Source organism: Streptomyces sp. NPDC057253 (genome assembly GCF_042669125.1).
GTDB lineage: Bacteria > Actinomycetota > Actinomycetes > Streptomycetales > Streptomycetaceae > Streptomyces.
In genome coordinates this window covers 1-112,197 of record NZ_JBHUXV010000004.1, presented here as the reverse complement: position 1 = coordinate 112,197, position 112,197 = coordinate 1, and the positions used below count along the sequence as shown (strand labels likewise).

102 protein-coding genes (1 of these 102 only partly in view) are annotated in these 112,197 nt (G+C 72.1%); 36 read left to right on the top strand and 66 right to left on the bottom strand.

The genetic code is table 11. From position 1 onward, the window contains the following. The 4 genes in view from ACFULQ_RS03590 to ACFULQ_RS03575 are tightly spaced (at most 35 nt apart) and all read right to left on the bottom strand, a layout consistent with a single transcriptional unit that may run on beyond the window. A protein-coding gene (locus tag ACFULQ_RS03590) for an ABC transporter permease (RefSeq protein ID WP_383537565.1) crosses the window boundary here: on the bottom strand, positions 1-1,058 show its 5' portion. Its footprint begins 175 nt before the window's first position; the window shows 1,058 of its 1,233 coding nt (coding positions 1-1,058); its start codon is at positions 1,056-1,058; the stop codon falls past the left edge of the window. Then, complete coding sequence (locus tag ACFULQ_RS03585) at positions 1,055-1,726, bottom strand: ABC transporter ATP-binding protein (protein ID WP_383537728.1); 672 nt, start codon at positions 1,724-1,726, stop codon at positions 1,055-1,057. Before ACFULQ_RS03585 ends, ACFULQ_RS03590 begins: the two co-directional genes overlap by 4 nt. Positions 1,727-1,761: 35 nt before the next feature. Next, entirely contained in the window at positions 1,762-2,988 is a 1,227-nt protein-coding gene (locus ACFULQ_RS03580) for a hypothetical protein (protein ID WP_383537563.1), read from the bottom strand. Further along, a complete protein-coding gene (locus tag ACFULQ_RS03575; protein WP_383537561.1) occupies positions 2,975-3,520 on the bottom strand; it encodes a hypothetical protein in 546 nt (181 codons plus the stop codon). Before ACFULQ_RS03575 ends, ACFULQ_RS03580 begins: the two co-directional genes overlap by 14 nt. A 92-nt stretch (positions 3,521-3,612) precedes the next feature. On the opposite strand from ACFULQ_RS03575, the gene ACFULQ_RS03570 reads away from it, so the two are divergent. After that, a complete protein-coding gene (locus ACFULQ_RS03570; RefSeq protein ID WP_383537558.1) occupies positions 3,613-4,314 on the top strand; it encodes a response regulator transcription factor in 702 nt (233 codons plus the stop codon). After that, entirely contained in the window at positions 4,304-6,088 is a 1,785-nt protein-coding gene (locus ACFULQ_RS03565; RefSeq protein ID WP_383537556.1) for a sensor histidine kinase, read from the top strand. The genes ACFULQ_RS03570 and ACFULQ_RS03565 overlap by 11 nt, the downstream gene beginning before the upstream one ends. Positions 6,089-6,169: 81 nt before the next feature. On the opposite strand, the gene ACFULQ_RS03560 is transcribed toward ACFULQ_RS03565, so the two are convergent. From ACFULQ_RS03560 to ACFULQ_RS03495, 14 genes are all read right to left on the bottom strand, one after another. Then, positions 6,170-7,138 (bottom strand): expansin EXLX1 family cellulose-binding protein, encoded by a 969-nt coding sequence (locus ACFULQ_RS03560; RefSeq protein ID WP_383537554.1) that lies wholly within the window; start codon positions 7,136-7,138, stop codon positions 6,170-6,172. Between the two features lie 38 nt (positions 7,139-7,176). Beyond that, a complete protein-coding gene (locus ACFULQ_RS03555; RefSeq protein ID WP_383537552.1) occupies positions 7,177-8,436 on the bottom strand; it encodes a 4-hydroxybenzoate 3-monooxygenase in 1,260 nt (419 codons plus the stop codon). Between the two features lie 103 nt (positions 8,437-8,539). Continuing rightward, positions 8,540-10,429 carry a glycoside hydrolase family 97 catalytic domain-containing protein gene (locus ACFULQ_RS03550; protein WP_383537550.1) on the bottom strand — a complete coding sequence of 630 codons (1,890 nt, stop codon included), beginning with the start codon at positions 10,427-10,429 and terminating at the stop codon, positions 8,540-8,542. Between the two features lie 25 nt (positions 10,430-10,454). Next, positions 10,455-12,785 carry a Tat pathway signal sequence domain protein gene (locus tag ACFULQ_RS03545; RefSeq protein WP_383537547.1) on the bottom strand — a complete coding sequence of 777 codons (2,331 nt, stop codon included), beginning with the start codon at positions 12,783-12,785 and terminating at the stop codon, positions 10,455-10,457. A 197-nt stretch (positions 12,786-12,982) separates the two neighbouring features. Further along, positions 12,983-13,981: a type I glyceraldehyde-3-phosphate dehydrogenase gene (gene gap / locus ACFULQ_RS03540; protein WP_383537544.1), complete on the bottom strand. Its 999-nt coding sequence runs from the start codon at positions 13,979-13,981 to the stop codon at positions 12,983-12,985. A gap of 106 nt (positions 13,982-14,087) precedes the next feature. Then, complete coding sequence (locus tag ACFULQ_RS03535; protein ID WP_383537543.1) at positions 14,088-15,044, bottom strand: GlxA family transcriptional regulator; 957 nt, start codon at positions 15,042-15,044, stop codon at positions 14,088-14,090. Between the two features lie 21 nt (positions 15,045-15,065). Then, entirely contained in the window at positions 15,066-15,494 is a 429-nt protein-coding gene (locus ACFULQ_RS03530; protein ID WP_383537540.1) for an OsmC family protein, read from the bottom strand. A 54-nt stretch (positions 15,495-15,548) separates the two neighbouring features. Beyond that, entirely contained in the window at positions 15,549-16,520 is a 972-nt protein-coding gene (locus tag ACFULQ_RS03525; RefSeq protein WP_383537538.1) for a phosphotransferase enzyme family protein, read from the bottom strand. A 35-nt stretch (positions 16,521-16,555) separates the two neighbouring features. Beyond that, the gene (locus ACFULQ_RS03520) at positions 16,556-18,214 is read right to left on the bottom strand and encodes a hypothetical protein (RefSeq protein WP_383537536.1); all 1,659 of its coding nucleotides are present in this window, start codon (positions 18,212-18,214) and stop codon (positions 16,556-16,558) included. Between the two features lie 190 nt (positions 18,215-18,404). Next, complete coding sequence (locus ACFULQ_RS03515; protein WP_383537533.1) at positions 18,405-19,757, bottom strand: cytochrome P450; 1,353 nt, start codon at positions 19,755-19,757, stop codon at positions 18,405-18,407. A gap of 52 nt (positions 19,758-19,809) precedes the next feature. After that, the gene (locus tag ACFULQ_RS03510; protein ID WP_383537530.1) at positions 19,810-20,418 is read right to left on the bottom strand and encodes an ATP/GTP-binding protein; all 609 of its coding nucleotides are present in this window, start codon (positions 20,416-20,418) and stop codon (positions 19,810-19,812) included. Beyond that, on the bottom strand, positions 20,390-20,767 hold the full coding sequence (locus ACFULQ_RS03505; protein ID WP_123765658.1) for a DUF742 domain-containing protein: 378 nt from the start codon (positions 20,765-20,767) through the stop codon (positions 20,390-20,392). The genes ACFULQ_RS03510 and ACFULQ_RS03505 overlap by 29 nt, the downstream gene beginning before the upstream one ends. Continuing rightward, positions 20,764-21,165, bottom strand: coding sequence for a roadblock/LC7 domain-containing protein (locus tag ACFULQ_RS03500; protein ID WP_330262407.1), 402 nt, complete (start codon positions 21,163-21,165; stop codon positions 20,764-20,766). Before ACFULQ_RS03500 ends, ACFULQ_RS03505 begins: the two co-directional genes overlap by 4 nt. Further along, on the bottom strand, positions 21,162-22,349 hold the full coding sequence (locus tag ACFULQ_RS03495) for an ATP-binding protein (protein WP_383537526.1): 1,188 nt from the start codon (positions 22,347-22,349) through the stop codon (positions 21,162-21,164). The genes ACFULQ_RS03500 and ACFULQ_RS03495 overlap by 4 nt, the downstream gene beginning before the upstream one ends. Before the next feature lie 414 nt (positions 22,350-22,763). On the opposite strand from ACFULQ_RS03495, the gene ACFULQ_RS03490 reads away from it, so the two are divergent. Next, complete coding sequence (locus ACFULQ_RS03490) at positions 22,764-23,690, top strand: GNAT family N-acetyltransferase (protein ID WP_383537524.1); 927 nt, start codon at positions 22,764-22,766, stop codon at positions 23,688-23,690. A gap of 34 nt (positions 23,691-23,724) precedes the next feature. Here ACFULQ_RS03490 and ACFULQ_RS03485 read toward each other — a convergent pair whose 3' ends face one another. Further along, positions 23,725-24,891, bottom strand: coding sequence for a serine hydrolase domain-containing protein (locus ACFULQ_RS03485; RefSeq protein ID WP_383537521.1), 1,167 nt, complete (start codon positions 24,889-24,891; stop codon positions 23,725-23,727). Between the two features lie 288 nt (positions 24,892-25,179). Beyond that, complete coding sequence (locus ACFULQ_RS03480) at positions 25,180-27,204, bottom strand: DUF1996 domain-containing protein (protein WP_383537726.1); 2,025 nt, start codon at positions 27,202-27,204, stop codon at positions 25,180-25,182. A gap of 262 nt (positions 27,205-27,466) precedes the next feature. On the opposite strand from ACFULQ_RS03480, the gene ACFULQ_RS03475 reads away from it, so the two are divergent. Further along, on the top strand, positions 27,467-28,036 hold the full coding sequence (locus tag ACFULQ_RS03475; RefSeq protein ID WP_383537520.1) for an exonuclease domain-containing protein: 570 nt from the start codon (positions 27,467-27,469) through the stop codon (positions 28,034-28,036). Positions 28,037-28,069: 33 nt separating this feature from the next. Here ACFULQ_RS03475 and ACFULQ_RS03470 read toward each other — a convergent pair whose 3' ends face one another. The 7 genes from ACFULQ_RS03470 to ACFULQ_RS03440 are packed head-to-tail and all read right to left on the bottom strand — an operon-like array spanning position 28,070 to position 35,219. Continuing rightward, positions 28,070-29,059: a 2-hydroxyacid dehydrogenase gene (locus tag ACFULQ_RS03470; protein ID WP_383537518.1), complete on the bottom strand. Its 990-nt coding sequence runs from the start codon at positions 29,057-29,059 to the stop codon at positions 28,070-28,072. After that, positions 29,056-29,592 (bottom strand): flavin reductase family protein, encoded by a 537-nt coding sequence (locus ACFULQ_RS03465; protein WP_383537516.1) that lies wholly within the window; start codon positions 29,590-29,592, stop codon positions 29,056-29,058. Before ACFULQ_RS03465 ends, ACFULQ_RS03470 begins: the two co-directional genes overlap by 4 nt. Beyond that, on the bottom strand, positions 29,589-30,878 hold the full coding sequence (locus tag ACFULQ_RS03460) for an MFS transporter (protein WP_383537513.1): 1,290 nt from the start codon (positions 30,876-30,878) through the stop codon (positions 29,589-29,591). The genes ACFULQ_RS03465 and ACFULQ_RS03460 overlap by 4 nt, the downstream gene beginning before the upstream one ends. Then, positions 30,878-31,969 (bottom strand): LLM class flavin-dependent oxidoreductase, encoded by a 1,092-nt coding sequence (locus tag ACFULQ_RS03455; protein ID WP_383537510.1) that lies wholly within the window; start codon positions 31,967-31,969, stop codon positions 30,878-30,880. Before ACFULQ_RS03455 ends, ACFULQ_RS03460 begins: the two co-directional genes overlap by 1 nt. After that, positions 31,966-33,249, bottom strand: a complete 1,284-nt coding sequence (locus ACFULQ_RS03450) for an acetyl-CoA carboxylase biotin carboxylase subunit family protein (protein ID WP_383537507.1) — start codon at positions 33,247-33,249, stop codon at positions 31,966-31,968. The genes ACFULQ_RS03455 and ACFULQ_RS03450 overlap by 4 nt, the downstream gene beginning before the upstream one ends. Then, positions 33,242-34,516 (bottom strand): ATP-grasp domain-containing protein, encoded by a 1,275-nt coding sequence (locus ACFULQ_RS03445; protein WP_383537506.1) that lies wholly within the window; start codon positions 34,514-34,516, stop codon positions 33,242-33,244. The genes ACFULQ_RS03450 and ACFULQ_RS03445 overlap by 8 nt, the downstream gene beginning before the upstream one ends. A 1-nt stretch (position 34,517) precedes the next feature. After that, positions 34,518-35,219, bottom strand: a complete 702-nt coding sequence (locus ACFULQ_RS03440) for a hypothetical protein (protein ID WP_383537502.1) — start codon at positions 35,217-35,219, stop codon at positions 34,518-34,520. Between the two features lie 444 nt (positions 35,220-35,663). Here ACFULQ_RS03440 and ACFULQ_RS03435 point away from each other — a divergent pair, with 444 nt between their 5' ends. Continuing rightward, a complete protein-coding gene (locus ACFULQ_RS03435) occupies positions 35,664-35,846 on the top strand; it encodes a hypothetical protein (RefSeq protein WP_383537500.1) in 183 nt (60 codons plus the stop codon). Positions 35,847-35,876: 30 nt separating this feature from the next. Here ACFULQ_RS03435 and ACFULQ_RS03430 read toward each other — a convergent pair whose 3' ends face one another. Continuing rightward, positions 35,877-37,277: a helix-turn-helix domain-containing protein gene (locus ACFULQ_RS03430; RefSeq protein ID WP_383537497.1), complete on the bottom strand. Its 1,401-nt coding sequence runs from the start codon at positions 37,275-37,277 to the stop codon at positions 35,877-35,879. 254 nt (positions 37,278-37,531) lie between these two features. Here ACFULQ_RS03430 and ACFULQ_RS03425 point away from each other — a divergent pair, with 254 nt between their 5' ends. The 3 genes from ACFULQ_RS03425 to ACFULQ_RS03415 are packed head-to-tail and all read left to right on the top strand — an operon-like array spanning position 37,532 to position 39,236. Beyond that, entirely contained in the window at positions 37,532-38,245 is a 714-nt protein-coding gene (locus ACFULQ_RS03425; RefSeq protein ID WP_383537494.1) for a hypothetical protein, read from the top strand. Then, positions 38,242-38,514: a BON domain-containing protein gene (locus tag ACFULQ_RS03420; RefSeq protein WP_383537492.1), complete on the top strand. Its 273-nt coding sequence runs from the start codon at positions 38,242-38,244 to the stop codon at positions 38,512-38,514. The genes ACFULQ_RS03425 and ACFULQ_RS03420 overlap by 4 nt, the downstream gene beginning before the upstream one ends. Next, positions 38,511-39,236, top strand: coding sequence for a metallophosphoesterase (locus ACFULQ_RS03415; RefSeq protein ID WP_383537489.1), 726 nt, complete (start codon positions 38,511-38,513; stop codon positions 39,234-39,236). Before ACFULQ_RS03420 ends, ACFULQ_RS03415 begins: the two co-directional genes overlap by 4 nt. Positions 39,237-39,248: 12 nt before the next feature. Here ACFULQ_RS03415 and ACFULQ_RS03410 read toward each other — a convergent pair whose 3' ends face one another. Then, entirely contained in the window at positions 39,249-40,439 is a 1,191-nt protein-coding gene (locus ACFULQ_RS03410; RefSeq protein ID WP_383537487.1) for an amidohydrolase, read from the bottom strand. 245 nt (positions 40,440-40,684) lie between these two features. On the opposite strand from ACFULQ_RS03410, the gene ACFULQ_RS03405 reads away from it, so the two are divergent. Further along, positions 40,685-41,248: a hemerythrin domain-containing protein gene (locus tag ACFULQ_RS03405; protein WP_383537485.1), complete on the top strand. Its 564-nt coding sequence runs from the start codon at positions 40,685-40,687 to the stop codon at positions 41,246-41,248. A 299-nt stretch (positions 41,249-41,547) separates the two neighbouring features. Here the strand turns inward: ACFULQ_RS03405 and ACFULQ_RS03400 are convergent, their stop codons facing one another. After that, positions 41,548-42,075 carry a hypothetical protein gene (locus ACFULQ_RS03400; RefSeq protein WP_383537482.1) on the bottom strand — a complete coding sequence of 176 codons (528 nt, stop codon included), beginning with the start codon at positions 42,073-42,075 and terminating at the stop codon, positions 41,548-41,550. A gap of 128 nt (positions 42,076-42,203) precedes the next feature. Then, positions 42,204-42,998: a maleylpyruvate isomerase family mycothiol-dependent enzyme gene (locus ACFULQ_RS03395; protein ID WP_383537479.1), complete on the bottom strand. Its 795-nt coding sequence runs from the start codon at positions 42,996-42,998 to the stop codon at positions 42,204-42,206. 76 nt (positions 42,999-43,074) lie between these two features. On the opposite strand from ACFULQ_RS03395, the gene ACFULQ_RS03390 reads away from it, so the two are divergent. Then, positions 43,075-43,716 (top strand): lipoprotein, encoded by a 642-nt coding sequence (locus tag ACFULQ_RS03390; protein ID WP_383537477.1) that lies wholly within the window; start codon positions 43,075-43,077, stop codon positions 43,714-43,716. Positions 43,717-43,721: 5 nt separating this feature from the next. Here ACFULQ_RS03390 and ACFULQ_RS03385 read toward each other — a convergent pair whose 3' ends face one another. From ACFULQ_RS03385 to ACFULQ_RS03365, 5 genes are all read right to left on the bottom strand, one after another. Then, complete coding sequence (locus tag ACFULQ_RS03385) at positions 43,722-44,360, bottom strand: SRPBCC family protein (RefSeq protein WP_383537474.1); 639 nt, start codon at positions 44,358-44,360, stop codon at positions 43,722-43,724. Continuing rightward, entirely contained in the window at positions 44,353-44,715 is a 363-nt protein-coding gene (locus ACFULQ_RS03380) for an ArsR/SmtB family transcription factor (protein WP_383537723.1), read from the bottom strand. The genes ACFULQ_RS03385 and ACFULQ_RS03380 overlap by 8 nt, the downstream gene beginning before the upstream one ends. Positions 44,716-44,836: 121 nt before the next feature. Further along, positions 44,837-46,639 (bottom strand): acyl-CoA dehydrogenase, encoded by a 1,803-nt coding sequence (locus ACFULQ_RS03375; protein ID WP_383537471.1) that lies wholly within the window; start codon positions 46,637-46,639, stop codon positions 44,837-44,839. A gap of 288 nt (positions 46,640-46,927) precedes the next feature. Then, positions 46,928-48,097 carry an alanine racemase gene (locus ACFULQ_RS03370; RefSeq protein WP_383537469.1) on the bottom strand — a complete coding sequence of 390 codons (1,170 nt, stop codon included), beginning with the start codon at positions 48,095-48,097 and terminating at the stop codon, positions 46,928-46,930. A 39-nt stretch (positions 48,098-48,136) separates the two neighbouring features. After that, positions 48,137-48,763, bottom strand: coding sequence for a transcriptional regulator (locus tag ACFULQ_RS03365; protein ID WP_383537466.1), 627 nt, complete (start codon positions 48,761-48,763; stop codon positions 48,137-48,139). A 205-nt stretch (positions 48,764-48,968) separates the two neighbouring features. Between ACFULQ_RS03365 and ACFULQ_RS03360 the strand changes: the two genes are divergently transcribed. The 4 genes from ACFULQ_RS03360 to ACFULQ_RS03345 all read left to right on the top strand — a co-directional run bounded on the left by ACFULQ_RS03360 (position 48,969) and on the right by ACFULQ_RS03345 (position 57,791). After that, positions 48,969-51,875: a SpoIIE family protein phosphatase gene (locus ACFULQ_RS03360; RefSeq protein WP_383537464.1), complete on the top strand. Its 2,907-nt coding sequence runs from the start codon at positions 48,969-48,971 to the stop codon at positions 51,873-51,875. A gap of 305 nt (positions 51,876-52,180) precedes the next feature. Continuing rightward, on the top strand, positions 52,181-54,973 hold the full coding sequence (locus ACFULQ_RS03355; protein ID WP_383537461.1) for a SpoIIE family protein phosphatase: 2,793 nt from the start codon (positions 52,181-52,183) through the stop codon (positions 54,971-54,973). Positions 54,974-55,106: 133 nt separating this feature from the next. After that, complete coding sequence (locus ACFULQ_RS03350) at positions 55,107-56,471, top strand: FAD-dependent oxidoreductase (protein WP_383537459.1); 1,365 nt, start codon at positions 55,107-55,109, stop codon at positions 56,469-56,471. 159 nt (positions 56,472-56,630) lie between these two features. Next, positions 56,631-57,791, top strand: coding sequence for an FAD-dependent oxidoreductase (locus tag ACFULQ_RS03345; protein ID WP_383537456.1), 1,161 nt, complete (start codon positions 56,631-56,633; stop codon positions 57,789-57,791). 5 nt (positions 57,792-57,796) lie between these two features. On the opposite strand, the gene ACFULQ_RS03340 is transcribed toward ACFULQ_RS03345, so the two are convergent. Next, positions 57,797-58,798, bottom strand: coding sequence for a zinc-dependent alcohol dehydrogenase family protein (locus ACFULQ_RS03340; protein WP_383537454.1), 1,002 nt, complete (start codon positions 58,796-58,798; stop codon positions 57,797-57,799). Between the two features lie 137 nt (positions 58,799-58,935). Then, positions 58,936-59,916: an ABC transporter substrate-binding protein gene (locus ACFULQ_RS03335; RefSeq protein ID WP_383537451.1), complete on the bottom strand. Its 981-nt coding sequence runs from the start codon at positions 59,914-59,916 to the stop codon at positions 58,936-58,938. Between the two features lie 152 nt (positions 59,917-60,068). On the opposite strand from ACFULQ_RS03335, the gene ACFULQ_RS03330 reads away from it, so the two are divergent. Beyond that, entirely contained in the window at positions 60,069-61,463 is a 1,395-nt protein-coding gene (locus ACFULQ_RS03330) for an alpha/beta hydrolase family protein (protein WP_383537720.1), read from the top strand. Between the two features lie 33 nt (positions 61,464-61,496). Here the strand turns inward: ACFULQ_RS03330 and ACFULQ_RS03325 are convergent, their stop codons facing one another. Further along, positions 61,497-62,381 carry a peptidoglycan-binding protein gene (locus ACFULQ_RS03325; protein ID WP_383537449.1) on the bottom strand — a complete coding sequence of 295 codons (885 nt, stop codon included), beginning with the start codon at positions 62,379-62,381 and terminating at the stop codon, positions 61,497-61,499. Between the two features lie 286 nt (positions 62,382-62,667). On the opposite strand from ACFULQ_RS03325, the gene ACFULQ_RS03320 reads away from it, so the two are divergent. From ACFULQ_RS03320 to ACFULQ_RS03310, 3 genes are all read left to right on the top strand, one after another. Beyond that, complete coding sequence (locus ACFULQ_RS03320) at positions 62,668-64,008, top strand: jacalin-like lectin (protein ID WP_383537446.1); 1,341 nt, start codon at positions 62,668-62,670, stop codon at positions 64,006-64,008. 212 nt (positions 64,009-64,220) lie between these two features. Beyond that, the gene (locus ACFULQ_RS03315) at positions 64,221-65,597 is read left to right on the top strand and encodes a glycoside hydrolase family 43 protein (protein ID WP_383537443.1); all 1,377 of its coding nucleotides are present in this window, start codon (positions 64,221-64,223) and stop codon (positions 65,595-65,597) included. Between the two features lie 83 nt (positions 65,598-65,680). Further along, positions 65,681-66,172: a lamin tail domain-containing protein gene (locus tag ACFULQ_RS03310; RefSeq protein WP_383537440.1), complete on the top strand. Its 492-nt coding sequence runs from the start codon at positions 65,681-65,683 to the stop codon at positions 66,170-66,172. Here the strand turns inward: ACFULQ_RS03310 and ACFULQ_RS03305 are convergent. Further along, positions 66,156-67,163 carry a hypothetical protein gene (locus ACFULQ_RS03305; RefSeq protein ID WP_383537438.1) on the bottom strand — a complete coding sequence of 336 codons (1,008 nt, stop codon included), beginning with the start codon at positions 67,161-67,163 and terminating at the stop codon, positions 66,156-66,158. The two genes, ACFULQ_RS03310 and ACFULQ_RS03305, sit on opposite strands and share 17 nt — an antisense overlap. Continuing rightward, positions 67,160-67,564: a PadR family transcriptional regulator gene (locus ACFULQ_RS03300; protein WP_383537718.1), complete on the bottom strand. Its 405-nt coding sequence runs from the start codon at positions 67,562-67,564 to the stop codon at positions 67,160-67,162. Before ACFULQ_RS03300 ends, ACFULQ_RS03305 begins: the two co-directional genes overlap by 4 nt. A gap of 305 nt (positions 67,565-67,869) precedes the next feature. On the opposite strand from ACFULQ_RS03300, the gene ACFULQ_RS03295 reads away from it, so the two are divergent. Next, complete coding sequence (locus ACFULQ_RS03295) at positions 67,870-68,982, top strand: hypothetical protein (RefSeq protein WP_383537435.1); 1,113 nt, start codon at positions 67,870-67,872, stop codon at positions 68,980-68,982. An 81-nt stretch (positions 68,983-69,063) separates the two neighbouring features. On the opposite strand, the gene ACFULQ_RS03290 is transcribed toward ACFULQ_RS03295, so the two are convergent. Then, positions 69,064-69,723 carry a maleylpyruvate isomerase N-terminal domain-containing protein gene (locus ACFULQ_RS03290; protein ID WP_383537433.1) on the bottom strand — a complete coding sequence of 220 codons (660 nt, stop codon included), beginning with the start codon at positions 69,721-69,723 and terminating at the stop codon, positions 69,064-69,066. A 111-nt stretch (positions 69,724-69,834) separates the two neighbouring features. Between ACFULQ_RS03290 and ACFULQ_RS03285 the strand changes: the two genes are divergently transcribed. Genes ACFULQ_RS03285 through ACFULQ_RS03275 form a run of 3 tightly spaced genes read left to right on the top strand, consistent with a single transcriptional unit; the run spans position 69,835 to position 73,506 of the window. Beyond that, a complete protein-coding gene (locus ACFULQ_RS03285) occupies positions 69,835-70,374 on the top strand; it encodes a (2Fe-2S)-binding protein (RefSeq protein ID WP_383537430.1) in 540 nt (179 codons plus the stop codon). Beyond that, positions 70,371-71,363 (top strand): FAD binding domain-containing protein, encoded by a 993-nt coding sequence (locus tag ACFULQ_RS03280; RefSeq protein ID WP_383537427.1) that lies wholly within the window; start codon positions 70,371-70,373, stop codon positions 71,361-71,363. Before ACFULQ_RS03285 ends, ACFULQ_RS03280 begins: the two co-directional genes overlap by 4 nt. A gap of 10 nt (positions 71,364-71,373) precedes the next feature. Then, positions 71,374-73,506 (top strand): xanthine dehydrogenase family protein molybdopterin-binding subunit, encoded by a 2,133-nt coding sequence (locus ACFULQ_RS03275; RefSeq protein WP_383537425.1) that lies wholly within the window; start codon positions 71,374-71,376, stop codon positions 73,504-73,506. Positions 73,507-73,595: 89 nt separating this feature from the next. Here ACFULQ_RS03275 and ACFULQ_RS03270 read toward each other — a convergent pair whose 3' ends face one another. After that, positions 73,596-74,624 (bottom strand): hypothetical protein, encoded by a 1,029-nt coding sequence (locus tag ACFULQ_RS03270; RefSeq protein ID WP_383537422.1) that lies wholly within the window; start codon positions 74,622-74,624, stop codon positions 73,596-73,598. Positions 74,625-74,835: 211 nt separating this feature from the next. Between ACFULQ_RS03270 and ACFULQ_RS03265 the strand changes: the two genes are divergently transcribed. The 3 genes from ACFULQ_RS03265 (at position 74,836) to tgmB (ending at position 76,468) form a co-directional block, all read left to right on the top strand. Further along, entirely contained in the window at positions 74,836-75,153 is a 318-nt protein-coding gene (locus ACFULQ_RS03265; RefSeq protein WP_383537420.1) for a YkvA family protein, read from the top strand. Between the two features lie 131 nt (positions 75,154-75,284). Continuing rightward, positions 75,285-75,476, top strand: coding sequence for a putative ATP-grasp-modified RiPP (gene tgmA / locus ACFULQ_RS03260; protein ID WP_383537417.1), 192 nt, complete (start codon positions 75,285-75,287; stop codon positions 75,474-75,476). A 17-nt stretch (positions 75,477-75,493) separates the two neighbouring features. Further along, positions 75,494-76,468, top strand: a complete 975-nt coding sequence (gene tgmB / locus ACFULQ_RS03255) for an ATP-grasp ribosomal peptide maturase (RefSeq protein WP_383537414.1) — start codon at positions 75,494-75,496, stop codon at positions 76,466-76,468. 77 nt (positions 76,469-76,545) lie between these two features. On the opposite strand, the gene ACFULQ_RS03250 is transcribed toward tgmB, so the two are convergent. After that, on the bottom strand, positions 76,546-76,764 hold the full coding sequence (locus ACFULQ_RS03250) for a hypothetical protein (RefSeq protein ID WP_383537412.1): 219 nt from the start codon (positions 76,762-76,764) through the stop codon (positions 76,546-76,548). A 115-nt stretch (positions 76,765-76,879) separates the two neighbouring features. Beyond that, entirely contained in the window at positions 76,880-77,335 is a 456-nt protein-coding gene (locus tag ACFULQ_RS03245; RefSeq protein ID WP_383537410.1) for a hypothetical protein, read from the bottom strand. A 181-nt stretch (positions 77,336-77,516) separates the two neighbouring features. On the opposite strand from ACFULQ_RS03245, the gene ACFULQ_RS03240 reads away from it, so the two are divergent. Next, on the top strand, positions 77,517-78,491 hold the full coding sequence (locus ACFULQ_RS03240) for a GlxA family transcriptional regulator (RefSeq protein WP_383537407.1): 975 nt from the start codon (positions 77,517-77,519) through the stop codon (positions 78,489-78,491). A gap of 54 nt (positions 78,492-78,545) precedes the next feature. Here ACFULQ_RS03240 and ACFULQ_RS03235 read toward each other — a convergent pair whose 3' ends face one another. Then, positions 78,546-78,788, bottom strand: coding sequence for a DUF5133 domain-containing protein (locus tag ACFULQ_RS03235; protein WP_383537405.1), 243 nt, complete (start codon positions 78,786-78,788; stop codon positions 78,546-78,548). A gap of 174 nt (positions 78,789-78,962) precedes the next feature. Here ACFULQ_RS03235 and ACFULQ_RS03230 point away from each other — a divergent pair, with 174 nt between their 5' ends. After that, positions 78,963-79,319: a hypothetical protein gene (locus ACFULQ_RS03230; RefSeq protein WP_383537404.1), complete on the top strand. Its 357-nt coding sequence runs from the start codon at positions 78,963-78,965 to the stop codon at positions 79,317-79,319. Between the two features lie 19 nt (positions 79,320-79,338). Here ACFULQ_RS03230 and ACFULQ_RS03225 read toward each other — a convergent pair whose 3' ends face one another. From ACFULQ_RS03225 to ACFULQ_RS03215, 3 genes are all read right to left on the bottom strand, one after another. Beyond that, entirely contained in the window at positions 79,339-81,105 is a 1,767-nt protein-coding gene (locus ACFULQ_RS03225; protein WP_383537401.1) for an ABC transporter ATP-binding protein, read from the bottom strand. 89 nt (positions 81,106-81,194) lie between these two features. Next, the gene (locus ACFULQ_RS03220; protein ID WP_383537399.1) at positions 81,195-81,734 is read right to left on the bottom strand and encodes a hypothetical protein; all 540 of its coding nucleotides are present in this window, start codon (positions 81,732-81,734) and stop codon (positions 81,195-81,197) included. A gap of 28 nt (positions 81,735-81,762) precedes the next feature. Next, a complete protein-coding gene (locus tag ACFULQ_RS03215; protein ID WP_383537396.1) occupies positions 81,763-82,311 on the bottom strand; it encodes an ATP-binding protein in 549 nt (182 codons plus the stop codon). 210 nt (positions 82,312-82,521) lie between these two features. On the opposite strand from ACFULQ_RS03215, the gene ACFULQ_RS03210 reads away from it, so the two are divergent. Next, entirely contained in the window at positions 82,522-82,752 is a 231-nt protein-coding gene (locus ACFULQ_RS03210) for a DUF397 domain-containing protein (RefSeq protein WP_123765701.1), read from the top strand. 131 nt (positions 82,753-82,883) lie between these two features. After that, entirely contained in the window at positions 82,884-83,801 is a 918-nt protein-coding gene (locus tag ACFULQ_RS03205; RefSeq protein ID WP_383537394.1) for a helix-turn-helix domain-containing protein, read from the top strand. Between the two features lie 9 nt (positions 83,802-83,810). Here the strand turns inward: ACFULQ_RS03205 and ACFULQ_RS03200 are convergent, their stop codons facing one another. The 3 genes from ACFULQ_RS03200 to ACFULQ_RS03190 all read right to left on the bottom strand — a co-directional run bounded on the left by ACFULQ_RS03200 (position 83,811) and on the right by ACFULQ_RS03190 (position 86,509). After that, the gene (locus tag ACFULQ_RS03200; RefSeq protein ID WP_383537392.1) at positions 83,811-84,542 is read right to left on the bottom strand and encodes a class I SAM-dependent methyltransferase; all 732 of its coding nucleotides are present in this window, start codon (positions 84,540-84,542) and stop codon (positions 83,811-83,813) included. 131 nt (positions 84,543-84,673) lie between these two features. After that, positions 84,674-85,492, bottom strand: a complete 819-nt coding sequence (locus ACFULQ_RS03195) for an SAM-dependent methyltransferase (RefSeq protein ID WP_383537390.1) — start codon at positions 85,490-85,492, stop codon at positions 84,674-84,676. Positions 85,493-85,651: 159 nt separating this feature from the next. Next, on the bottom strand, positions 85,652-86,509 hold the full coding sequence (locus ACFULQ_RS03190) for an aldo/keto reductase (RefSeq protein WP_383537387.1): 858 nt from the start codon (positions 86,507-86,509) through the stop codon (positions 85,652-85,654). A 224-nt stretch (positions 86,510-86,733) separates the two neighbouring features. On the opposite strand from ACFULQ_RS03190, the gene ACFULQ_RS03185 reads away from it, so the two are divergent. Beyond that, on the top strand, positions 86,734-87,612 hold the full coding sequence (locus ACFULQ_RS03185) for a Gfo/Idh/MocA family protein (protein ID WP_383537384.1): 879 nt from the start codon (positions 86,734-86,736) through the stop codon (positions 87,610-87,612). Positions 87,613-87,723: 111 nt separating this feature from the next. On the opposite strand, the gene ACFULQ_RS03180 is transcribed toward ACFULQ_RS03185, so the two are convergent. Continuing rightward, positions 87,724-88,065 (bottom strand): hypothetical protein, encoded by a 342-nt coding sequence (locus tag ACFULQ_RS03180; RefSeq protein ID WP_383537382.1) that lies wholly within the window; start codon positions 88,063-88,065, stop codon positions 87,724-87,726. 100 nt (positions 88,066-88,165) lie between these two features. Beyond that, a complete protein-coding gene (locus ACFULQ_RS03175; RefSeq protein ID WP_383537380.1) occupies positions 88,166-89,062 on the bottom strand; it encodes a GNAT family N-acetyltransferase in 897 nt (298 codons plus the stop codon). Between the two features lie 308 nt (positions 89,063-89,370). On the opposite strand from ACFULQ_RS03175, the gene ACFULQ_RS03170 reads away from it, so the two are divergent. Next, entirely contained in the window at positions 89,371-90,501 is a 1,131-nt protein-coding gene (locus tag ACFULQ_RS03170; protein WP_383537378.1) for a PP2C family protein-serine/threonine phosphatase, read from the top strand. Here the strand turns inward: ACFULQ_RS03170 and ACFULQ_RS03165 are convergent. Next, positions 90,458-92,731 (bottom strand): MMPL family transporter, encoded by a 2,274-nt coding sequence (locus ACFULQ_RS03165; protein WP_383537375.1) that lies wholly within the window; start codon positions 92,729-92,731, stop codon positions 90,458-90,460. The two genes, ACFULQ_RS03170 and ACFULQ_RS03165, sit on opposite strands and share 44 nt — an antisense overlap. Positions 92,732-92,932: 201 nt before the next feature. Between ACFULQ_RS03165 and ACFULQ_RS03160 the strand changes: the two genes are divergently transcribed. Beyond that, positions 92,933-93,139, top strand: a complete 207-nt coding sequence (locus ACFULQ_RS03160) for a hypothetical protein (protein WP_383537373.1) — start codon at positions 92,933-92,935, stop codon at positions 93,137-93,139. 121 nt (positions 93,140-93,260) lie between these two features. Here ACFULQ_RS03160 and ACFULQ_RS03155 read toward each other — a convergent pair whose 3' ends face one another. After that, entirely contained in the window at positions 93,261-94,382 is a 1,122-nt protein-coding gene (locus tag ACFULQ_RS03155; protein WP_383537371.1) for a sulfite oxidase, read from the bottom strand. Positions 94,383-95,044: 662 nt separating this feature from the next. On the opposite strand from ACFULQ_RS03155, the gene sthA reads away from it, so the two are divergent. Then, positions 95,045-96,448: a Si-specific NAD(P)(+) transhydrogenase gene (gene sthA, locus ACFULQ_RS03150; RefSeq protein ID WP_383537368.1), complete on the top strand. Its 1,404-nt coding sequence runs from the start codon at positions 95,045-95,047 to the stop codon at positions 96,446-96,448. Positions 96,449-96,455: 7 nt separating this feature from the next. On the opposite strand, the gene ACFULQ_RS03145 is transcribed toward sthA, so the two are convergent. After that, positions 96,456-96,923 (bottom strand): DUF5709 domain-containing protein, encoded by a 468-nt coding sequence (locus tag ACFULQ_RS03145; protein ID WP_383537367.1) that lies wholly within the window; start codon positions 96,921-96,923, stop codon positions 96,456-96,458. 342 nt (positions 96,924-97,265) lie between these two features. Between ACFULQ_RS03145 and ACFULQ_RS03140 the strand changes: the two genes are divergently transcribed. Together ACFULQ_RS03140 and ACFULQ_RS03135 are read left to right on the top strand one after the other, a co-directional pair. Further along, complete coding sequence (locus ACFULQ_RS03140) at positions 97,266-98,738, top strand: APC family permease (RefSeq protein ID WP_383537364.1); 1,473 nt, start codon at positions 97,266-97,268, stop codon at positions 98,736-98,738. A gap of 11 nt (positions 98,739-98,749) precedes the next feature. Beyond that, positions 98,750-99,712 carry a hypothetical protein gene (locus ACFULQ_RS03135; protein ID WP_383537362.1) on the top strand — a complete coding sequence of 321 codons (963 nt, stop codon included), beginning with the start codon at positions 98,750-98,752 and terminating at the stop codon, positions 99,710-99,712. A 32-nt stretch (positions 99,713-99,744) separates the two neighbouring features. On the opposite strand, the gene ACFULQ_RS03130 is transcribed toward ACFULQ_RS03135, so the two are convergent. The 7 genes from ACFULQ_RS03130 to ACFULQ_RS03100 form a co-directional block, all read right to left on the bottom strand. After that, positions 99,745-100,899 carry a HoxN/HupN/NixA family nickel/cobalt transporter gene (locus ACFULQ_RS03130; protein WP_383537359.1) on the bottom strand — a complete coding sequence of 385 codons (1,155 nt, stop codon included), beginning with the start codon at positions 100,897-100,899 and terminating at the stop codon, positions 99,745-99,747. A 127-nt stretch (positions 100,900-101,026) separates the two neighbouring features. Next, entirely contained in the window at positions 101,027-101,881 is an 855-nt protein-coding gene (gene prcB / locus ACFULQ_RS03125) for a proteasome subunit beta (protein WP_383537356.1), read from the bottom strand. Positions 101,882-101,954: 73 nt separating this feature from the next. Beyond that, positions 101,955-102,896 (bottom strand): lysylphosphatidylglycerol synthase domain-containing protein, encoded by a 942-nt coding sequence (locus tag ACFULQ_RS03120; protein ID WP_383537353.1) that lies wholly within the window; start codon positions 102,894-102,896, stop codon positions 101,955-101,957. Beyond that, the gene (locus ACFULQ_RS03115; protein WP_383537351.1) at positions 102,893-104,380 is read right to left on the bottom strand and encodes a hypothetical protein; all 1,488 of its coding nucleotides are present in this window, start codon (positions 104,378-104,380) and stop codon (positions 102,893-102,895) included. The genes ACFULQ_RS03120 and ACFULQ_RS03115 overlap by 4 nt, the downstream gene beginning before the upstream one ends. A 136-nt stretch (positions 104,381-104,516) precedes the next feature. Beyond that, positions 104,517-106,871, bottom strand: a complete 2,355-nt coding sequence (locus ACFULQ_RS03110) for a glycoside hydrolase family 65 protein (RefSeq protein ID WP_383537349.1) — start codon at positions 106,869-106,871, stop codon at positions 104,517-104,519. After that, the gene (locus ACFULQ_RS03105) at positions 106,868-107,605 is read right to left on the bottom strand and encodes an HAD family hydrolase (RefSeq protein WP_383537346.1); all 738 of its coding nucleotides are present in this window, start codon (positions 107,603-107,605) and stop codon (positions 106,868-106,870) included. Before ACFULQ_RS03105 ends, ACFULQ_RS03110 begins: the two co-directional genes overlap by 4 nt. 43 nt (positions 107,606-107,648) lie before the next feature. After that, positions 107,649-108,080, bottom strand: coding sequence for a YybH family protein (locus ACFULQ_RS03100; protein ID WP_383537345.1), 432 nt, complete (start codon positions 108,078-108,080; stop codon positions 107,649-107,651). 78 nt (positions 108,081-108,158) lie between these two features. Between ACFULQ_RS03100 and ACFULQ_RS03095 the strand changes: the two genes are divergently transcribed. After that, positions 108,159-108,815 (top strand): nucleoside/nucleotide kinase family protein, encoded by a 657-nt coding sequence (locus tag ACFULQ_RS03095; RefSeq protein ID WP_383537343.1) that lies wholly within the window; start codon positions 108,159-108,161, stop codon positions 108,813-108,815. Between the two features lie 27 nt (positions 108,816-108,842). On the opposite strand, the gene ACFULQ_RS03090 is transcribed toward ACFULQ_RS03095, so the two are convergent. Both ACFULQ_RS03090 and ACFULQ_RS03085 read right to left on the bottom strand, forming a co-directional pair. Beyond that, positions 108,843-110,675 (bottom strand): hypothetical protein, encoded by a 1,833-nt coding sequence (locus ACFULQ_RS03090; protein ID WP_383537340.1) that lies wholly within the window; start codon positions 110,673-110,675, stop codon positions 108,843-108,845. A 13-nt stretch (positions 110,676-110,688) separates the two neighbouring features. Next, a partial coding sequence (locus tag ACFULQ_RS03085) for a hypothetical protein (protein ID WP_383537338.1) occupies positions 110,689-112,197 on the bottom strand: 1,509 nt, incomplete at its 5' end.

The window sequence follows — 112,197 nt, the reverse complement described above, 5'->3', positions numbered from 1 at the left end:
AGGGCGACCCCGGCCAGGCCGCCCAGTCCTGACAGGACGACCGACTCGGTGAGGAACTGGGCGCGAATCTGGCCCCGGTTGGCGCCGAGGGCCCGGCGCAGACCGATCTCCCGGCGGCGTTCGAGGACGGAGATGACCATGGTGTTGGCCACTCCGATGCCGCCGACGAGGAGGGCGACCCCGGCGAGCCCCAGGAAGAGCGCGGAGAACGTGGACTGGGTGGCCCGCTTGGCGGCCAGCGCGTCGGACGGGCGGCTGACCTGGACCACGCCCGGCAGTTCGGGGTTGACGGTGGCGGGCAGCACGTCCCGTACGGCCTCGATCTGCGACTCCTTCGCCTTGAGGTAGATCACGGTCGGGTGGCCGTCGAACCGCAGCAGTGAGCGCGCCGCGTCCCAGCCCACCAGCACCGAGCGGTCGATGTCCGGCGACAGCGGGGTCTTCTCCAGGACGCCGATGACCGTGAACCAGCGGCGGTTGACGGAGATCTGCGGGGCGCTCTGCCCGGGAGTGATCTTCGGGATGCCGAGCCGGGAGGCGGCGACCGAGCCGAGCACGGCCGTCGGGAACCTCTCGGTGTCGGCGCTGAGGAACCGGCCCGAGCCCGTCCTGGCGTTGATCGTCCGCAGCAGATCGGACCGGCTCGCCAGGACGGTGAGCCCGGTGTAGTCGGCGTCGCCCTGGCGGTCGTTGCGCAGGACCTCGGCATGGGTGTTGGCGACCGCGCTGGCCGCCGTGACCGGTCCGATCCGGCGGGCCATGTCCACCGACTCCGGTGGCAGCAGCACCGGTGGGTCCTGCCGGGCGGGCACGGCCTGGAGCATGTTGGTGCCCAGCGCGGAGAGCTCCCGCATCAGGGCTTTCTGACTGGACGCCGGGATCCCGGTGACGACGACGAGGGTGGCGATGCCGATCGAGATGCCGAGGGCGGACAGGGCGGCCCGCACCTTGCGGGTCCGGATGCCCAGCAGGCCCAGGCCCAGGATGTCCAGCGGCGCCAGCCGTACCGGCCTGCTGCGGGAGCCCCGGGCGGGCGTCCTGGTGGAGGTGATGGTCATGACCAGCTTTCCGTACGGGCGTGGGCGTCGATGCGGATGTCGGAGCGGAGCCGGCCGTCGCGGATCTCCACCCGGCGGGGCAACTGGGCGGCGATGTCCCGGTCGTGGGTGATGACCGCGATGGTGGTGCCCTCGCGGTTCAGCGCGGTCAGCAGATCCAGTACGGCCACGCCGTTCGCGGTGTCCAGCGCGCCCGTGGGCTCGTCCGCGAGGACCAGGACGGGACGGTTGACGAGCGCGCGGGCGATCGCCACCCGCTGCCGCTCCCCGCCGGACAGCTGCTGCGGCAGATGCCGGGCCCGGGGGGCGAGCCCCACCCGGTCCAGTGCTTCCAGGGCCAGTGCCCGGCGCTTTCGGCGCGGCACTCCGGCGTAGAGCAGTCCGGTGGCGACGTTCTCGGCGGCGGTCAGCCCGTCGGTGAGGTGGAACTGCTGGAACACGAAGCCGAGTCGGCGCCCGCGCAGTGCCGACAGCCGGCGGTCGGAGAGTTCCGCGACGTCCTGGCCGTCGATCTCCACGGTGCCGCTCGTGGGCCGGTCCAGTGTGCCCATGATGTTCAGCAGGGTCGACTTGCCGGACCCGGACGGGCCGACGATGCCGAGCAGTTCGCCCTGTTCGACGGCGAGCGAGACATCGTCGAGGGCGGTGACCCCGCCCGGGTAGACCATGCTCGCGCCGCGCACCGCCAGGACCGGGGGCGCGCTCACGAGGTCGTCACCACCTTGGTTCCGGCGGCGAGGCCCGTGCCGCTGACTTCCACCAGGCCCTTGGAGAACATCCCCGTCCGCACCGCCACCAGCCGGCCGCCCGGCAACTGCACGGCGTAGCCGCCCTCGCGCAGCGCCATCAGGGCGCCGACGGGCACGGTGAGGACGCCCTTGCGGGTCTGGGACGTGAAACTCACCCGCACCGGCGCGGAGTTGAGGCCGCGCACCGCCCCGGTGTCGCGCAGGGAGACGCCGACGGTCAGCCGGGGCTGCCCGGAGGTGTCGTCGCCGCTCGACGCGTCGCTGGTGCGGACGGCGGCGCCGATCGAGGCGATGGTGCCGGTGACCGTGGAGTCGTCGGGCAGGCTCACCGTCACCGTGTCGCCCCGCCGCATCGAGCCCGCCGCGTCCGGGTCCACCGGGACGGTCACCGTCTTCCGGGTGGAGGTGACCGTCATCAGGGTCCCGTCGGCCGGGTCGGCGAGCTGTGCCTGGACGCCTTCGACCCGTACGGCGCCGGGGAGCACCGTGAGGTCGCCGACACCCAGTGAGCCGGTGGCCGGGATGCCGACCGCGGTCTGCCACCGCTTGACGGCGGCGATGAGGCTCGCGGTCAGGACCCCGTCGCCGCGCCTGACCTGGACGGGGGCGGTGGGGGTGGCGGGCGGGGTGCTCGACGGGGGCGCGGCCGAGGCCGTGCTCGACGGCACCGGTTCGCTCGTGCCCGGCTGCGGGGTGACCCACGTGCCCACCGCGGGCTGGACGCCGATGTCGTAGCCGAGTTCCCTGAGGTTGTCCGCCACGGTCCGCACGTCCGGGCCGGTGGTGCCCCTGGCCTCCAGCGTCCGGTACAGCGGTGTGCCGCCGTAGAAGACCGGTACCGGGACGTTGTCCACCCGGTACAGCGACTCGCCCCGCTTCACCGTGGTCCCCGTCGCCGGCAGCCAGGTGATCAGGCCCGCCTTGCCGCCCTTGACGGTGGTCGCCCGGCCGTAGCCGAGGGTTCCGTCGAGCGTCTGGGCGTTGGAGAGGTCGTTCCTGGTGACGACGGCGGTCGCGGTCCGCACGGCGTCGCCTTTCGCGGTGTCCGCCGTCCCGTCGGCGTTCTGCCACGCGGTCACGGCGAACGCGCTCGCCACGACGACCGCCGACGCCACCACTCCGACGACCAGCCGCCGTCCGCCCGGCCGACGCGCGGCCCCGGTGTCGTTACTTGTCTCCACCGAACGCCTTCACCTGACAGTCGAGTTCGTATTCCTCGTAGTGCGGGCGGTTGAGTTCATCCCCGGTCTCCAGGGCCCAATTGCCTTCGTGGACGAGGGCTTTGATGCCGTGCCCCTTCATGCACTTCACCATCTCGCGCACGTCGTCGCTGTAGTCCGGGTTCTTGGCCGGGTCCAGCTCCGGCGGGTTGAGCGGCTCCTTGCCCCGGCAGGCCAGCACCGCGGGGTCGTTCGGCTTGCGCTTGTACTTCTCCTGCGCCCCGTGGTCCTTCAGACACGACTGCCAGGCTTCGTACATCCGGTTGACTTCCTCGTTGGTGCTGTCCAGCCGGATCTGCGGGCGGCCCGCGTCGGGATCGGCGCTCGCGCTCGCCGAACCGCCGTCCGCCGCCGGGGTGGTGAGCGAGGCGACCTCGCCGTCATCGCCCTTGCCCGCGTCGTCGTTTCCGCCGACGCCCCCGCAGGCGGTCAGCAGGAGCAGCCCGGCCGCACCGACGGCGGTGAGCGCGGTTCGATTGAAGTGGTTCAACATGGCGCAGACCCTGGCCCGAAGTTATGAGCATCCTGTCAGGACGCGGTCAGAAAGCCGTCTGACCTGATCCCGGCGCGCCTACGCTGGCCCCCATGAACGCCCGTGTCCTCGTGGCCGAGGACGACACCAAACAGGCCGAGGTGATCCGCCGTTACCTGGAGAGCGAGGGCCACACCGCCCTGCTCGTCCACGACGGGCGCGCCGCGCTCGACGAGGTGCGTCGGCACCGGCCCGACCTGCTGGTCCTCGATGTGATGATGCCGGTCGTCGACGGTCTGGACGTCTGCCGCATCCTGCGCCGCGAGAGCGATCTGCCGGTGCTGATGCTGACCGCCCGCAGCACCGAGGAGGACCTGCTGCTCGGCCTGGACCTCGGCGCGGACGACTACCTCACCAAGCCCTACAGCCCACGCGAGTTGATGGCCCGCATCCGTACCCTGCTACGGCGGACCCGGGCGTCCGGCACCCCGGCGGCGGACCCGGTGCTGCGGGTCGGCGCCCTCGCCGTCGACCCCGTGCGCCGCGTCGTCGAGATCGAGGGCCGGCAGGTGACCTGCACACCGGGTGAGTTCGACGTGCTCGCCACGATGGCCGCCGAGCCCGAACGGGTCTTCACCCGGCGCCAGTTGCTGGCGAGCACCCGTGGGGACGACCGGTACATCACCGAGCGCACCATCGACGTGCACGTCCTGAACCTCCGCAAGAAGATCGAGCGCGTGCCCCGCCGACCTGCCTATCTCCAGACGGTGTTCGGTGTCGGCTACCGCCTCACCGACGGCACCCGTGGCCGCTGAGAAGCGGGCGCGCCCGCACGCCCGGCTGCCCTTGCGCCGCAGTCTGCTGATCCGGCTGCTGGCCGCGTCGATCACCATCGCCGTGTGCTCGGTCGCGGCCACGGCCTGGCTGGCCGCGCGCACCACCACCAGCGCCATCCAGCAGGAGCAGGGACAGGTCCTCGCCGACGACGCCCGGATCTACGACACGCTCATCGGCTACGCGGCCGAGCACACCGACTGGTCCGCGGTGAGGCCCGCACTGAAACGGCTCTCCGCCCAGACCGGCCGGCACATCACCCTGACCACCCAGGACCGCCGGCCCGTCGCCGCGTCCGACAGCGTCTCCCAGGAACTCCCCGCCAACGCCTCGGCGCTCGTCGACCCGCTGCGGGCCGACCCGGCGCTGCTGCCCGGCGTCCAGGCGGACGGTGTCGACCCACGAGCGGTCGGCCCGTACCGGCTGCCGGAAGCCGAACGCAAGCAACTGCGGTACGTCGCCCGGAAGTTGCAGACCTGCCTGCGGGGTACCGGTTTCGCCGCCGGGGTCACCGAAGGGGCGAGCGGCAGGCCCTCCCTCGTCATGACCGGCGACAGCGGCATCCAGCGCAAGGTCGGCGAGGTGTGCGGTGTGTACGAACTCGACGAGCCGACCAGGACGGAGCAGCGGGCCCTCGGCCGGCTCAACACCCTGGTGAACGGCTGCCTGAAACGCCAGCGCCTGGATCCCGTCGAGGTCGGTCTCGGCTTCGCACCCACCAGGAGCGTCGGCGAGCCCGTGCAGCGGTGCGTCGGCACCGCCCGCCGCGAGCAGCTCGCCCCCTATGTCGCCCCGCCCGCGCTGCTGTTCGTCGCCACGCCGGCCGGATCGCCGGCCGCACCGGGCTTCGACCTCTCGTCCGCCGACACGGCCAGGGTCGCCGGTGTCGCCGCGCTCGTCCTCGTCCTGACCCTGGCGGTCACCGTCACCGTCGGCACCCGGCTGGTCAGACCGCTGCGGGCGCTGACCGACGCGGCCCGCCACTCGCCCCAGGAGCACCTGCGGGTACCGGTGACCACCAACGACGAGATCGGTCATCTGGCGGCCGCCTTCAACGACCTGTCCGAGCGCCGTGAGCGGCTGGAGGACCAGCGCAAGGCGATGGTCAGCGATGTCGCCCATGAACTGCGCACACCGCTCAGCACGATCCGCGGCTGGCTCGAAGCGGCCCAGGACGGCCTGGCCACCTCGGACGAGAAGTTCGTCGCCTCCCTCCTGGAGGAGGCCCTGCTGCTCCAGCACATCGTGGACGACCTCCAGCACCTGGCCCAGGCGGACGCGGGCCGTCTGCGCCTGCACCCGGAGCCCCTGAGCCTGCGGGAGCTCCTCGACCACGTGGCCGCGGCCCACCGCGGCAGGGCCGAGACCGCCGGGATCACGCTCACCACCCACATCGAGGACACCCCGGTCCTGTACGCCGACCCCGCGCGCCTGCGTCAGACCGTCGGCAACCTGCTGTCCAACGCGATCCGGCACACGCCTCCCGGAGGTGTCGTCACGCTCGGCTGCCGGAGCGAGGGCGCGCAGACCGTCATCGAGGTCGCCGACACCGGCACCGGCATCGCCGCCGACGACCTGCCCCGCGTCTTCGACCGCTTCTGGCGCGCCGACAAGTCCCGCAGCCGCCAGACCGGCGGCAGCGGCCTGGGCCTCGCGATCGTCCGCCAGCTCACCGAGGCCCACGGCGGCACGGTCTCGGCCACCAGCACCCCCGGCAGCCAGACGATCTTCACCCTCCGCCTGCCCCACACCTGAGCCGAAGGGCCGGTGGCCCGCCGAGCCCGCCCGGTCCGTCAGCGGGCCCACGGCCATCGCCGCTCCAGCCTGCCGCCACCGTCAGTGCCGGGCGAACTGCACCCCGGTCCGCTGCACCACGTCCGGCCGCACTCCGATCCCGGTCACCTCCAGTCGCTCGCCGTAGATGTCGGTGAGCCTGATCGCGGCGCCGCACCCGTTGCCGTGCTCGGAGAGGAAGTAGTTGTAACCCGTGCGGGCCAACTCGGTCCAGCCGGAGCCGGTTCGGACTTCGAGACGGGCCAGCGGGTTGCGGTGGCCGATCGCCTGGATCGCGCACCAGTAGCGGGACGATCCGGTCTTGTAGCGGATCGAGATCGTGTCGGAGGTGCTGGGGCTCACCAGGCTCCAGGTGATCGGGATGCGCCCGGTGACCGGGGCGGCGAGCTTCGCGAAGGCCTGGGGGCTGAGGTCGAGTTGACCGGGTGCGCAGGGCAGCGGGCACTCGTTGGTGATCCGCACCGTGACCGAGGCACCGCTCGCGGCCCGGACGAGGATGTACGCCCCGCAGGCCTTGGCCGTCTCGTAGTCCGTGGTGTTCATGGCCGCGGTCATGGTGTCGCTGGTCGGCCCGTACAGACAGGCCCCGTCGCCGTTGCCCACGTCGTAGAAGGTCGCCACGCCCGTGTAGGAGGCACCGGGCTTGATGCGCCCGCCGAGCGGGGCCGAACCGGACGCCTTCCGGGCCTGCTCGGCGGTCGGTGTCGCCGCCGCACGGGACGCCGCACTGCTCGCGGCGGCGGCCGGACTGCTCCGGCGGGACGAGGGCGAGGCCGACGGAGAGGCGGTCGTGGGCTTCGCCGACGGTGTGGACGCGGACGCGGTCGGCGTCGTGCGGGCCTCGGCGACGGCCGTGGCCCCGACGGGGCCGGACGCGCTCTCGTGGTCGGGGCCGAACGCGCCGATCAGCGCGGTCACGAGTGCGACGGCCACCGCGGCGACCGCGACGCCGAGAGCCATGCGCCGTCTGCCCGACGAAGACGTAGGGGAACGGTGTGAGCTGGTTGCCACAGACAGGTCCTTGTGTGGTGCGTACGAGCTTCCGACCGTCAGTCGCCGCCGTTCCCGGAAAGGTTGCCGGACAATTTCTCCAAGGGTGCCGCTCCTGCCTCCAGGTCGATGCCGGTCATGAGTTCGGCGAACGCGCGGGCCGCCGCCGGGGAGGTGAAGAGCCGGTCGAGACGGGCTCGGGCGAGGTGGCGCGGGAACGGCTCCGCGTCCCCGGCGTCGTGCAGGGTCCGGGTGAGCCAGTGCGAGAACTCCTGGTCGTTCCAGACGCGGCGCAGACAGCGGGCCGAGTAGTCGCGCAGCGCGGTGTCGTCGCCGTCCCGGACGACGTCCCGCACGGCCCGCGCGAGGAGGTCGGCGTCGTACAGGGCGAGGTTCATGCCCTTGCCACCCATCGGCGACACGATGTGCGCCGCGTCGCCGACCAGGAAGAGACGGCCGTACCGCATGGGGTCGTGGACCAGGCTGCGGAGCCGGAAGACCTCGCGGTCGGTGATCGGCCCGGAGACCAGGCCGGGATCGCCGAGCCGGGTGCGCAGGGCGTCCCAGACGCGCTGCTCGGGCCAGTGGTCCGGGGTGTCGTCGGGCGGGCACTGGAGGTAGTAGCGGCTCGCGTACGGGCCCCGCGGGAAGTGCGCGGCGAAGCCCTGGGAGCTGACGGCCAGGAGGGGGTGGGCGGGGGGCGGGGCGTCGGCCAGGACGGTGAGCCAGCCGATGCCGTGGTCGAAGGCGTGCGCGGTGAGGGCGCCGTCGGGGACGGCCGTACGGCTGACGCCGTGGTCGCCGTCGCACCCGGCGACGAAGTCGCAGGTCAGGGCGTGCGGGGTGCCGTCGGGTGTGCGGTAGCGGATGGTGGGGCGGTCACCGGTCAGGTCGTGCAGGGACACGTCCAGGGCCTCGAAGCGCAGGTCGCCGCCGCCCTCCAGGAAGGTCTCGGTGAGTTTCTGCACGAGGACCTGCTGGGGGCACAGCCGGGCGGCCGGACCGTCGGAGCCGTCACGGTCGGAGACCAGGTGGCTGCGGCCGTCCACCCGGAACTCCAGGATGCCGTCGTGCGGGATGCCGCCGAGGACCTGGTCGGCCAGTCCCCAGGAGTCGAACATGCGGACCGCGCGGGTCTCGACGATGCCGGCCCGCTGGCGCCGGGCCACGTGGTCGCGCGAGCGGCGTTCCAGGACCACGCAGTCGATGCCGCTGCGCTGGAGCAGGGTGGCGACGGTCATACCTGCCGGGCCCGCGCCGATCACCACGACCGTCGTCGATGCGGGAGCGTCCGGCAACTGGCTTGCTTCTTCGGCCACTTGGGCACCTCCGACGGCAAGCCTAGCGAGGAAGGCGGCCGTCCGAGCCGTATCCGATCGACGTCCTGCCGATCGGACACGGCTCCCCGGAACGACCGCGCGCTCAGCGGTAGCAGGTGGTGACGCCCGGCCGCCACGGGCAGGCGAGCCCGGCGAAGCCGCCGTTCGCGACGACGTCGACGCTCAGGACGTCACCGCCGCGCAGGACCCGGCTGTCCTGGACGAGGCCGTCGGCGCCGTCCCGGATCGTCTCCACGAGCCACCGGCCCGGACCGAGCGACAGCGGTACCTCGGCCGTGCGGGCGGCCCCCGCGTAGACGCCGCCGAGGAACCAGCGGTCCGCGCTGCGGCGGGCCAGCACGGCCTCCTGGCCGGGGGTCCCGGCGAGCAGCCGGGTGTCGTCCCAGGCCGCGGGCACCTGGTCGAAGTAGGCCCGGGCCAGGGGCCTTGCCTCGTACGACGCGGGGGTGCCCGCGAACATCTGGAGCCCCGACTCGTAGGCGACGGTGAGGCCCACCTCGGCCGCGTCGGAGTTGGGGCGCAGTCCGACCCGCTGGAAGGCCCCGGGGGTGAAGTCCATGGAGCCGATGACGTTGCGGGTGAAGGGCAGGGTGGTGAGGTGGGCGGCGGTGTTGGTGCGCTTCTCCTCGCCCGCGACGCCCTCCAGGGTCATGACCTGCGGCCAGGTGCGCTGGATGCCCTTGGGGATCGTGGAGCCGTGGAAGTCGACCATGAGGTGGTGGGCGGCCGTCTCCGCGAGGATGGTGTCGTACCACCGGAGCATGGGCTGGGCCTCGGAGTTCATGAAGTCGATCTTGACGCCCTTCACGCCCCACTGCTCCAGGGTGGGCAGCCACTGCGCGCGTTCCTCGGGGGTGTCGAGGTCGCGCTGGTGGATCCAGACGATGATGCCGACGCCCTTGGCGCGGGCGTACCGGACGAGTTCCGGCAGCCAGCTCTCGGTCTGCCAGTCGGGGTTGGTGACGTCCCACTCCCCCGGCCGGTAGTACCACCCGGCGTCAACTGCCTCGTAGGGCCAGCCGCGTTCGGCGGCGTAGTCGACGTAGGCCTTCTGCGCGGCGAGGCTCTGTCCCGCCTCCCTGCCACCCGCGAGCCAGGTCCACAGGACGGTTCCGGGCCTGATCCAGGAGGTGTCGCGCACCTTGGAGGCGGCGGCGAGGTCGTCGGTGAAGGTGGAGCGGGTGACGGTGGCGAGGTCGCCGGTGACCATCGCGCGCCAGGGGGTGGCCAACGGGCCGGTGGACACGACCCGTTCGTCGGCGAGCCTGACGCGGTAGGTGCCGGTGCCCTGGTCATGGGCGAGCCGGGCACCGGAGTAGCCGCCGGTGAGGTCGGACTCGGCGAGCAGGGTGTAGCCGCCGTCGGTCGAGAAGAGCGCCTGGTCGGAGTACTCGCCGGTGGGCGCGGTCGCGGCGGTGTACTGGACGAACTGGCCCTCGTTGTCGGCCCGGTAGGCGCCGAGCCACGCCTTCGCGTCCGCCGGGAGGGTGAAGGCTGACGCCTCGCCGAGCACGTCGCCGGAGTCGGCGGGCAGGACGTACCGGTAGGCGATGCCGTCCGCGGAGGCGCGGACCACGAGGTCGAGCCGGGCGCCCGCGGCGCCGGCGAAGGACAGCCTGGTCTCGTTCATCCGGACCCGCCGGTCCAGCCGTTTGCCGGACTTGGTGCGGTAATGCTCCTGGATCGTCCGGCTCTTGCGGTGCAGGAAGCGCAGGTCCCGCGACAGGTCGGTCCGTTCGGTGACGATCCCGAGGGGCGACGGTTCGATGACCGTACGGCCGTCCCGCGCGACCGCGAGGCTCAGCCGGCCGGTGGTGTCGTCGAGGGTGACCTGGGCGCGCGGTGCGTGTGCTCCCGCGGACAACGACCATGCCTGGTCGTCCGGTCGGGCCTGTGCGGGTGCGGTGGTGAGGAGGGCGGCCGCGAGCGAGGCACAGAGTGCGGCGACCGCCGTTCTGATCGGAACTGCCATCGAATTCCTCCGAGTCGTGTGGCCTTTACGGCAGTCCCCAGGCCGCTCCGGGCTCGCTGACGGCGACGGGCGCGAGGGTGAGGTCGGGGCGGGCACCGGCGTGGACGAGCACCTCGCGGCCTCGCGGCAGGTCGATGGCGAGGGTGCCGTCGCCGAGGTCGCGGGTGGGGGCCGGGGTGCCGTCGTCCAGGACGGCGGTGAGGCGTCCGGTGAGGCCGTGCCGGAGTTTCAGGGGTTCGCCGGCCAGGCTCCTGACCCGGACGAAGCGGGTGCGGCCGGCCTTGCGGACCGCGCTGACCAGGAAGGCGCCCTCGGTGCGGAAGTTGTGCAGGGTGAGGTCCGCCCAGGCGGTCGGGACCGCCGGGAAGACGCGGATCACCCCGCCCCAGCTCTGGCAGAACATGTCGTGCAGGGACTGCGAGGCGGACAGCGGGGTCTCGATGACCGGGCCGGCCTCGGTGTAGTGGGTGTTGGGGCGGCAGGGATAGCGCGTGGTGGGGTCGAAGAACTTCCGCAGATAGGTGATCGCGGTGTCGCCGTCGCCGGTCATGGCGTACATGGAGGCGGCGCCGGTGTAGCTGTAGCCGCGGTGGGAGCCGGTCAGCGCGTGCCAGTGGACGATCGACCGGGTGATGAGGTCGCGGCTCTCGGGCTGGTCCCAGTTGACGAGGTAGAGCGGATAGACCATCAGCAGGTGGGAGTAGTGCCGGTGGGACTGGGCGTACGGGGTGTCCGCACCGATCATGAAGCCGTTGTCGTCGACCGGGTAGGGCGTGAGTCTGGCCAGGACCTCCTGCCAGCGCGGCGCCGACTCGTCCTCGATGCCGAGGAGTTCGGCGGACTCGATGAGGGTCCGGCAGCCCCAGCGGATCAGGGCGAGGTCGTAGTTGGTGTCCTGGGGCGGTACGACCGGGTACTCGGGCGAGAGGGTGCTGGGCAGATGGAGCTTGCCGTCGCTGCCCGGGGTGAGGAAGTGCAGGTAGTAGTTGATCGCCCGGCGCAGCACCGGGTAGATGGTGTCGCGCAGCAGGGACGTGTCCATGGAGTGGCGGTAGGACAGCCACACGTTGTGCAACGCCCAGGTGAGGTCGCCGACTTCGGCGCCGGTGCCGGGGCGGCCCACGCTGCGGTTGGCGAACATGTCGGAGCTGCGGCCCACGCCCGAGCTGTCGGCGCGGTAGGCGGCCGGCACGTTGGCGGTCAGCTGCTCCTGGTTCTGGCGCAGGGTGGTGGCGAGGGAGTCCAGCTCCGGGTGGTTGAAGCCGTTGATGAGCCAGTACTCCAGCTGGACGTTGAGGTTCCACCAGACCGCGGGCCAGGGCGTGGGCTCCAGCCAGGGCCCGGAGGTCGCCATCACGGGTCCGCCGGCCCGGCTGGCCGAGGCGACCTTGTACAGCTGGATCCAGTGGAAGCTCTGGAGGCGCTGGTCGGGGAACGACACGAAGCTCTTGCGGTAGAAGGCGTGCCACCAGCGGATGTGCCGCTGCCGGAGCGTCTTGTACGACTGCGCGCGGCGGAGGGTGCGCAGGGAGTCGGCCTCGGCGGCCGTGTCGGAGGGGTGGCTGTGGCCGACGCTGAGCAGCAGTTCGTCGCCGGTGCGGCGGTGGGCGGTGGCCGTCTGTCCGCCGCCGGTGAGGGGCTGGAGGACCTGCTCGGTGCCGTCGGAGGCGGTGCGGGTGGTCCACGGCGGGTTGGTGGTGTAGCCGCTGGGCGGGGCCTCGCTGATCTTCCGGGGGCTGATGGCCTCCTCGGGGTGGAAGGTCCAGGTGGCCCGCTCGCCGCCGCGGGCGGTGACACGGACGGCGAGGACCTCGTCGTGGATGAGGGCGGCGAGGGTGAGGGTGCCGGCGGTGGTGGTGACGGTGCCGGTGAGTTCGGCGTTCCAGAGGCTGAGTCGCCAGTCGACGGCGGTGATGGTGCCGGTGGGTTCGAGGGTGAGGTGGCCGACGGGGAGCCGGCAGGTGCCCCAGCCGCTGCCGAACTCGGGCCGGTGGTCCTGGACCCGGCCGTGCTGGACGGTGAAGCGGATCTTGTTGGCGCCGGGCTCCTGGTAGATCATGCTGCCCAGTTGGCCGTCGCCGAGGAAGGGGCCCTCGTACCAGAGGGTGGGCAGCCGGGTCCACACCAGGTCCTGGTCGCGCAGGAACCGGTCCCAGGCGCCGTCGGTCGTCATGGTGTCGCGGAGTTCCCAGGGGCCCTGGGCGCCGCGCGCGGAGGGCGGTTCTTCGGCGTGGGCCGCTCCGGGTAACGCGGTGGCCGGCGCTCCGGGCAGTACGGCTGCCGCTGTTCCGCCCAGCGCGGTGCCGAGCACGGCCCTGCGGGCCGGGTTCGAGGGTCTCTGCGGGGGTGAGGTCATCGTTGTCCTCCAGACCTGACGGATCGTCGATACATCGGGTGTATCGGGGAACCTAAGAGGCCTGTGTGCACCTGTCAATGACTTTGACACCGCCAACCCAGCGACTCATCCGATGTCTTCAGGTCGGAGTCGCCGGGTGGTGAGGACGCCCTCGACGCGGACCGGGCACCCCGGACGGGGTGCCCGGTCCTGTTGCGTCAGCCCTGGGCGAGGAGCTGGAGGGTGTCGATCACGCGGTTCGAGAAGCCCCACTCGTTGTCGTACCAGGCGACCACCTTCACATGGCGGCCGTCGACACGGGTGAGGGCCGAGTCGAAGATCGACGAGGCGGGGTTGCCCGTGATGTCGGAGGAGACCAGCGGGTCCTCCGAGTACTCCAGGATGCCCGCGAGGGGCCCCTCGGCGGCGGTGCGGTAGGCCGCGAGCACGTCCTCGCGGGTCACGTCACGGGCGACGGTCGTGTTGAGCTCGACGATCGAGCCGACCGGCACCGGCACCCGGATCGAGTCGCCGGACAGCTTGCCGTCCAGGTTGGGCAGCACCAGGCCGATCGCCTTGGCGGCACCCGTGGTGGTCGGCACGATGTTGACGCCGGCGGCACGCGCGCGGCGGGCGTCGCGGTGCGGCCCGTCCTGGAGGTTCTGCTCCTGGGTGTAGGCGTGCACCGTCGTCATGAAGCCGTGCTCGATGCCGGCCAGCTCGTCGAGCACCGACGCCAGCGGGGCGAGCGCGTTGGTGGTGCAGGACGCGTTGGAGACGATGGTGTGCACGTCCGGGTCGTAGGCGTCGGTGTTGACCCCGTACGCGAGGGTGACGTCGGCGCCGTCCGAGGGCGCGCTGACCAGGACCTTCCGCGCGCCCGCGTCGAGGTGGGCGCGGGCGGCCTTGGCCGAGGTGAAGCGCCCGGTGGCCTCCAGCACGAGGTCGACGCCGAGCTCGGCCCACGGCAGCTGTGCCGGCTCGCGTTCGGCGAGGACGGTGATCCGGCGGCCGTCGACGACCAGGGCGTTCCCGTCGACGGTGACCGGACGTCCGAGCCGGCCCGCCGTGCTGTCGAAGGCGAGCAGCCTCGCGAGCGTGGCGGGCTCGGTGAGGTCGTTGACGGCGACGATCTCCAGGCTGGTGTCGCGTTCCAGGAGTGCGCGCAGCACATTGCGTCCGATGCGGCCGAATCCGTTGATGGCGATGCGAGTCATGAATGGTGTCCCTTCCCTATGTCCACCAGGCTCGCGCGCGGTGTGCGCCGCTGACAGTGGCGCGATCGCCACGGTTCAAAAGGATCGCGCCACGCCCGCGTGGGGGCTATTCGCCCCGGGTGAAGGTGCGCCGGTACTCGCTCGGGGTGGTGCCCAGGATCCGCTGGAAGTGCGTCCGCAGATTCGCGCCCGTCCCGAGTCCGACGTCGGTCGCGATCTGCTCGACCCCGCGCTCCGAGCGCTCCAGCAGTTCGCGGGCCCGGTCGATGCGGGCCCGCATGACCCACTGCATCGGCGTGTACCCGGTCTCCTCGACGAAGCGCCGGGAGAAGGTGCGCGGGGAGACGGCGGCCTGACGGGCCAGGAGGTCGAGGGTGAGCGGTTCGTCGAGGCGGTGCAGGGCCCATTCCCGGGTGGCGGCGAACCGCTCGCCGAGCGGCTCCGGCACGCTGCGCGGCACGTACTGCGCCTGGCCCCCGCTGCGGTAGGGGGCCGCGACCAGGCGACGCGCCGCGTGGTTGGAGGCGGCCACACCGAGGTCGCCGCGCAGGACGTGCAGGCACAGGTCGATGCCGGAGGCGGCGCCGGCCGAGGTCAGGACGCTGCCCTCGTCGACGAACAGGACGTTCTCGTCGACCCGCACGAGGGGGTGCTTGGCCGCGAGCGCTCGCGTGTAGTGCCAGTGGGTGGTGGCCCGTCTGCCGTCGAGGAGGCCGGTGGCGGCCAGCGCGAAGGCACCCGTGGAGATGGCGGCGAGCCGTGCGCCCCGGTCGTGGGCGGCGATCAGGGCCTCGACCACGGCCGGCGGCGGGTCCTCGCGGTCCGGGAACCGGTAGCCGGGGAGGAACACGAGCTCCGCCCACGCGAGCGTGTCCAGGCCATGGGCGACGTGGTACGACAGCCCGTCCCCGCCGCTCACCAGCCCGGGGGCCGCGCCGCACAGCCGTACCTCGTACGGCATGCTCGCGCGCGTGGTGAACACCTGTGCGGGGATCCCGACGTCGAGGGGCTTCGCGCCTTCGAGGACGAGCACGGCGACACGGCGGAGGCGGGGGGCGGACACGGGGACAGGGTACGAAAGCGGTCAGGCGTCCTCGACCTTGGCGGTGACGGGCGTGCCGATCTCGACCGTGCGGCTGACCGTGCACAGGCGGTCGTGGGAGGTCTTGACCGCCCGGGGCAGGATCGTGCGGGCCCGGTCGGCGCCCTCGCCGTCCGGGAAGGCGACGGTGAAGGTGACCGCGAGGTCGGTCAGCCGGTTGCCGAGTTCGTCGTTGACCTTGTTGCCCGTCACCTGGACGGTGAAGGCACTCGGCTCGGCGTGCCGGCTGGTGGCGAGGTCGACGTCCACCGCCGTGCAGCCGCCGAGCGCGGCGAGCAGCAGTTCGACCGGGGTGAACTCGCTGTCGGAGCCGGTACCGAAGGCGATCGTGCCGCCGCGGGTGTTGGTGGCGACGAAGTGGCCGGTGCCGGTGCGCTCGACGGTGACGGACCGCTCGGAGTTTTCGCTCATGCCGAGGACACTAGTGCCGGGTGCCGAACGGTGCCCCACGGGCCCTGTGCCGCGTCACCACTCGGCCGCGACGGCCTCCGTCAGCCGGGTCACGGATCCCAGGCCGGGCAGGTTCCGCAGCTTGGCCACCGCCTCCCGGCCGCCGAAGTCGCGCTGTCCGGCGGTCAGCGCCGGGTCGACCGCGCACGCGGCCTGTACGTGGACGTAGTTGAGGTCCGTCGCGAACAGCATCGAGAAGGCGTCCACGCCCTTGACCACCGCGCGGCCCCCGGCGTCCCGGTAGGCGCGCACCAGCCGCCGGGCGGCCCCGGCGTCGAAGTGGTTCCCGCCCGACCACACGTACAGCGCCCGGGCGAGCTCACGCTCCGCCGAGACCGGCCCGGCGTTGTCCCAGTCGAGAAGAACCGGCCCACCGCGTCCGACCAGCACGTTCTGCGGGCGCAGGTCGAGATGGGAGGTCACCACGTCGCCGGGAGCCGACGGCGACACGTGCCGCCCCAGTTCCGCGGCGGTCGTGGCGACGAACTCCGCCAGCTCCTCGGCCCAAGGCATGCCCGCACGCTCGACCCGGTCCAGCAGTACGGCCCATTCGGCCGCCCCGGGACACTCCTCGTACCAGCCCTCGGGGGTCCCGGCCGCGCCCTCGCCCGCCTGGTGCAGCAGCGCGAGCGTACGGCCGCACCAGCTCTGGATCTCCGGGTCCGTCGGGTCGGCCTCGGAGCCGTCGACCCAGTCGTACAGCTTCACCCAGGAGCCTTCGGGGAGCCGTACGACGGGGGCGCCGGTGCGGTCGGTCATGAGGCGTGGCGCGGAGACGCCGAGCGGTTCGGCCGCGTCGCGCAGGGCGGCCTCGGCAGCGGCGTCCGGCTCGTCCCTGTCGAAGAGCAGTTCCTTCACCGCCCAGGCCGTGCCGTTCCCGGACAGCTTCCAGATCTGTCCGAGGGCGCCGCGGGCGACGGGTGTCATCGTCCAGGGGCCCGCACCGAGCGCATAGGTGTCCGCGATGAGCTCGCCCGTCCCGCGCATGCAACTCCCCGCTGCCGCCGCCTTGTTGCGTGAGCCTAGCCGCAGCAGCCGGTCTCCACGCGGCAGTAGCACGACGCCTCCACCGGTACGTCGGCCAGGGCGGCGGCCATGCGCAGCTGCTGGGCCACGATCCGTGCCTCCCCGTCCTTCCTCCCGCGGACCAGGCACTCGTGGAGGCCGTGCAACGCCCAGACGTTGCCCGGGTGTTGGAGCGGTCGCGGGAGGGTGTCGTCGAGGCCGAGGTCGGCTCGGTAGACGGCTTCCGCCTCGGCCACCCGGCCCTGTTCGAGCAGGAGGGCGCCGTAGGCGTGGCGGGTGGGCTGCATCCAGCCCCAGGGTTCGTCGTAGGGGAGGTTGTCGTCCAGCTCGATCGACCGGGCGAGGGCCGCGAAGGCGGTGTCGAACTCGCCCTTGCGGTAGGCGAGTTCCCCGTCCAGCATCGCGGAGGCGATCGCCAGGATGTCGGCGCACGTGTTGTTGAAGAGCATCCGGGTCTCGGGGACCTCGGCCACCGCCGCCTGGAACAGGGCCCGTTCGGCCTCCGCCTCGGTGACGCGGCCGAGGGAGGACAGGGCGACGCCGCGGGCGTAGTGGAGCATCGCGGTGGTCACGCAGTACAGGCGCGGGTCGGTGGGCAGCGGCAGGTCGAGGATGTCGGTCCAGCGGCCGAAGCGGATCAGGACGTGGACCCGCATCGCGAGGAAGCCCTCCAGCCAGTCGGCCATGGGAGGGCTCTCGACACGCAGCAGTTCCTCCGGGATCGACGCCTCCAGCTGGGCGGCGGTCTCCAGGGCGACCTCCGACCGGCCCAGGAACATCGCCCCGTAGATCTTGAAGTGGTAGTTGTGCGAGCGGTAGAGCGTGTAGAAGTTCATGGCGCCCGACCGGGCCCGCACCTTCTCGTCGGCGGTGATCGCCGCGCTGTTGTCGGACACCACCCGGCGGTAGTCGCCGCACAGAACCTCCAGGTGGGAGGGCATGTGCAGCAGGTGTCCGGCGTCCGGTACCAGGCCGCGCAGGCGGTCCGCGACGGACAGGGCCAGTTCGGGGGTGGGCGACATCTCCATCAGGTGGACGTACAGGTGCAGGACGCCCGGGTGCTCGCGTCCGGTGGCGCTCGTCAGCGCTCGCTCCAGGACGGCGCGGGCCTCGCGGGTGCGCGCGCCGGCGGCGGGCTCGCCGGTGCGCAGGTCCCACAGCTGCCAGGGGGTGAGGTTCATCAGCGCGTCCGCGTACAGGGCCGCCACGTCGGCGTCGTCCGGGGCGAGTTCGTGGACGGTGCGCATGGCGTCGGCGTAGGGCGGGTTCCACACCGTGCAGTCCTCGGCGGGCTTCGCCTGCGGGTAGCGGGCGCGCAGGGCGCCGATCAGGGCCCGCTCCACCACGGTGGCCCGGACGGCCGCCTTCTCGTGGGCCGCCTCGACGGCCGCATGGGTGCGTTCGACGGTCCGGGCGAGGTCCCGGTCGTCGAAGAACTCCCAGGGCTTGTTGTAGTTCGGGCCCAGCGCGTAGGCGATGCCCCAGTGGGCCATCGCGCAGTCCGGGTCGGCGGCGGCCGCCCTCTCGAAGCAGGCCACGGCCTCCTCGTGGTGGAAGGCGTACGTCCACACCAGGCCCCGGTCGAACCAGAGCTGGGCCTCGGCGGACGCGGTGGTGACGGGCCGGCCGTGGGAGCCGAGGTCGTAGTACTCCATACGCAGCTCCTCGCACCGCGGACCAGGCTGTACGGAAGTCGATTCTGCCCGAAGAATGCGCTTTCGGGAGTGTGGGAGCCGATCCGTCCCCCGAACGAACGCAGGTGCCGGAGAGGAGACTCAGGACTGTGCGGGTCTCCTCTCCGGCACCGGGTGGCCGGGGTGGGCTAAGCGCGGGTGGGCTAAGCCGTCACACACGGAAGATCTCGAGGAAGCTGCTCCAGAATCCCTTCTTGGCCGGCTTCTGCGCCGCGGGGGCCGGGATGCGCGCGGCGGGTGCGGGCTGCTGGACGACTGCGGGGCGGGGCGCGGTGGGCACGCCGTACGCCGACGCCATCCGGGTCGCCGGGGTGGGGGCGAACTGGACGGGCAGGGCGGCCAGGGCGCGGTGGAAGGGGCCGGGACGCCACTGGAGTTCCTGGGCCGGGACGCTCAGCACGAGGTCGGGCAGCGCGTTGAGGATCTGCTCGATGGCGGTGACCGCGATGACCTGGGCCGGGCTCTTGGCCGGGCAGGCGTGCGGGCCCGCGCCCCAGGCGAGGTGGGCGCCACGGCTGTGGGCCTGGCCCGCGGCGGTGAGCGCGGGGTCGCTGTTGGCTCCGGCGAAGCTGATGACCAGCGGGGAGTTCGCCTGAACCACCACTCCACCCAGGTCGACGTCCTGCACCGGGAAGTGCGTGGCGTAGTTGGCGATCGGCGGGTTGTTGAGCAGGACATGGTCGAGGGCGTCCTCGATCTGCATGCTCGGCCCGTCCTCGCCCTCCGGACCCAGCAGCAGGAGCAGGGCGTTGGCGATGAGGTTGCGGGTCGGCTCCACACCGGCGCCGATCAGCATCACCAGCTGGTCCTTGAGCTCCTCGTCGGTGAGCCCGGCGGAGTGCTGGACGAGCCAGGAGGTGATGTCGTCACCGGGCTCGCGGCGCTTGAGGGTGATGAGCTCCATGAAGCAGGCGGTCAGTTCGTCGCTGGCCTTCAGCGCGTCCTTGCCGTCGAACATGTCGGCCATCGCGCTGGTGACCCGGTCGCCGATGGCGGCGGGGCAGCCGAAGAGCTTGTTGATCAGCAGCAGCGGCAGCAGCTTGGCGTAGTCGTTGATCAGGTCCGACCGGCCCCGCTCGCTGAACTGGTCGATGAGGTAGGCGGCGATCGGCTCGACGTCGCGGCGGATGCGCGTGACGTTGAGCCGGTCGAGGCTCTCGGTGACCGCCTTGCGGAGCCTGAGGTGCTGGGCGCCGTCGGTGAACAGGCAGTTGGGGCGGTAGGCCATCATCGGCAGGACGGGGCTGTCGAGCGGGACCCGGCCGTCGTTGAGGGCGGTCCAGCGGCGGCCGTCGCGGGCGAAGAGGGCGGGGTTCTGGAGCACCCGCAGGGCCGTCTCGTGTCCGACGACCAGAGTGGCGTCGACACCGGGGGCGAGCTCGACCGGGCCCGCGGGGCCGTGCGCCCGCAGGTAGTCGTAGACCTTCTGCGGGTCGGCGGCGAAGGAGCCGTCGTACATGGGGCATCTGGCCGCACCGGCGGCGGCCGTGTCGTGAACGTCCATGACTGTGTCCTTAGGTGGCCCGGACCGTGCGGTCCGGGCGGGGGGTGGTGGTTCAGGCGGCGCGGTCGAGCAGGTGACGCACGAGGGCGATCAGGGCCCGGGCGGAGGATCGCTGGTCGCGTGCGTCGCAGTAGATGACGGGGGTGTCCGGGAGCAGGTCGAGGGCCTCGCGGATCTCCTCCTCCTCGAAGTGGCTGGTCTGCGAGAAGGTGTTGACCGCGATCGCGTACTCGAGGCCGTACTCGTCGATCAGGTCGATGACCGGGAACGTCTCTTCAAGGCGCGAGGGGTCGACCAGGAGCAGGGCGCCGAGCGCACCGCGGGCCATGTCCTCCCACAGCTGCATGAAGCGCTGCTGTCCGGGGGTGCCGAACAGGTACAGCACCAGCTCGTCGCTCAGCGTCAGCCGGCCGAAGTCCAGCGCCACGGTGGTGGTCGCCTTGTCCGGGGCCCCGCGCAGGTCGTCGACGTGCATGGACGCCTGGGTCATCTTCTCCTCGGTGCGCAGCGGAGTGATCTCCGACAGCGACCCGATGAAGGTCGTCTTGCCCACGGCGAAGTGTCCGACCACCAGGATCTTCGCGGCGGTGGTCACCTCGGCGGACACGTAGATGGAGCCGTTCGCCCCGGGGTCAGCCGATGTTGAGGGTTTCGAGTCCATGCAGAACCTTCTCGAGTATCGCTCGGGGAACGTGCTGGGCGGGGGCCGGTTCAGCGCGGCGCAGGAGGTGCCCCTGCTCGAATAAATCGGACAGCAGCAGTCGGGCCACGCCGACGGGCAGTCCCAGGTGCCCGGCGACCTCGGCGACCGACAGGTAGCCGCCCGAACAGAGCTCCCAGATCGCCCGCACCTCGGGGCCGGCTCCCAGCGGCAGGGTCCGCTCGGGTGCGATGCACACCAGGGTGTGCAGGGCCAGGTCGTCGTCGGAGGGGAGACGACGGCCGCCCGTGATGACGTAGGAGCGGACGAAGTCGCTGGTTACCGGAGCGTCCTCGCCTGGCCAGGTCATGCGTCTACGCCGGTGTTCTGGCGCGGAACGGCGCTCATCGCCTTGGTCAGCGCGCCCACCGTCTTCTGCATCCGGATCGACATGGCCTCCATGTCGACGTCCAGGGCGGTGGAGACGGCGAGGTAGGAGCCGCTGCCCCCGGCGATGAGGAAGATCCAGCCGCCGTCGAACTCGATCAGTGTCTGCTTCCACAGGCCCTTGCCGCCGCCGACGAACGGGGCGACGCTGCGGCACAGGGACTGCAGGGAGCTCATCGCGGCGGCGTTGCGTTCGGCGTCGTCACGGACGATGCCGTCGGACCGCTGCATCAGCAGGCCGTCCGCCGAGACGAGGATGGCGTGACGGGCCCCACGCACCTCGAGCACGTCGTTCAACACCCACGACAGGTCGGGATTCACTGGTTCTGAGGTCCTTCCGTGTTGTCTGAGTCCCGCCCGAGCAGGGTTCCGCGAGCGAATGCCTTGAGCCGCGAGGCGGTCTCCTCGCCGGCCGCGTCCAGGTCGGGCACCTCCGCGCTGGGCGTGGCCACCACGGAGACGGCGCCGTTGCGGCGCCGACGGCGCTTGGGCAGGCCGCCGGCCGTCTGACCGACGACGAGGGAGGCCACCGGGGCCGGCTTGGCGGCCGCCGGCTCGTCCTCGAAGTGGTCGAGCACGACGGGCGCGGGTGCGGGCACGTCCGCCGTCAGAAGGTTCTCGGGCACCCGGATCACGGCCCGGACACCGCCGTACGGGGAGACCGCGTCGACCGAGACGTGGAAGCCGTAGTGGGCGGCGAGCTTGCCGGACAGGGCGAAGCCGAACTTGGGCGGGTCGCCGAGGCTCGTGATGTCCACGGCCCCGCCCGCCGTCAGCAGGGAGGCGGCACGGGCCTTGGTCTCCTGGTCCATGCCGAGACCGGCGTCGTCGACGATCAGGCATATCCCGGTGGGGACGGCCTGGATGTTGATCTCGACGGGGGTGCCGGGGGCGCTGTACTTGGTGGCGTTGTCCAGCAGTTCGGCCAGGACCATGGCGACGGGTTCGACCGCGCGGCTGGTGATGGCGACGCTGGCCTGGGAGTGGACGTTGACCCGCTCGAAGTCACGGATGCGTCCCTGGGCGCTGCGGGCGACGTCGTAGACCGAGGCGTCCCGGTCGCGTCGGCCGAGCCAGCCTCCGCAGAGCACCGAGATGCCCTTGGTACGGCGGCTGAACTGGCTGCCGGTGTGGTCGACCAGCATCAGGTCGGCGAGGACGGCGTTGTCGTCGCCGTACTTCTGCTGGAGGCCGTCGAGCAGGGCCAGCTGCTCCTCGGCGAGGGTGGCGAGGGTGCCGACGGCCGACTTCAGGGTCGCCTTGGTCGCCGACTCGGCGTCCTTGCGCACCTCCTCCAGGTCCGCGGCGTGCCGCGAGCTCACCGAGGAGTAGTTCGTCTGGAGCTCGGCGAGCTGGCCTCGTACGCTCGCCATGTCGCCGTGCAGTTTGTTGTTGTTCGCGCGGAGCTGGATGTTGGTTCTGCGGGCGCGCATCACTGCGAAAACCGCAGCGATGAGTACCACGAGCAGGACCCACAGGAGTGGATCTTCGAACAATGACGTCATGAGACTCTCTTCAAGTCGCCTCGCGTCGGGAGACTGACCGTGCATGAGACCCCCGGTAATGCCCGTCACCCTGCGGTGGCGGACCTTGCCGGCGGACCAACCGTCACTCCTTCACGATGGGGCCGTTTTGGCTGTCCCCGTACGCGCGTATGACGCGTCATCAGCCTACTGAAAAGTGCAATGATCTTATCAGTAGCCACAGTGTCAACAGGCGTATCAGACGCCACACTTGACGACTCTCCACAAAGGTCCCGCAGCAAGACCTCATCGCTGTGCGGAGCCTGACGGAGTGTCTGCGTCCCGTCCTCGTTCATGATCAACGCGGGGCAGCCTACCAAGACCGGGAGAACGCGCTCTCCCTCCCGGAGGCAAAACTCGTTTGCGGCGGCGGGGCCGGGTCCGGACCCTTGGCCCATGCCCTATCTCCTGCGCGCTGCCGCGCCCACCGACCCACCGGCCGTCGCCGATCTGCTGAACGAGATCGACCGCATCGAGATCGGGCGGCCCGAGACGGACCTGCCCACGGTGGAGGCCGACCTCAAGAACCCCGAGATCGACCTCGACCGTGACTCCTGGCTGGCCTTCGACGGCTCACGCCTGGTGGCGTACGCCCTGGTGTGGGACGACTCCAAGGGCGAGCGCATCGACGCCGACCACTACGTCCTGCCCGACCACCAGCGGGCCGGGGAGCTGCTCCTGGAGGCGCTGGAGGCCAGGGCCCTGGAGAAGGCGCGGACCAACGGGGCCTCGCGGGCCGTGGTCCATCTGCATCTCAACTCGGCGCCCACGACCGACCTCGCGCTCATACGCGACCGGGGCTGGCGGGTCGTACGGCGCTATCACGTGCTGGAGCGGGCGCTGCGGGCGGACGCGGACCTGCCGCCCGAGCCGCCGGCCGGGGTGCGGCTGCGGCCCTGCACCGAGGAGAGGGACCGCAGGCAGGTCCACGCCCTCCACCAGACCTCCTTCACCGAGCACTTCGACTTCCAGCCCCGCTCGTACGAACAGTGGCTGCACGACATCCACGCCGACCGTCTCGACTGGTCCCTGGTGTGGCTCGTCTCCGCCGCGGACCTCGGGGACGCCGGCTTCCTGATCGCCCGCGACGACCGCGAGGCCATGGGCTGGATCCGCAGCCTCGGAGTGGCCCGTGAGGCCCGCGGCCGGGGCCTCGGCGGACTGCTGCTGCGCCAGGCGTTCGCCGCGTTCGCTGCCCGGGGACGCGACACCGTGGGCCTCGGCGTGGACACCGAGAACGCCACCGGCGCCCCGGAGTTGTACGCGCGCAACGGAATGTCGGTCCATTACGCCGTCGACACCTGGGAAACAGTGGTGAGTTGAATTCCGTTCGATTTTCTACGACCGCACGGAACCGTTATGCGTCTTTGCCGCGCAGCAATGCGCAGACGAAGTTCTCCTGCAACGCGCGCATTCTCTCCAGTCGCTCGGCGTCGGTGGACTGCGTGATCTGTGACGTGACCGAGAACGTCAGGGAACGGCGGCCGTCGGGAGTGGCCGCGATCAACTGGGTGTAGCCCAGCGTGTTGCCGGTGTGGCCCAGGACGACACCGCAGCGCGTCTGGTAGCGGAAGACGGCCAGACCCGCGGAGTTGCGGCCCGGCCCGGCGGGCTCGGAGGCGGCACCCTCGATCCATCGGCGCTGCTGCTCGACGACCTTGCGGTGGTAGAGCCGTCCGCTCGCGTAGCCGCGGATGAAACGGGTCATGTCGGCCGGTGTGGAGACGATGCCTCCGGAGGCCCAGACGCCCGACATGCCGATGACCTCGCTGACGTCCTCCGGGGGCGCGGGCGGGTTCACGTCGTAGCCGTGCAGATAGGGCCTCGGCATCCGGTAGCCCTGCGGAAGGCTGGTCGACTCCAGGCCGAGGGGCCGGTAGACGAGTCTGCGCAGCAGTTCCTCGTACGTCGTCCGGGTCGCCGCCTCTGCCATGAGCGCCACGGCGATGTTGTCCGAGTTCGAGTAGCGGTACTCGCTGCCCGGCGCGAAGAGCAGGGGCTGGTCGGCGACGTAGTCGAGCAGGCGCCGGGAGTCGAACCGGTGGCGCGGGTCGGCCCGGAGCTCGGCGATGAACCCTTCACTCCGGGAGTAGTCGGGCAGACCGCTGGTGTGGTTGAGGAGTTGACGGAGCGTCACCTCACCCCAGGCGTCCGGGAGTTGGGGAAGCCACTTGTGCAGGGTGTCGTCGAGGCGCAGGGCCCGGTGGTCGACCAGGGTCAGGGCCACCGCGCCGCTGAAGGCCTTGGCCGTGCTGGCGATGCGCATGTGGTCGTCGGGCCGGGGCTTACGGCCCGTGCTGATGTCGGCGACACCGGCGCGCACGACACGCGTGCCGTTCTCGGTCCGCAGGACGGCGATGGCTCCCGGCGGACCGCCGGGGCTCCGCACGAAGTCGTCGAGCTGACGCTGAAGCGCCTGCCGGTCCGAGGGGTCGGTGGCGGCACCGGCTGTCACCGGGGCCAGCGCGGCGAGGCAGACCGCCAGGACGGACCCCGCTCGCAGGCGGGATCGGCGTAGAGACATGAGGGCTCCCTGGGAAGGGGATGACATGGCCCGTCAAGCCTCACCGGGAGCCACGCTCCCGTGCTTCCCGTGCTGCTGCATACGGACCAGTGGCAGGGGCACCGAGTGGTGCCGTGAATTCGCCCCGCGCGGGTCTCTTCAGCTTGGTTTGCCGTGACAACGACGTCTTCTCGGGCGCCTTTCCGGGAGTACGGAAGCCCTTGTGCAAACGGGTATGCAGGGGTGACTGTCCGCCGGTCCAGCCGTGCGGCGGACAGCCACCCCTGCGTCACCTCGTGCCGGTCGCTGTCACATCGAGCGGCGGCCGGTGCGTCGCAGGAGGACGAAGCCGGAGATCAGGAGGAGCGCACCGAGTGCGCCCGGCCACAGCTGGGTGCCGGTCTCGGCGAGATTGCCCTGGTTGCCCTGCGGCTCTGCGGCGACAGGGGGCTGGGCGACCGCTCCGGGGACGGTGGTCGTGGTGTTGTCCTGGGGGGCCGGCTGGTTCGCCTGCTCTTCGCCGTTGCCGTTGGCGTCGCCGGTGTCGGGTGCCGTCGTGCTGTGGGCGGTGGGTGAGCTGATCTTCGGCTGGTTGTCGGCGGGAGCGGTGGTCTGGCCACCGGCCGGGGCTTCGGTGGTCGGGGCCGGCTGCTGCTGCGGGTCGTCGCCGTTTCCGGGGTTCTCCTCGGCACCGTTGCCGTTGCCGTTGTCGCCGCCGTCGCCGCCGTCGCCGGGGGCCGGGTCGGCGCCGTTGTCTCCGCCGTTCTGGCCGCCGCCGTTGTCACCCCCGTTGCCGTTGTCGCCGTTCCCGCCGTTGTCGCCGTTGCCGCCATTGCCGTTGTCGCCGCCGTTGCCCGGGTCGTCCTGGCCGGTGCCCGCGCCGCACTGGCGGCCGTCGTTGATGCAGCCGACCATCTCGTTCATCAGGTCCTCGTCGAAGACGTTGATGAAGTCGCCGTGGTCGGTGACGGGCTTGTGCACCTGCTCCGGGAAGGAGTCGACCGCGAACAGCGGGGTGGTGCGGCCGCCGTCGTTCAGGCTCGGCGCGTCGACGTCGTAGACGATCCGCTGGACCAGCTGCGGGATGGCCTGGAAGCCGTTCGGGCAGGTGCCGTCGTTCTGGGCGAACGCCACGTGGGTGCGGTGGTTGGCGCTGTCGATGTTACGGCCGTCCCAGCAGCTCTGGAACTTGAAGGTGCGCACCACGTCGCTGCCCTGCGGGCACAGCGGGTACTTGTCCTTCAGCTGCCGGTCCTCGAACCCGGTGCAGCTCCAGGACGCGTTGGCGTTGGCGGTGCCGTTGACGAAGGCCTTGGCGTCACCGGTGATGATGCGCAGCAGCCGCGGCATCGCGGTGACCTTGCTGCGGGGGTTGCCCACGAAGGTCAGCGTGACCTCCTTGGGCGTGACGATCTCGCCGGCGTTGCCCTCGATGCCGCCGCCGGGCTTGTCGGCGTCCTGTTCCTGCGTGCCGTTCTGGAGCCGGATCACCGGCCAGTAGTACGTCGACTTGTCGCCCTGGTCGACACAGCTGGTCTGGGCGTTCGCCAGGTCCTGGTCGCTCGCGAAGGCGGTGTTGGACTGGTTGCCGATGTAGTCGTGGAAGTGGTGGGCGCCGTTGGAGACACCCGGGGCCACGATGACGTTGTCCGAGTTGAACAGGCCGTTCGCGTTGACACCGCAGCTGGTCACGAAGGTGCCGCGGGAGGCGTCGCCCTGAGCCGGCGGCGCCTGTGCGGCGGGCGGAGCGCTGTTGATGTCGGCGTAGTCCGCGGCGACGGGGCCGTTGCCGGCCTGTCCGCCGTTGCCCTGCTGCTGACCGCCCTGGTCCTGGCCGCCGCCCTGCTGGTCGCCCTGGTCCTGGCCACCGTCCTGCTGTCCGTCGCCCTGACCGTCCTGGTTCTGGCCGTCCTGGCCGTCCCCCTGCTGCTGGTCCTGGCCGTCGCCGTTCTGGTTCTCGGTCTGGCGCAGGGTGCAGCCGGCCAGGTCGCCGAGGCCCTCGGCCTCGCCACCCGAGCGCTGAAGGGCAGCTGTGATGCGCTCGATGGTCGAGGCGCGGTTCTCCTGGAGCGGGTCGACGATACGGCTCTGCGCGGCCTCGGCGTCCTGCACCGACGGGTCCTGGAGCTGCTGGTAGGCCTCCGCTATCTGCTGGTCCAGCAGGGCGAGTTCCTTGTCGACGTCCGCCCGCGACCCGTCGGGGACGCTGGTGAGCTTGTCGCCCACGTCCGGGCAGTCGATCGTGACGGCTCCCCACGACGTCTGCTGCGGTGTGCCGCTCTCCGTGGCGGAGGCGTACACATTCGCCGCGACCAGGCCACCACCCCCGAGCATGAGGGCCACGGCGGCGAAGGTCGCACGTCGTGCGCCTGTCGGTCGTCTGCGATTACTGCGTCCCACGGAAATACTCCTGCGCGTCTCGGCTCTCCGGGCATGCAAATCCCTCGCCCCATACGGACGCCGGGGCCCCCGTGTTCAAACGCCTCGGAAATTCACAGCACTCTCATACGGAACACGGGGTTCCACCACCCCACCCCAACCTCTGTGCAGGGAAAACGAGATGACTCGCACACATCTGCGCCCTTACGGTCGCGTCATGAACGGCACGAGCGCCGAGCGCCTCCTGAACGTCGTGGACATCGAGGCCACGTGCTGGCCCGGCTCCCCTCCCCCGGGCGCGGTCGGCGAGATCATCGAGATCGGGCTCACCGTCGTGGACCTGTCGACGGCCCAGCGGGTCGAACGGCACCGGATCCTGGTCCGGCCCGCCAGGTCGGAAGTCAGCCCCTTCTGCACGGAGTTGACCGGTCTGACCCAGGAAGAGGTCGACGGTGGCCTGTCGTTCGGGGAGGCCTGCCGCCTGCTGGCCGCCGAACACGCCTCCGGTGCGCGCCCGTGGGCGAGTTGGGGCGACTACGACCGCAACCAGTTCACCCGGCAGTGCGGGTCCACGAGGACGCCGTATCCCTTCGGCCGCCGTCACACCAACGCCAAGGCGGTCTTCACCGAGGCACACGGCCTGCGCAAGCGCCCGGGGATGGCACAGGCCCTCGCCCTGGCGGGGCTGCCTCTGGAAGGCCGCCATCATCGCGGCGAGGACGACGCGTGGAACATCGCGGCCCTCGTACTGCACCTGGCGGAGCGGGACGCCTGGCCCCACCCGTAGGTGACGGCCGGTCCGCCCGGCCGCCACGGCCCGTCACGCGGGCACGGAGTACGGCGGTGTCTCCTGGCGCAGCACGGCCAGCAGGTTCTCCACCGCCATCTCGGCCATCCGGGCCATCGCCTGTGTGCTGTGGAAGCCGCTGTGCGGTGTGACCAGGAGGCGGGTCGGGGCGAAGGCGAGCAGGCCGTGCGGGTCGTCGGCGGGGGCCGGGGTGGGCTCGGTGTAGTAGCCGTCGATGGACGCGCCCGCGATGGTGTCCTCGGCCAGCGCGGACCGCAGCGCGGCCGGGTCGACCAGTTCGGCGCGCGAACAGTTGACGAGGTAGCCCGAGGGGCCCAGCGCACCTAGGTGTTCGGCGGTGACGACCCCGTCGTTCACGCCGGGCTCGTGGGCGAAGTTGAGGCTCACCACGTCCGCCGCGTGGAAGAGGTCGAGGAGGGAGTCGACCGCCTTGTAGGGCAGGGCCGCCAGCTCGGGCCGGGGCGTCCGGTTCCAGTAGAGGATCTCGGTGCCGAACGCGGCGTGCGCCATCCGGGCCAGCTCGCGGCCGATGTGGCCCATGCCGGCGATGCCCAGGCGCGCACCGGCCAGGGAGGGCGTGGGCCGCTCGCTCCACCGCCCGGCGGCGACCTCGGTTCCGGTGCGGGTGACGGCCCGGACGAGGTCGAGGATGTGGGCGAGGGACATCTCGGCGACCGCGACCGCGTTGGCGTGCGGGGTGTACGCGAACCGGATGGGCGAGGCGGGCGCGGGCAGTTCCATGAAGGAGCTGTAGCCGGTGCCGAGGAAGCAGGCCACGGCCAGGTCCGGCAGCCGGTCCCAGGCCCCGGCGGACAACCGCTCGCTGCCGCCGAGGACGTACCCCCAGGCGCCTTCGAGGGCCTGGATCGTCCCCTCCTCGTCGAGATCGCCGGGGGCCGCGGTGACCTCGAACCCGGCAGCGTGCAGCGCATGGAGCGACGGGTCGGGGAAGGGCGCGCCGGTGATGACGACACGGCGTCGGCCTTGGGCGGAGGTGTTCACTGCTGGGGTTCTCCCGTGGTGACGAAGGCTCTGCGATACCAGACGAGGGGCGGCTCGGCCTGTTCGCGGGTGACGAGACCGGTCAGCCGGCCGATCACGAGGTGGTGGTCGCCGGCCGGCACGCTGTCGACCGTGGTGCAGCGGTAGGCGGCGTTGGCGCCCGCCAGCAGCGGGGGGCCGTCCTGGGAGCCGGGCCAGGGCCCGAACGCGTGGGCGTCCGTGCCGTCGAAGCGGTCGGCGCCGTGCCGGGCGAAGAGCGCGGCGAGGTCGCGGTGCCGCTCCCCGAGGACGTTGACGGCGAACTCGTGGGATCCGGTCATGGCGTCCAGACAGCTGGACCCGTTGTCGACGCCGACCAGCAGCAGCGGCGGTTCGAGCGAGACGGAGACGACGGAGCCCGCGGTGAACCCCCAGCGGCGCCCGTGGCCGTCGGTGGTGGTGACGATGGACACCGCGGTGGCCAGCCGGGACATGGCCTCGCGGAAGGTGTCGGCGTCCACGGGTGCCGCCGGGTGACGGGCCGGGGCGCTCACGTCTGCCCTCCCGTCAGGGCCGGGCCGGCGGCCGCGGCCTGCTCCGCTTCCGTCGGGCGGTCGGCCAGGGCACGTCGGAAGCCCCGGATGGTGAGCGGCAGGAACACCGCCCCGAACAGCGCCAGCGGCAGGGTCAGGGCTGCGGTGAGCCGCTGCGGCCCGATCGAGTCGCCGACGATGGCCACCACGGCTCCGGCGAGCGGGAAGGACAGGTCGTTGATGATGAAGAAGGAACCCGTGACCTTGCCCAGGTGCTCCCGGGGAATGGCCTTCACACGCTGGGTGCGGTTGTAGACGTTGAAGTACGCGGCGGCCACCCACATCCCGACGAACGCCACCGCGTAGGCGGTGAGGCTCGACGCGAACCCGAGGAGCAGCAGCGCGCCGCACAGTCCGGTGAAGCCGATCACGCCCAACGCGCTGACGTGGAACCGGCGCAGCAGCAGCGGGATGATCAGGAGGTTGACCAGGCCCATGACGCCGACCCACGTGTTGAGCAGGGCGAAGGTCGACTCGGGGGCCTTGAACACACCGGTGACCACGGCGACGTTGGTGGCCAGTGCCACCGAAGCCACCAGATTGATCAGGAAGTTGAAGCCGGCGAGCGTCAGCACGGGCCGGTTGCCGACCAGCAGCCGCCAGCCCTGGCGGATCTCGCGGACGGAGTCCCGCAGGGCGTGGGAGGCTTCGGCCTCCGCTCGCACGGCGGGCTCGGGCCGGTTTCGGGGCAGCGGCAGCCAGCAGGCCGCGGCGGTGGCGAACATGGCGCCGGCCAGGCCCAGCAGCCCCACCTTGCCCAGGGCGAGGACAGCGACCACCGCCAGGCCCGGACCGAGCGCCATGGCGAGCAGTTCCATGTTCTGCACCAGGGACTGCGTCTTCACCAGGTTCTCGCCCTCCGCGATCTGCGGGACGACCTTCTCCACGGACATGTGGACGCCCGCCATCAGCGTGGAGAGCAGGGCGCCGTTGACCAGCAGCACCGGTGTGGACCAGCCGGGCAGGGTCAGGCAGAGCACCACGGCGGCCCCGAGCAGTGCGGCTCGGGCGAGGTTCGCCCGGGAGAACAGCCGTACCCCGCCGTCACGGTCGGCGAGCACCCCGGCGAAGGGGTAGGCCACCAGGTTGGGCAGCCACTCCAGTGCGTAGGCCAGGCCCAGTGCCGCGACCCCGCCGGTCTCCCGGTAGATGATCAGCGGTACGGCGAACAGCACGATCTGCTGTGCCATGAGCCCGATCAGGACGCCGCCGGAGAAGAGCGTGCGCCGGGCCCGCTCGCCTGCCATCAGACCGTCTGCCCTTCCGGCACGGACCGGGCCGGCTCCCGCCGCTCGAGTGCGCGCACCAGCGGCAGGACCCGGGTGAAGAAGCGCCGCATCTCGTCCCGGGCGGGCCAGCCGGAGAGGATGAACTCGCCGACGCCCGCGGCCCTGTACGCGAGGAGGGCCTCGGCGACCTCCTCGTAACTGCCGGTCAGACACAGCGCGGGGCCGCCGCGGTAGGCGACGACGCCCGAGTACAGCACCGGGTCGAGCCAGCCGTGACCGGCCTCCTCGGCCAGCCGGAAGGAGTTCTTCACGGCCTGGGAGTCGCCCTGCTCCACGAACTCGGCGACCCACTCACGGTGCTTCTCGTCGCCGCCCGCGACGACCGCGGCCAGGTCGGCCAGGGCCTCCTCGCGGGTCTCGCGGGCCAGCACCTGCATGCGCAGACCGACCCGGCAGCCCTGTGCGAGGACGGGCGCGGCGGACTGGGCGATCGCCTCGGGGACGTCGGCGTACCGGAACCAGCAGTCCCCGTAGCGGACGGCGTTGGCCTGGGCGACGGCCGAGGCGCCGCTGACGTAGATCTCGGGTCGGCCTCCGCCGTGGAAGCCGAGGCCCAACTGGGCCTGCTTCACCCGGTAGTGGGCGCCTTCGTGGTCGAAGGGGGTGGCCGGGTCCCGCCAGAAGCGGTGGGCGATGTCCAGGAACTCGGCGGCACGCGCGTAGCGTTCGTCGTGCGGCAGGAAGTCCCCGTAGTACGCCTGCTCGGCCGGGGAGATGCCGGCGATCATGTTGAGCGAGATGCGGCCGCCGGACATCCAGGACAGGGTGTTGACGACCTGGGTGAACAGGGTCGGCGAGAGCAGACCGGGCCGGTAGGCCAGGATGAACTTCAGCCGCCGGGTCTCCCGCATGAAGGTGCCGATGATCGGCAGCGGGTCCGGCAGGTCGAAGCTCTGCGCCATCAGCAGGGAGTCGACGCCGAGTTCGTCGGCCTCCCGGGTGAAGTCGATGGCTCCGTCGAGGTCCAGGACCTCGGAGGCGTACTTCTGGGCGGTCTTCTCCTGGCCGTCGTCCAGCGCGGAGCCCCAGTGGAAGCGCAGCTCGCTCACGCACCGACCTCCACCGCGACGGGCTCGACCACCAGCCGGTAGCGGACGATGGCCTCCTGTACGGCCCGGCGTACGGCGGCCTGACTCGTGCCGCGCAGCAGGAGACGGCCACCGGCGTGGTCGTAGCCGCCGTCGCCGTCGAACACGTGCCCGCTCTCGGGCAGTGCCTCGGCGTACACCTCGGGGACCACGCCGACCAGGGAGTCGCGGGCGGTGACCCGGGCCGGCAGGTTCCGCGGCTCGGGGAAGACGAGCCATCCGCCGGAGGCCTCGGTGCCGCTGAGCCGGGTCTCGTCGGTGAGAGGCGGCAGGCCGATCGTGGTGCGGACGGCCTCGCAGTACAGGTCGATGCCGAACAGGTCGCGGTGGAGGAAGGGCACGCCGGCGCCGCCGGGACGCAGGCCGACCTCCAGGAACACCGGCTCACCGGTCGCGGTGAGGATCAGCTCCAGGTGGAAGGGGCCGTCCCACAGTTCCAGTGCGTCCAGGCAGTCGGCGGTGAAGCCGGTGAGCCGGTCGCGCAGGGGGCCGCGGTCGAGCAGCACGGAGCCGAGGGGGGTGCCGCCGTTGAAGTCCAGGCAGGTGTTGACGTACTCGGAGACGGTGACGAAGTGGAACCGGCCCTGGCTGCGGATGCCGTCCACGTGGTGGATCCGGCCCTCGACGTACTCCTCGGCCTCGTATCCCTGAAGGGCATCGGGACCGATGTCCCGCAGGGCGGCGGCGAGTTCCGCCTCGCTGCGCACGAGCCTGACCCCCTTGGAGGCGGCGCCGTCGCGCGGCTTGAGGATCAGCGGCAGTCCGGGCAGTCCCGTACCGGGGGCCAGGAGGGTGTCGGCGGTGGCGTCGCCGTCCAGTGCGAGGTACTGGGGGACACGGATGCCCGCGTAGCCGATCCAGCGCTTCATGACGGTCTTGTCGCGGAAGCGGGTGACGTAGGCGGTGCTCCAGCCGGGGACGCCGAGGGCGGCGCGCAGTTCGGCGGCGGTGAGCAGGTCGAACTCGGAGACGCCCACGATGCCGGCGAGCGGTCCGTGCTCCTCGGCGATCCGCCGGGCGTGCGGCAGCAGGGTGTCGTACGCCAGGTCGGGTACGACGACGGTCGTCACGGCGGTGTCGCGGTCCAGCGGCGGCAGCCCGTCCTCGGTGGTGAGGTAGGCCAGCCGGTGGGTGCCGTCCGGTACGAAGCGGTGGTACTCACCGAACTCGTCGTCGTACCGGTTGATGACCAGGAGCAACGGCAGGGGTTCGGACGCGGGCAGGGATGCGGCGTTACTCAAAGCTCACTCCACGGTCTATGAGGTGCCCGAACTCGACGGCGTCGGCGAACGAGTCGGTGGTGTAGACGGCGTGCCCGAGCCGGCAGCGGAAGTCGTGCGCGGGGGCGATCGGCTCACCGGGTGTCAGGTACAGCTCGGCATCCAGCACCTCGGGCCGGGCCCGCAGCTCCGCGAGGCCCGAGACGGCGCGGTAGTGGGTCAGTCCGGGCGCGGTGAAGAAGCGGATGGCGGCGTGCTTGGCGTGCGGCGCCGCCGGGACACCGGTCGGCAGCCGGGCCGGGTCGAGGGGCAGACCTGTGTGCGCGGCCACCGCGAGGTGGGGCAGGGACACACCGGTCGCCAGCCGGACCAGGTCCGGTATGTGGTCACCGCCCATGCGGGCGCCGAGTTCGATGAGGACGGGTTCGCCGCCGGGCAGCCGCAGTTCGCAGTGGAACGGCCCGACCCTTACCCCGAGTGCGGCGACCGCCCGGGTCACGTACTTCTCGACGGCGTCCAGTTCGCCGGCGCTCAGCCCGGCCTGGACGATGTGGCCCAGTTCCACGAAGTACGGTTCGGGACCGAGGAGTTTGCGGGTGACGGCCACGATGGCCACCTCGCCGTCGGCGCTCACACAGCCCTCGACGGACACCTCGGGCCCGTCGACGTACTCCTCGACCAGCACCCGGCCGTCGAGCCGGCGCCCCAGGTCCGGGCGGGAGTCCGCGGTCAGGAGGCGGTACGCCCGGTGCAGTTCCGCGCGGGTGTCGGCGCGGCTGACATGGACGCTGCCGGCCGAGTCGGTGGGTTTGAGCACGCAGGGAAAGCCCACGTGGTCGGCGGCGGCGTCGAGTTCGGCGGCGGACGAGGCCGCGGCCCACCGGGGCACCCGGAGTCCGGCGGCCTCGACGCACCGCCGCATCGCGCTCTTGTCACGGACCTGCTCGACCGAGTCCTCCGCGACTCCGGCCAGCCCCAGCCGGGCGGCGAGCCGGGCGACCGCGGGGACGTAGAACTCGAAGCCCGGCAGGACACCGAGCAGGCCGCCGTCCTCGTGCAGCCGGATCGCGGCTCGCGTGAGGGCGGTCTCGTCGTTGGTGTCGACGGTGACCAGGGTGTCGATGTCCTGCCGGACCCGGTCCGGAAGCCGGCGGTCGTCGGCGTCGAAGGACGCGACCACGGTCTCGAGCCCCAGGTCCCGGGCGGCGCCCAGCAGCGCCGTCCCGGACGAGACGGGCTCGACCACCAGCACCCGGCCGGGTCGCGCGTCGCGGAGGTCGGTCGTCATGTCACACTCCGGCCGGCACTGCTTCGCGCGCGCCGACCGTGGACTCGTACAGCTCGGTGAAGTAGTCGCCGATGAGGTCGATGAAGACGGTCAGATAGACCTCGGCCTGCTCGGGCGTGCTGAACTTCTCGACGGCGCGCGAGACCGTGCGGAACATCAGCTCGTCGTGGTCGTGGTCCTCGTCGAAGGCGAGGTGCGCCTGGGTGCCGTGCACGTACTCCTTGCCGAACTCCTGCTCCGCCTTCGCCGTGATCACCGGGTTGTAGCGGTCGGAGTACCACTCCACGAACCAGTCCCAGATCGTGGTGGGCGCCGGGCCGGACCGGTCGGCCTCCAGTCGCAGATAGCCCATGAGCTTGGCGGTGGAGGGGAAGACCGGGGTGGCGTTGAGCTCGTCGATGGTCAAACCGAACTTCTTCAGGTCCTTGGTGAACATGTTCTCGTGCCCGAACTCCTCGGCGAGGTAGCGGGCGAGCTTGGCGGCCAGGTTGTCGTCCTGGGAACCGACCTTGTAGAGGGCGTAGCTGTCGACCTCGTTGTTCAGGCGGATCCGCAGAACCGTTTCGGTGATGTGCCGGACGTAGTAGTCACGGTCGATCCACTCCCCGCGGTGCAGCTCGCGCAGCTTGGGTACGCGATCGAACTGCTTCTCCAGGAGTTCCGCGGCCAGCGCTTCGAGACGCGCTCGGTCAAGCTTGGACATGGTGGTGTGACAACCCTTCTTCACTGGACATTCGCCGCGTTGCCGTCGACGACGTGAGAGGGAGGTCAGGCAGAGCACACCCATGGTTCGAAGGTGCAGTGCCTCCCCCGTATTGCAATCACAGGCACATGAGTCTTGGCGATCACAGCATCGCTCCGACTTCGTCCCGACCGTACACAGCCCGCAAGAAGCCAGTCAAGAAAATTCTCGACTCACAGATCGCTTATGAAAGATCACGCAAGTGGACGGAGTGAGTCCGTAATCTCGCCCGGACACCTGGCAAAAGCGCAGTTCAGAGTGCCGTCAAGCGCCGAGAACACACCTCGGTGTGAACTGCTCATGAAGCGTCTCGGAGTGGAGTTGACAGGATGCCTTGACTACGCAATCGTCACTGACGTTTGACAGAGGGCCACGACTGGGCCCGTCTGCGGGGGAGGACATGACATGACGAGGACACAGGGCGGACAAGTCCTGGCAACGCTGGCCATCGCCCTGCTGGCGGCGGCACTGCCGGCTTCCGTCTCCGGGCGCCCGACGGGCTCGACGGTCACGACGACCGTCGAGGCGAAGGCGGACGGCCCGGGGCCGTGCTGCAAGAGCATCGGACTCGCGGCGGACCTGGGCTGAGCCCACCACGCCCGCGCGCGGTCGGCGGCTTCAGCGGCGGTCGGTACGAGCCGACGCGAGACCGTCGGCCGCGGCATCGGCTGCCCCGGACGTCGACGTGCGGGATTCTCCGGCTCGCGGATCCGGCAGCGGGGTCGGGGCCTTGACCCGGACGCACTCCGCCATCCGGCGGTAGGCCTCCAGGGCCTGGTCCGCGCCGAGGTACCGGGCCGCGAGTTCGGCGACCTCACGCCATGCCTGGGCGGCCTCGAGTCCGGCCCCCAGCGACTCGAGTTCCTCGGCGGCCGTCCGGCACTCCTCGATCCCGGCTGCGGTCCGGCCGTCCGCGACCATCGCGAGGCCCAGCACCCAGCGGGCCCGGCCCGCTTCGACCGCCTTGCGGGTCTCCAGCCTTCCCATGGCGCGCAGCGCGATGCCGACGGCTTCCCCAGGGCGGCCCGACAGCAGCTCCAGGCGGGCCAGTTCCGTCTCGCAGGCGGCGAGGTCACCGGTGTCCGCCACCCGCACCAGGACGTCGTGCGCCTGGTTCAGCAGCAGCCCCGCCTGCTCCAGCTCCGGCGGTTCGGCGCGCAGCAGCAGCCAGGCGTAGGTCAGCCGCAGCCGGGCCAGGCTGTGCTCGGAGTCGTCCTCGGCCATCAGGGCGAGGGCCTTCTCCACCAGTTCCAGCGACAGCGCGAGGTCACCACGGGCCTCGGCCACCAGAGCGGCGTTCCAGTACGCGGAGCCGCGCGCTCGGCGCGATCCGTTGCGCTCGGCCCGCTCGATCACCCGGGAGACCAGCCGCTGCGCGGTGGCCAGGTCGCCCCTGCCCCAGTAGGCGGCGACCAGGGTGGAGGCGAGCCGGATCTCGTCGTCGGTGCCCTCCAGGCCCAGCAGGCGCACCTCCTGCAACGCCTGTTCGCCCAGTTCGATGCTCCGGCCGAAGTCACCGGCCTCGCTGAGGATCCGACATCGCTGCATGAGCAGGGGCAGCAGTCCGACGGGCAGCGCCTCACCCCGCCGGGCGGCGTCGATCAGCCGCTCGACCCCGTCCAGCGTCCGGTCGGTCTCCCCCAGCGCCTCGTGGGCACGGGTGAGCGCCCACAAGGTCTCCCAGCGCAGTTCGGGATCGCTCTCCTGGGCCATTTCGAGCAGCCGGTCCCTGGCCTCCAGTGCGGCGCCGTTGGCGAGTGCCAGCTCGGCGAAACGCAGTCGCAGCCGGCGTTCGTTGAGCTCGGCGCGGTCCCGGCCGGTCAGCAGGTACTCGACGGTGGTGCCCAGGCGTTCGGCCAGCAGCTCGACCACCGGAGGCTCGGGGGTGCGGCGGTCGGACTCGATCAGCGACACATAGCTGGCCGAGACCGCGCCGGAGGCCAGATCGGTCTGACTGAGACCCCGCTCGCGCCGCAACGCGCGCAGGCGCTGCCCCAGAGTGCCGGCAGGCTTGGTCACCGCTGCCCCCTCCACTGACAACGAGGCGTTTGGAACACACTACTGGGTCATGCCTTTGAGTCAACTGACTGGTGGAGCAGGCTCGACGCCGAAACCGGCTGTAAGGGCAGGCCGCAATGCCCGGTCCGGATCCTGTCGTCCGGTCGCGTGGCCGCGCCCCGGGGCGGAGCCCACCGTGTCGAACCCCGCCCTGCCGGGTACCCGAACCGCCCGCCCGGCCCCTCGGATGCGGGCCGGCCAGGAAGGGGGCACTGATGACGCAGCACGCCGACGACGACGTCACCCGCCACGGGGGCCTCGCCGGACTGCGGCTGGCGACCGGGGACGCGGCCGGCGAGGCACTCGCCCACAGCCTGCCCGTCGACCGCAACCAGGCGATCCTGGAGGCGGCCAAGCAGGTCGGCGCGATCCTGAAACGGGAGGGACACGCCTTCGCGCTCGCGGGCAGTGTCGCCGTGTACGCCCACGGCGGCGCCCAGAACCTCCAGCACGACGTCGACTTCGCCATCCGTCCCGAGGACGCCGGGTCCGTGGCCGAGACCCTCCGCGCGGCGGGCCTCCCGGTCCGGACGCCGCCCGAGGACTGGCTTCTGAAGGCCGACTGCCTGGGACAGCAGGTCGACCTGATCTTCGAGCTGGCGCACCAGCCGGTCACCACCGAGCTGCTGGAGCGGGCCGACGAGCTCTCGGTCGACTCGGTGTTCATGCCGGTGCTGTCCCCCACCGACCTGCTGACCAGCCTGCTGTCCGCGTTCTCCGAGCACCACTGCGACTTCGGCGCCGTTCTGCCGATCGCCCGCGCGCTGCGGGAGAAGGTCGACTGGGACGCCGTACGCCGCAGCTGCGGGGACGCGCCGATGCCGGACGCGTTCTTCTACTTCCTGGAACGCCTGGAGGTCATCGAACCGAGCACCGAGGGGACAGGCAGGACCGCGAGGACACGGAGCACCGAGGAGGGTCGGCCATGACCGGGTCCGCGCCGGGACACTCCGGCGAGAACGTCGAGTACCGCGTCGCCCACTTCCGCGACCGGCTGGCCGCGGAGGAGCTGGGCGAGCTGGGGGTCCGGGCCGAGGTGCGGGCCGGGGCGGTGGTCGTCACCGGCACGGTGCCGTCCGCGCAGTGCCGGGAGACCGTGCTGCGGACCGTCCGCGAGGAGCTCGCCGGCCTCGCCGTGCACACCGACGTGGTGGTGGCTGAGACCGCCACGCCCGATCATGCGGAGGAACTGCCGTGATCCGTGTCGCCGCCGTGGGGGACATCCACATGGGACCGGAGAGCCAGGGCGTGCTGCGCCCGGCCTTCGACACCCTGCCCGACTGTGCCGATCTGCTGCTCCTGGCCGGCGACCTCACCCGGCACGGCACGCCCGAGGAGGCACGGGTGGTGGCCCAGGAGGTGCGGGGCCTGCCGGTGCCGGTCGTCGCGGTCCTCGGCAACCACGACCACCACGACGAACAGCCCGAGAAGGTGGCCGCCCTGCTGGAGGACGCGGGGGTGCGGGTGCTGGAGGGCGAGGGGACCGTCGTGGAGTGCGGCGGCGTCCGGGTCGGCGTCGCCGGGACCAAGGGGTTCGGCGGCGGGTTCGTGGGCCGCAGTGCCGGGGAGTTCGGCGAGCCGCTGATGAAGGAGTTCGTACGGTACTCACGGCGCTGTGCGGACGGACTGCGGACCGCGCTGGAGGAACTGGACCGGCAGGGCTGCGCGGCCAAGGTGGCGCTCACCCACTTCTCCCCCGTGGCCGACACCCTGGCCGGTGAGCCGCTGGAGATCTATCCGTTCCTGGGCAGCTATCTCCTGGCCGAGGCCATCGACACCGCGGGTGCCGACCTGAGCGTGCACGGACACGCCCACGCGGGCTCGGAGCACGGGATGACGGCAGGCGGGGTACGGGTGCGGAACGTGGCCCAGCCGGTGATCCGGCGGGCCTTCAACGTCTACCACCTGCACGAGAAGTGAACTGACGGCGTCTCAGCTGCGGGCCATGGCCCGGTCGTGGTGCTCCCAGGCCGCGTCCCGCAGCTCCGGCCGCAGCAGGACCTCCACCGCCGTGCAGGCGAGCGCCTCGGCGGCGGCCAGCATCACCCGGCGGCCGCGCTCGGAGCCGGCCGCGACGGCGAACTCCGGGGTGTGGTCGGAGCCGTCCTCCTCCATGATCGCCACGAAGGGGTGGATGGCGGGCACCCGTCCACTGACGTTGCCGACGTCGGAGGAGCCCAGGTAGACACCGGGTGCGGGCGGGCTCATCTCGATCCCCGTGCCCGCCAGATGGCGGGCGAACCGGGCCGAGAGCACCGAGCTGTCCCGGAAGTGCTCGTAGCGGGGCGTGGCGCGTTCCACCGTGACCGTGGTCCCCGTCGAGCGGGCCACGCCCTGGGCGCAGGTGAGCAGCTCCCCCGCCAGGTCCTCCAGGGCGCCGGTGGTCAGCGCCCGCAGCCCGAACAGGCCCTCCGCGTACTCGGGGACGATGTTGGTGGCCTTGCCGCCGTCGGTGACGATGCCCTGGACGTGCGAGCCCTCGGGCAGCCTGCGCCCCACCACGGCCAGGGTGTTGAACAGCTGGACGAGCGCGGCGAGCGCGTCGACGCCCTCGGTGGGGTTGCCGGTCGGGTGGGCGGCGCGACCGTGGAAGCCGACCCGGTACTGGGCCTGCGCGGTCAGCGGCGCCCACTGCCAGCTGTGCACGCCGGGGTGGAACATCAGGGCCGCGTCGAGGTCGTCGAAGACCCCGGCGTCGGTCTCGGCGACCTTGCCCCCGCCGCCCTCCTCGGCCGGGGTGCCGATGGCCCACACCGTGCCCGCGTCCCGGCTGAGCACCGCCCGCGCGGCGAGGGCGGCGCCGAGGCCGGCGGCGGCGATCAGATTGTGGCCGCAGGCGTGGCCGAGGCCGGGCAGGGCGTCGTACTCCAGCATCAGGGCCACCGCGGGGCGGGCCCTGGTGCCGGAGCGTGCGGTGAAGGCGGTGGGCAGGCCGGCCACGTTCCGCCGCACCTGGAACCCCGCCCATTCGAGCTCTCCGCACAGCAGCGCCGCCGCCCGGTGCTCCTCGAAGGCGTACTCCGGGTCGGAGTGCAGCATCCGCGCCATGTCCCAGAGCCGGTCGGCCCGTGCCGCCACCTCCCCGTGCACCCGCGCGAGCACCTCGTCCACGGCGTCGGTCACATCGTCCTCCCCTGGTGTCGTACGTCCCCTGGTGTCGTACGTCCGCTGGTGGCGTACGTTCGCGTCCCGGTCCGGGTTCCATCGAGCGGGCGGGCTTACACCCGGGTCACGTCACCGGCACGGGGGCGGGGGTGGTCAGGAGCGATCCGCGGGCGTCCGGGCCGGGAGTCGGGTGGTGGCCGACGAGCCCGTGACCAGGAATGAGGAGTGCGGCCCCGGGCACTCGGGTGCCGGAGGTGATGACTGTGGGACACGGAGGAAACGTCATCGACGAGCTGGTGACCGATCACCGCGAGGTCGAGGAGCTGTTCGGGAAGATCGAGGCGCTGTCGCCCGGTGAGAAGAAACGCAAGGTGTACGCCGACCAGGTCACCATGGAGCTGGTCCGGCATTCGGTGGCCGAGGAGGAGTACCTGTACCCGGCGGTGCGGGACCACCTGGTCAACGGGAACACCATGGCGGACCGGGAGATCGAGGACCACTCCAAGGCCGAGCAGCTGATGAAGGACCTGGAGGGCTGCAAGGCGGACGACCCCGAGTTCGACCGGCTCGTCGCGGAACTGATGAGCGAGGTCCGCTCGCACATCGCCGAGGAGGAGCAGACGCTCTTCCCGCAGCTGCGGGTCGCCTGCTCGGACGAGGAGCTGAACGACCTGGGCGACAAGGTGCGCCGCGCCAAGAAGATGGCGCCGACCCGCCCGCACCCCTCGGCCCCGGACACTCCTCCGGCGAACAAGCTGCTGGCTCCCGGTGCCGGGCTGGTCGACCGGATGCGGGACGCGCTGTCGGGCCGCGGCAAGGAGGACTGACGCGCACACGGCGCAGGCGGCTCAGGCTCCTCGGGCGAGGGCGGTGTTCCCTCCGGCGCGGGCCCCCATGGACGCCGCCCGTCACGGGCACCGGGCCTCGGGGACGCGCCGGTCCTTGGAGGTGCGCCAGTCCTTAAAGGTGCGCCAGTCCTTCAAGGAGCGCCAGTCCTTCAAGGAGCGCCGGTCCTTCAAGGCGCGCCGCTCCTCAGGGGCGCGCCAGTCCTTAAAGGCGCGCCAGTCCTTAAAGGCGCGCCGGCCCTCAGGGCCCCGCCCAGGCCGTCAGGCCACGGCGGCGGCCCTCACGCGATGAGCGCCTCGTCCGAGCCCAGCCGGTCCAGCAGTTGGTCCCGGTGCAGACCGGCCACCGGTGCCAGCAGGTCCGGATGTCTGAGCAGGGCCGCCGCGCGCCGGTCCGTGGCGTCGGGGGCGAGCAGGCGGCGGAACGCGGCCGGTGTGGCCGTCGTGTGCTCGCCCCCGGCCACCTCGGTGACCGCCAGTTCGGCCAGTGCGGGGTCGGTCAGCAGACAGGCCGCCCAGCTGGCCACGACCTCGTCCACCCAGGTCCGCCAGGCATGCTCCTCGGTGTCCCGGTCGCCGGTGGCGTCCGCGCCGGAGACCCAGTCGAGGCGGGCGGAGCCGCCCGGACCCGCCATGCCGAGCAGCGCGGCGTCCATAGCCGTCGGATAACGCAGCCACGCGGCGACCGTGACGGCCTGCCGGGCCTGCACCTCGCACAGCGCGGCGGCCAGCGCGCCGCCCGAGGGCGGGTAGGCGCGGTTCAGCCAGTGGGCGGTCGCCGCGATGACCGGGGAGAGATCTGCTTGCACTGCCGGGCCGTCCGAGCTGCTGGTGGCAAAGGGGTCTGGCCGAAACGGTAGCCCGCGGGCCGGGGAGGACGACATGGCTCCGATCCCGGCGGGCACGTGGTTTCGGCCACACCGCGACTCCCTTCGCGCTACAGCTCCAGCCAGAACCGGGTGCGCTCCAGCCACAGGTCCAGCAACTCCGAGTCGCCCCGCGTCTCCACGCCGGGCGCGGGGCGGGCGTAGAGGAAGAGGAGCAGGTCGGTCACCGGCCCGCGGACGCCCGCCGTGGCCGCACCGCCGCCCCGCCGCCACCGCGGCCGCTCCCCGCCGAGGTCGAGCAGCCACTCCCCCGCCCTTCCCGCGTCGAAGTGCAGGGCGCGGCCGGGTCCGAGCAGCTCGGGTACGCCCGGCAGGGGCTCGTAGGCCTCCGGGACCGTCGAGAACTCCAGCCACTCCTCCACGGCGTCCGCCGCGAGCCGCTCGTCGGCCACGAACTCCGCTCCGGTCACCAGGGCCGCGTCGGCGCGGTGCAGCAGGGTCTCGTAGGCCATGCGACGGGCCCAGAACCGGGTGGACTGCTCGATCAGCTGTTCGTCGGCGGGTGTCCACACCGGCACCCCAGGACCGGCCGCGCGGAGGGTGCCGGCCAGCGCGGCAGCCCCCTCGACGAGCCAGCCGCCGAGCGCGGAGGGGTCGAGGTCGGCGTAGGCGTCCGGGTCGTCGACCGAGCCGTCGTCGGCCGGCCGGCCGGCTCGGGTCCGTACGATCTCCTCCGCCCAGCGGTGGTCGGCGCCCACGTGCCGCAGCAGCCTGCCGAGGTCCCAGCCGGGGCAGGTGGGCACCGGGGCGGCCGGGTCCGCGCCCTCGGCGTGGCGGGCGAGCAGGTCGGTCTGGGCCACGATCACGTCGCAGTGCTCGTCGAAGGTCAACAACGCTTCCCCCATCGCTGCACGATTCGTCACCCCTGCCACCTAACCTGACTCCTTCGAGATCCACTACGGCGGGCAGGGAGACACGGGCATGCGGTTCGGGGCGGGGAGCACAGGGCGTCGGGTGGTCCAGGCGGCTTTGCTGGCGGGGGTGCTGGCGGGCTGTTCGGGGGCCGGGGAGGAGGCCGGGGACGGGGACTCCAGGAAGTCGGCGAGCCCGTCGGCGCCGGCGAAGGCGTCCGGTGCGGCCGACACGGCCGCGAGCGGCGGCGGCACGATCGGCGCCGCCGGCTCGGCGTGCGAACTGCCCGTCACCTTCGACACGGCGAAGAGCTGGAAGGCCGAGGCCGTCGAGGCGCCGCTGCGTCAGGGGCCCGTCAGCCTGGCGTGCGAGATCGACGCGAAGCCGGCGGGCAACATCGGCTTTCTGCGGGTGTGGACCGCCAAGTCCGGTGACGCTGACGCCCGGAGCGTCCTGAAGGCCTTCGTCGCGGGCGAGGACGGCGCGAGCGAGGAGAAGTACGGCACCTTCACGTCCGGCGGCCTCACCGGGGTGGAGGTGGAGTACCTCTACACCAGCGAGCTTCTGGAGGAGACGAAGAAGGAGCGCGCTCTCGCCGTCGTCACCCCGGACGGCCCCGTGGTTCTGCATCTCGGCGGGCTGGACACCGAGGAGCACGAGGAGATGCTCCCGGCGTACGACCTCGCCAAGCGCACCCTGCGTACCGCCTGAGCCGGTCAGGCCTCGGTTCCGGTGTAGAACGCGATCGTGGCGGCCGTCGTCCTGGCGGCCGTCTCCGCGTCCGCGCCGGAGGCCGCGTAGGCCTCGCCCCAGGCCTGGCCCGAACCGGTGATGAAGGCGCTCCCGTCGGGCGTGGTGTGCCAGGTCGCGGCCTCCTCCTTGCTGAGCCCGCCGCCCGCGAGGTGCAGCCGGAGCCCGTAGAGCCCGAGGTCCCAGCCGACTCCGACGGCACCGGGACCGAACTGGTCCCAGAACTCGTCCGGTACGACGGCCACGTGCTCGAGTTCGAGTACGGTGCGCTCCCCGTCCTCGGGCGTGAGGCGCACCTCGACCTCGCTGAAGCCGGGGTCGGGGCCGTACAGCCAGCTCACCCTCAGCCGCTCGGGTTCCACGCACTCGAGGATCTCGCCGCCGGCGTTGCCCTCCAGTTGGTAGCGGCCGCCGACCTTGAGTTCGCCGCTGACCGGCATGAACCAGCGCGCGATGCGTTCGGGGGAGGTCACCGCGTCCCACACGTCGGCGATCTCGGCGTCGTACGTACGGCGCAGCAGTACGGTCCGGGCCTCGCCGGACTCGACCTGCCGGGTGCCGACCCGTCGGTGCAGTCGGTTGATCTCGTCGGCGATCTCACTCACCTTGGCTCACCTCTCCTTGTCGCCTGCGCTCCCGCTTTCCGCGCGCGAGCTCTGTTCCGAGCGCGTCGAGCCGCTGTTCCCAGAACCCCCGGAAGCGCTCCAGCCAGGCGTCGACCTCCCGGAGCGGCGCGGCCTCGACGGCGTAGAGCCGCCGGTTGCCGTCGGCGCGGACGGAGGCGAAGCCGCTCTCCCGCAGCACCTTCAGATGCTGTGAGACAGCCGGCTGGGAGATCCCGAACTCGTCCCGGATCACGGCACTGACCTCGCCCGACGCCTGCTCCCCCGAGGCGAGCAGTTCCAATATCCGGCGCCTGACCGGATCCCCGAGTACGTCGAACGCGTGCACGCGACCCACTATGCCACCCATCGCTTATATAAGCCAAGCCTTAAACAGTTCTCGCGGCGGCAACACAGAAGGGCCGACGGATGTCCGGCGGCCCTCGGGCTGCTGTGCTGTCAGGGTGTGGCGGTGACGGTCATGCCGGTCTGGCCTCCGAGCGCAGCATCGGGTGGTCCGCCGTCACCTCCTCCAGCACGGAGAACGCGTCGGTCAGGGTCAGGGCGTGCGGCGCCAGCGCCGCGACGGTGGCCTCCAGCACCTCCGGCAGGTACCGGACCTGTTCGGCGGTCAGCCGCTCGTGGGCGAGCAGTTCACCACTGTGCGCGGCCACGTACCGCAGGGCGAACAGCCGGTGGAGGTGGTCGAGGAGCAGGCCCGCCTGCGGGTCGGCGGCCCGCCCGGCCGCGGCGAGGAGTTCCTCGGCGGCCAGCCGGTGCACATGGGCGTCGACCAGGGACAGTGCGGCCGCGGAGGCGCCGTTCCAGCGGTCGAGGGAGGAGCCCACCCGTTTGGCGCGCAGTCGGCCCCGGGCCCGCTCGTGACGGATGCGCTCCAGGTCGCCCATCAGGTCGTGCAGGTACTCCGGGTCGTGCAGGGTCCGTGCGGCCGGGGGTGTCTCGCTGGGCGGGCGCGGGGTGAAGCCGCCGAGCAGCAGCTCACCGGCCGCCTTGACCCAGATGACGGTGTTGTCGCCCTCCGCGGTGATGGTGCCCTCGTTGGCGGCGAGCTGCCCCGCGATCCCGTTGGAGAGCAACAGCCCCTGGGCGCCGCAGCGTTCCCGGCACTCGGTCATCACGGCCCGGGCCTGCCAGGTGATCCAGCCCTTGGCGACCGCCACCAGCCGCTCGGCGTCCTCCCGTTCGCCCTCGCCGGCCTGCGCCCACCGCCGTACGACACCGCGCTGGAGCAAGGTGGCCGCGTAGGTCGTGGCCAGGGCCTCCACGAGCGGGGCGTGGTGGGTGCGGTGGCTGAACAGCGGCACCCGCTGTCCGCTGGTCATGCCGGAGGTGACGCGCTGGTGGGCGTGGCGCACGGCGACGGCCAGGGCGTGCCGGGTCACGCCCAGGCTGTAGGCGCTCATGCACAGCTTGCCCATGGTGACGCGGCCGATGGAGCGCAGGAAGCGTTTGCGCGGGCTGCCGAGATTGGAGACGAGTTCACCGTCTGACGTCAGCCGGCCGTGGTCCCCCTGGAGGAGAGCGGTCGGCGGCAGCCGGACCCCGTGGAAGGAGGTGGCACAGTGGTCGACCGGGCTGCTGGCCGGCTGGGGCAGCAACTCCACTTCCACGCCGGGCAGATGACGTCCGTGCGCGTCGGTCAGCGGGGTCAGGAAGAGGAAGACTCCGTGGCTCTTGCCGTCGATCATCAGCCGCGCGGCCACCACGGCGTCCTTCGGGCCGCCGATCGTGGACGTGTTGGGCATCCACTTGCGCGCCCCGCGCGTCGGAGTGGTGAGCACGAATCCGCCCGTGGCCCGGTCGAGGGTCGCGGTGGTCTCCAGTTGCGGCGCGTCGTTGCCGTGCGCCTGCTCGGTGCACAGGAAGGTGCCGACGCGCTCCATGCGCAGGTAGGGCCCCAGGTCCCGGCCGTCGCTGTCGTGTTCGAGGAGACTGCCGAGGAACAGGTTGTAGTGGATGCTGGCGATCGTCGTCATGCCCGGGTCCACCACCCCGGCCCACTCGTGCAGGGCGCCGAGGGCGACCGGGTCCCGGGCCAGGGCCAGCGGATCGGGCACCGCCGCGTTCACCGAACGTAGGCGTTGATAGGAGAGTTTTATTCGCTCCTCATGCGTCAGCCCCTCCTGGTGGGCGAACACGTCGGAGCCGAACAGACGACGCCAGGGCTGGTGGATCTCGGTCTGTGCGTCGAACAGCAGGTGCCGCAGGGCGGCGGTCTCGGTCAGCGGCGGTGACGTCACGGGGAGTTGAGAGGTGATCACAGCGGCAACGTAGCCCGGGGCACCCCCTGATCACATCATGATCATCGCCACGATTGAACACCCGCGTGTGGTGGTAGTTACCCCTTAAACGGCCTCTCTAATACCACAAGTCCCCATCCACACAAGGATGATTCCCCTGCGGGGCGGGACTCTACGCCCCGCTCTTCCGGTCGGCTCATCCCCCCTGCCCCTTCGGCGTGTCGGGGTGTTTCGTACCCACCGCGGCGGGTGAACACGACGTGTGTTTCTCGTCGACGGCTCAACGGCCGGTTTGGTTCCCTCGGTTGGTCACCAGCCGCTGACACGGGGCCAGTCGGCCAGGATCGCGGGCGCGTCGCCGGCCGTACGGCCGCTGTCGACGACGTGGTAGCCGTGGTGCTGGGCGGCGGTGGCGCAGGCGTGGTTGGGCAGGATGCGCAGCCGCGTCCCGATGGGCAGGTCGGGCAGGCGGGCGCCCTCGCGGGCGGTGAGGGTGCCGTGCTCCTGGCTCGCCGCCGTCATGACCAGGCCCGGGACGAGGTTCCCGGCGAGGTCGGCGACCAGCCCGTAGCCCTGGTCCTGCGCCTGGGCGGCGGTGCCGCGGTCGCGGGACATGGCCGTCCAGCCGCCGTCGGTGACGATCCAGCCGTACTCGGGGCGGTGGCCGATCACCGTGACGACGACCGACAGGGCGAGGTCGTCGAGGGCGCAGACGCCGAGGCCGGCCATCACCAGGTCGAAGAACACGTAGTTCCCCGCACGCAGTTCGGTGACTCCGGTGAGGTCCTCGGCGGCGTGGGCGGTGGGCGTGGAGCCGACACTGACGGTGGCCACCGGCAGGCCGGCCGACCGCAGTCGCTCGGCGGCGGCGACGGCGCTGTCCCGTTCGGCGCGCGCGGCCCGTCGCCGCTCCTCGGCGGTCGGAGCGAAGTACGACTCGCCGGCGTGGGTCAACACGCCGTCCAGGCACCCCGCTTCGTGCAGGACGCGGCCGATCCCGACGAGTCCGGGGGCGTCGGGTCTGAGGCCGCCGCGATGGCCGTCGCAGTCGATCTCGATCTGGGCCGGCACCTCGATCCCGGCCCGGCGGGACGCGTCGGCGACGAACTCCGCCTGTTCCGTGCTGTCCAGGAGGACGCGCAGGGTCACTCCGCGCCGCAACAGGGCGAGGACGCGCGGGAGTTTGTGGGGGTCGATGCCGACGGCGTAGGTGATGTCGGCGTAGCCGCCCTCGGCGAACGCCTCCGCCTCGGCCAGCGTGGAGACGGTGACCGGGCAGGGCCGCGCGCCCTCGTGCAGCAGGGCGGCGACGTCGAGGCTCTTGGCCGTCTTCACGTGCGGGCGCAGGGCCACGCCCAGCCGCTCGGCCCTGGCGGCCAGACGCCCGATGTTGCGGCGGGTCCGGTGGAGGTCGACGACCGCGAAGGGGGTGTCGGGGTCGGCCAGGGTGCGCGCGGGGGCTCCCACGGGGTGGGTCATGGCAGTCACGGGGAGAGGTCCGTCCTCACAAAGGGGCCATCACTTGCTGTAGTTGTAGACGGTCGCCCGGGACACACCGAGCAGGTCCGCGATGGTCTGGGCGGCGTCGCGGGAGTCGAAGTAGCCGTCCCGGTGCAACCGCCGTACCAGCGCCTTCTTGTCCGGCCGGCTCAGCGAGCGGGGCGTGGCCGCACGCTCGGCCGCCAACTCCTCGACCGCCTGCCGCAGTTCGCGTGTGGTGCGGTCCCGCAGGGTCTCCAGGGGCTGTTCCCGGTGGTCGGTGTCGGTGGCCACGAGGTTCGACAGGGCCAGGGTCACCGGCGACAGGACCGACACGTCGAGATTGAGACACAGGGCCGCGATGTACTCCCCGGCGGCGTTCTTGATCCCGATGGAGGTGCTCTTGGCCGGACGGCCGTCGGGGAAGCGGTTGGGGTAGTTCTGGAGGACGCTCGGGTACTCCGGGTCGGCGATCCGGGCCAGGCCCAGCTCGGTCGCGGAGTCCCCGACCCGGCGGCCGGAGAGGTTGTTCTCGATCGCCCGGACCGCGTGCCGCGGGTCGCGCAGGTCGTGCAGCACCACCTCGCACAACCCGGGGAACATACGCCCGAGCGCCACGGCGATCTTCTCGGCCTCACCGATGAGGTGCTCGTCCGCACCGTCCACGACGCCTTCCACGGCAGCGCACCGCCCCACGTGACTCGATTGGACTCATTGTCCAGAACTAGACATTCACCCTAAGAGTCTCACCGACAGTTGTCCAGTGGGGTGATCGAGGTATACATATGGGCCGCCCGGGTGCGGGCCGGTGACCTGGTGGCGCATTCTTGCTGTGTCGCCCGCAGGACGGCGCACGGACGAGGTAGGGCCGATGACTGGGAGCGTCAAGGACGCACACCCCACGGCCGGGCGGCTGGCGGCGCTGCTGATCGACGCTTCGACAGAGGCGATCAGTGCGGCCGGCGGCCACGCCGGAGGGGTCTATCTGCGCTCCCGCACGCCCGGACTGCTCAGGCTCTCCGTCCTGTCGGGCCTTCCCGGCCCCCTCTTCCGGCCCTGGTGGCGGCTGCACGTCGACCGGCCCTTCCCCGTCGCGGACGCCTACCGGCTGGGCGTCCAGGTGCTCCTGCCGAACGCCACCGAGACCATGCGCCGCTACCCCCAGTTCGCGGCGGGCCTGCCCTTCCAGTTCGGCTCGCTCTACGTACCGGTCGTCAGCGGTTCGACGACCTACGGCGTGCTGACCGTGCTGCGCCCGGCCGTCACCGACGCCGCCGACCTGGTCTCCGAGCGCGACCGCGTCGTACGGCTGGCCCAGGAGCTGGCCGCGGCGCTGCGCGCCCTGGAGGAGGAGGACCCCGATCAGGTCGCCTGGGACGGCGAGCCCATGTACCTTCGGCCGCCCACCGCTTCCACGTCCGTGGGGCGGGTCGGCCGCTTCGTCTGGGACCCGACGACCACCGCCATCACCCTCGACGAGGATCTGCACACCCTCCTGGGCGTGCCGCCCAGCGAGTTCCCCGGCACCGTCGAGGCCTTCGCCGACGCCGTGGCCCCCAGCGACGCGCACCGCATCCTGGGCACCCTGCGCGACACCGCCGCGGGTCGCCCGCCCGCGCTGCCCCTGTACCTGCGGGACGAGGACGGCGCGCTGCGTCTGCTGGACCTGTGGCAGGCCTACGAGCCGCCCGCCGCGCCCTCCGTCCGGGGCGTGGTCGTGGCACCGGGTCCCGCCCCCACGGCCGACTCGGCGGCGGACCTGCTGCCCGACGGCGTGTTCTGCCTCGACCGGCTGGGCCTCGTCGTCTACGCCAATCCACGCGCCGCCCAGCTCCTGGGCCGGCCCCGCACCGAGCTCGTCGGCCGCGACCTGTGGGAGGCCGTGCCCTGGCTGAGCCGCCCCGACTTCGAGGACCACCTGCGCGCGGCCCTCCTGGCCCCGGACCCGGTCCACTTCCACCTCGAACGGCCGCCGGTGCGGGAGGGCGAGCCGGAACCGGCGGCTCGGGAGACCGGGCCTGCGACCTCCGCCGGGGGTACGGGACGGCGGCTGCCCGCTGCGGGCGCCGGGCCTGGGCCGCGGAACGGGGACGCCGGTCACGAGACCTCGGCCCTGGAGACCGAGCGGCAGAAATCCACCCTGGACACCGAACCGCAGCCGTCCGGCGCCGACACCGAACCGCAGCCGTCCGGCGCCGACACCGAGCCGCAGCCGTCCGGCGCCGACACCGACCCGCCGTCCGCAGCGCCGGCTCGCGACGGGCGACAGCCCACCGAGGACGCGCTTGCCGAACACTCCCGTGTCCAGGACACGCCCGCCCCGGACACCGAGTCGCTCGCGCCGTCGTCCCGCTCCCTGGGCGGGCCGTCACCGCATCGCACCGAGCCCGTCGCGCAGCCGTACGAAGGCGACTGGCTGGCGTTGTCCATCTACCCCGGTCCCGACCGGCTGACCTGCACGGTGCGGCCCGCGAGCGGGGTGGCGGACAGTCCTGCCGGGGGCGGCGACGCGGCCGAGGCCGGCGGGAGCCCGCTCGCGCCCCTGTACCGGCCGATCGCCCTCGCCATCGCGCTGAACGAGGCCGTCACCGCCCGGCAGGTGTCCGCCGTCGTGATGCGCGAGCTGCTGCCCGCGTTCGGCGGCCGCAGACTCGCGATCTATCTGCTCCAGGACCGTCATCTGTACCTGGAGTGGGAGACCGGCTTCCCCAAGGGCTTCCTCGCCCCCTTCGACGGCGTGGGACTGGAGACCCGCCTGCCCGGGGTCGAGACCCTCACCAGCGGCCGGCCGATGTTCTTCGACTCGATGGAACAGCTGACGGCCGCCTACCCCGGGATCGCGCTGGACGCCACCGAGGGCGCCCGGGCCTTCCTGCCCCTGATCGCCTCCGGCCGGGCCGTCGGTTCCTGCATCCTCGGCTTCGACCGGCCCCGCAGCTTCTCCACCGAGGAGCGCACGGTCCTCACCGCGCTGGCCGGCCTCATCGCCCACGCCATGGAGAAGGCGCAGCGCTACGAGTCGGAGACCGCGCTCGCCCGTGGACTCCAGCAGGTGCTCCTGCCCCGCCGGCTGGCGGCGCACCCGCTGCTGGAGACCACGGGCCGCTATCTGCCGGGCACCGCGGGGATGGACGTCGGCGGGGACTGGTACGACGTGGTCGAGTCCGGCGGCGGGCTCGCCCTGGTCATCGGGGACGTCCAGGGGCACGGGGTGCAGGCGGCGGCCACCATGGGCCAGTTGCGCAGCGCGGTCCGGGCGTTCGCGCTCGGCGACCGGCCGCCGGACGAGGTCGTGAGCAGCACCAACCACCTCCTCATCGACCTCGACCCGGGACTCTTCGCGAGCTGCTGCTACATCCGCCTCGACCCCGCCACCGGGCTGGCCCGGGCGGCCCGCGCGGGCCATCCGCCGCCGCTGCTGCGCCGCCCCGACGGCCGTACCCAGGTCCTGGACCTGCCCGGCGGAGTGGTGCTCGGCGTGGATCCGCGGGCCCGCTACCCGGTCACCGAGTTCCAGGTGGACCCCGGCGCGGTCCTCGCGCTGTACACGGACGGGCTGGTGGAGCGGCCCGGCTACGACATCGACGAGGGGATCACCGCGCTGCGGGTCGCCCTGGCGAAGGCCGGCGCACCCGCCGCCCGCTTGGGCCAGCGGTACCTCGCGGGCGTGGCGGACCGCCTCACCGCGACCGCCCGGCACTCCCCGGACCGCCCGGACGACATCGCACTGCTCCTGGCGACCCGGCGGGCAACACCCTCGCGGGGGTCGTCACACTGAGTACGCGGCACCTCGGCCCCGGACCCACCCAGTACGCACGCCACCTCCGCCCAGTTCCCACCCGGTACGCCCCCGCCTCCGCCCAGTTCCCACCCGGTACGCCCCCACCTCCGCCCAGTTCGCGCGGCACCTCGACCGAGCCCCACCAAGTGCCCACCCGGCACCCTCCTCCAGACCCCACCAACGGCACCCGACACACCTCCCCCAAGCCGCCCCGAGTGCACTCCGTGGAGGCTCTGTCGCTGTTCTGTCACACCATGTGACGCCCCTCGCCTCCCGCGGCGCGGCAGTGTAGACATGGGCACATGGTCCGACTCCCGGGCCGTTCCGGGGGCGGGTCGGCCCGTCGCCCCGGCGGCCCCCGCCCACCCCAGACACCCGACCGCACTCCCGACCAGCACGAGAGTCCGGCACGGGGCAGTTCGCCGACCCGGGTGGAGCGCGACGGAGCCCGGAGCGAGCGGGGCCCGGGGCCGTTGCGGGCGGCCCTCGGCGGACGCAGCGTGGCCGGACAGGTGTTCGTCCTGCAAGTGGTGATCGTGCTGCTGCTGGTCGTGGCCGCGGTGGTCGCACTGGTGCTCCAGGTGCGGCACGACAGCACCGTGGAGGCCCGCAACCGTTCCGTCGCCGTGGCACAGGCCTTCGCCAACGCGCCGGGCACCCTGGAGGCCCTCCAGAGCCCCGATCCCACGGCGGTGCTCCAGCCGCGGGCCGAGGCGGCCCGCCGGGCGACGGACGTGGACTTCATCGTCGTCATGGACACCGACGGGGTCCGCTACACCCACCCCAAGCCGGACCGCATCGGCAAGAAGTTCGTCGGGAACATCGGCCCCGCGCTGGCCGGGCGCGTGGTCACCGAGGACATCACCGGCACCATCGGCCCGCTCGTGCAGGCCGTCGTCCCGATCAAGGACGCCGACGGCAAGGTCGTGGGCCTGGTCTCCGCAGGCATCACCACCGCCAAGGTGGGCGGCACCGCCGACGAGCAGCTGCCGCTGCTCCTCATGGCCGCCGCCGTCGGCCTCGCCCTCGCCACGGCCGGCACCGCCCTGGTCAGCAGACGGCTGCTGCGCCAGACGCACGGCCTCGGTCCGCACGAGATGACCCGCATGTACGAGCACCACGACGCGGTGCTCCACGCCGTGCGCGAGGGCGTCCTGATCGTCGACGGCGAGGGCCGGCTGCTGCTCGCCAACGACGAGGCCCATCGGCTGCTCGACCTGCCCGCCGACGCCGAGGGCCGGCACGTCCTCGACCTCGCGCTCCCCGCCGACATCGCCGGGCTGCTGGCCTCCGGGCGGGTCGCCACCGACGAGGTGCACCGGGTCAAGGACCGGCTCCTCGCGGTCAACCAGCGGCCCACCGACATCCAGGGCGGCCCGCCCGGCAGCGTCGCCACCCTGCGCGACTCCACCGAGCTGCGCGCCCTGTCCGGGCGCGCCGAGGTCGCCCGCGAGCGCCTGGACATGCTGTACGACGCCACCGTGGGCATCGGCACCAGCCTGGACGTCACCCGCACCGCCGAGGAACTCGCCGAGCTCGTCGTGCCGCGGTTCGCGGACTTCGCCACCGTCGACCTGTTCGACGAGGTGCTCAGCGGCGGGCAGCCGGAGGCGGCGACCACCCTGCGCCGCGTCGCGCTCAGCGGCATCCGCGAGGACGCCCCGCTGTACAAGGTCGGCGAGCGCATCCCCCTGGTCGACTCCGCTCCCCAGGCCCGCGGCATCAGCACCGGCAAGGCCGTCCTGGAGCCGCGGCTCGCCGAGGCCACCGGGTGGCACGCGCAGGACCCGGAGCGCTCCGCCCACGTCACGGAGTACGGCATCCACTCGCTGATCGCCGTCCCCCTGCGGGCCGGCAACCTCGTCCTCGGCACGGTCAGCTTCTGGCGCTCGGAGAAGCCGGAGCCCTTCGACACCGAGGAGGTCGCCCTCGCCGAGGAGCTCGTCACCCGGGCCGCGGTCTCCATCGACAACGCCCGCCGCTACACCCGCGAGCACACCATGGCGGTGACGCTCCAGCGCAGTCTGCTGCCGCGCCGGCTGCCCGAGCAGGACGCCCTGGACATCGCCTACAAGTACCTGCCCGCGCAGGCGGGCGTGGGCGGCGACTGGTTCGACGTGCTGCCGCTGTCCGGTGCCCGGGTCGCGCTCGTGGTCGGCGACGTCGTGGGACACGGGCTGCACGCGGCGGCCACCATGGGCCGGCTGCGCACGGCGGTGCACAACTTCTCCGCCCTCGATCTGCCGCCCGACGAACTGCTGGCCCTGCTGGACGAGTTGGTGGCCCGGATCGACCAGGACGAGGCGGAGGAGAGCGGCAACTCCCCGGTGACCGGCGCGACCTGCCTGTACGCGGTCTACGACCCGGTCTCCCGGCGGTGCACGATCGCCCGCGCGGGCCATCCGCCGCCCGCCCTGATCCACCCCGACGGCACCGTCGAGTACCCCGACGTGCCCGCCGGTCCGCCGCTCGGCCTCGGCGGCCTGCCGTTCGAGACGGCGGACCTGGAACTCGCCGAGGGCAGCCGTCTGGTGCTCTACACGGACGGGCTCGTGGAGGACCGGGAGCGGGACATCGACGTGGGCCTGGAGCTGCTGCGCGCCGCGCTGGAGCAGGCCGGTCCCTCCCCCGAGGACACCTGCCGGGCCGTGCTGGACGCCCGCCCGCCGTCCCGGGCCATCGACGACATCGCCCTGATCGTGGCCCGCACCCGGGCGCTCGGCGCCGACCGGATCGCCGAGTGGCAGGTCCCCGCCGACCCGGCCGCCGTGTCGGACGTGCGGGCGGCGGTGTCGCGGCAGCTGTCCCTGTGGGGTCTGGACGAACTCGCCTTCACCACGGAGCTGATCCTGAGCGAGCTCGTCACCAACGCGATCCGCTACGGCGGCGACCCCATCCGGGTACGAGTGCTCTTCGACCGCGCCCTGATCTGCGAGGTCTTCGACAGCAGCAGCACCTCACCGCATCTGCGGTACGCGGCGATGACCGACGAGGGCGGCCGCGGGCTCTTCCTCGTGGCCCAGCTCAGCGAGCGCTGGGGCACCCGGTACACCCCGGCGGGCAAGGTCATCTGGGCGGAACAGCCGCTGCCGTAGCCCTCCTTGATCCCTTTGCCCACCCATAAGCCGACCTTATGAGCCCATAGATCGGACCCCCGTACCGACTTAGGCTTGCCTTAGCTTAGGCTTCCCTGGAGTTGATCTGTCACCGCTCGAAGGGAACCTGATCATGCCCCGCCCCCTGCGGGTAGCCATCGTCGGAGCCGGCCCCGCCGGGATCTACGCGGCCGACGCGCTGCTCAAGTCCGATGTGGCCGCCGAACCCGGTGTCTCCATCGACCTCTTCGAGCGGATGCCGGCCCCGTTCGGACTGATCCGTTACGGCGTGGCCCCGGACCACCCCCGGATCAAGGGCATCATCACGGCCCTGCACCAGGTGCTCGACAAGCCGCAGATCCGCCTCTTCGGCAACGTCGACTACCCGACCGACATCAGCCTGGACGACCTGCGCGCCTTCTACGACGCGGTGATCTTCTCCACGGGTGCGACGGCCGACCGTGAGCTGCGCATACCGGGCATCGAGCTCGACGGCTCGTACGGCGCCGCCGACTTCGTCTCCTGGTACGACGGCCACCCCGACGTGCCGCGCACCTGGCCCCTTCAGGCCGAGAAGGTCGCGGTCCTCGGCGTCGGCAACGTCGCCCTGGACGTGGCCCGCATCCTCGCCAAGACGGCCGACGAGCTCCTGCCGACGGAGATCCCGCCGAACGTGTACGAGGGCCTGAAGGCCAACAAGGCGCTGGAGGTGCACGTCTTCGGCCGCCGCGGCCCGGCGCAGGCGAAGTTCTCCCCCATGGAGCTCCGCGAGCTGGACCACTCCCCCACCATCGAGGTCATCGTCGACCCGGAGGACATCGACTACGACGAGGGCTCGATCGAGACCCGGCGCGGCAACAAGCAGGCCGACATGGTCGCCAAGACCCTGGAGAACTGGGCGATCCGCGACGTCGGCGACCGTCCGCACAAGCTGTTCCTGCACTTCTTCGAGTCGCCCACCGAGATCCTCGGCGAGGACGGCAAGGTCGTGGGCCTGCGCACCGAGCGCACCGCCCTGGACGGCACCGGCAACGTCAAGGGCACCGGCGAGTTCAAGGACTGGGACGTCAGCGCCGTCTACCGCGCGGTCGGCTACCTCTCCGACAAGCTCCCCAAGCTGCCCTGGGACATCGACTCGGGCACGGTCCCGGACGAGGGCGGCCGGGTCATGCAGGAGAGCGGCGAGCACCTGAGGTCGACGTACGTCACCGGCTGGATCCGGCGCGGTCCGGTGGGCCTGATCGGCCACACCAAGGGCGACGCCAACGAGACGGTGGCCAACCTCCTGGACGACTTCGCGAACGACCGTCTCCAGACGCCCGGTTCACCCGAGCCGGAGGCCGTGGACGCGTTCCTGGCCGAGCGCAACGTTCGCTTCACCACCTGGGAGGGCTGGTACAAGCTGGACGCCGCCGAGAAGGCGCTGGGCGAGCCGCAGGGCCGTGAGCGGGTGAAGCTCGTCGAGCGCGAGGACATGCTGCGGGAGAGCGGCGCGTGAGCTGACCCGCGGGGAAGCGACCGGACGCCGGTCGTGCCGCAGCCTGTCGAAGGCGCGGTACGACCGGCGTCGCGTCGTTCACGGAACCCGCGGGAGCGCCCGGTCGTTCCTTCCCTGCCTGTACGGCCGTGCGGGCGCACGCGGACGAACGGGGTGGGTGTGGCACGCGTACTGGTCATCGGCGGCGGGGTCGCCGGCACGGCGGCGGCCCTGGCACTGCACAAGGCGGGCATCGAGGTCGCGGTGCACGAGGCGCATCCCGACGCGGCCGAGGACATCGGCGCGTTCCTCACCCTGGCGAGCAACGGCATGCGCGCGCTGGCCCAGGTGGACGCCTCCGAGGCGGTCACCGCGATCGGCTTCCCGCTGACCTCACTGCGGGTCCTGGACGACCGGGGCACCGAGGTGGCGCACGCGCCGATGGGCGAGGCCGCCGACCCGCTGCTGAACTACCGGTGCCTGCGCCGCGGCGACCTCAACACCGCGCTCCAGGCCGAGGCCGCCCGCCGCGGCATCCCCCTGCGGCACGGCGCCCGCCTCGCCTCCGTCGAGGACGGCCCCGACGGCGTCAGCGCGCACTTCACCGACGGCGCCAGCGCGAGCGGCGACCTGCTGATCGGCGCCGACGGCCTGAACTCCGCCGTGCGCCGGGCGGTCTCGCCCACCACCCGGCCGTTCCCTTCCGGCCAGTACGTCTTCTACGGCTACACGCGCGCCGCGGCGCCCTCGGGACCGGACGCGTGCATCACCATGGTCCGCGGCAGCGGGGCCGCGTTCGGCTACGCGGTGTCGCCCGACGGGGAGACGTACTGGTTCGCCCGGGTGACCGGAGATCCGCTGTCCGCCGCGGAGTTGGCGCAGGGCACGCCCGCCCACTGGCGCGAGCTGCTGCTGCCGCTGCTGCGCAAGGACGCCGGCCCGGCCGCGGACCTGGTCGCGGCGACCGGCGAGGACCTCATGGTCACCAACGCCACCGAGATCCCCACCGGCACGCCCTGGCGCTCCGGGCGGACCCTGCTCATCGGGGACGCGGCCCACGCGGCCTCCCCCGCAACCGGCCAGGGCGCCTCGATGGCGCTGGAGGACGCCGTCGTCCTCGCGAAGTCCCTGCGGGACGCGCCGGACCCGGACACCGCACTCGCCCTGTACGAGAAGCTCCGCCGCCCGCGTGTGGAGCACAACATCACCGTCAGCGGCAACATCTCCCGGGGCACCCACACCCCGTCCGGCGCGCCCAGGCCCGCCGTGGACGCGGGCCTCGTCCGGCTCCTGGACTGGCACACCGACCTCTGGGCCGAGCGGGGGGCCGCACGCGGCTGACGCCGTCAGTGGTCGACGGTCACCACGATCTTCCCGATCTGCGTCCCCGCCTCCAGATGGCGGTGCGCCGCCACGATGTCGTCCAGGGCGAACACCCGGTCCACGACCGGGGTGAAGGCCCCGCCGCTCAGCCCTGAGGAGACGAACGCCACCGCCCGGCGCAGCCGTTCGGGGTGGGCGGTCGTCTCGCGGGTGACGGTGTAGGTGCGCATGTTCAGCGCCGGCATGCCCAGGTCGAACCCCGGGTAGGGGGTGGGCTCGCCGCTGAGGGCGCCGTAGAGGAACAGCGTGCCGCCGGGGGCGACCGCCCGGGCCAGTTCGCGGACCCCGGGTCCGGCGACGGCGTCGAAGACGAGCTCGGCGCCCTGTCCGGCGGTCAGTTCGAGCACGCGTCCGGCGACGTCCTCCTCGTCGGTGACGATCACCTCGGCCGCGCCCGCCGCGAGGAGGGCGTCCCTCTTGGCGCGGCTCCGGGTGGTGGCGAGAGGCCTGGCACCGACGCGGCGGGCGACCTGGATCGCGGCCAGGCCGACGCTGCTGGAGGCGGCGGTGAGGACGACGGTGTCACCGGCCCGCATACCGCCGACGTCGACGAGGGCGCCGTACGCGGTGAGGTACGGCATCCACACGGCGGCGCCCGCGACGGCGTCGAGGCCCTCCGGGCGGTGCAGGACGGCGTGCGCGGGCACGATCGCGCGCTCGGCGTAGACCCCGTGGTCGTTCATGGAGAAGGCGGGGATCACGCTGACCGGTTGTCCCGCCGCGAACCCCGTCACCCGGGCGCCCACGGCCTCGACCACACCGGCGGCCTCGGTGCCGAGGCGGGCCGGGAACTCCTTGACCGGTTCGATGTAGTGGCCGCCGCGGAACAGCGCCTCCGCACGGTTGAGCCCGATCGCGTCCACGCGGACCAGCAGTTCGCCGGGGCCGGGTGCGCCGACCTCGACGTGCTCGATCCGCAGCACCTCCGGTCCGCCGAGTTCATGGAACAGCACGGTCCTGGTCATGGCGCATCCCCTCCCGTCGGACGGCGACGGCGACCCCGTTCGCCCGTCATCGACCCAACCGCACAGTACGATGACTGTCAAACTACGAGAGATGTCGAACTTCCTTGTGGGCGGCCGCCGTTCAGCGCGGCGGCCCGTCAGGGGAACAGCGCCTGGATGTCCGGCTTCTTGCCGCCGAAGATGCCGTCCCCCTCGCCGAGGGCGGCGAGCTTCTCCAGGGAGGCCGTGTCGACCTGGGGCGGCCAGGCGGGGAGGATGAGCCCGCTCAGCACATCGCCGCCGATCTTGGTGTAGGTGGTGAGGATCTGCCGGGCCTCGTCCGGGTGAGCGGTGGCGTACTCCAGCGACTCCGTCATCGCCTCGGTGAAGTTCTTCACCAGCGCCGGATCCTGCTGCACGATCTTCGCCGAGGTGAACCAGGTCGCCACCGTCAGCTTCGGGTCGGTCTCGGCGAAGGGCGAGGCGACGACCCGGGCCCCCTGCGCCTTGGCGACGGTCTGGGCCGGCTCCCCCATCCACGCGGCGTCCACGCGGCCGCCGTCCAGCGCGGCCGGCATCTGGTCGAAGGGGATCTCGACGAACTTCACCTTCGTCGGGTCACCGCCGGCCTTGCGCACCGACTCGCGGACCGTGGTGTCCCCGATGTTCTGGAGGGTGTTGACGGCCACGGTGCGCCCGGCGAGATCCTTCGCGGACCTGACGGGGCTGTCCTTCTTGACGAGGACGGCGGTGACGTCGGCCCCCACCTTGCCGTTGGACGCGGCCCCGTTGACCACCGACTTCACGGGAACGCCCTTGGTCTGCGCGAGCATCAGGGACGTGGTGTTGCTGAAGCCGAACTGGAACTGCCCGCTCACCACCCCGGGGATGATGGCCGCCCCGCCCTGCGCGGTGACCGTCTTCAGCTCGATCCCGCGCTCGGCGAAGAAGCCCTTCTTCTGCCCGAGATAGAGCGGCGCCACATCGACGATGGGGATGACCCCGACCGTCACCCGCGTCGTCTTCCCTGAGCCGCCCGCGGACGAGGCACCGCCGCTGCCGGAGTCCGACGATCCGCATCCGGCGGCACCCGCGAGGGTCATCACCGCAACGGCAAGTCCGAGCATGCGCCTTCGCATGGGGCCCTCCTGACGAGGCGGCAGACACCTCACGACCCGCCCATTGATGTTGTGCACATCATTGACGCCCGCAATGTACACGCCTACCTTCGCGGTGTCAGTCCCCCCGACCGCAGGAAAAACGGACTGCGCCAAGGAGCCCACGTCTCGTGATGCACCGCATCCGCACCCGTACGCTCGTCGCCGTCGCGGCCCTGCTGCTCGCCGCCCCGCTCGCCCCGGCCGCCCATGCCGCCGCCGAGGACGTCCATGCCGAGGGCCGGCTGCCCTCAGGAGCCACGTACCTCATGGACGTTCCCGCCGACTGGAACGGCACGGTCCTCCTCTACAGCCACGGCTACACACCGGCCGGCGTGCCCAACCCGGCGCGCAACGCGCCCGACGACACCACCAAGTCCCTTCTCCTGGACCAGGGGTACGCGCTCATCGGGTCCTCGTACGCGACCACCGGCTGGGCCGTCACCGAGGCCGTGCCCGACCAACTGGCCACCCTCGACGCCTTCACCGCCCGCTTCGGCCGTGCCGGACGCACCCTGGCCTGGGGCACCTCCTACGGCGGTCTCGTCACCACCGCCCTGGCGGAGCGTCACGCGTCCCGCCTGGCCGGTACGTTGTCGATGTGCGGGCTGGTGCAGGGCGGGGTCGCCAACTGGAACAGCACCCTGGACCCGGTCTTCGCCCTCAGGACACTCCTCGCCCCCGGCTCGGACATCCCCCTGACCCGGCTGCCGAGCCAGGCCGCCGCGACCGGGGCCGCCGACGCGATGACCGCCGTGCTCGCGGGGGCGCAGCAGACCGCCGGCGGACGGGCCCGCATCGCGCTCGCCGCGGCCCTGCACAACATCCCCGGCTGGAACGACCCGTCACAGCCCCGGCCCGCCCCCACCGACTGGGAAGCCCAGCAGACCGGGCAGTACCAGGCCGTCGTCGGGCTGGTGCGGCTCCCCGCCTTCGTCTGGCGCGAGGAGGCCGAGTCCCGGGCCGGCGGCTCCATGTCGTGGAACACCGGCATCGACTACCGGGCCCTGCTCCACCGCTCCCCCTACCTCAAGGAGGTCGAGGGGCTGTACGCGAAGGCGGGCCTGTCCCTGAGGTCCGACCTCAACGCCCTCGAAAAGGCCCCGCGCGTCCGCGCCGACGCCCAGGCGGTCCGGTGGATGAGCCGGACGAGCACCTTCACCGGGCGCCTCACCAAGCCCCAGCTGACCATCCACACCACCGGCGACGCGCTGATCCCGGTCCAGTCCGAGAGCGCCTACCGCCGGGCCGCCACGGCCGCGGGACCGGCACCCCTGCTGCGGCAGCGCTACGTCGACAACGCGGGCCACTGCACGTTCAGCCCGGGCGAGCAGATCGCCGCGCTGCACACCCTGGAGGACCGGATCACCACCGGCCGCTGGCGCGACAGCGATCCCGCAGCACTCAACTCCCGTGCTACGAAAGCCGATCCGGCCTCGGCGGCCCGCTACATCCCGTACGTGCCGGCGCGTTACCCCCGCCCCTACGACCGGTCCCATCCGTCCGACGGACACCGGTCACAGCCCTGACCGGGCCCTGCTCGACCGACGCGGTCCGCCGGGTCACGGCTCCGTGGTCTCGGATTCGAGCGAGGTCCGCGTCGCCGCGCCGTACACCCCCGACCCGTCCTGGAAGACGACACGCGTGACCTGGTAGGTGCTGACCGCGCTCTCGACCGTCCGGTCGAAGTCGCCGTCCGCCTCCCCGCCGTAGAGCCCGACCTGCTTCAGGCGGAGCTGGAGTTCGACGACCTCGGGCCCCTGGTCGCCGTAACGGAGCACCGGGGGCTGTCCGTTCGAGACGGTCGGGACCGGGGCCACGGTCGCGGTGGCGCTGGAGGGGGCGAGGGTCGGGGTGGGCGTGCCCGACGGGGTCGCGCTGTCGCTCGGGGCCGCGCTCGGCGAGGAGGAGGGCGACGCGGACGCGTCGGTCGACGTAGCCGTGGCAGACGGGGAGTTGACGGAAGGGCCGCTCGACGGTGACTCCTCCGGTACGCCGGCCCTTACACCGCCGGCCACCGAACTGTCGCGCGCGGGGCCGTCGTAGGAGAAGAGTCCGCCGAAGAACCCGCCGGTGACCAGGACGGCGACGACCGCCCCCGTCCCGGCGACGAACACCGTCCGCCGCCCGCGAGGGGCCGGTTCGGCATCGGCGGGGGACTCGACGGCCGGCTCCTCGTCAGGCGCCTTCACCGTCTCGCCCTCGGTGGCCAAGTCCCCGGAGAACACCGGCCGTTCGAGCTCGTCAGCCGACTTCGCGGGCTCCTCGCCGACTTCCACGAACGGCCGGATGCGTACCGGGTCGAAGTCCTCGGCGGCCGCCGCCTCGGCCGTACGGGACTCCAGGTGCGCCTCGGCGGCGCGGTGCGCGCACGTGCAGGAGGGAGTGCCGTCCGCAGCCCGGGGCGCCCCGCACTCAGGGCAGACGAGGACTGGTGGTTCACTCACGCGCGTTCCCTCTCCCTACGTTCTTCATATCGTAGACAGATATGCCGCGCGGAAATTCCACAACTCTTCTCGATCTGGACCCACGACATCCACAGGGGCGAGATTCAGCCACCGCGCTTGAAGCGGAGGTGAACGAACGCGGGCGGGAGGCCCCAACACCCCTTCAGAGGCGGGCGACTTGACGGAAGATGGATGCACGAGACGGCGACAACATGGGGTAACCGGCGGTAACTTCTGTCCCGCCCGCATCACTCCACCCGCGCCACTCCTTCAGGAGACACTCCCCATGCGCAGACTCCTCGCCTGTCTGGCGGCGGCCACCGCCGTCCTCGGCGGGCTCACCGCGGCCGCCCCGGCCGCCTCGGCCGCCGACTCGGGCAGCTTCAGCGTCCTCAGCTACAACGTGGCCGGCCTGCCCGAGGCCATCTCCAGCGCCCCGACCCCGCGCGAGCCGAGCACCACGGCGATCGGCCAGCGGATCGCGCCGTACGACATCGTCCATGTGGAGGAGGACTTCAACTACCACGCCTACCTCTACGCGGGCGACACCAACCACGCCTACCGCACCCCCACCAGCGGTGGCGCCGGCATCGGCAGCGGTCTCAACACCCTCTCGAAGATCCCCTACGACGTGGACGACTTCGAGCGCGTGCGGTGGAACTCCTGCCAGTACGACTCGGGTGACTGCCTGACCCCGAAGGGCTTCACCTTCATGCGTGAGCGCCTCGCCGAGGGTGTCTACGTCGACTTCTACAACCTGCACACCAACGCGGGCACCAACGACGGCGACCTCGCCTCGCGCGCGGACAACCTCAACCAGCTCACCGCGTTCATCAACAGCCACTCCAAGGGCAACGCGGTGGTCGTCATGGGCGACACCAACACCCGCTACACCCGCTCCGGCGACACCATCGCCGAGTTCGCCGCGGCCAACGGCCTGACCGACCCCTGGGTCCAGCTCGTCCGCGGCGGCACCCCGCCCGCCAAGGGCAGCGACGCCCTGGTCTGCGACCAGACCGGTCCCACCGTGCCCAACACCTGCGAGGTCGTCGACAAGGTCCTCTACCGGGGCAGCAAGCTCGTCTCCCTGAACGCGACGTCTTACAACAACGAGCACGCCAAGTTCCTCACCAGCGACGGGCTGATGCTCTCCGACCACGACCCGATCACGGTCGGCTTCACCTGGCAGCGCAACGCCGCCTACCAGCTCAGCGACCAGTTCGGCGGTCCGCACGGCGACTACTTCAACGACATCGCCGCCGTCCCCGCCGGCGCCCGCGCCACGACCATAGGGCTGCGGGCCGGGTCCCGGGTCGACCAGATGAGCCTGACCCTGACCGACGGCACCACGCTGACCCACGGCGGGACCGGCGGCACCGCCTCCTCCCTCACCCTCGGCAGCGGCGAGTACGTCACCGCCGCCCAGCTCTGCCAGGGGGCGAAGGACGGCCGCACCCGTATCTTCTACGCCAAGTTCACGACCAGCCTCGGCCGCACGCTGGCCGGCGGCACCACGACCTCGGACTGCGTGACCCGCACCGCGCCGACCGGCTGGCAGATCGCCGGCTTCCACGGCCGTACGGGCGACGAGGTCGACAAGATCGGCTTCATCTACACCCAGCGCTGAACCACCCGCCCCGGGGCGCTCGCCGGCGCCCCGGGTGCACTGGAACCACAGACGGGTTCACAGGAACCACAAAGGTGCGACCGGACGATTGACGCGCTCATGGCCAGGCCCTACTTTCTGATCGATTTCCCGAACTCCGTTCGAAATACCGGCCATTGGGATCCCCCTACGCCACCTCTGGGTGCCCCCGCACGCCACCTTGGAGAGACACGATGAGCGCACACCCCCACCTGTCCCGCCGCGGCCTCCTGGGCATGACCGCCGCCGTCCCCCTCACCCTGGCCCTCGGCGCGGGCACCGCGCACGCCGCCGACTCGGCGTACGCGATGGTCTACTTCACCGAGTCCACCAACCTCGGCGACGGCACCGACTACGGCCTCCACCTCGCCGTCAGCCCCGACGGGCTCAACTGGACACCGCTCAACCAGAACAACCCCCTGGTCACCCCCACCGCGGGCGCCCTCGGCCTGCGCGACCCGTTCCTGCTGCGCAAGCAGGACGGCACCTTCGTCGTGCTCGCCACCGACCTCAAGGGCACCGACTGGAGCTACAACAGCCAGTACATCCACGTCTGGGACTCCGCCGACCTGCGCACCTTCACCGGCTACCGGCGCCTGAAACTCCACGACATGACCACCCACAGCTGGGCGCCCGAGGCGTTCTGGGACGCGGGCCGGGGCCAGTACGCGGTCATCTACTCCTCGGTCAACAGCAGCGGCCACAACGTGATCATGGTGAACTACACCGGCGACTTCGTCACCGCCTCGGCCCCGCAGGTCTTCTTCGACCCCGGCTACGACGTCATCGACGGCGACATGGCCGTCGGCGTGAGCGGCTACAACTACCTCTTCTTCAAGAAGAACCAGACCCTGGTGTCCGCGCGTTCCACCTCGCTGAACCCGGGCAGCTTCACCGAGTTCAGCGCGGGCGTCGCCCACGGCGGCACCGAGGCCCCGACGGTCGTGAAGTCACTCACCAACGGGAACTGGTGGCTCTGGGGCGACACCTACACGCCCAACGGTGTGTTCTACGCCTGGCAGTCGAGCAGCCCGGCCACCGGCACCTGGACGGCGCTCGACCAGCGGACCTACACCCAGCCGGTCAACTCCAAGCACTGCGGCATCGCGACCATCACGGCGGCCGAGTACACCAACCTGCTCACCAGGTGGGGCGCGCCGGCCTGGAACCGGCTCAAGTCCTACAACTACCCGGCGCGTTACGTCCGGCACGCCGACTACGTGGGCCGGATCGACGAGTACCCGATCGAGCCGTACAAGGACTCCCTGTGGACCCTCGTCCCGGGTCTCGCCGACAGCTCCGGGGTCTCGTTCCGGTCGGTCAACTACCCCGACCGCTATCTGCGGCACTACAACTACCAGCTCCGGCTCGACGTCAACGACGGCACGTCGACCTTCGCCGGCGACGCCACCTTCTCCCGCACGGCGGGCCTCGCGGACGCGAGCTGGGCGTCCTTCCGTTCGTACAACAACCCGACCCGCTACCTCCGGCACGCCGACTACGTCCTGCGCATCGACCCGATCTCCACCGCCACGGACCAGCAGGACGCGACATTCCGAGTCGGTTACTGATTTCTCCGAAAAAGCCCCCCTGGCGGTCCGGGTTGTATACGCTCCAGACCTTCTTCACCAGACCTTCACAGGGGGGCTTTTCGATGCGCAGAGGACACATAGCCGCCGTCGCGGCCGCGGGCGCGCTGACCGCGCTGAGCGCGATCCCGGCCCATGCCACCGAGTACTCGTCGGCGCTCAAGATCAAGGGCATCCAGTACGACGCCCCGGGCCGGGACTCCAACAACTGCACCACCGGCAACACCGACGAGGAGTACCTGACGATCAAGAACTACTCGTCGACCGCGACCGTGAACCTCAAGGGCTACGTCGTCAAGGACGCGACCGGCAACAAGTTCACGTTCACCAGGAGCCACTCGCTCCAGCCCGGCGACTACGTGAAGCTGCGCGGCGGCCACGGCACCGACTCGGACGCGAAGAACGTCGTCTACCGCAACAACTGCAACTTCATGTGGAACAACCCCGGGGACACGATCTACCTCTACAAGCCCTCGGGCGCGCACGCCGACACCCACAAGTACACCAAGAGCGCCAACGACCCCGACGGCAACGGGTACATCACGTACCACGGCTGAGCAGGTCGCGTCCGCTCACGACGGTCAGCGCGGCGGTCAGTGCGACCAGGGCCGCCGCCTGGGTCAGGACCCCCACCCGCAGAGTGCCGGGCAGGTCGTCGAGCCACGGGTACACCGCGGTGATCCGCACCGCCAGGAGGAGCAGCCCCAGTGCCGCGAGGGCGGCGGCCTCTCCGGCGGCGGGGCCGCGGCTCCCGCTCCGGGCGCGGTACAGCAGCCAGGCGAGGGCCGCCACGAGATAGCAGGTGACGAGCGCCCAGGCGGTGTCGACCCCGTCGGGCAGGGCCACCACCGAGCCGCCCATCAGCACGCAGCAGGCGGCGAAGACCAGGCCGGGCGTGCCCGCGGGGAGGGCCGCCGAGGGCGCGTCGCGGTGGTGGGCCGCGCACAGGGCCAGCGCCGAGGACCACGCCAGGACGGCGGCCGCGACGACATAGGCGGAGTCCGAGGGCGCGAAACCGAGCGCCCACAGGTCGAACAGCGGCCAGAGCGTGGGCAGGGCCGCGACGAGCGCGGACACCTGGGCGAGACGGCGGCGGTCACGCAGCAGGGCGAAGTAGGCGACCGTCCACAGCAGCGGCCCGAACCACTGGACCACGGCTCCGACACCGGCCCACACACCGTGACCGGTGAAGCCGTCCGTGAACAGCTCCCACTGGCTGCCGCCGCGGGTGGACGCCCAGGTCAGCCCCAGCACCCGGTCGACCAGAGCGGAGGCCGCCTGGAGCAGTACGGCGAAGAGCGCGAAGAGACGGACGGCCGAGCCCAGCAGGGCGTACCGGCAGGGCGCACCGCCGGCGCCGAGCCTGGAGCGCACGGCCAGCGCGACGATGCTCGCCACCTCGCCGAGGGTGGGCCGGCTCTGGTCCTGGGTCTCCTGGTCGACGTCCCAGAGGTAGGTCTCGACCATCTCCTCCTCACGCTCACGCCGGTAGTAGGCGGGCAGCAGCCGCAGGACGGCGCGGTAGCGGGTCTCCAGCAGGGTCGTCATGCCAGACCTCCGGCGAGTCCGGGACCGGCGACGGGGCCGTCGGTCGTTCCGGAAGGACGCCCGGGGGTGCGCCCGGGGGTACGTCCCGGGGTGCGCCGCCCCTCGGCGATCCGCTGCTTCGCTGCGCTCGCCCCGGCGGCGAGCCGGTCCGCCTCCGCGGCCAGGGCCGCGGTGCCCTCGTCGGTGAGGCGGTAGTAGCGCCGCAGCCGGCCCTGCTGCACCTCCTCGCGGTCCAGCACGATCAGCGCGTCGGCGGTGAGCCGGTCCAGTACGCCGTAGAGGGTGCCGACGCGCATCTGCACGGCTCCCTCGGACAGTTCCTCGACCTCGCGCAGGATGCCGTAGCCGTGCCGCGGCTGATCGGCGAGGGCGGTCAGTACGAAGAACGCCGCCTGTGTCATGTTCCTCGGTGCCATGAACACGAATATATCGGCTCCCGATATATTCAGCGAGCCGAACGCCCGATCCGGTGGAAACGGCGAACAGGGCTCGCCCCAATGCGGATGGTGGGCGGGCCCTGTTCGAGAGGTCATTGTGGCGGGCCGACCGTGAACCGGGCACGAGTGAAAGGCGGTTGCTCGGTGTGGACCTTGTGCGCCCCGTGTGTGCGGGCACTGTCCGGCTGCCGGACCCCGCCTGGCCCGCACGGGCCCTCGGCGACGATACTTGGCGATGGCACGCACCACCCCCTCTCACAGATGGACCCATGTCAAGCACTCCCACGGCAGACTCCACGGCACCTTCCACCGTCTGGCTGGCCCGCGGCCGCCATCTCGGATCCGACGCGGCGGACGTCCTGCGCCGAAGTCTGGAGCGACTCAAGGAGAGCGCGGTCCTCGACGACTTCCAGGAACCGCCCGGGACCGGCGACACCCCGGAGCGGGTCTTCGAAGCCCGCTGGCGGGCCGGGGACGAGGTGACCGTCCGGGCCCGCCTCACGCTGTCCCCCGTCTCCAGCGGCAGCCAGGAGTGGGTGCTGGCGGCGGAGGCGGAACAGCCGTGGGACCTGCGCTGGCCCTCGCCCGCGACCATGTTCTGGCCCGAGAGCGACGACGTCTTCTGGGACCGGGACGACGCCACGGGGCTGCGCCTGCGGGATCTGAGCGTGCTGCCCGAGGAGGACAAGGACGTACGGCGGGTGCTGCGGCAGGCCGTGCGCGGCAGTTGGGCCGTGCATGTCGTCGTCCACGAGGCCATGACCCCGGGCCAGGGCGGCCGTCGCCCGCTGGCGGACATGCTGCCGCCGGGCCTGCGCCACCGGGTCGTCGAGCACCGGGCGCAGCCGCATCAGCTGCGCGTGCTGAACTGGGCCGTGAAGGACTTCGGCGTGGAGGTGCCGCGCGGCGGTGCCGTGGTGCTGCCCGGCACGCCGGTGCCGCCCGGCTACGAGGGCCGGGACTTCTCCGTACGCAATGTGTTCCTCGACGGCTCGGAGCCCACCGAGCTGATCGCGACCGTCACGCGCTACGCCTCGATGCCGAAGCCGCTGCCCGAGGGCGGCGAGGCGGCCGTGACCGCGCTGCGCGAGCAGTGGCAGCTGCTGACGCTGGAGGAGGAGCTCGAGCGTGAGCGCGCGCTGGTGGCGATGTACGCCGAGGCGCTGGAGGCCATGACCAAGTCCCGGGACCTGTACCGGGAGGCCGCCGAGCGGGCGAACGAGGCGCTGGCCATCTACCGCGAGAACGCCCCGGCGCCCGAGCCCCCGGCCGATCCGCCGACCGGCTCACCGTTGCACCAGCTCACGCGGACCTTCGGGCGCTGGAAGGACACGCTGCGGCCGACGGGCCGCGACGAGGACCCGGACGAGCGGGTCGGCTGAGGAGCGGGAAGCGGCCGCTCCGGCGCCGAGAGCGGGTTGGCCGAAGAGCGACGAGCGGCCCGCGTCGGCGCCCAGCGCGGATCAGCTGAAGAGCGGGAAACGGTTCGCGTCGGCGCCCAGCGTGAGGCGGTCGGTGTCCGTCAGGGGCGTGCGTCCGGTGCCCGCGCGGGCGTAGTGCTCGTCGCTCCAGTCGAGCGTCAGGGGCCGGCCGAGGAGCCCGTCGAGGGTGGCCCGTACCGCGGCCAGTCCTGCGGGGGCCGGGCCGGGCGCGTCCGGCAGTTCGGTGACGAGGTCCAGGTGGTGGACGGTGGCCTCGACGGCGAGGGTGGACACCAGGTCGGCGGCGGTCAGGACATGGCCCTGGGTACGGACCAGCAGCTCCGCCGGGGTGTCCGCCGCAGCCCGCACCGTGGCCGCGGTGGTCTCCAGGTACAGCTCGCGCAGCTCGCGGAAGTCGAGGAACATGCTGGCGCTCACCCGGTTCCAGCGCCGCCCGTTCGCCGCGCCCACGGGGTTCGGCGCCCAGTCCCGCCAGTAGGTCACGGCGTCCCGGTCGGGCGGCCCGGCCGCGGGCGTGTGCAGTGCGACCAGGGCGCGCTGGGCGTCCCCGGCGCAGTGGAAGACCAGGTCCCGGACGGCCCAGCCGGTACAGCCGGTGGGCCGCCAGGACTCCTCGTCGCCCAGGGGGCGTACGACGGCGGCGAAGGCCTCGTAGGCGGCACGCAGTACGTCGGCGTTCATGCACGCCAGCCTAGGCAGGATGCTCTTCCGGGAGACGGGAGGTGTCAGAGCGCCGACTGTGGATACGCGGTGGGGACGGCACCTCGGCCCGGCCGGAAGGACACCGTCATCATGAGCGGCGAGAACGACGACAGCGCCACCTGCTCGGAGACGACACTCACGGTCAACGGCAAACCCCACACCGTCCTCGTCGACCACCGGCGCGTCCTGCTCGACGTGCTGCGTGAGGACCTGGAGCTGTGGGGTGCCCGCAAGGGCTGCGACCACGGCCAGTGCGGCGCCTGCACGGTCCTGGTGGACGGACGCCGCGTCAACAGCTGCCTGCTGCTCGCGGTCGCCCTGGACGGCAGCGAGGTCCGCACCGTCGAGGGCCTCGCCGGCGACGGGGAGGACCTGCATCCCCTGCAACAGGCCTTCCTGGACCGCGACGCCTTCCAGTGCGGCTACTGCACCCCCGGCCAGCTCTGCTCGGCGCTCGGCATGCTCGACGAGGCCGCCGCGGGCCACCCCTCGCGCGTCACCGGCGAGACCCCCGCCGGCACTCCGGTACCGCTGGACCGGGACGAGATCCGCGAGCGGCTCAACGGCAACCTGTGCCGCTGCGGCGCCTATCCCCGCATCGTCGACGCGGTCGAGGACGTGATCCGGTGAAGACCTTCGACTACGTACGGGCCACCAGCCCCGAACAGGCGGCCGAACTCTTCGCCGCCCGCCCCGGCGCCCGCTATCTCGGCGGCGGCACCAACCTGGTCGACCTGATGAAACTCGGCGTGGAACGACCCGACGCGCTGGTCGACGTCAGCCGCCTGCCCCTGGACCAGGTCGAGGAGCTGCCCGACGGTTCACTGCGCGTCGGTGCCACGGTCCGCAACAGCGACCTCGCCGCCCATCCGGCCGTGCGCGAGCGCTACCCCGTGCTGTCCCAGGCCCTGCTCGCGGGCGCCTCGGGGCAGTTGCGCAACGCGGCCACCACGGGCGGCAACCTGCTCCAGCGCACCCGCTGCCCCTACTTCCAGGACGTCTCCAAACCCTGCAACAAGCGGGCCCCGGGCAGTGGTTGCGGCGCACGCGAGGGCGTGCACCGGGACCACGCGGTGCTCGGCCACTCCCCGCACTGCATCGCCACCCACCCCTCCGACATGGCGGTCGCGCTCGCCGCGCTGGACGCCCGTGTCGAGTTGTACGGCACCGAGGGCGCCCGGAGCGTGCCCGTGGCCGACTTCCACCGGCTGCCCGGGAGCCATCCGGAGCGGGACACCGAGATCCTGCCGGGCGAGCTCGTCACCGGGGTGCTGCTGCCGGTGACCGGTGCCGGGCTGCCGTCCGCCTATCGCAAGGCCAGGGACCGGGCGTCGTTCTCCTTCGCGCTCGCCTCGGTGGCCGCCGTGGTGCGGGTGACGGACGGGGTGGTCGACCATGCCGGGATCGCCTTCGGCGCGCTCGCCCACCGACCGTGGCGGGCCCGCCGGGCCGAGCAGGCGCTGGTGGGCGCCGCGCCCACGGCGGCCGCGTTCGAGCACGCGGTCGACCTGGAGCTCGCCGCCGCCGAACCGCTGCGGGACAACGCCTACAAGGTCCCGCTGGCGCGCTCGCTCGCCCTGGACGTCCTGACCCGGCTCACCGCGGCCGCCAGGACCTGAGGAGGACGCCATGGACGCCACCGCCCCGGCCACGACCGCCCCAGCCTCCTCGCCCGCGCTGGGCGCTTCCGTAGAGCGCCGCGAAGGGCGCGAGAAGGTCACCGGCACCGCCCGCTACGCGGCCGAACAGCCCTGTCCCGGCCGTACCCACGCCTGGCCGGTGCCCGCCACGATCGCCCGGGGACGGATCACCGGCATCGACACCTCGGCCGCCCTGGAGGTGCCCGGGGTCCTGGCCGTGCTCACCCACGAGAACGCGCCGGAACTGTCCGAGCCGGACGACGCCACGCTCGCCGTGCTGCGCGACTCCCGTGTCCCGCACCGCGGTTGGTTCGTCGCCCTGGTGGTGGCCGAGACCCTGGAGGCCGCCCGCGCGGGTGCCGCCGCCGTCCGCGTCGACTACTCCGTGGAGGACCACGACGTCACCCTGACCGTCACCCACCCGGACGGGTACGCGCCCGAGCAGGCCAACGACGGCTACCCGGGGACCCGTGAACTCGGCGACCCCGACGGCGCGTTCGCCTCCGCCCCGGTCCGGATCGACGCCGACTACCGGGTGCCGCCGCTGCACAACCACCCGATGGAACCGCACGCGACGACGGCCCAGTGGCACGACGGGCGGCTCACGGTGCACACCTCCACCCAGGGCGCCACGACCGTACGCACCGTCCTGGCCGGCCTGTTCGGCATCCCGGAGGATCACGTCGCCGTCCACGCCGAGCACGTGGGCGGCGGTTTCGGCTCCAAGGGCACGCCCCGCCCGGACGTGGTGCTCGCCGCGATGGCGGCCCGGCACACCGGACGGCCGGTCACCCTGGCACTCCCCCGCCGCCTCATGCCCGCCGTCGTCGGACACCGCGCCCCCACCCTGCACCGGCTGCGCCTCGGGGCCCACCCCGATGGACGGCTCACCTCCCTGATTCACGAGGTCACCACCCACACCTCGCGCGTCAGGGAGTTCGTGGAACAGGCCGCGGTGCCCGCGCGCGTGATGTACGCCGCCCCCGACTCCCGTACGGCACACCGCGTGGCGCCCCTCGACGTGCCCACCCCGTCCTGGATGCGGGCCCCCGGCGAGGCTCCCGGCATGTACGCCCTGGAGTCCGCGATGGACGAACTGGCCGTCGAACTCGGCATGGATCCGGTGGAGTTCAGGATCGTCAACGAACCGGACACCGAGCCCGACAGCGGCAAGCCCTTCAGCAGCAGGCATCTGGTGGAGTGTCTGCGCGAGGGCGCCCGGCGCTTCGGCTGGGCCGAACGGGACCCGCGACCGCGCTCCCGCACCGAGGGCCCGCTGCTGGTGGGCTCGGGGGTGGCGGCCGCCACGTATCCCGTGCTGGTCCATCCGTCCACGGCGGTGGCGCGGGCACTGCCCGACGGGACCTTCGTGGTGGGGATCAACGCCGCCGACATCGGCACGGGTGCCCGGACCGTCCTCGCGCAGATCGCCGCGGACGCGCTCGGCGTGCCCGTGGACCGGGTGCGGACCGAGGTGGGCAGCACCGATCTGCCCGCCGCGTCGCTGGCCGGGGGCTCGTCGGGCACGGCGTCCTGGGGCTGGGCGGTGCACGAGGCGTGCGCCCGGCTCGCGGAGCGCCTCACCGAGGCGCCCTTGCCGGCGGAGGGGATCGAGGTCCGTGCCGACACCGAGGGCCGCGCCGACGCCGACAGCCCCTACGCCCGGCACGCCTTCGGCGCGCACTTCGCGGAAGTCACCGTCGACACGGTCACCGGGGAGACCCGGGTGCGCCGGCTGCTGGGGGTGTACGCCGCCGGGCACATCCTCAACTCCCGCACCGCGCGCTCCCAGTTCGTCGGCGCGATGACCATGGGGCTCGGCATGGCCCTCACCGAGGGCAGCACGATGGACGCCGCGTTCGGCGACTTCACCGAGTCGGACCTGGCTTCGTACCACGTGCCCACGCACGCCGACGTGCCCGACATCGAGGCGCACTGGATCAACGAGGACGACACCCACCTCAACCCCATGGGCAGCAAGGGCGTCGGCGAGATCGGCATCGTGGGGACGGCGGCCGCGATCGGCAACGCCGTCTTCCACGCCACGGGCACCCGCATGCGCGAGCTGCCCCTCACACCGGACCGCGTGCTCGGCGGGGTTCGGGAGAGGGGCGGCTCATAGCGGGACAGCGGGCTCAGAAGGGCTCACAGCTCCTGCGAGCTGCCTCAGCGTCGACTCGCGAGACCCGGGCAACCGCCGACCACCGTCCGCTACGGCGTCAGCGGCGCATCCGCCGTCTCCCGGACCGGCCGCTCCGGCAACCGCCGTTCCGGCAGCGCCCTCTCCGGCCGGGCCGGCACCGCCAGTTGCGCCACGAGCGCGGCCAGCGCCGCCAGGGACGCGCACACCGCCGCCGTACCGGCGAGCCACGCCGGGGCGAGCGGGAGCTCCAGCGCCTGGGACAGGCCCGCCGAGCGGAGCCGACCGTCGAGGAGCCGGCCCGCGGCCACACCGGCCGGCAGGACCACCGCCAGGGCGAGCAGGGGGACGACGGGCCGCAGGGCCAACAGGAGAGCCAGGACGGCACACAGGACCGAGACGCCGAGGGCGAACCCGTACACCGGCAGCGACGCCCCGTCCCGGTGCGCCGGGAAGCAGAGCACACCGCACACCAGCAGGAAAAGGGCGGCGAGCCGGCCGGGCCAGGCCGGAGTCCGCGCGGCCCGCCGAGGCGTGGGCGGATGCGGCGGCGGCGCCGGGAAGACGCCCGGGCCCGGGACCTCGTACTCCGGTGGCGACCCCGGTGACAGGAACGGTCCGGACGGTTCGTACGCCGGCTGCGGGGGCCGGTCCTGCGCCAGCCGGCCGATCAGCTCGACGAGTTCCTCCACGGGCCGTCCGGTCGCGGCCGCCCGCACCGCCTCCTGTCCGCAGTGGGGTTGCAGTTCGGAGCGGTTGAGCAGGGCCACCAGGCGGGTCACGTCCTCCACGGGACGGGACTCGGCGGCGGCCCGGATCGCCTCGTCGGCGCTGTCCGGGTCGCGGGGCGGCCGGGTGAGCAGGGCGACGAGCCGGGTGACGTCGTCCACGGACCGGTCCACGCCGACGGCACGCAGGGCCGCGACCGTGGCCTGCGCGTACTGGGGCGACTGTTCCATCAGGGTGATGAGGTGGACGACGTCCTCCAGGGGACGGTCGGCCACGGCGGCACGCACCAGGTCGCCGACGGTGTCGCCGTACGCCGTCTCGATCGGTATGGCGGGTTCGTTCGGGTGGGCTGCTGACGGGCCGGTGGTCATGCTTCTGCTCCAGACACAGGGTGCGGTCGCTGCTACGCGCCCCCGTCGTGCGACCGCGACATTGAGGTCTCCATTCGTAAGCGGGTCCATGACGGCGTGCCACTCGGATGACCCACGGGTGTGAGTGCCGCACCCGGCGAGCCTAGGGAGGCCGGAAGCGGGAATCCGTCAGACAGTGCGCCGTCGGGCGCCCCGAGGAGGAGGTCGGCCCGTGGATTCGACCACAGCACTGATCGTCGTCGTCGCGGTGCTCGCGGCGCTGGCGCTGGCGGTGGCCGTGGGACTGCTGGTACGGCTCGTCAGAACCCGGCGCGGGCTGCGCCGGGCCGGACTTCCCACCGGGCCCCGCTGGGTCTTCTGGGGCGCGCTGCTGTACTTCGTGCTGCCCACCGATCTGGTGCCGGACCCGGTGTACCTCGACGACATCGGCGTCCTGCTGCTCGCGCTGCGCACCTTGCGCGGTTCTCCCGCCGACCGGGCCGCCCTGCGGCTCGGCGAGGGAGACCGTGAGGCCCCGCGCCGACCGTGATTACGCAGCGTAACGAAACCAATCACTCGTTCGATTCGTATAAGTCTCTGGGGACCGAAGCAAGTCGGTGACCCGGCGGCGTCGTGGGGAGACGGCCGTCCGCTAGAGGCAGTACCGGCGAGGGAGAGACGATGCAACCGTTCGCGCTCAACTACGCACGTCCGGCAGCGGCGTTGGAGGCGACCACTCCGTACGTCTACGACACCGGACGGCAGTTGAACGTGCTCATGGACGGGCGGGTCGCGGCCCGCGACCACGCGCTGATGCGAGAGCTGGGGACCACCACCTCCACGGCGGGCTCCAAGACTCACTTCGACGACTGAACACAGGTCGACGACTGATGACCGTGTTGATTCTGACCTGCGAAGAGGATGTGACGGCCGACATGGTCGTGGTGCACCTCAACGCCACGGGGGTTCCGGTGGTCCGGCTCGATCCGGCCGATCTCACCGACGGGGTAGCGCTGTCCGGCGAGTACGTGCACGGCCGCTTCCGCGGCCATCTGTCGGCCGGCGGACGCCTGGTGGGCATCTCCGGGCTGCGCTCGATCTGGGTCCGCCGCCCGGGCACCCCCGCGGCGCGGGCCGCCGCGCCCTCGGACTGGCTGACCGAGGAGTCCGACCAGGCGCTGTACGGGATGCTCAGGGGCAGTGACGCCCGCTGGATGAACCATCCCGACGCGGCCCGCCGGGCCCGGTACAAGCCCTGGCAGCTACGGCTCGCCCAGCGCTGCGCCCTGCCCGTGCCGGCCACGATCGTGACGACGTTCCCGCAGGCCGCCCGGGAGTTCGCCGAGCGCTATCCCGATCTGGTGGTCAAGCCGGTCTCCGGCGCGCATCCGCAGGATCCGCCGCGGGCGGTGCCGACCAGCCGGGTCGATCCGGACACCGACTTCGCGGCCGTCGCGTACGGTCCCACCCTGCTCCAGCGGCGGGTGGCCAAGCGGGCCGACATCCGCCTGACCGTCGTGGGGGAGACGATGCTGGCCGCCCGGAAGGCCACCGGGCCGGACGACGAGGTGGACGTCCGGTTCGCCTCGCCCACCTCTTCCTGGGAGCCCGTGGACGTCCCGCCCCGGGTGGCGGCGGCCGTCCGGGACTATCTGAAGGCGGCCGAACTGGCGTACGGCGCCTTCGACTTCGCCGAGGACGGGGACGGGACCTGGTGGTTCCTGGAGTGCAACCAGTCGGGGCAGTTCGGCTTCGTGGAGGTGGAGACCGGTCAGCCCATCGCGCGCAGCATCGCCGCATGGCTGTCCCGGCCGGGTCCCGAGGAGCGCGCCTCCGCCAACGGGGCCGGTTCGGTGGTCAACTGAGGCCGGGTCAGTACGGCTGGGTCGGCAGGCCCAGGTCGGCGGGACCGGGTCAGTACGGCTGGGTCGGCAGGGCCGCTTCAGTAGGGCCGGGGTGCGGCCGGCGGGAGGGCGGGCACCCAGCCCTGGCCGGGCGAGGCGGGACGCTCGGGGGCGGCGGGCGGGGCCATGAGGGACTGGTACGGCCGCATGACGTACTCCAGTTCCCTGCGTACGCGCTCGGCCTCCCTGCGGGTCAGAGCGGGGACGTCGCCGCGCTCGGCGACGAGTCGGTCGTAGATGGGGGAATCCTGGAACACCCGTCAACGCGCCTTTCGTTTCGCGGCCCACGCGCGTGGGCACGACTGTCGAGTCTAGGCGCCCCCACGCACCGACGTGCGAATTCCGCCGTCGGGCTTGACGGTCCGAGGGCCCTCATGCCCCGGTGGTGGACCCCGGCCGCACGATCATCAGAACGGTCACGGTCGCCCACAGCAGGTTGAAGACCCCGGTGAACATGGCGAGTTGGACGGTGGCGCGGCGTTCGACGCTCCCCTGTCCGGTGAGTTCCTCGAGGAGTTCGCTCTGCCGTGGCAGGACGAAGGCCGCGAGCACACCGGCGGCCGCCGCGGTCAGGGCCATGGACGCGGTCAGCCACGCGTCGCCGAGGACGCCCATCGCGGCCCCGGTGGCGACGCCCAGGACCGGGACGGCGATGCCGACACCGGCGTAGGCGCGGCAGATGCGGTGCAGCAGACGGACCGTGCCGACCCCGGTCTCCTCCTCGTGGGCCCGGCGGGCCGCGGGCGGGAACATGCTGGACGCGACGGTCACCGGTCCGACGGCGACGATGGCGGCGAGCACGTGCAGGGTCAGCAGGAACTTGGTCATGTGCGGGGTGTCCTTCTCCGGTGCGATCGGCGGTGCCCGCCCACCCTAGGAACCCGCGGGACGATCACCCAGCGGCAGAAACGACAGCTTCCAACGGATTCCCGCCAACACCGCTGACAGGATGTTCAGCCCGCACAGCCCGGTGTACGGCCTTGGCGGGAATCCGCCTATCGTGGCGGCCATGCATTCCGTGGCGATCCTGGCTCTCGACGACGTGGTCCCCTTCGACATGGCCGCGCCCATGCAGGTGTTCGACTGGACGCGGCTGCCCGACGGCCGCCCCGGCTACCGGGTCCGGCTGTGCGCCGAGTCGCCGGAGGTCCGCGCGGACGGGGGTTTCGCCCTGCGGGTCGAGCACGGGCTCGACGCCCTCACCGAGGCGGACACGATCATCGTGCCGGGCCGCTCCCCCGTGGCCGGACCGCCCTCCCCGCGCGTCCTGGCCGCACTGCGGGACGCGGCGGCGGCCGGGACCCGGATCGCGTCCGTGTGCGTGGGCGCGTTCGTGCTGGCCGAGGCCGGACTCCTGGACGGACTGCGGGCCACCACCCACTGGGTGGCCGCCGACGAACTCGCGCAGCGCCACCCCGCCGTCGACGTGCAGCCCGACGTGCTGTACGTCGACAACGGGCAGATCCTCACCTCGGCCGGCGCGGCCGCGGCCCTCGACATGTGTCTGCACATGATCCGCCGGGACCTGGGCTCGGCCGTCGCCGCGCACGCCGCCCGGATGTCGGTGATGCCGCTGGAACGGGAGGGCGGACAGGCGCAGTTCATCGTGTACGACCATCCGCCGGTGCCCCGGGGTTCGACGCTGGAGCCGCTGCTGGAGTGGGTCGAGGACAACCTGGCCCACGAGATCACCCTGGGCGCGATGGCGGCCCGGTCGGGAATGAGCGAGCGCACCTTCAGCCGCCGCTTCCGCGAGCAGACGGGCAGTACGCCCCTGCAGTGGCTGCTGCGGGCCCGGGTGCGGCGCGCCCAGTACCTGCTGGAGAACACCTCGCACCCGGTCGAACGGATCGCGCGGCAGGCGGGGTTCGGCTCCCCCACGGCGTTCCGCGAGCGGTTCCGCCGGGTGGTGGGGACCACGCCGCAGGCCTACCGCGCGGCCTTCCACGCGAAGGACGCGGTCCCGGCGGCGGCGCTGTCCTGACCGCCCGCCGGGTCCGGCGTCGTCGGCCCGCGTCCTGCTCGGGCCCCTGTCCTCTCAGACGGCCAGCGGCAGGCCGCTCTCCCCTTCGGGGTCCGCACCTCCCACGGCGGGCAGCAGGGCGTCCGCCCTGGCAACCGCCTCACCGACGTCGGTGGTGCCCATCATCACGCACAGTGTGTAGCTGACGTCGGCCAGCTCACGGGCCGTCGCCGGCCTCTCCCGCTCCGCCTGCGCGATCCTCAGCGACGCGTAGCGGGTCAGCAGCGTTCTGACGGCCTTCGGGTCCGGCACGAGCACGTAGTGCCCCTCTCTCGATTTTTCGCTGCGTATGCCCCGTCTGTCCTGGCCCAATCCCATCCGCCGCCGCCCGGCACGCAATTGGCGCAATACCGCGCGACCGCACCCGCTTCCCCGAGGGGTCGCAAACCGTTGAACAAGGGGCATCCCTCGCACCATGAACGGTATACGCCCATGAACCGCTCCGCAGGACTCCTCAGTGCCCTCTACCTCGCCACGACCACGGGACTCGTCTGGACAGCGGCCGTCACCCTGCGCGACGGGCCGCCGTGGGCCGCGTGTCTGTTCGCGGCGGCGAGCCTGGTGCCGGTGATCGCCGTCGTGCGGGAGTGCGTGATCTGCGACCAGCGGCGGGCATTGGCCGAGATGCGAAGGCGCGCGGCCGCTCAGGGCGGGCCGGGCGCGGGGGCCGCCGACGACATCGTCCGCGCCGAGCTCGACACCGCGTGCTGCGAACGCTGGTGGACGAGCTGCGGCACCGACCACGACTCGACCTGCCCGCGCCGGGTGCCCCGCAGCAGCGCCGCGTGACACCCGGCGGGCGGGTGGTTCAGGCGAGCTGTCCGGCGTGCAGCGCGGTGTAGGCGCCGCCGCGGCGCAGAAGTTCCTCGTGCGTGCCGGTCTCCAGGATCCGCCCCTCCCCCATGACGACGATCCGGTCGGCGCCGCGTACGGTCGACAGCCGGTGGGCGACGACGAAGGTGGTACGGCCGTGCAGCAGGCGGGCGAGTGCCTGCTGGACCAGCGCCTCGGAGCGGGTGTCCAGGGCCGAGGTCGCCTCGTCGAGCACCAGGACCCGCGGGTCGCGGATCAGGGCCCGGGCGATGGCCAGGCGCTGGCGCTGCCCGCCGGACAGCCGGGCGCCGCGCTCGCCGACCAGGGTGTCCAGGCCCCGCGGCAGCCGCTCGACGAACTCCAGCGCGTTGGCGTCGCGCAGGGCGGCCCGCACGGTCTCCTCGTCGGCGTCGTCCATGCCGTAGGCCACGTTCTCCCGGACGGTGCCGTCGAAGAGGATGGACTCCTGCGGTACGACGGACAGGAAACGCCGGTAGGTGCGCAGGTCGAGGGTGCTCATGTCGGTGCCGTCGAGCAGCAGCCGGCCCGCGGTGGGCCGGATGAAGCCGATGACGAGGTTGAGGACGGTGGACTTGCCCGCGCCGGACGCGCCGACCAGGGCGATGGTCTCGCCGGGGGTGACGGAGAGGGTGAAGTCCCGTACGGCGGGCCGTCCGTGGTCGTACGCGTGCTCCACGCCCTGGAACTCGACGGCCCCGCGCACCGATTCGACCCGGGCCTTGCCCTCGTTGTCCTCCCGCTCGGGCGCCTGGAGCAGCTCGCCGACGGAACGGACGGATTCCAGGCCCTTGGTGATGACCGGGGCGAGCCCGGCCAGCGTGGTCGTGGAGTTGGTGAGGGTGGTCAGGAAGGCGCTGAGCATGACGACGTCGCCTGCGGTGACGCCCCAGACGCCGTAGTACGACACCAGGGCCGCCGTGGCCAGGACGAGCACGCCGACCACGTTGAGGACGACCCAGGCCAGCGAGCCGAAGCGGCCGTTGACCAGGTCGAGGCGGTTGCCTGAGGTGAGCAGGCGGCGCAGGGTGCCGTCCATGCGGCGCAGCGCCTTGTTCTCCAGGCCGTGGGCGCGGGTGACCGGGATGAGGCGGGTCATCTCGGTGACCCGTGAGGAGAGGGTCTCGACCTCGTGCCGGAAGTGCTCGTTGTGGGTGCGCAGCCGGGCCCGCAGACGGGCGACCACGAGGGCGGCGGCGGGCACGACGACGAGGAAGACGGGCAGGAACTCCGGTGTCCGTACGGCGATGATGACCAGTCCGCCGATCAGCACGGTGATCGCGCCGAGGCCGGTCTCCGCGGTCTGCTGGACCATCTGCTCGACGGTCTCCACGTCCCGCACCACCTTGGCCTGGAGCACTCCGGCGCTGACGCGTGAGTGGTAGCCGATGGACAGCTGCTGCATGCGGGTGCACAGGGCGGAGCGCAGGGCGGTTCCCATGCGGCGGACGCTGCCGTACAGGAGGCGGACGTAGAGGACGTGCAGGGGGTAGTTGATCAGCAGGATGAACAGGATGACGCCGACGCTGGTCCAGAGCCGGGAGACCGGCTGGTGCTGGACGACGGTGTCGATGATGGACGCGGTGATCAGGGGCAGCAGCCAGATCGGGCTGTGCTTGACGGTGAAGACCACGACGGCCGCGGCCAGTCGGCGGCGGTCGGCGCGGAACAGGTAGGCGAGTGTGCGTATCGGGTGTTCGCCCCGATAGCGGTGGTCGAGCGGTCTCTCCAGCGACGATGCCATCGTCGGCGGTCCTCCCCGGTGGCAGATGTGGGGGCAAGCGCTTTCTCCCCCTCGTCGACCAGGGATACACCAGCCGGCCGAGCGGCCTCCTACTCGTCCAGAGTGCGGGCGAGTTCCGTGGTGGCGTGGGCGATCTCGGTGTCGTCGTCGGCCAGCAGAGTGCTGAGGGCGCCGCTCTTGGCGCGCACGGCCTGGCGGGCCTGGCGCTCCCAGACCACCGGGTTCTCGCGGTGGTTGAGCAGCTTGGGGTAGACGGCCGCCGTGCTCTCCCACTGACGGGCCCCGGCGATGCTCCTGAGCAGGTGGATGATCTCGGCCCGGCAGGTCACCTGGGGCAGTTGGGCGAGCTCCCACAGGAAGGGGACCGTGGCGGCGGTGGCCTGCTCGACGACGAAGCCGAACTGGCAGATCCGCCGGCGCAGATCGCCGAGCGCGGCGCTGGCGGTGTCGGGATCGCCCCAGGCGACGCTGTTCAGGAGGAGCGGGATGGCAGCCGCATTGCCGGTGGAGTCCTGGATCTCGCCCCAGGGGACCCGGCTCAGCGCCGTGAGGGGCGTGGTGCGCGCCACCCCGGCGGTGGCGGGGCTGCTGGTGCGCTCGTGGCTCGGCTGGTCCGGAGCGGTGCGCATGGCGTGAGACCTTTCGGCGGCGGTCATGTCAGGGAGGAGGGGCGGTCGACAGCTTGGCCCAGACGGTCTTGCCGGCCGGAGGCCGCGAGGTCCAGCCCCACTCCTCCGCCAGGGCGTCGACGATGTACAGCCCACGGCCGTGCTCGCGCAGGGCGCGGTCGTCGGTGGGCGTGTACGCGGGTGGTTCGTCCCCGGGGTCGGAGACGGTGACCAACAGGTGGGTGGGGTCCAGGGACAACCCCAGCCACACCTCGGCCGCGCCGTCCGCCGCGGGCCGGAGCACCGCGTGGGCCACGGCGTTGGCCGCGAGTTCGGTGATCACGAGGGCGGCGTCGTCGCTGCGGTGGCCCATGGACCAGCTGCCGAGGGTCTCGCGGGTGAAGGCACGGGCCCGGGCGAACCCCTCGCCGCTGCAGGCGATGAGCAACGCGGCGGAGACCAGGGGCCCGCGCGAGGGCGGGCGTCTCGCGCCGACGGGATCCGGGCGCCGCGGGGACTCACCGGCCGTGCCCGCGTCACCCGCCTCCGGCACAGCCTGGCTCGGCGGCCGGAGCACATGTTTCGCAGGTGATGACACGGCATCTCCCTGATGCGACGTCAAGGCGGGGCGCAACCGCGGGGGTTGACGCTGGAGCTATTATCCACGCTGAAGGCGCCCGCGTGCAATTGCACGAGAAATTGCGCGAAGGGCGGGTGGGGCCACGGAGGTTGTGGATGTGCGCCCCCTCCGGTCCGGGCGGCCGGGCGCGTGCGCCCGGCACCGAACGTGAACAGCAAGGAGACAGCAGTGCCACCAGTGCAGAACGGAGTGCGGGCGAGCTCGCTCGACGCCCGCTGGGTCAAGAGCCGACACAGCAACGCCGAGGGCAACTGCGTCGAAGTGGCCTCACTGGTCGACGGTGGTGTCGCGGTGCGCAACTCCCGCTATCCCGACGGTCCCGCGCTGGTCTACACACCGGCCGAGGTCGCGGCGTTCGTCGCCGGCGCGAAGGACGGTGAGTTCGACCACCTGCTGTGAGCTGCGGGCGGGGGTGCGGTGGCACCGGCCTCAACTCCCGTGCGGCGACCGGCTTCTACGGAATGATGCGATACGGCCACGCTGCGTGCGATAGTGTGAGTCGTCTCTGTGCCGGTTTACTGGGAGTCAGGATGTCTGCCGCGTCCCACCGCATCTCCCGCCTGGAACCGTACCTGGACCGGTCCGAACCGGCTCCCACGCTGCTGAAGATGCTGGTCGGCGTCCAGTTGGCGGGTTTCCGGGAGGATGCCGGGCTCGCCCAGGACCAGGCGGCGCGCGCCCTCGGGTTCAGCCCCGCCAAGCTGTCCCGGATCGAGTCGGGCAAGGGCCGCAGGCCCCCGTCGGAGAGCGACGTCCGCGCCCTGCTCGAGCTGTACGGCACCGAGGACTACGAGTCCGCGGTGCTCCTCAAGCTGCTCCAGCGGGCCGGTGAGCCGGGCTGGTGGCAGCGGTACGACAAGCGCCTGATGCCGGAGTGGTTCGACCGCCTGGTGGGACTCCAGGAGGCGGCCGCGGCCATTCGTACCTTCGAGATCCAGTACGTCCCCGGACTGCTCCAGACTCCCGACTACACCCGTGCGGTGGTGGAGCGGGGCCTGCCGACCGCGCCCGCGAGCGAGGTGAACCGGCGCGTCGAACTGCGCACCCGGCGCGCGGAGTTGCTGCTGCGCCCGGAGGCCCCTCAGCTGTGGGCGGTGATCGACGAGTCCGTGCTGCTGCGGGTGCTGGGCAGCCGGGAGGTCATGCGGGACCAGCTCGCGCACCTCGTCACGATGGCCCAGCGGCCCAACGTGACCTTGCAGATCATCCCGCTGGACGTGACGAACGCCTCCGCACCGGCCATCCCGATCACCTATCTGCGCTTCGGCGGCCTCGACCTGCCGGACGTCGTCTACCTGGAGCACATCAAGAGCGCCAACTTCCTGGAGGACCGGGACGAGACGGAGGAGTACCGCCTCGCCCTGGACCGCCTGGCGGACGACGCGCTCGAACCCAGGGAGTCGCTGGAGCGGCTGCGCGAGACGATGAAGCAGCGTTACGGCGGCTGACGCCCCGCCTCAGCTCTCGCGCCCGAACAGGGCCGCCCAGAGGAAGGGTTCGCCGAAACGGGCGGACCCGGGCGGCTCGTCGTGCATGCGCCGCAGTTCGAGCTCGGTGAGGTCGCGGAAGATCCGGCGCAGGGAGTCCGCGCTGTAGGCGAGGCCGCCGTCGAGCCGGCCCTGCCGGTACAACTCCTCGTCGGACAGCTCCGATCCCACGGCCCCGTCGGCGAAGCAGACGAGACCGAAGCGGCCGCCGGGTGCCAGGTGCCGCTGAAGGAGCGCGAGGTAGCTGATGCGCCGGTGCGGTGGCAGGTGGTGGAAGCACCCGGAGTCGTAGATCAGGTCGTAGCCGGCGCGCAGTTCGGTGTCCGCCAGGTGGAAGGCGTCGCCGCACAGGAAGCGGACTTCGCCGGGCGTCTCCCCCGCACGCTCGCGGGCCCAGGCGATCGCCGCGGGTGAGAGGTCCACGGCGTCCACCTCGAAGCCGAGCGAGGCGAGATACACCGCGTTGCGGCCGGGACCGCAGCCCAGATCGAGGGCACGACCGGGGGCGACGAGGCCGCGGTCGAGGTACGACACCAGGTTCTCGTCCGGCGCGGCCGCGAAGAAGGGCACCGGCTTGGACCGGTCGGCGTAGAAACCGTCCCACCAGGAACCGGCGTTCGCCGTCCAGCGGTCGGCCCGGGGAGGGAACAGGGTGTCGAGGAGGTGGAGTACGTCCTCGGTGGTGCGGATGGTGCGGTCCATGCCCGTCCCTTCCCGGTGTGTCCTGTCTCCCGGATCCCGGCGCCCGAGGACTCCGATCGCCCTGTCGCCGACACACGTGCGCCCCTGGCGCCGGGCCTTCGCGGCCGGGCCAAGGGCGGTCGGTGCACGGATCAGACCAGTCGGCCGACTCCGCCGAACTCGATCCACTCGTGGGTGAGCTGGCGGGGGGTCACCTCGGTGTCGGGGCGCCAGGTGGAGACCTCCACGAGGCCCGGCTCCAGGATCTCCAGGCCGTCGAACCACTCGGCGACGTCCTTCTCCTCACGCACCCGGCCCCAGTGTCCCTGGGTCGCCTTGTCCATGAAGTCGGTGACGAAAGCGCGGACTTCGGGGTCCTCGCTGACCAGCTGGCACATCACCATGAAGCTGCCCGGCGCCAGCCGCTCACGCACCCGGCGCGCCAGGGCGGCGGGGCCGTCGGTGTCGCTGTCGGGGATGCAGTGCATGACCGAGTTGAACAGCACGGCCACCGGCTGCGAGAAGTCGATCAGCCGCTGGGTGTCCTCGTGCGCGAAGATCGCGTCGGTCTCCCGCATGTCCGCGTGGATGACGGCGGTGCGCTCGTCCTGCTCCAGCAGCGCCCGGCCGTGCACCAGGACCATCGGGTCGTTGTCGACGTAGACCACGTGCGTGGTGGGGTCGATGCGCTGGGCGACCTGGTGGACGTTGTCCTGGGTGGGCAGGCCGGAGCCGTGGTCCAGGAACTGCCGGATGCCGTACTCGGCCGACAGGGTCCGCACCACCCGCTGGAGGAAACGCCGGTTGTTCACGGCGAGCCTGCGGGTGCTGGGGACGACCTTGTCGAGTTCCTCGCAGGCGGCGCGGTCGGCCGCGTAGTTGTCCTTGCCGCCCAGATAATGGTCGTACATGCGCGCGGCCGTGGGTACGGAGGCGTCGATCGAGGTGGACAGCTTCTTACCGGTGCTCATCTTTCCCCCAGCTATTGCCGCCAACTGGCCTGGCAGGGCAGGGAGTCCATCCTAGAGACACCTCGATCGCCGGTGCCAGTCCGCCCCCGGTCAAAGGCCACCGACGAGCGAAGTGGCGGACCGACGGACGGCACCGGCGAGGGGCCCGGAGGGTGGGATTCAGGCGGCGTCCAGCTCCGCGAGTTCGTCCGCGTCGAGCACGAGGTCGGTGGCGGCGAGTGAGTCGCGGATGGTCTCGGGACGGCTCGAACCCGGGATCGGCACGACGACCGGCGACTTGGCCAGCATCCAGGCCAGGCAGACGCGCTGCGGGCTCACCCCGTGCTTCTCGGCGATCCGCGCGAACGGGGCGTGCGCCGAGCCCAGTTCACCCGCACGCGAGATACCGCCGAGCGGGCTCCAGGGCAGGAAGGCGATGCCGAGTTCGTCGCACAGGCGCAGCTCCGGCTCGCTGGAGCGGAAGGCCGGCGAGAACTGGTTCTGCACGGAGACCAGTCGGCCGCCGAGGACCTCGCCCGCCAGCCGGATCTGGTCCGGGTTCGCGTTGGAGACGCCCGCCATGAGGATCTTGCCCTCGTCGAGGAGGTCGCGCACGGCGCCGACGGACTCCTCGTAGGGGACCCGGGGGTCGGGGCGGTGGAACTGGTACAGCCCGATCGCCTCCACCCCGAGCCGCTTCAGGGACGCCTCGCAGGCCTCCTTGAGGTGGCGGGGGCTGCCGTCGAGGGTCCAGCTGCCGTCGCCGGGGCGCAGGTGGCCGCCCTTGGTGGCGACGAGGACGTCACCGCCCCGCTCGTGGGAGGCGAGCGCCTTGGCTATCAGGGTTTCGTTGTGTCCGACCTCGTCGGCGTCGCGGTGGTAGGCGTCGGCGGTGTCGATGAGGGTCACGCCCGCGTCGAGCGCGGCGTGGACGGTGGCGATGGAGCGTTCCTCGTCCGGCCGTCCCTCGATGGACATGGGCATCGCGCCCAGGCCGATCGCGCTGACGTCGACCTCACCGATGCGGCGGGTGTGCATGGTCCGGGACCTCTTTCGGCTGTCGGGCGGAACCGAGCTCGTTCCAGAGTGGCCGCCTCCCGAGCCGAAGGTCCAATAGAAGAATGAGAACGCATTCAGCGACCGGAGAACTGAATCGCGGTGGTTGCGCGACGGCAGTCCGCGTGTGACACCCTCACCTCGACCACCCGGTTCCGCCGGGACCGGTCGAGGCGAGATTCGGCAGTGGCGAGAGAGGCGGCGGCATGCGTATCGGACTGCTCGGAACCGGTCCCTGGGCCCGGATGGCCCACGCCCCCGCGCTCAGCGCGCACCCGGAACTGGACTTCGCCGGGGTGTGGGGCCGCCGCCCGGACGCCGCCAAGGACCTGGCCGACGAGCACGGCACGCGCGCGTACGACGACGTGGACGCGCTCCTCGCCGACGTGGACGCCGTCGCCGTGGCCCTGCCGCCGGACGTGCAGGCGGATCTCGCCGCGCGGGCCGCGCGGGCGGGGCGCCATCTGCTGCTGGACAAGCCTCTGGCCACGACGGTCGAGCAGGGCCGGGCGGTGGTGGACGCCGTCCGGGAGACCGGGGTCGCCTCGGTGGTGTTCTTCACCTCCCGGTTCCTGGCCGAGATCGAGGCGTGGATCGGTGAACAGGCGGGTGTGGAAGGCTGGTTCACGGGCCGGGCCGAGTGGCTGGGATCGGTGTTCACCAGCGAGAGCCCGTTCGCGGACTCGCCGTGGCGGCGGGAGAAGGGCGCGCTGTGGGACGTGGGTCCGCACGCCCTGTCGGTGCTGCTGCCGGTCCTGGGCGAGGTAAGTGCCGTAGCCGCGGCCGCGCACGGTCCCGGGGACACCGTCCACTTGGTGCTGCGGCACACCGGCGGCGCGTCGAGCACCCTGACGCTGAGCCTCACGGCTCCGCCCGGGGCCGCGGGAGCGGGCGTGGAGCTGCGCGGTGCGAGCGGGGTGGTCCGCGCCCCGGAGTCCTCCGAGGGCGTCGGACCCGCCATGATCCGCGCCGCCGACGCCCTGCTCACCGCGGCCCGCACCGGCCGCCCCCACCCCTGCGACGCCGCGTTCGCCCTGCGCGTCACGGAGATCCTGACGGAGGCGGAGGCTCTGCTGGAGCGCTAGGACTCGGACGCGGCGAGCGGTGCCCGGTTCCGCGACCGCGCCGGCGGTTGCACGGATCAGCGAGCCCCGGCGCGTCTTCCTCGTCGGCCCGACCAGCGCCCAGGTGTCGGATCACCCTCCCGTCCCGGCCTCGTCGAACGGCTCGTCGCTCCACCGGAACCACGCCCGGTCGCCCTCGATGTGCAGCAGGAACTCGGGGACCGGGCCGTCCGGTGCGAGCAGGGAGACGCGGCGCGCTATCTCGTCGTAGGTCTCCTCCCACTCCTCCCACCGGTCTTCGTCGTCCGGTTCCATCAGGGCGAGTTCGCGGGCGAACAGCTCCCGCACGGTCTCGAACGCGGGGCCGGGGGTGAACCGGCCCGAGAGCCAGGGGAAGTCGACGTCGTCGATCAGGATCTCCCCGACCCGCTCGTCACCGCTGCGCACCCGCCACACCCCGCCGTCGAACCCCACGGCCGCCCCCTGTCCCACCGACGATCAACCCTGCTAGCAGCATGGCACCCGGCACCGACAACGTCGCGGGACGTCTGCCGGTGCCGGGCGGTGGCTCAGGTCAACGTCCCTGTGCGGGCTGGAAGTTCAGGCGCTCCCGTACGACGGGATAGCCCGCCTTGGTGAAGTTGGCGGCCATCGGGAAGTTCCCCTGGTCCGTCGCGGCGGAGACGGACTCGGCGCCTCGCTCGACCAGGTAGTGGGTGCACTCGGCGAGGAGGTCGTAGGCGTAGCCGCGGCCCCGCTGTTCCGGTACGACCCCGATGAAGCCGACGCAGGGGCCCGACGGGTTGTGGACCGGGATGTGGATGCCGGCCGTGTCGCCCTCCGGGGTGTACGCGATCTGCCACCACTCCCGGGGCGAGGGGCACCAGTGGAAGAAGTCGAGCTCCTCCTGGGCGGCCCGGTCCACTCCGTCCTCCTCGATGGCCTTGAGGGCGTGTGCGTCGAGGGTGGCGGAGTGGATGCGACGCAGCAGGTCGAGGAAGACGGCGTCGTCCGGTTCGGGGCGGAACTCCAGGCGTCCGGGCCGCTCGGGCAGTCCGCACTCCGGTGTCCACCGGTACAGGAAGCGCTCGACCAGGAGCTCCTGTCCGGCCTTTCGCGCGGCGGCGAAGCGGGTCTCGGCGGCGGCGCGCAGGGCCGGGTCCTCGCGCCAGCCGGCGGGCAGGTTCATCTCCAGTTCGACCTGCCAGGGCGCGGTGCGCAGGAGTTCGGCGCCGGCCTCCTCCTCGCCCTCGGCCACGTCGAACCAGTTGATGTTGAGGGGCGCGGTGTCGTCGGGGCCGCCCCACCAGGCGCCGCGCGCCACGACCCGGCCGTCGCGCAGGGCGACGCGCTTCCAGTCGGGGCGGTGCCGGGTGAGCCGGTGGGACGCGCGGGCGCCGAGCGGGTCGGACAGGGCGTCGAACAGGTGGGCGTCGCGCTCGTCGAGCGCGCGGATGACCAGATCGGTCATGGGTGGATTCCTCCGGGATGCGTACTGCGTGGTGAGGCACTCCCGGTCAGACGAGGCACGCCGGGACGACGGAGAGGGAGCGCTGGACGGTCGTGAACTGCATGGCACTCGCCTCCTTCCGCTGGTCTCGGGGCGTGGCGGCTGACGCTACGCGATCTCCGGGGCGGCGTCCACCGGCTTTCTCCGCCAACTCCGATCCTCCCGAGGAGACGTGGCCGACTTCGTCTCCTGCGTCCAGGACCCGGTCCAGCGGGGCCCCGAGCCCCGTTCGGGGTGCGGTGCCCGGCGCGTCGTAGCAGCGTAGTGGTGTGAGCGGAGTACGCGGTCGGCCGTCGCGCCGCGACCGGGACGGGCGGACCTGGCTGCGGGGCGGCGCGCCGCCGCCCGGCTGGGTGCGGGTGCTGCCCGCCGCGCTGCTGGCCGGGGTGTGCGTGGCGACCCTGGTGAGCCCGGATCCGCTGGACATCGGGTTCCTGCTGGGCGCGATCCCGCCGCTGGCCGTGCTGTCGTACGGCCCGGCGGCGACCGCGGTGCTCGGCGCGCTCGTCCTCGCCGTGCTGAACATCCCGGCGTTCCGGCTCAACGACCCGGGCGCCGAGGACGCCCTGACCGTGGGCTTCGTCGCCGCCCTCAGTGTGCTCGTGTCGTACGTCCGCAGCCGGCGTGACGCCCAGCTGGTGACCGAGCGCGCGGTCGCCGAGGCCGCGCAGCGTGCCGTGGTGCCGCCGCTGCCGGAGCGGGTGGGAGGCGTGCGGTGCGCGGGTCTGTACGTGGCCGCGCAGCAGGGGACGCTGGTCGGCGGCGACTTCTTCGACGTCCGGGAGGGGCCCTGCGGGGTACGGGCGGTGATGGGCGATGTGCAGGGGCACGGGCTGTCCGCCGTCGCGACCGTCGCCTCGCTGCTCGGGGCCTTCCGGGAGGCGGTGCTCGACCGGCCGGACCCCGAGTCGGTGGCGGCGCGGCTCGACCGCAGGCTGATGGTGGACTCCGCGGCCGTACGGCACTCGGAGCTGTTCGCCACCGCGGTGGTGATGGAGTTCGGCGGGAGCGCGGAGGCGGTGCGGATCGTGGCGTGCGGGCAGCCCGGCCCCGTGCTGCTGCGCGACGGGCGGGCGGTCGAGCTCGACGCCCCGGTGGGCACCCCGCTGGGTCTGGGCCTGTCCGACGGGGCGTACCCGGCCGGGCTCACGGTCCCGCTGCGGCCCGGCGACCGCCTCTTCCTGGCCTCCGACGGCGTCTGGGAGGCGCGGAACCACACCGGCGCCTTCTACCCGCTGCTCGAACGGCTGGTCGAGTTCTCGGCCGACGGCCCCACCGGTCCCGTGCCGCTGCCGCTGCTCGCCGAGCGGGTGTGGACCGACCTCGTGCACTACGCCCCGGAGCTCGACGACGACGTCACGATGCTCGTTCTCGCGCCCGGCGCTGCGGATCCGCGCTGACCGCACTGTCCGTCTCGTGCTCCCCCTCGGCGTCGATGTGCGGGAGGATCCGGTCGAGCCAGCGGGGTGTCCACCAGGCGTGCCGGCCCAGCAGGGTCATGACGGCCGGGACCATCAGCAGCCGTACGACGGTCGCGTCGATCAGCACGCTCACCGCAAGGCCCAGTCCGAGCATCTTGACCACGATGTTGTCGCTGACGATGAACGCGGCGAAGACGCTCACCATGATCAGTGCCGCGCAGGTGATGACCCGCGCGGTGATCTCCAGCGCGTGGGCGACCGACGCCTTGGCGTCCCCGGTGCGCAGCCAGGCCTCGTGGACCCGGGAGAGCAGGAAGATCTCGTAGTCCATGCTCAGTCCGAAGATGATCGCGAACATCATCATCGGGACATAGCTCTCGATGGGCACCTTCCCGGAGACGCCGAGCGCGGGGCCGCCCCAGCCCCACTGGAAGACGGCGACGACCACGCCGTAGGAGGCGGCGATGGACAGGACGTTGAGGACGGCCGCCTTCACGGCGACGAGCAGCCCGCGGAACACCGCGAGGATGATCAGGAAGGCGAGGGCGACGACCACGCCGATGATCAGCGGCAGCCGGCTGGAGACGATGTCCCGGAAGTCGACCTGGGCGGCCGTGGTGCCGGTGACGTACCCCTTGGCGTCGGTGCCGGAGACCGCGGCGGGCAGGGTGGTGTCGACCAGGCGGTTGGTGAGGTCGGTGGTGGTGGCGCTCTGCGGGGACTGCTTCGAGTAGACGGTGGCGATGAGGACGTCCCCGTCCTGGGTGGGGTTCAGCTGGGTGACCGTGGCGGCGCCGGGCACGGCGTTCAGGGTCTTCTGCGCCTGCGTGGACAGGTCGGAGCGCTTCGAGGACGGTACCGAGGTCTGGTCGATGACGACGGTGAGCGGGCCGTTGGAGCCGGGCCCGAAGGCGTCGGTCATCAGGTCGTAGGCCCGCCGGTCGGTGAAGGAGGTCGGGTCGGCGCCGTCGCCGATGTGGCCCAGCTGGATGGAGAAGACCGGGATGGCGAGGATCACGACCGTCGTCACGCCCGCGGCCAGGTAGTGCCACGGCCGCCGCTCGACCCGTTGGGCGTAGCGGTGCCAGGTCCCGTGCGGCGTCTCGCCCTCGGCCGCGTCGGTCTCCGCGACCGGGCGGCGTACCCGGTAGCGGTCGATGCGGGTGCCGATCAGGCCCAGCAGGGCCGGGACCAGCGTCAGGGCGCCCAGGACCGCGGAGACGACGGTCACCGCGGCGGCGACCCCGAGTTTCCCGATGAACCCCACCCCGGACGCGGACAGCCCGGCCAGGGCGATGATCACCGTGCAGCCGGAGACCAGGACGGCCCGTCCGCTGGTGGCGGTGGCCCGGCCCGCCGCGTGCACCGGATCCTTGCCGTCCATGAGGCTCTGCCGGTGGCGGGTGATCTGGAAGAGCGCGTAGTCGATGCCGACGCCCAGTCCGATCATCGTGGCCAGGGTGGGCGAGACGGTCGCGAAGGTGAACGCCGCGGCGAGCAGACCGAGGCAGGCGAGTCCGCCGATCACGCTGATCAGGGCGGTCACCAGAGGGATGCCGGCGGCGATCACACTGCCGAAGCCGACGAGCAGGACGATGATCGCCACGGCGAAGCCGATCAGCTCGCTCACCCGGTCGTCGGCGGCGGGCCGGGCGAGTTCGCCGAGCGGTCCGCCGTACTCGACGTCGGCCCCGGCCGACCGCAGGGGCTGTACGGCGTCGTCGACCCCGTTCAGGTAGCTGTCGCCGAGCGTCGAGGGCTGGACGTCGAAGCGGACCGTGATGTAGGCGGTCTTGCCGTCCGAGGACACCGGTCCGACCTTGGAGGCGGGCACGGAGAGCGGGTTCTGGGCCGCGAGGACGTGCGGCAGCTTCTGCAGGTCGGCGACGGTCGTGGACATCTGCGAGCTGAGCGAGCTGAGCGCCTTGTCGCTGTCGTGCATGACGATCTGGCTGCTGTAGCCGCCGGCCGCCGGGTCGTGTTTCTTCAGGACGTCGAGGCCCTCCTGGGACTGGACGCCGGGCAGCGAGAAGTTGTCCTCGTAGTCCCCGCCGAAGGACCGGTCCAGAACCTGCACGGCGACCAGGGCCACGAGCCAGGCCACCAGGACGATCACGAAGTGCCGGGCGCACCACTCCCCGAGTCTGCGCAGGACGCCTTTCGGTGCCTGGGCCTGCTTCCCGGTGCTGTTTCGGCTGGTGGTGGACATGACGTCCTCTTCCTGCCGTCCCCGAGAGCTCGATACCGCTCAACACCCCCATTACACGCCTGTCGCACCACCGGGGCATCCCGGGGAGGCCCCTGCCCGGACGGCTCCGGATGCAGGGTCGGCCCGCGCGTTGAATGGTGATATCGGACCCGTTGACATCACCGGGGCCGCACAGCCTTCCGGATCCGAGGAGCCGAGATCATGCCGACGTCACAGCCCGACGCGTCCGGGTCCTACGAGGACCGCGCCACCCCGGACGCCCTGCTCCACGCCCGTACCGGCACCGAGGTGTCGCCGGAGGACCTCGTCCTCGCCTCGGGCAAGGACATCACCCCGCACAGCCTGGAATGGGCCCGGCGCAAGCTGGAGGCGGAGGGTCCGGCGGCACTGGACAAGCTTCTGCCGTAGCCGGGGCGGTGGCCGTGGCCGCGGATGCCCTGCTGTCGTCCGGGAGTTGGGCATCCTGCTCTACGACGTGCAGGGCGCCGTGGGCCGGTCAGCGACGCGCCCTGGGCGCCGGCTCCCCGCCCTACTCCCCCTCCACGCACAGCACTTGGACCCGCTGGACGAGGTTGTTGGCGAAACCGCCCCGGTTCCAGGGCTGTTGCAGCGGCTGGGTGTGGCCCTGGGCGTCGGTGGCCCGTGCGCTGAGCACGAACTCCCCCGGTTCCGCACGCCAGTCGAAGCGCCAGCGCCGCCAGGCCCAGGGGTGGCCGGTCTCCGGTTCGAGCTCCGCCTCCTGCCAGGAGTGTCCCCCGTCCGTGCTGACCTCGGCCCTGGTCACCGGGGCCCGCCCCGACCAGGCACGGCCCTCCAGGGTCACCGGTCCCGGCCGGACCACCCGTGTCCGGGACATGAAGTCCGGGAAACCGGGCGGGACGAGCAGGGCGCGCGGCGCGATCCGGGTGACCGGCTCGCCCTCGTCCGCGGGGTCCTGCCGGAGCCGGTAGGCCACGGTTTGCTGGAAGCCGGTGAAGGGGGTGTCGGTGACGGTGATCTCGCGCAGCCACTTCACATGGGCCATGCCGTACCAGCCCGGGACGACCAGCCGGAGCGGGTAGCCGTGCTGCGGGGGCAGCGGGGCGCCGTTCATCGTGTGGGCGACCAGCACCTCGGGCTCGGTGCCGGTGGCCACGTCGATCGGCAGGGACCGCTGGTAGTCCTGTTCGACACCGCGCTCCACTCCGTGGTCGGCGCCGGTGCACACCACGTCGACGGCGCCGGCCTCCACCCCGGTCTCGGCCAGCAGCAGCCTCAGCGGGACGCCGGTCCACTCGGCGGTGCCGACGGCCTCGACCAGCCAGGGCTGGCTGACCGGCCGGGGGGTGAGCAAGGCCCGGCCGTTGCCCGCGCACTCCAGCGTGACCCGGGTGGTGACCTGGGGAAACGTTCGCAGGTCGGCCGGGGTCAGGGTGAGCGGGCGGCGGACCGTGCCGCCGATGGCGAGCCGCCAGGGGGTGTCCTCGGGGACGTAGGGGATGTCGTAGTGCGTGAGGACGTAGTGCAGGCCCGGCGGGGTGAGGTCGTGGCGCATGGCTTCGAGGGGCAGGCCGTGGTTGCGGGTGGCGAGCGCCAGTTCGTCCCGGCCGATGCCCTCGTCGGGGGCCGCGAGCCGGGCCGGGGTGCTCGCGTCGGCGAGTCGGTGACCCATGGCGGTATTGTCCCGCGCCCCACCGGCGTTGTCGCGGCCCGCGCGACATCCCTGCGGCGGCCGACACGGTCCACGAAACGCGCTCCGGCCTCACGGCTCCACGAACCTCCCTCGCAGCCGTCGCCGTCCACGGAGCGGCCCCCCGCCTCGCGGCTCCACGAACCTCCCTCGCACCCGTCGCCGTCCACGCAGCGGCCCCCCGCCTCGCGGCTCCACGAACTCCCTCGCAGCCGTCACGGTTCACGGAACGCCCCGCGGCCTCGCGACCTACGAACTCACCCGCAGAGCCTCCCCCGCAACCGGTCACAGACGGCCGGAGCTTGCCCACCCGCCGGTCACAGGGCCACGGACCCTCCCCCAGCAAGTCGGGGGCCACGAACCTCCCTCGCAGCCGTCGCGGTCCGTGGGACGCCCCCCGGCCTCGCGGCCCACGAATCTCCCCCGCAGCTGTCGAATCCGCCGAGCCTTCCCGGCTAGCGGTCCCAGACGCGCGGACCCTCCCCATCCGCCGGTCACAGGGCCACGGACCCTCCCCCAGCCGTCGCCGTCCACGGAACCCGGCCGCCCCACGACAACGCCCCCGTCACCCCCGCACGTTCCCGCGTGGTCCGTTGACCGCTCACTCTTTCGGAAGGGACCTCTCGGCTGCCAGACTTCCGAGGGTGCCCGACTTCGACATGCTCGTCATCGGATCCGGTCCGGGTGGCCAGAAGGCTGCCATCGCCGCGGCCAAGCTGGGCCGCCGGGTCGCCGTCGTCGACCGCCCCGACATGGTCGGCGGGGTCTCCATCCACACCGGCACCATCCCCTCCAAGACCCTGCGCGAGGCGGTGCTGTACCTGACCGGCCTCACCCAGCGCGACCTGTACGGCCAGAGCTACCGGCTCAAGGAGGACATCACCGTCGCCGACCTGACCGCCCGCACCCAGCACGTGGTCGGTCGCGAGGTCGACGTGATCCGCAGCCAGCTCTCCCGCAACCACATCGCCCTCCACGCCGGCACCGGCCGCTTCGTCGACGACCACACCATCGCCCTGCGCGAGGTCACCGGCCACGAACGGCTGCTCAGCGCCGAGCACATCGTGATCGCCACCGGCACCCGCCCCGCCCGCCCCGACAGCGTCGAGTTCGACGGCCGCACCATCATGGACTCGGACAACGTCCTGAACCTGGAACGGGTCCCGCGGTCCATGGTCATCGTGGGTGCCGGGGTGATCGGCATGGAGTACGCGTCGATGTTCGCCGCGCTAGGCAGCAAGATCACGGTGGTCGAGAAGCGCGCCGGGATGCTCGACATGTGCGACGTCGAGGTGATCGAGTCGCTCAAGTACCACCTGCGGGACCTGGCGGTGACGTTCCGTTTCGGCGAGACCGTCGCCGCGGTGGAGCGGCACCCCCGCGGCACGCTGACCATTCTGGAAAGCGGTAAGAAAATCCCGGCCGACGCGGTGATGTACTCGGCCGGCCGGCAGGGGCTCACCGACGGCCTCGACCTCGACAAGGCGGGCCTGTCGGCGGACCCCCGCGGGCGGATCACCGTCGACGAGCACTACCGCACCGAGGTGCCGCACATCTACGCCGTCGGCGATGTCATCGGCTTCCCGGCGCTGGCGGCCACCTCGATGGAGCAGGGTCGTGCGGCCGCCTACCACGCCTTCGGTGAGCCGGTCGGGCAGATGCACAACCTCCAGCCGATCGGCATCTACACGATCCCGGAGATCAGCTTCGTGGGCCGGACGGAGGATCAGCTCACCGAGGACCGCGTGCCGTTCGAGGTCGGCATCTCCCGCTACCGGGAACTGGCCCGCGGCCAGATCATCGGCGACTCGCACGGCATGCTGAAACTGCTGGTCTCCGCCGAGGACCGCACCCTGCTCGGCGTGCACTGCTTCGGCTCGGGCGCCACCGAACTGATCCACATCGGCCAGTCCGTCATGGGCTGCGGCGGCACCGTCGACTACCTGGTCGACGCGGTGTTCAACTACCCGACGCTCGCGGAGTCGTACAAGGTGGCCGCCCTGGACGCCACGAACAAGCTCCGCCAGATCGACCGGATCGGGGACTGACCCGCGCTCAGGGCCCCTCGGGGTCCTCGACCACGTGCACGGCGGCCTCCTCCGCGCCGGCCGCGCCCGCGTCGATCCCGACGTCGGTGGCGACCTCCTCCTTGGTGGTGTCCGAGTGGGCGCCCTCGTCGGGGGCGACGAGGCGGCCGGCGCGCTCGGTGCCGACCTCGGGATCGACCGGCTCGCCCTCGCCGCCGGGCACGTCGCCCACCTCATCGCCCACGGGCTCCTCGGGCTCCGGCACCTCCTGGGCGAGGCGCTCGTCGAGGGTCTCGCCGTCGTGCTGTTCGGCCGCGGTGGTGCCGTGCCGGGTGACGCCGAGGGGCTTCTCCGGTGGCGAGTAGCCCTCGTCGAGCATGTCGTCGTACGTCCGCTCGTCGAGGGCGTCCTGGAGGTCGAGCGGGGCGGCGTCCTCCTGCTCCTCGTTGGTGCCGGTGGGCTGGTAGACGTCGTCGCCCATCGCGTCGTCCGACATGGGCCGCCTCCTTCGGGGTTGATCCACGGTCCTGATCCGCGTTTCCCCGAATGCGCCCTCCAACCCCGAAAGGGGTGCGGAGCACGGCTTTCCGCGTTTCGGAAGGTTACCCCCCAGTTAATCTTGAAGGGTCAAGGAATAGGGCTATTATCACTCGCACACGCGGAGTGACCGTCGGTCGACCCAGCGGTCCTGCGGTCTTCGCACCCCCTTGCTTCCTCTCTTCGCCTTCCCTGGCCGAGGCCATCCCTCACCGGTCCCGGGCAGGTGCCACCCCCCACCGTTCTGCGCCGTACGGGCCGCCGCGTCCGTGCGTCGTGCCCTACGGAAAGCAGCGCAACCATGAGCATCAACAGGGGCAGAGGGCTACAGGCCAACGCCCTCGGCACGTTCGACACCGTGGTCATGGCCGTCGCGGGCAGCGCGCCGGCGTACTCGATCGCGGCCACCACCGCGGTCCTGGTCGGCGCGGTCGGACTGGCCAGCCCCGCGGCCCTGCTGTACTGCGCGATACCCATGCTGGGCATCGCGCTCGCGTTCAGCTACCTCAGCCGCATCGACGTGAACGCGGGCGCCAGTTACTCCTGGGTGGGCCGTACCCTGCATCCCTTTCTGGGGTTCGTCAGCGGCTGGGCGCTGGTGATCTCGGCGACGATCTTCATGGTGGCCGGCTCCCTGCCCGCCGGTTCGATGACGCTGGCCCTCTTCGACCAGGACCTCGCGGACAACACCGCGCTGGCGACCGTCGTGGGCGCCGCCTGGTTCGTGCTGATGCTGCTGGTGGTGCTCGGCGGCGCCCGGCTCACGATGCGCGCCCAGCTCATCATGTCCGGCGTCGAGCTCGCGATCCTGGCGCTGTTCGCGGTCCTCGCCCTCTTCCACACCGGCAGCGCCCACACCTTCGAGTGGTCCTGGCTGGGCTTCGGCCACTTCGACGGCATGCAGGGCTTCGCCTCGGGCGCGCTCATCGCCGCGTTCTACTACTGGGGCTGGGACGTCACCAGCAACCTCAGCGAGGAGACCCGCAACAGCCGCCGTACGACGGGACTCGCGGGCCTGATCGGCGTCGGCATCGTCTTCCTGCTCTTCGAGGTGTTCACCATCGCGGTCAACGTCATCCTCACCTCGAGGCAGATCGACGACAACGACGCCAACGTCCTGGCCGTACTGGGCGAGGAGGTCTGGCCGGGCTGGGGCGGCAAGCTGCTGATCGTCGCCGTGATGCTGTCCACCATCGCGACCCTGGAGACCACGCTCATCCAGGTCACGCGCTCGCTGTTCGCGATGGGCCGGGACCGGACGATGCCGTCCGTGCTGGGCCGGGTGCACCGGCGCTGGAACACCCCATGGGTGGCGATCGTGGTGGTCGGCGCGGTGGCGCTGGTGATGTTCATCGCCTCCAACGCCCTGGGCTCGGTGGGCGAGATCCTCTCCGACGCGATCTCCGCGATCGGCCTCCAGATCGCCGTCTACTACGGCCTGACGGGTCTCGCCGTGGTCGTCGCGTACCGCAAGATGCTGCTGAAGTCCCCGACCGACTTCCTCCTGGGCGGGCTGTGGCCGCTGCTGGGCGCCCTGTTCATGTTCTGGGTCTTCGTGGAGTCGCTGGGCGAGCTGAGCACGGCCGCGATCTCGATCGGCGTGGGCGGGCTGGCCGTGGGGCTGGTCCCGATGCTCTGGTACTGGAGGAAGGGCAGCGACTACTACCGGCCCGCGCGGCTCGACGCGAGCAATACTGTCGAGGCGGACTGGGTTCCCGACGGCGGGGTGGCCGGGCCCTCGCTGGTCCACGAGGGTCTCCCCACCGACTTCTGAGGGGTTGTGCGATGGCGAGAGACCGTTTCACCCCCGACTTCGACCCCGACTGCGGGGACGTCCCCCTCACCACCGCCCGTCAGGACATCGTGATCGGCCGCTGGCGGGGCCTGCGTGAACTGCTGCGCGCCACCGGCCCCGACTGGCTCTCCCGGGGACACCGGGTCCGCACGCTCGCACAGGCCTGCGCGGGCAGCTCGACGGTGGAGTCGTGGCTGGCGGCCGAGCCGCACAACGGCGACGCGCTGGTGCTGCGGGCGGCCACCGAGACGGCCCGGGCGTTCAACCTGGCGATCGCGGCGGGGCGGGGGGTGCCGATCGACCAGCGCCGCATCGACGCCGCGGTGATGGCCTGCCTCCAGGCGTCCGAGGCGTTCGTGGACGACCCGACGCCGTGGATCTCGCTGATCTCGGTGGCGCGGCTGTACCCGGCCGGGGTGCGGCGGCAGGAACTGGGGCGCTGGTGGGACGAGTTGCACGCGCGGGACCCGTACAGCGTCGAGGGCCACCTCCAGGTCCTGCACTACTACTCGTCGCGCTGGCACGGCTCGAACGGCCTGATGTACGACTTCGCCCGCGACGCGGCCGGGGTGGCCCCGCCGGGTTCCGCGCTGCCGGTGCTGGTGCAGTACGCGCGGGTCGAGGAGTACCGGGCGGCGGTGGACGCGGCCGACGGGGACCGCCGGGCGTCCGTCGCGCTCGGGCAGCACTGGAAGCACGACGGGGCGGTGAGCGACGTACGGCGGACCTGGCAGCGCTGGATCGTGGGCCGCGGTGACGACACCGTGTACCCGGGCGAGCTCCGCGACCTCAACTACCTGGCCCACGCCGCCTGTCTGGCCGGCCTCCCGGAGGTCGCCGTCCCCCTTCTGCGCATGCTGGACCGTCGCGGCACACGCACTCCGTGGTCGTACACAGGCGATGCGGAGCAGCAGTTCACCAAGTGGCGCAAGGAGTTCAGGGTGCGTGCCTGAGCGGCGGCGTCCTCGCGCCAGGCAGGCCCCGGTCAGTCCGCGGGCTGTTCCGCGAGCCCCGCCGTCCACTTCTCCTCGATCCGGCCGACCTTCCACACCACCAGGGCGACGATCCACGTGGCGAGGAACAGGCCCACGATGACGAAGCCGAGGAGGTTGAGGTCGAGGCCGGCGATCCAGGTCCAGAAGGGGCCCTGGAGGTTCAGCTTGTCGGCCAGCAGGCCCAGGAGTTCCACCGTGCCGATGAGGAGGGCCACCGCCACCGACAGGCCGGTGACCGTCAGGTTGTAGTAGACCTTGCGGACCGGCTTCGAGAAGGCCCAGCCGTAGGCGAAGTTCATGAAGGAGCCGTCGATGGTGTCGAGGAGGGACATGCCGGCGGCGAAGAGGACGGGCAGGGTGAGGATCGCGTACCAGGGCAGACCGGAGGCCGCGCCCGAGCCGGCCAGGACCAGCAGGGCGATCTCCGTCGCGGTGTCGAAGCCCAGGCCGAAGAGCAGTCCGAGCGGGTACATCTGCCACGGCTCGGTGATCGACCTCATGACGCGGCCCAGCAGGCGGTTCATGAACCCGCGGTTGTTCAGCTGCTCCTCCAGCGCCGCCTCGTCGTAGCGCCCGGAGCGCATCCGCCGGAACACCTTCCAGATGCCCACCAGGACGACCAGGTTGACCGCCGCGATGAGGTAGAGGAACGCGCCCGAGACCGTCGTACCGATCAGACCGGTCACGTCGTGGAGGCGGGAGTCGTCGTCGCGCACCGGGCCCGCGAGGGCCTTCACGCCGAGCGAGAGCAGCAGGGCCAGGACGAAGACCACGCTGGAGTGGCCGAGCGAGAACCAGAAACCGACCGACAGCGGCCGCTGTCCCTGGCCCATCAGCTTGCGGGTGGTGTTGTCGATCGCCGCGATGTGGTCGGCGTCGAAGGCGTGCCGCATCCCGAGGGTGTAGGCGGTGACACCGATGCCGACACCGAAGGACTTCTCGCCGACGCTGTAGTGGTGCGGGGCGACGATCGCGACGAGGGTGACCCAGCCGATCACGTGCAGCGCCACCACGACCGCGGCCATCCCGCCCGCCCTGACCCACTCCTGCCGCGTCATGGAGCCACGGACGCGGTGCCATGCCGAGCCCCTCTCGGGGGCGGCGGCGGGGAGGAGGGGCGGAGTGGGGTCAGGGGCGACCGTCATCGGGCGGAGGATCCTTCTTCAGGGGACACGGCCGCGATCAGCAGCCTTGTGCCATCCTCCGGTACCTGCAAGTCATGTGCAGTAAAGCCCGTGGCAGGTCTTCCCCACGACTGGGGAAAGTGCCCTGTCAGGGCGTCGCGTTGGGTCCGTCCGGCCTGGCCCGCCGCTGCTCGACCATCTCCCGGCTCAGGTGCTCGGTCTCCGTCTCGGGCAGTCGCTCGAAGCCGTCCTCGGTGATGACGGAGACGATGGGGAAGATCCGCCGGCTGATGTCGGGGCCACCGGTCGCCGAGTCGTCGTCGGCCGCGTCGTAGAGCGCCTGGAGCGCGGTGAGCGCGGCCTCGCGGCGGTCGAGCCCCTTGCGGAACAGCTTCTTCAACGCGCCTCTGGCGTAGGGCGAGCCGGAGCCCTCGGCATGGAAGTCGGCCTTCTCGTAGAGTCCGCCGGCGACGTCGAAGCTGAAGATGCGGCCGCGTTCGCCCTCGGGCGCGGAGGGGTCGTAGCCGGTGAGGAGGGGGACGACGGCGAGTCCCTGCATGGCCTGGCCGAGGTTCTGCCGGATCATGCCGGCCAGGCGCCTCGCCTTGCCGTCGAGGGTCATGGCGACGCCCTCGATCTTCTCGAAGTGGGTGAGCTCGACCTGGTACAGCTTGACCATGTCGAGGGCCAGTCCGACGGTGCCGGCGAAGGCGACCGCCGTGTGGTCGTCGGCCGGGTGCACCTTCTCCAGGTCGCGCTGGGCGATGAGGTTGCCCATGGTGGCCCTGCGGTCACCGGCGATGAGGACCCCGTCGCGGAAGGTCAGGGCCAGCACGGTGGTGCCGTGCGGCACCTGGTCCGGTGCGGCCCGCACCCCGTCGGGCAGGACCCGGCGGGTGCTGAGCAGTTCGGGGCGGTGGGCCGCCAGGAACTCGGTGAAGGACGAGGACCCCGGGGTGAAGAACTCCTCGCCCAGCCGTCCGCCGTGCTCGTTCCCCGTCATGGCACTCCCCCTCGCCTCCGGCCGACATCCGAAGTCCTACCAGGAGCACGGGGACCGGAAACGCCGTTCGGCCTCACAGCGCCTTGCGCCGGACGAGCAGAGCCAGCACCAGCAGGCCCGGGAGCAGCGGCAGCCACACGGTCAGCAGCCGGTAGCCGAGCACCGCGGAGGCGGCCGCCACGCCCGGCGCTCCCCCGGCGGTGAGGGCGAGGGCGAGGGCCGCGTCGAGGGAGCCGAGCCCGCCGGGGGTGGGCAGCAGGGCGGCCGCGCTGCTCGCCGTGAGGTAGAGCAGGGCCACCAGGGGCGGGGCCAGCGGCAGCGCGACGGCCCGGGTGACGGCGACCAGCACGACCGCGTGCAGCAGGGCGAAGCCCAGCGAGCCGCCCCACAGGGCCGCCGCCCGGCGCGGTCGTGCGTGGACCGCTTTGATGTCGGCCAGGACGAGCGCCATGGCTCGGCGGCACCGCGGCCACCGTGCGGCCACGAGGAGCCCGGCCACAAGGGCGGCGGCCCCGGCCGCGACCAGCCACCCGGCGCGAAGGCGCGGCAGCCCGAGGACATCGGGACAGGCCGTCGCGAGTACGGCGATGAGGGCGGCCCGCGTCAGCCCGCCCGCCGTGGCCTTCACCGCGAGCGCGCTCGCCGCGCGCCCGGCCGACATCCCGCACCGCATGAGGAAGCGCAGGTTGACCGCGCCGGTGCCGAGACCGGCGGGCGCCAGCTGGCCGGCGGCGCAGGCGGCGAACTGCGCGGCCACCAGGCGCCTGGCCGGCAGGGGCCGTAGCACCGCGCCCTGTTGGGCCAGTGCCGAGCACATCCAGGTCACGGCGGCGGCCGCGGCGGCGACGAGCAGCCAGCCCTGATCCGCCATGGCCAGCCGCAGGGCACCGGTCTCCAGCACGGGCCAGTGACGGCGGGCCAGACACCCCGCGGCCGTCAGAACGGCGAGCGTGAGGGCGAGTTGGCCGTACACGCGTCTGCGGCCGAGGGCGACGGCGACCTGTTGGGACGTCATGTCGGGTCGCGTTCGCTCTGTTTCGGCGCGACGTGGAGGTCCATTCCGGCGGCGGGCCGGGTGGACCAGTCGCGGGCGTAGGCGGGCGGGGAGCCGCCGGGCCGGGTGAGGACGGCCACGGGCATACGGCGGGAGGCGTCGAGGATCCTGGTCTCGGTGCTGTTGGTGTTGGGGCCGAAGGCCGCGGCCGAGTGGCACCCGGCGTAGTACGCGACGGGGACCGACAGGTAGCCGGTGAGCACACAGGGCGGCCGCACTCCGAGCCGGTGCAGCTCGCTCGCGGTGTCGGCCCAGTCCTGGTGGGACTGGGTGGTGCGGTTCACCGTGCGCTCCAGGACGACGTACTGCACCGCCAGATGGCCCGTCAGCCCGATCGCGAGCAGCACCGCCGCGACCGGACGCCACCGGCCCGCCGGGGTGGTCGCCAGGTGGAACAGCGCGTCGGCGACCGGGATCGCCATCAGGAGGTAGGCGGGCAGCAGGAAGCGGGGTGCCGCGTAGCCGATCAGGAAGAGGTAGGGCACGGCGGCCGTCGTGGCGCAGGCCAGCGGTACCAGGGTGCGTGCGGTGCGCCCGGCCCGGACCGCGACCACCAGGCCGACGGCGGCCAGCAGCGGGAGCACGGCCCACCAGGCCATGACGGCCGGGTCCGGCAGCGGTCCGGTGCAGGGGCGGCACAGGGCCCGGCCGCCCAGGCTGCGCAGCTGGTCGACGACGGCGAACTGCGGGCCGAGACCGCCCTGGATGCGGGAGCCCTCGTGCAACCGCTCGGCCAGACCTCCGTAGCTGGTGTACGCCTCGACCACCCACTGCGTACCGCCCAGGACCAGCCCGGCCACGAGGGCGACGACGGCCCGCGGACGGCGGGTGACGGCAGCGGTGACGAAGAGAGGGAGGGTCACCCACACGGCGTCGGTGGGCCGCATCCACGCCATGAGGGCGACACCGGCCACGACGCCCCACAGGATCCTCGGGTTGTCGCGGGCCCGCAGGAAGCAGCCCACCGCGCCCAGCGCGCCGACGGCGACCCAGTAGTTGGGCATGGCCTGCGGGCCGTAGAACAGAGTGATCCACAGGGAGGCGAACAAGGCGCCGCCGACGGCGAGGACCCGGTCCGGGAACAGGCCTCGCCAGGTGCGCAGGGCCAGGTGGAGCGCGAGTCCGGACAGCACGGCGAGGTAGACGCGCAGGAGTTCGGTCGAGGTGGACCAGCTCGCGACCGGGGCGACCAGGAGCGAGACACCGCGGGCGCGCGGGGCGCTGAAGAAGGCGGCCGGGGCCTGGGTCCCGACCTGGCTGACGTAGACGGTCTCGTCCCAGCCGAGGCCCATCCCGGGCCTGACGAGCAGGAGTTGGGCCAGCGTGAACGCGGCGGCCACAACCGCGACGAGTCGCCTGCCCCCGGCCCACGGGGCTCCGCCGGGGTCGACCGGCGGGGTCCGTCGTCGCGCACCGGTCAGCAGGGCGCTGTCGCCGTGGGCCATCGTCCTCGTCCACCCCTCACCCCGTTTGCCGCGGGGACTGGTCCATTACAAAGGCAAGGACAAATTAACCCGCGGCAGGAGGGGGTGCAGGGTGGTGTTCGGCCAAGCGGCGACTGGCCGGATCGCCCGTCCGGACTCAGCGCGCGTGCGGGGCGCGGTGCGGGGGCTGACTCGGGGCCGGGCGGTCCGGTGACGGCGGGACCGGGCGGACGACCGGGCCGTCGCCGCCCAGCGTCACCGGCGTGCCGTGGTGGCGGATCGTCAGCGGGGCGCCCGCCACCAGGGTGTACGTCGCCTTGTCCGGGCCGATCTCGACCCGCAGACAGCGGTCCAGGAGTCGGAGGTTGAAGGCGAGCCGGCTGAACCGCTCGGGCAGACGGGGCGCGAACCGGAGCGAGTCGCCGTCCCTGCGCAGTCCGCCGAACCCGGCGACCAGGGCCGTCCAGGTGCCGGCGAGGGAGGCGATGTGGAGCCCGTCGCGGGTGTTGTTCTCCAGGTCCGCCAGGTCCATCAGCGCGGCCTCCGCGGTGTAGGCGTAGGCCAGGGACAGGTGTCCGGCGCGGGCGGCGACGACCGCCTGGACACAGGCCGACAGGGAGGAGTCCCGCACGGTCAGCGGTTCGTAGTAGGCGAAGTTGCGGGCGATCTGCTCCTCGTCGTGCAGCTCCTCGAACCAGTTGCTGCACAGGTACATCGCCAGCACCAGGTCGGCCTGTTTGACGACCTGTTTGCGGTAGAGGTCGAAGTAGGGGAAGTGCAGCATCAGGGGGTACTGGTCGGCGCCCGTGCCGGCGAAGTCCCACGGCTGGTGGCGGGTGAAGCCCGCGTGCTGCTCGTGCACGCCGAGCTCGTCGTTGTAGGGGATGTGCACGGCCTCGGCGGCGTCCCGCCAGGCGGCGCTCTCCTCGTCGTCGACGCCGAGCTCGGCGGCCCGCTGCGGGTGACGGGCCACGGCCTCGGCGGCCGCGAGGAGGTTCGCCCGGGCCATCAGGTTGGTGTACGTGTTGTCGTCGGCGATCGCGCTGTACTCGTCGGGCCCGGTGACGCCGTCGATGTGGAAGACGCCCCGGTGGTCGTGGTGGCCGAGCGAGCGCCACAACCGGGCCGTCTCCACCAGGAGTTCGAGGCCGGTCTCGCGGTCGAATTCCAGGTCGCCGGTGGCCTCGGTGTAGCGCACCACGGCGTCCGCGACGGCCGCGTTGACGTGGAAGGCGGCGGTGCCGGCGGGCCAGTACGCCGACCCCTCCGAGCCGTCGATGGTCCGCCAGGGGAACGCGGCGCCGCGCAGGCCGAGTTGGGCGGCGCGTTCGCGGGCGGCGGGCAGGGTGCGCTGCCGCCAGCGCAGGGCCTCGGCGACGGCGCCGGGCTCGGTGTAGGTGAGCAGGGGCAGCACGAAGGTCTCGGTGTCCCAGAAGGCGTGGCCGTCGTATCCGGATCCGGTCAGGCCCTTGGCGGGGATGGCACGCTCCTCGGCGCGGGCGCCCGCCTGAAGGACGTGGAAGAGCGCGAAGCGGACCGCCTGCTGGATCTCCTCGTCGCCGTCGACCTCGACGTCGGCGCGGCCCCAGAAGTCGTCGAGGTAACCGCGCTGTTCGTCCAGCAGTCCGTCCCAGCCGCTGTGCGCCGCGGCCGCCAGGGCCGCGTCGACCTGGTCGCTCATCGCGGGCCGGGAGCGCACCCCCGACCAGCCGTGCGCGACGAGCTTCTCCACCCGCAGCCGCTGCCCCGGCTCCAGCACCGAGGTGATGGTCAGCCGGGCCAGGTCCACCATCTGCTCGCTGCTGGTGGTGGTCCGCCCGGGCCCGTCGATCACGTGGTCGGCGGCCACGGCGACCCGCAGTCCGCTCTGCCGGGTGCGGTGCACCAGCCGCAGCCGGGTGCCGTCGGCGTAGCCCTCCTCGTGCTCCAGCGGGGACTTCAGTGCCTTGGCGGCCCGCGGGTCGCCGTTCGGCGCGGGCAGGCTCTCGTTGGTGACCAGCTCGGACTGGATGACCACGCGGGTGCGGCTGTCGACGGGCTCCACCTCGTAGGCCACGGCGGCGATCGCCCGCTGGGTGAGGGAGACCAGCCGGGTGGAGCGCACCCGGATCCGGGAGCCGGCCGGCGAGATCCACTCGCAGGTCCGCTCCAGGACGCCCCGGCGCAGGTCCAGGCAGCGCTCGTGGGCGACGAGGCGGCCGTAGCGCAGGTCGAAGGGCTCGTCGTCGACGAGGAGCCGCAGGATCTTGCCGTTGGTGACGTCGATGACGGTCTGGCCGGACTCCGGATAGCCGTAGCCGGCCTCGGCGTAGGGCAGCGGGTGCAGTTCGTGGACGCCGTTGAGGTAGGAGCCCGGCAGGCCGTGCGGTTCGCCCTCGTCGAGGTTGCCGCGCCAGCCGACATGGCCGTTGGACAGGGCGAACACGGACTCGCTCTGGGCCAGGACGTCGAGGTGCAGGGAGGTCTCGCGGACGGCCCAGGGCTCGACGGTGTAGGAGCGGTCGGTGATCACGCGTGTCCTCCCAGTTCGGCGAGGCTCCGCACCACGATGTCGGCGCCGTGCTCGTAGAGGGCGTCGGCCTGTCCGACGCGGTCGACGCCGACGACGTGGCCGAAGCCGCCCGCGCGGCCCGCGTCCATGCCGGCGAGGGCGTCCTCGAAGACGGCGGAGCGGGGTGCGTCCAGGCCCAGGTCCTCGGCGGCGGCCAGGAAGGTGTCGGGGCGCGGCTTGCCCGGCAGCTTCCGCTCCTTCGCGACCACGCCGTCGATGCGTACGTCGAAGAGGTCCTCGGCGTCGATCGCGCGCAGCACGTCGCGGCAGTTCGCGCTGGAGGAGACGATCGCGGTGCGCAGTCCCTGGGCGCGGGCGGCGCGAATGTAGGCCAGGGTGTCGTCGTAGGCCTCGACGCCTTCGGTGCGGATCTTCTCCAGGACGAGGGCGTTCTTGCGGTTGCCGAGACCGTGGACCGTCTCGGCGCCCGGTGGGTCGTCCGGGCTGCCCTCGGGCAGCTCGATGCCGCGGGAGGCCAGGAAGGCGCGCACGCCGTCGGCTCGCGGCAGACCGTCGACGTACTGGTCGTAGTCGTGGTCGTCGAAGGGCCGGAAGTGCTCGCCCCCGCGCTCGCGCAGGAAGGCGTCGAACATCTCCTTCCAGGCCGCCGCGTGCACGACGGCCGTCTTGGTCACGACCCCGTCGAGGTCGAACAGGCAGGCCTTGATGTCTTCGGGCAGACCGAGATCCGTCATACAGGACACGGTTCCCTGCCTTTCGCTTCACCAACAGGTGGATTCAGTCGTGCGGGAACGAGTGGTGCTCGTGGGCCACCAGCCAGCGGCCGCGCTCCTTGCGCAGACCGAAGGTGAGCCGGAGCCGGACGTCGGGGTGGGCGGCGAGTTCCTCGGGGGTGGCGCAGCGCAGCAGGGCGTGGGCGTAGGCGATGTCGCGGCCGGCGGTGATGTGGAGGGTCTCGATGTCGAAGCAGGCGCCCTGGGCCTGCCAGGCGAAGAAGGGCGGCCAGTGCGCGCGGTAGGCTGCCAGGCCCCGGATGCCGTGGTGGGGCGGGGGCACGTCGAACATCACGATGTCCTGGGCGTGGTCGGCGATCACGCCCGCGAGGTCGCCGCGGTGCACGGCTGCGGCCCACGCCGTGATGAGGGCGCGGATCTGCGCCTCGTCGTCCAAGGCGTCCGGGGCGTGGGTCCCGTCGGAGTACTGGGGCACGGCTGGGGCTCCTTTCTCCCCCTTCCGCACTCCAGGGTGCCTGGCCGGGCTGTGATCCTCGAATGAAAGACTCGGCGGGTGCCGCTGACCTTCGACGACCTCGTGACCCGAGCGCGCTCCCTCGCCCGGCCCGACCGGCGGGCCCTCCTCGGGATCGCCGGCTCCCCCGGCTCCGGAAAGACGACCCTCGCCGAACAGCTGGTGCGGGCGCTGAACGGCCCGGGCGAGCCCTGGGTGGCGCACGTCCCCATGGACGGCTTCCACCTCGCCGACGTGGAGCTGGACCGGCTCGGTCTGCGCGACCGCAAGGGGGCACCCGAGACCTTCGACGCGGCCGGGTACGCGGCGCTGCTGCGGAGGCTGCGCGAGGAGCCGGACGACTCCGTGGTGTACGCCCCGGGCTTCGAGCGGGTCCTGGAGCAGCCGCTGGCCGGGGCGATCCCGGTGCTCCCGACCGCCCGCCTGATCGTCACGGAGGGCAACTACCTGTTGCTGTGGCCGCGGGTCCGCTCACAGCTGGACGAGGTGTGGTTCTGCGAGCTGGACGAGGAAGAGCGCCTGCGTCGCCTCATCGCCCGGCACGAGCAGTTCGGCAAGACCCACGAGGAGGCGGTGGCGTGGGTGATGCGCTCCGACCAGCCGAACGCCAGACTCGTAGCGGCAACACAGGACCGGGCGAACCTTGTAGTACCGGCGACGAAACCCACCCAGGGGCGCGGGGAACTGCGCGACTAACCCCCACGGACCCGCAGTCGAAAACCCTCAGCAAGCACCCAAGGTCAGCTCCGGCTCCCCGCGCGAGTCACCCGCCACGTCACCCAGCCACGCCGTGAACGCCTCCGTGCGAACCGTCAGTCCCGCACCGTCACGCGCGAAGGTAACCGTGAGCGGGCCCCCAGGGCCGTACCGGACGGCGAACGCATGCAGATCGTCCGGCGCGTCAGACACGGCGTCGGCCTCCAGCGCCGTGGAGCTGACCAGGTGCCGCCACCCCTCGTCGGGGTTGCCGTAGCCGCGCGGATCCGCGGCCAGCGCGAACGCGGCCAGCTCCTGGGTGGTCTCCGCGCGGGCGTCGAAGTGGTCGATCCCCTCGGCCGAGGGGTGGGTCAGCCGCAGGGCGCCCACGGAGGTCACCTCGCCCTCGGCCGTGCGGCGCACCCGGTCGCCGTCGTCCTCGGCGTACGGCAGCCCGGCCAGCAGGTAGGGCGTGCCCGGGAGGCGCTCCACGGTCACCGTGGTCCACAGGCGCGTGCCGTCGGTGACGTAGAGGGACTGGACGTGGCGCAGGACGTGGTCGCGGCCGACGACCGGCTTGGTGACGAGCTTGGCCGTCAGGCCGTCGGAGCACAGGTCGCGGACCCGGACCTCGCCCATGGGGCGGCACAGCAGGAAGCCGTCGACGACCGGGCCGAAGCCGTGCTGGCGGTTCACGGCCGCCGGCAGGTAGTAGGTGCCGGCCGCCTCCACGATCGCCGGAGTCAGCTGCGAGTCGAAGGCCACCGAGACCGTGCCCGCGCGCAGCTGGTGGCGGGCGGTGGCCGTGGACGGCTCCCGGTGCCAGCGCGTGGTGTCCTGGCTCTGCCAGACCAGCATCCAGGCGAAGTGGCCGTCCACCCCGCCGTCCTCCTTGACCGCGTGCCGGGCCCAGCGGCTGTCGCCCCGGTAGCGGCCGAGGTCCGCGCCGATGCGGGCGCCGAAGTAGCGCAGGCCGAGGACCGACTCGAAGGCGGAGTGCTGCTCGCTGTAGCGGGGGCCGCCATTGTCGAAGCCGCCGTTCGTCAGGCGGGCGTCGATGTAGCGGGCGAGCGCCTCGCCGTCCTCGGCGAAGATCTCCTCGCCGCTGATCCGGTGGGCCTGGGCGAGGAAGGACAGGGAGATCGGGCCGTAGTTGTTGTCGTAGGCGCCGCCGTGCTCGGGCGGCAGGGCCGCGCCGCGGTCGGTGACCCGGTGGGCGCGGATCTCGTCGGTGTACAGCTGGAGCGCCCGTGCCCGGACCGACTCCCTCTCCCCGCCCGGCAGATGGGCCGCCAGCATCAGGCCGCCGACCACGCAGCCGATGGCCTGGTTGCCGGCCTCCTGCGGGTTGAAGAAGGTCGCCTCGGTCAGCCAGCGCCAGTATCCGCGGGCCACGTCGAGGAGTTCGGCGCGCTGTCCGTCCTCGACCAGTCCGTCGGCGGCGTCGAGGAGGTTGACCGCCTGGAGCAGCGCCCACACCGTGCTCGGCCAGTCCCCGATGGGGTGCGCGCCGGCCGCGAGGGTGTAACGGGCGTACGGCAGACCGGAGTTGCGCTTCCTGAGGTTCGGGTAGCCGGGGTTGTCGTCGGTGTAGACCCGCTCGCGCAGATGGAAGGCGAGGCTGCGGCGGACCGCCTCCGGCAGCCGGTCGTCCTTGCCGCGCTGCCAGGCGAAGGCCAGCAGTGAGGTGATGCCGAGGGAGGTGTCGCCGATGTCGTCGTCGCAGTCGGGGTGTTCGAGGTTGCCCTCGGGGGTCAGCCGGGCGAGGGCCTGCTCGGTGACGTCGGCGAGAACGGCGTCGTAGGCCTCCGGGGTGTCCGGCAGGTCGTGGAGCGGACCGAGCTGGCGGGGGAGGTGCACGGGGATCAGCCCTTCATGCCTGAGAGGTGGCGCGCAGTGCGAGGGTCAGTGTCTGCGGTCCGTGCCCACCGAGGTAGACACGGTTTCCGGTCGTCGCGTCGGTGCCGCCGACCACGGTGTGGTCCTGCCCCGGGTCGTAGCGCAGTACGTCGCTCCGGTCCGCTCCGGCGAGCGGTTCGCCCCTCTCCACGGCGGCCTCGACACGGATCTCGTCGTCGCCGACGCGGTAGGTCATCGGCCCGGTCGTCAGGCACCAGCGTCCGCCACCGAGCGGTACGGCGCCCTGCGGCTCGCCGCCCGGCCGGAAGGTCAGTTCGAGGGCCCAGGGCACCGTCGGACCGCTGATGTCGATCCGCAGGTCCGCCCCGTCCTCCCGCAGGTCGACCTCGACCCGGGTCGTGTGCGAGACCTCGTCCCGCGGGCGGTCGGGGAAGGCCATCGCGGCGGAGAAGCGGCCCTCGTCCACCAGGCCGTAGGCGCCGTCGTCGCGCCTGAGGTCCTTCGGGAGGGGCTGGTAGTAGGCGCCGGTGAGGGTCTGGGTGAGCCGGTACCGGTGGTCCGCGAGCCGTTCCATGTCGGCGGCGCGGAAGGGGCCCAGGTCGAAGAAGCCGCGGGAGAGCCGGACCGCGTCGAGGACCGCGGCACCGGCGAACAGGCGCAGGAAGGTGGGGTTGCAGGCCAGGCCCGAGCGGATGCGCCGGTGCTCGGGCACGTCGGAGCCGCCGTAGACCACGGTGTGCGCGGTGGCCGAGGCATGGGCGGCGAGGCGTGCGGTGGGGAGGTACGTGTCGCGCGGGAGCTGCTCCGCGTCCGGGGCCGGCAGGACGCGGGCGAGATCCGGGGTGAGGAGCGTCTGGGCGAGCAGGTCGGGGTCGTGGAGGCCGTCGGCGGCCGCCAGGCGGGCCGCGCGGGCGAAGTCGCCGCGGCCGGTGCGGACCGCGAGCAGCCGGTAGTGCGGCAGGTAGGGCCACAGTGCGAAGGACTGCTTCTGGTCCTGGCGGCGCGAGTGGACGGTCTCCACCGTGCCGTCCGGCCTGATCAGGTCCAGGGTCGCGGTGAGGTTGCGTTCGACGGCGTCCACCAGGTCGGGGCGCCCGAGCACCTCGGCCAGCAACAGCAGCGCCGGGTTGGTCACGATGGACGCGTAGACGGCGCTGCGTTCCGAGTACAGGCCGTCGGCGTCGATGTCGACGCCCTCGGCGAGCCACTCCTCGGCGCGGGCGAGCAGCCGGTCGTCGGGGAACGACCGGTGCAGCCGGGCCAGCGCCGCGGACAGCTCCCAGCGGTGGTTGGGGGTGTGCACCCCGCCGGTCAGGAGGCTCTCGGTGGCGGCGCCGGCGATCTCGGCGAGGGCCGCGGTGACGTCGGCCAGTTCGGGCCCCGCGTCCGCGGCGAGGACGTGCGCGTCGCACACGTCGTTGACGGTGAACGCGGAGTCCGGCGGCGACTGCACGTTGTCGCCGCCCGCGAAGAGGCCGGAGGCCGTCTGCACGGACCGCAGGGCACGCAGGTGGGTGAGCGC

Excerpts from the sequence above, each read along its gene's own strand:
- ACFULQ_RS03585 (WP_383537728.1), bottom strand. The coding sequence starts at position 1,726 with ATGGTCTACCCGGGCGGGGTCACCGCCCTCGACGATGTCTCGCTCGCC.
- ACFULQ_RS03575 (WP_383537561.1), bottom strand. The coding sequence starts at position 3,520 with ATGTTGAACCACTTCAATCGAACCGCGCTCACCGCCGTCGGTGCGGCC.
- ACFULQ_RS03570 (WP_383537558.1), top strand. The coding sequence starts at position 3,613 with ATGAACGCCCGTGTCCTCGTGGCCGAGGACGACACCAAACAGGCCGAG.
- ACFULQ_RS03550 (WP_383537550.1), bottom strand. The coding sequence starts at position 10,429 with ATGGCAGTTCCGATCAGAACGGCGGTCGCCGCACTCTGTGCCTCGCTC.
- ACFULQ_RS03545 (WP_383537547.1), bottom strand. The coding sequence starts at position 12,785 with ATGACCTCACCCCCGCAGAGACCCTCGAACCCGGCCCGCAGGGCCGTG.
- gap (WP_383537544.1), bottom strand. The coding sequence starts at position 13,981 with ATGACTCGCATCGCCATCAACGGATTCGGCCGCATCGGACGCAATGTG.
- ACFULQ_RS03530 (WP_383537540.1), bottom strand. The coding sequence starts at position 15,494 with ATGAGCGAAAACTCCGAGCGGTCCGTCACCGTCGAGCGCACCGGCACC.
- ACFULQ_RS03525 (WP_383537538.1), bottom strand. The coding sequence starts at position 16,520 with ATGCGCGGGACGGGCGAGCTCATCGCGGACACCTATGCGCTCGGTGCG.
- ACFULQ_RS03520 (WP_383537536.1), bottom strand. The coding sequence starts at position 18,214 with ATGGAGTACTACGACCTCGGCTCCCACGGCCGGCCCGTCACCACCGCG.
- ACFULQ_RS03515 (WP_383537533.1), bottom strand. The coding sequence starts at position 19,757 with ATGGACGTTCACGACACGGCCGCCGCCGGTGCGGCCAGATGCCCCATG.
- ACFULQ_RS03510 (WP_383537530.1), bottom strand. The coding sequence starts at position 20,418 with ATGGACTCGAAACCCTCAACATCGGCTGACCCCGGGGCGAACGGCTCC.
- ACFULQ_RS03505 (WP_123765658.1), bottom strand. The coding sequence starts at position 20,767 with ATGACCTGGCCAGGCGAGGACGCTCCGGTAACCAGCGACTTCGTCCGC.
- ACFULQ_RS03495 (WP_383537526.1), bottom strand. The coding sequence starts at position 22,349 with ATGACGTCATTGTTCGAAGATCCACTCCTGTGGGTCCTGCTCGTGGTA.
- ACFULQ_RS03490 (WP_383537524.1), top strand. The coding sequence starts at position 22,764 with ATGCCCTATCTCCTGCGCGCTGCCGCGCCCACCGACCCACCGGCCGTC.
- ACFULQ_RS03485 (WP_383537521.1), bottom strand. The coding sequence starts at position 24,891 with ATGTCTCTACGCCGATCCCGCCTGCGAGCGGGGTCCGTCCTGGCGGTC.
- ACFULQ_RS03480 (WP_383537726.1), bottom strand. The coding sequence starts at position 27,204 with ATGCTCGGGGGTGGTGGCCTGGTCGCGGCGAATGTGTACGCCTCCGCC.
- ACFULQ_RS03475 (WP_383537520.1), top strand. The coding sequence starts at position 27,467 with ATGAACGGCACGAGCGCCGAGCGCCTCCTGAACGTCGTGGACATCGAG.
- ACFULQ_RS03460 (WP_383537513.1), bottom strand. The coding sequence starts at position 30,878 with ATGGCAGGCGAGCGGGCCCGGCGCACGCTCTTCTCCGGCGGCGTCCTG.
- ACFULQ_RS03445 (WP_383537506.1), bottom strand. The coding sequence starts at position 34,516 with ATGACGACCGACCTCCGCGACGCGCGACCCGGCCGGGTGCTGGTGGTC.
- ACFULQ_RS03440 (WP_383537502.1), bottom strand. The coding sequence starts at position 35,219 with ATGTCCAAGCTTGACCGAGCGCGTCTCGAAGCGCTGGCCGCGGAACTC.
- ACFULQ_RS03435 (WP_383537500.1), top strand. The coding sequence starts at position 35,664 with ATGACGAGGACACAGGGCGGACAAGTCCTGGCAACGCTGGCCATCGCC.
- ACFULQ_RS03425 (WP_383537494.1), top strand. The coding sequence starts at position 37,532 with ATGACGCAGCACGCCGACGACGACGTCACCCGCCACGGGGGCCTCGCC.
- ACFULQ_RS03420 (WP_383537492.1), top strand. The coding sequence starts at position 38,242 with ATGACCGGGTCCGCGCCGGGACACTCCGGCGAGAACGTCGAGTACCGC.
- ACFULQ_RS03395 (WP_383537479.1), bottom strand. The coding sequence starts at position 42,998 with ATGGGGGAAGCGTTGTTGACCTTCGACGAGCACTGCGACGTGATCGTG.
- ACFULQ_RS03390 (WP_383537477.1), top strand. The coding sequence starts at position 43,075 with ATGCGGTTCGGGGCGGGGAGCACAGGGCGTCGGGTGGTCCAGGCGGCT.
- ACFULQ_RS03370 (WP_383537469.1), bottom strand. The coding sequence starts at position 48,097 with ATGACCCACCCCGTGGGAGCCCCCGCGCGCACCCTGGCCGACCCCGAC.
- ACFULQ_RS03360 (WP_383537464.1), top strand. The coding sequence starts at position 48,969 with ATGACTGGGAGCGTCAAGGACGCACACCCCACGGCCGGGCGGCTGGCG.
- ACFULQ_RS03355 (WP_383537461.1), top strand. The coding sequence starts at position 52,181 with ATGGTCCGACTCCCGGGCCGTTCCGGGGGCGGGTCGGCCCGTCGCCCC.
- ACFULQ_RS03350 (WP_383537459.1), top strand. The coding sequence starts at position 55,107 with ATGCCCCGCCCCCTGCGGGTAGCCATCGTCGGAGCCGGCCCCGCCGGG.
- ACFULQ_RS03340 (WP_383537454.1), bottom strand. The coding sequence starts at position 58,798 with ATGACCAGGACCGTGCTGTTCCATGAACTCGGCGGACCGGAGGTGCTG.
- ACFULQ_RS03335 (WP_383537451.1), bottom strand. The coding sequence starts at position 59,916 with ATGCGAAGGCGCATGCTCGGACTTGCCGTTGCGGTGATGACCCTCGCG.
- ACFULQ_RS03330 (WP_383537720.1), top strand. The coding sequence starts at position 60,069 with ATGCACCGCATCCGCACCCGTACGCTCGTCGCCGTCGCGGCCCTGCTG.
- ACFULQ_RS03320 (WP_383537446.1), top strand. The coding sequence starts at position 62,668 with ATGCGCAGACTCCTCGCCTGTCTGGCGGCGGCCACCGCCGTCCTCGGC.
- ACFULQ_RS03315 (WP_383537443.1), top strand. The coding sequence starts at position 64,221 with ATGAGCGCACACCCCCACCTGTCCCGCCGCGGCCTCCTGGGCATGACC.
- ACFULQ_RS03310 (WP_383537440.1), top strand. The coding sequence starts at position 65,681 with ATGCGCAGAGGACACATAGCCGCCGTCGCGGCCGCGGGCGCGCTGACC.
- ACFULQ_RS03305 (WP_383537438.1), bottom strand. The coding sequence starts at position 67,163 with ATGACGACCCTGCTGGAGACCCGCTACCGCGCCGTCCTGCGGCTGCTG.
- ACFULQ_RS03300 (WP_383537718.1), bottom strand. The coding sequence starts at position 67,564 with ATGACACAGGCGGCGTTCTTCGTACTGACCGCCCTCGCCGATCAGCCG.
- ACFULQ_RS03295 (WP_383537435.1), top strand. The coding sequence starts at position 67,870 with ATGTCAAGCACTCCCACGGCAGACTCCACGGCACCTTCCACCGTCTGG.
- ACFULQ_RS03290 (WP_383537433.1), bottom strand. The coding sequence starts at position 69,723 with ATGAACGCCGACGTACTGCGTGCCGCCTACGAGGCCTTCGCCGCCGTC.
- ACFULQ_RS03285 (WP_383537430.1), top strand. The coding sequence starts at position 69,835 with ATGAGCGGCGAGAACGACGACAGCGCCACCTGCTCGGAGACGACACTC.
- ACFULQ_RS03275 (WP_383537425.1), top strand. The coding sequence starts at position 71,374 with ATGGACGCCACCGCCCCGGCCACGACCGCCCCAGCCTCCTCGCCCGCG.
- ACFULQ_RS03270 (WP_383537422.1), bottom strand. The coding sequence starts at position 74,624 with ATGACCACCGGCCCGTCAGCAGCCCACCCGAACGAACCCGCCATACCG.
- tgmA (WP_383537417.1), top strand. The coding sequence starts at position 75,285 with ATGCAACCGTTCGCGCTCAACTACGCACGTCCGGCAGCGGCGTTGGAG.
- tgmB (WP_383537414.1), top strand. The coding sequence starts at position 75,494 with ATGACCGTGTTGATTCTGACCTGCGAAGAGGATGTGACGGCCGACATG.
- ACFULQ_RS03245 (WP_383537410.1), bottom strand. The coding sequence starts at position 77,335 with ATGACCAAGTTCCTGCTGACCCTGCACGTGCTCGCCGCCATCGTCGCC.
- ACFULQ_RS03240 (WP_383537407.1), top strand. The coding sequence starts at position 77,517 with ATGCATTCCGTGGCGATCCTGGCTCTCGACGACGTGGTCCCCTTCGAC.
- ACFULQ_RS03230 (WP_383537404.1), top strand. The coding sequence starts at position 78,963 with ATGAACCGCTCCGCAGGACTCCTCAGTGCCCTCTACCTCGCCACGACC.
- ACFULQ_RS03225 (WP_383537401.1), bottom strand. The coding sequence starts at position 81,105 with ATGGCATCGTCGCTGGAGAGACCGCTCGACCACCGCTATCGGGGCGAA.
- ACFULQ_RS03220 (WP_383537399.1), bottom strand. The coding sequence starts at position 81,734 with ATGCGCACCGCTCCGGACCAGCCGAGCCACGAGCGCACCAGCAGCCCC.
- ACFULQ_RS03205 (WP_383537394.1), top strand. The coding sequence starts at position 82,884 with ATGTCTGCCGCGTCCCACCGCATCTCCCGCCTGGAACCGTACCTGGAC.
- ACFULQ_RS03200 (WP_383537392.1), bottom strand. The coding sequence starts at position 84,542 with ATGGACCGCACCATCCGCACCACCGAGGACGTACTCCACCTCCTCGAC.
- ACFULQ_RS03195 (WP_383537390.1), bottom strand. The coding sequence starts at position 85,492 with ATGAGCACCGGTAAGAAGCTGTCCACCTCGATCGACGCCTCCGTACCC.
- ACFULQ_RS03190 (WP_383537387.1), bottom strand. The coding sequence starts at position 86,509 with ATGCACACCCGCCGCATCGGTGAGGTCGACGTCAGCGCGATCGGCCTG.
- ACFULQ_RS03185 (WP_383537384.1), top strand. The coding sequence starts at position 86,734 with ATGCGTATCGGACTGCTCGGAACCGGTCCCTGGGCCCGGATGGCCCAC.
- ACFULQ_RS03175 (WP_383537380.1), bottom strand. The coding sequence starts at position 89,062 with ATGACCGATCTGGTCATCCGCGCGCTCGACGAGCGCGACGCCCACCTG.
- ACFULQ_RS03165 (WP_383537375.1), bottom strand. The coding sequence starts at position 92,731 with ATGTCCACCACCAGCCGAAACAGCACCGGGAAGCAGGCCCAGGCACCG.
- ACFULQ_RS03160 (WP_383537373.1), top strand. The coding sequence starts at position 92,933 with ATGCCGACGTCACAGCCCGACGCGTCCGGGTCCTACGAGGACCGCGCC.
- ACFULQ_RS03155 (WP_383537371.1), bottom strand. The coding sequence starts at position 94,382 with ATGGGTCACCGACTCGCCGACGCGAGCACCCCGGCCCGGCTCGCGGCC.
- ACFULQ_RS03145 (WP_383537367.1), bottom strand. The coding sequence starts at position 96,923 with ATGTCGGACGACGCGATGGGCGACGACGTCTACCAGCCCACCGGCACC.
- ACFULQ_RS03140 (WP_383537364.1), top strand. The coding sequence starts at position 97,266 with ATGAGCATCAACAGGGGCAGAGGGCTACAGGCCAACGCCCTCGGCACG.
- ACFULQ_RS03135 (WP_383537362.1), top strand. The coding sequence starts at position 98,750 with ATGGCGAGAGACCGTTTCACCCCCGACTTCGACCCCGACTGCGGGGAC.
- ACFULQ_RS03130 (WP_383537359.1), bottom strand. The coding sequence starts at position 100,899 with ATGACGGTCGCCCCTGACCCCACTCCGCCCCTCCTCCCCGCCGCCGCC.
- prcB (WP_383537356.1), bottom strand. The coding sequence starts at position 101,881 with ATGACGGGGAACGAGCACGGCGGACGGCTGGGCGAGGAGTTCTTCACC.
- ACFULQ_RS03120 (WP_383537353.1), bottom strand. The coding sequence starts at position 102,896 with ATGACGTCCCAACAGGTCGCCGTCGCCCTCGGCCGCAGACGCGTGTAC.
- ACFULQ_RS03115 (WP_383537351.1), bottom strand. The coding sequence starts at position 104,380 with ATGGCCCACGGCGACAGCGCCCTGCTGACCGGTGCGCGACGACGGACC.
- ACFULQ_RS03105 (WP_383537346.1), bottom strand. The coding sequence starts at position 107,605 with ATGACGGATCTCGGTCTGCCCGAAGACATCAAGGCCTGCCTGTTCGAC.